At 60.6% G+C, this 114197-nt stretch carries 106 protein-coding genes, 1 tRNA gene, 1 other RNA gene and 1 pseudogene (1 of these 109 running past the window's edge); 66 read left to right on the forward strand and 43 right to left on the reverse strand.

The window, feature by feature from the left end; translation table 11 throughout:
* The 3 genes and pseudogenes from M0D69_RS08000 to M0D69_RS08010 form a co-directional block, all read left to right on the forward strand.
* The coding region (locus M0D69_RS08000; protein WP_301781510.1) for a hypothetical protein at positions 1 to 190 on the forward strand (190 nt) is incomplete at its 5' end.
* Positions 191 to 367: 177 nt separating this feature from the next.
* Positions 368 to 929: pseudogene (gene cyoC, locus M0D69_RS08005) on the forward strand (cytochrome o ubiquinol oxidase subunit III).
* Positions 930 to 1184 (forward strand): cytochrome o ubiquinol oxidase subunit IV, encoded by a 255-nt coding sequence (locus M0D69_RS08010; protein ID WP_301781511.1) that lies wholly within the window; start codon positions 930 to 932, stop codon positions 1182 to 1184. It begins immediately after the preceding pseudogene.
* Between the two features lie 189 nt (positions 1185 to 1373).
* On the opposite strand, the gene rpoH is transcribed toward M0D69_RS08010, so the two are convergent.
* Positions 1374 to 2309, reverse strand: a complete 936-nt coding sequence (rpoH, locus tag M0D69_RS08015; RefSeq protein ID WP_301781512.1) for an RNA polymerase sigma factor RpoH — start codon at positions 2307 to 2309, stop codon at positions 1374 to 1376.
* Between the two features lie 397 nt (positions 2310 to 2706).
* Here rpoH and M0D69_RS08020 point away from each other — a divergent pair, with 397 nt between their 5' ends.
* Positions 2707 to 3273 (forward strand): acyloxyacyl hydrolase, encoded by a 567-nt coding sequence (locus M0D69_RS08020; protein WP_301781513.1) that lies wholly within the window; start codon positions 2707 to 2709, stop codon positions 3271 to 3273.
* Positions 3274 to 3323: 50 nt separating this feature from the next.
* Complete coding sequence (locus M0D69_RS08025; protein WP_301781514.1) at positions 3324 to 3719, forward strand: nuclear transport factor 2 family protein; 396 nt, start codon at positions 3324 to 3326, stop codon at positions 3717 to 3719.
* Positions 3720 to 3930: 211 nt separating this feature from the next.
* Here M0D69_RS08025 and leuA read toward each other — a convergent pair whose 3' ends face one another.
* The gene (leuA, locus tag M0D69_RS08030) at positions 3931 to 5589 is read right to left on the reverse strand and encodes a 2-isopropylmalate synthase (RefSeq protein WP_301781637.1); all 1659 of its coding nucleotides are present in this window, start codon (positions 5587 to 5589) and stop codon (positions 3931 to 3933) included.
* A 450-nt stretch (positions 5590 to 6039) separates the two neighbouring features.
* Positions 6040 to 7002 carry a DNA-binding protein YbiB gene (gene ybiB, locus M0D69_RS08035; protein WP_301781638.1) on the reverse strand — a complete coding sequence of 321 codons (963 nt, stop codon included), beginning with the start codon at positions 7000 to 7002 and terminating at the stop codon, positions 6040 to 6042.
* A 232-nt stretch (positions 7003 to 7234) separates the two neighbouring features.
* Between ybiB and M0D69_RS08040 the strand changes: the two genes are divergently transcribed.
* The 3 genes from M0D69_RS08040 to M0D69_RS08050 are packed head-to-tail and all read left to right on the forward strand — an operon-like array spanning position 7235 to position 9207.
* The gene (locus M0D69_RS08040) at positions 7235 to 7933 is read left to right on the forward strand and encodes a fumarylacetoacetate hydrolase family protein (RefSeq protein WP_301781515.1); all 699 of its coding nucleotides are present in this window, start codon (positions 7235 to 7237) and stop codon (positions 7931 to 7933) included.
* A 21-nt stretch (positions 7934 to 7954) separates the two neighbouring features.
* Positions 7955 to 8599, forward strand: a complete 645-nt coding sequence (gene maiA, locus M0D69_RS08045; RefSeq protein WP_301781516.1) for a maleylacetoacetate isomerase — start codon at positions 7955 to 7957, stop codon at positions 8597 to 8599.
* Positions 8596 to 9207, forward strand: coding sequence for a LysE/ArgO family amino acid transporter (locus M0D69_RS08050; protein WP_301781517.1), 612 nt, complete (start codon positions 8596 to 8598; stop codon positions 9205 to 9207). Before maiA ends, M0D69_RS08050 begins: the two co-directional genes overlap by 4 nt.
* Before the next feature lie 41 nt (positions 9208 to 9248).
* On the opposite strand, the gene ftsY is transcribed toward M0D69_RS08050, so the two are convergent.
* Positions 9249 to 10376, reverse strand: a complete 1128-nt coding sequence (gene ftsY, locus M0D69_RS08055; protein ID WP_301781639.1) for a signal recognition particle-docking protein FtsY — start codon at positions 10374 to 10376, stop codon at positions 9249 to 9251.
* Between the two features lie 741 nt (positions 10377 to 11117).
* On the opposite strand from ftsY, the gene rsmD reads away from it, so the two are divergent.
* From rsmD to M0D69_RS08070, 3 genes are all read left to right on the forward strand, one after another.
* Complete coding sequence (gene rsmD, locus M0D69_RS08060; RefSeq protein ID WP_301781518.1) at positions 11118 to 11795, forward strand: 16S rRNA (guanine(966)-N(2))-methyltransferase RsmD; 678 nt, start codon at positions 11118 to 11120, stop codon at positions 11793 to 11795.
* Positions 11796 to 11966: 171 nt separating this feature from the next.
* Complete coding sequence (gene coaD, locus M0D69_RS08065) at positions 11967 to 12470, forward strand: pantetheine-phosphate adenylyltransferase (RefSeq protein WP_301781519.1); 504 nt, start codon at positions 11967 to 11969, stop codon at positions 12468 to 12470.
* A gap of 85 nt (positions 12471 to 12555) precedes the next feature.
* Positions 12556 to 12813 (forward strand): YfhL family 4Fe-4S dicluster ferredoxin, encoded by a 258-nt coding sequence (locus M0D69_RS08070; protein ID WP_047895593.1) that lies wholly within the window; start codon positions 12556 to 12558, stop codon positions 12811 to 12813.
* 43 nt (positions 12814 to 12856) lie between these two features.
* Here the strand turns inward: M0D69_RS08070 and hisC are convergent, their stop codons facing one another.
* The 8 genes from hisC to M0D69_RS08110 form a co-directional block, all read right to left on the reverse strand.
* Positions 12857 to 13921, reverse strand: coding sequence for a histidinol-phosphate transaminase (hisC, locus tag M0D69_RS08075; RefSeq protein WP_301781520.1), 1065 nt, complete (start codon positions 13919 to 13921; stop codon positions 12857 to 12859).
* Positions 13922 to 13967: 46 nt separating this feature from the next.
* Positions 13968 to 14570, reverse strand: coding sequence for an aminoacyl-tRNA hydrolase (pth, locus tag M0D69_RS08080; protein WP_301781521.1), 603 nt, complete (start codon positions 14568 to 14570; stop codon positions 13968 to 13970).
* A gap of 188 nt (positions 14571 to 14758) precedes the next feature.
* A complete protein-coding gene (locus M0D69_RS08085) occupies positions 14759 to 15391 on the reverse strand; it encodes a 50S ribosomal protein L25/general stress protein Ctc (protein WP_301781522.1) in 633 nt (210 codons plus the stop codon).
* 162 nt (positions 15392 to 15553) lie between these two features.
* Positions 15554 to 16507 carry a ribose-phosphate pyrophosphokinase gene (locus tag M0D69_RS08090; protein ID WP_047895597.1) on the reverse strand — a complete coding sequence of 318 codons (954 nt, stop codon included), beginning with the start codon at positions 16505 to 16507 and terminating at the stop codon, positions 15554 to 15556.
* A gap of 46 nt (positions 16508 to 16553) precedes the next feature.
* Positions 16554 to 16630 (reverse strand) — tRNA-Gln (locus tag M0D69_RS08095).
* 55 nt (positions 16631 to 16685) lie between these two features.
* Positions 16686 to 17606 carry a 4-(cytidine 5'-diphospho)-2-C-methyl-D-erythritol kinase gene (gene ispE / locus M0D69_RS08100; protein WP_301781523.1) on the reverse strand — a complete coding sequence of 307 codons (921 nt, stop codon included), beginning with the start codon at positions 17604 to 17606 and terminating at the stop codon, positions 16686 to 16688.
* A 17-nt stretch (positions 17607 to 17623) separates the two neighbouring features.
* Positions 17624 to 18196, reverse strand: a complete 573-nt coding sequence (gene lolB, locus M0D69_RS08105) for a lipoprotein insertase outer membrane protein LolB (RefSeq protein WP_301781640.1) — start codon at positions 18194 to 18196, stop codon at positions 17624 to 17626.
* A gap of 59 nt (positions 18197 to 18255) precedes the next feature.
* Positions 18256 to 20124, reverse strand: coding sequence for a tetratricopeptide repeat protein (locus tag M0D69_RS08110; protein WP_301781524.1), 1869 nt, complete (start codon positions 20122 to 20124; stop codon positions 18256 to 18258).
* Positions 20125 to 20209: 85 nt separating this feature from the next.
* Here M0D69_RS08110 and mutM point away from each other — a divergent pair, with 85 nt between their 5' ends.
* Together mutM and mutY are read left to right on the forward strand one after the other, a co-directional pair.
* Positions 20210 to 21040, forward strand: a complete 831-nt coding sequence (mutM, locus tag M0D69_RS08115; RefSeq protein ID WP_301781525.1) for a bifunctional DNA-formamidopyrimidine glycosylase/DNA-(apurinic or apyrimidinic site) lyase — start codon at positions 20210 to 20212, stop codon at positions 21038 to 21040.
* A gap of 5 nt (positions 21041 to 21045) precedes the next feature.
* On the forward strand, positions 21046 to 22104 hold the full coding sequence (mutY, locus tag M0D69_RS08120; RefSeq protein ID WP_301781526.1) for an A/G-specific adenine glycosylase: 1059 nt from the start codon (positions 21046 to 21048) through the stop codon (positions 22102 to 22104).
* A 23-nt stretch (positions 22105 to 22127) separates the two neighbouring features.
* Here mutY and M0D69_RS08125 read toward each other — a convergent pair whose 3' ends face one another.
* The 11 genes from M0D69_RS08125 to kdsD all read right to left on the reverse strand — a co-directional run bounded on the left by M0D69_RS08125 (position 22128) and on the right by kdsD (position 31720).
* Positions 22128 to 22760: an LON peptidase substrate-binding domain-containing protein gene (locus tag M0D69_RS08125; protein WP_301781527.1), complete on the reverse strand. Its 633-nt coding sequence runs from the start codon at positions 22758 to 22760 to the stop codon at positions 22128 to 22130.
* Between the two features lie 35 nt (positions 22761 to 22795).
* Positions 22796 to 23692, reverse strand: coding sequence for an RNase adapter RapZ (gene rapZ / locus M0D69_RS08130; RefSeq protein ID WP_301781528.1), 897 nt, complete (start codon positions 23690 to 23692; stop codon positions 22796 to 22798).
* A 98-nt stretch (positions 23693 to 23790) separates the two neighbouring features.
* Positions 23791 to 24759: an HPr(Ser) kinase/phosphatase gene (gene hprK / locus M0D69_RS08135; protein ID WP_047895605.1), complete on the reverse strand. Its 969-nt coding sequence runs from the start codon at positions 24757 to 24759 to the stop codon at positions 23791 to 23793.
* Positions 24760 to 24947: 188 nt separating this feature from the next.
* A complete protein-coding gene (locus M0D69_RS08140) occupies positions 24948 to 25439 on the reverse strand; it encodes a PTS sugar transporter subunit IIA (protein WP_277044808.1) in 492 nt (163 codons plus the stop codon).
* 389 nt (positions 25440 to 25828) lie between these two features.
* Entirely contained in the window at positions 25829 to 26188 is a 360-nt protein-coding gene (gene raiA / locus M0D69_RS08145; RefSeq protein WP_031357598.1) for a ribosome-associated translation inhibitor RaiA, read from the reverse strand.
* A gap of 174 nt (positions 26189 to 26362) precedes the next feature.
* Positions 26363 to 27892, reverse strand: a complete 1530-nt coding sequence (locus tag M0D69_RS08150; protein ID WP_301781529.1) for an RNA polymerase factor sigma-54 — start codon at positions 27890 to 27892, stop codon at positions 26363 to 26365.
* Positions 27893 to 28057: 165 nt separating this feature from the next.
* Entirely contained in the window at positions 28058 to 28825 is a 768-nt protein-coding gene (gene lptB / locus M0D69_RS08155; protein ID WP_031357596.1) for an LPS export ABC transporter ATP-binding protein, read from the reverse strand.
* Positions 28826 to 28836: 11 nt separating this feature from the next.
* Complete coding sequence (gene lptA, locus M0D69_RS08160; RefSeq protein ID WP_301781530.1) at positions 28837 to 29535, reverse strand: lipopolysaccharide transport periplasmic protein LptA; 699 nt, start codon at positions 29533 to 29535, stop codon at positions 28837 to 28839.
* A 48-nt stretch (positions 29536 to 29583) separates the two neighbouring features.
* Positions 29584 to 30183: an LPS export ABC transporter periplasmic protein LptC gene (gene lptC, locus M0D69_RS08165; RefSeq protein WP_301781531.1), complete on the reverse strand. Its 600-nt coding sequence runs from the start codon at positions 30181 to 30183 to the stop codon at positions 29584 to 29586.
* Between the two features lie 5 nt (positions 30184 to 30188).
* The gene (locus tag M0D69_RS08170; RefSeq protein ID WP_301781532.1) at positions 30189 to 30737 is read right to left on the reverse strand and encodes an HAD family hydrolase; all 549 of its coding nucleotides are present in this window, start codon (positions 30735 to 30737) and stop codon (positions 30189 to 30191) included.
* The gene (gene kdsD / locus M0D69_RS08175) at positions 30737 to 31720 is read right to left on the reverse strand and encodes an arabinose 5-phosphate isomerase KdsD (protein WP_301781533.1); all 984 of its coding nucleotides are present in this window, start codon (positions 31718 to 31720) and stop codon (positions 30737 to 30739) included. Before kdsD ends, M0D69_RS08170 begins: the two co-directional genes overlap by 1 nt.
* Positions 31721 to 31901: 181 nt before the next feature.
* On the opposite strand from kdsD, the gene M0D69_RS08180 reads away from it, so the two are divergent.
* From M0D69_RS08180 to purU, 5 genes are all read left to right on the forward strand, one after another.
* Positions 31902 to 33902 (forward strand): monovalent cation:proton antiporter family protein, encoded by a 2001-nt coding sequence (locus tag M0D69_RS08180; protein WP_301781534.1) that lies wholly within the window; start codon positions 31902 to 31904, stop codon positions 33900 to 33902.
* A gap of 22 nt (positions 33903 to 33924) precedes the next feature.
* Positions 33925 to 34500, forward strand: a complete 576-nt coding sequence (locus M0D69_RS08185) for an adenine phosphoribosyltransferase (RefSeq protein WP_301781535.1) — start codon at positions 33925 to 33927, stop codon at positions 34498 to 34500.
* Between the two features lie 21 nt (positions 34501 to 34521).
* A complete protein-coding gene (locus M0D69_RS08190; RefSeq protein WP_301781536.1) occupies positions 34522 to 35136 on the forward strand; it encodes a LysE family translocator in 615 nt (204 codons plus the stop codon).
* A gap of 108 nt (positions 35137 to 35244) precedes the next feature.
* Positions 35245 to 36090, forward strand: a complete 846-nt coding sequence (locus M0D69_RS08195; RefSeq protein WP_301781537.1) for an NUDIX hydrolase family protein — start codon at positions 35245 to 35247, stop codon at positions 36088 to 36090.
* A 46-nt stretch (positions 36091 to 36136) separates the two neighbouring features.
* A complete protein-coding gene (gene purU / locus M0D69_RS08200; protein WP_301781538.1) occupies positions 36137 to 37006 on the forward strand; it encodes a formyltetrahydrofolate deformylase in 870 nt (289 codons plus the stop codon).
* Positions 37007 to 37058: 52 nt separating this feature from the next.
* Here the strand turns inward: purU and M0D69_RS08205 are convergent, their stop codons facing one another.
* Together M0D69_RS08205 and uvrA are read right to left on the reverse strand one after the other, a co-directional pair.
* Positions 37059 to 38132, reverse strand: a complete 1074-nt coding sequence (locus M0D69_RS08205; RefSeq protein ID WP_301781539.1) for an AI-2E family transporter — start codon at positions 38130 to 38132, stop codon at positions 37059 to 37061.
* A gap of 104 nt (positions 38133 to 38236) precedes the next feature.
* Positions 38237 to 41110: an excinuclease ABC subunit UvrA gene (gene uvrA / locus M0D69_RS08210; RefSeq protein WP_301781540.1), complete on the reverse strand. Its 2874-nt coding sequence runs from the start codon at positions 41108 to 41110 to the stop codon at positions 38237 to 38239.
* A gap of 306 nt (positions 41111 to 41416) precedes the next feature.
* Here uvrA and M0D69_RS08215 point away from each other — a divergent pair, with 306 nt between their 5' ends.
* Both M0D69_RS08215 and M0D69_RS08220 read left to right on the forward strand, forming a co-directional pair.
* Complete coding sequence (locus tag M0D69_RS08215) at positions 41417 to 42619, forward strand: MFS transporter (protein ID WP_301781541.1); 1203 nt, start codon at positions 41417 to 41419, stop codon at positions 42617 to 42619.
* Positions 42620 to 42701: 82 nt separating this feature from the next.
* Positions 42702 to 43238: a single-stranded DNA-binding protein gene (locus M0D69_RS08220; protein ID WP_301781542.1), complete on the forward strand. Its 537-nt coding sequence runs from the start codon at positions 42702 to 42704 to the stop codon at positions 43236 to 43238.
* A gap of 408 nt (positions 43239 to 43646) precedes the next feature.
* On the opposite strand, the gene M0D69_RS08225 is transcribed toward M0D69_RS08220, so the two are convergent.
* The gene (locus M0D69_RS08225) at positions 43647 to 44114 is read right to left on the reverse strand and encodes an RES family NAD+ phosphorylase (RefSeq protein ID WP_301781641.1); all 468 of its coding nucleotides are present in this window, start codon (positions 44112 to 44114) and stop codon (positions 43647 to 43649) included.
* 8 nt (positions 44115 to 44122) lie between these two features.
* Positions 44123 to 44587, reverse strand: coding sequence for an antitoxin Xre/MbcA/ParS toxin-binding domain-containing protein (locus M0D69_RS08230; RefSeq protein WP_301781543.1), 465 nt, complete (start codon positions 44585 to 44587; stop codon positions 44123 to 44125).
* 194 nt (positions 44588 to 44781) lie between these two features.
* Here M0D69_RS08230 and M0D69_RS08235 point away from each other — a divergent pair, with 194 nt between their 5' ends.
* The 5 genes from M0D69_RS08235 to M0D69_RS08255 all read left to right on the forward strand — a co-directional run bounded on the left by M0D69_RS08235 (position 44782) and on the right by M0D69_RS08255 (position 49314).
* Positions 44782 to 45915: an RpiR family transcriptional regulator gene (locus tag M0D69_RS08235; protein ID WP_301781544.1), complete on the forward strand. Its 1134-nt coding sequence runs from the start codon at positions 44782 to 44784 to the stop codon at positions 45913 to 45915.
* Complete coding sequence (locus M0D69_RS08240; protein WP_301781545.1) at positions 45912 to 46754, forward strand: GSU2403 family nucleotidyltransferase fold protein; 843 nt, start codon at positions 45912 to 45914, stop codon at positions 46752 to 46754. Before M0D69_RS08235 ends, M0D69_RS08240 begins: the two co-directional genes overlap by 4 nt.
* Before the next feature lie 227 nt (positions 46755 to 46981).
* Positions 46982 to 47509: a porin gene (locus tag M0D69_RS08245; RefSeq protein WP_301781546.1), complete on the forward strand. Its 528-nt coding sequence runs from the start codon at positions 46982 to 46984 to the stop codon at positions 47507 to 47509.
* Positions 47510 to 47822: 313 nt separating this feature from the next.
* On the forward strand, positions 47823 to 48284 hold the full coding sequence (locus tag M0D69_RS08250; RefSeq protein WP_301781547.1) for a CHRD domain-containing protein: 462 nt from the start codon (positions 47823 to 47825) through the stop codon (positions 48282 to 48284).
* Between the two features lie 97 nt (positions 48285 to 48381).
* Positions 48382 to 49314, forward strand: coding sequence for an alpha/beta hydrolase (locus tag M0D69_RS08255; protein ID WP_301781548.1), 933 nt, complete (start codon positions 48382 to 48384; stop codon positions 49312 to 49314).
* Positions 49315 to 49318: 4 nt separating this feature from the next.
* Here M0D69_RS08255 and M0D69_RS08260 read toward each other — a convergent pair whose 3' ends face one another.
* Complete coding sequence (locus tag M0D69_RS08260) at positions 49319 to 50161, reverse strand: EcsC family protein (RefSeq protein ID WP_301781549.1); 843 nt, start codon at positions 50159 to 50161, stop codon at positions 49319 to 49321.
* Between the two features lie 105 nt (positions 50162 to 50266).
* Here M0D69_RS08260 and M0D69_RS08265 point away from each other — a divergent pair, with 105 nt between their 5' ends.
* Both M0D69_RS08265 and M0D69_RS08270 read left to right on the forward strand, forming a co-directional pair.
* Positions 50267 to 51865 carry an MDR family MFS transporter gene (locus tag M0D69_RS08265; protein WP_301781550.1) on the forward strand — a complete coding sequence of 533 codons (1599 nt, stop codon included), beginning with the start codon at positions 50267 to 50269 and terminating at the stop codon, positions 51863 to 51865.
* An 87-nt stretch (positions 51866 to 51952) separates the two neighbouring features.
* Positions 51953 to 52441 carry a MarR family winged helix-turn-helix transcriptional regulator gene (locus tag M0D69_RS08270; protein ID WP_301781551.1) on the forward strand — a complete coding sequence of 163 codons (489 nt, stop codon included), beginning with the start codon at positions 51953 to 51955 and terminating at the stop codon, positions 52439 to 52441.
* Here M0D69_RS08270 and M0D69_RS08275 read toward each other — a convergent pair.
* The gene (locus M0D69_RS08275) at positions 52438 to 53712 is read right to left on the reverse strand and encodes an amino acid deaminase (protein WP_301781552.1); all 1275 of its coding nucleotides are present in this window, start codon (positions 53710 to 53712) and stop codon (positions 52438 to 52440) included. The genes M0D69_RS08270 and M0D69_RS08275 overlap by 4 nt on opposite strands.
* A gap of 156 nt (positions 53713 to 53868) precedes the next feature.
* Here M0D69_RS08275 and M0D69_RS08280 point away from each other — a divergent pair, with 156 nt between their 5' ends.
* From M0D69_RS08280 to M0D69_RS08290, 3 genes are read left to right on the forward strand one after another with little or no spacing between them, the layout of a single operon-like run.
* Entirely contained in the window at positions 53869 to 54777 is a 909-nt protein-coding gene (locus M0D69_RS08280) for a MurR/RpiR family transcriptional regulator (protein ID WP_301781553.1), read from the forward strand.
* Positions 54778 to 54816: 39 nt separating this feature from the next.
* Positions 54817 to 56298, forward strand: a complete 1482-nt coding sequence (locus M0D69_RS08285; RefSeq protein ID WP_301781554.1) for an amidohydrolase family protein — start codon at positions 54817 to 54819, stop codon at positions 56296 to 56298.
* Positions 56299 to 56328: 30 nt separating this feature from the next.
* Positions 56329 to 56712, forward strand: a complete 384-nt coding sequence (locus tag M0D69_RS08290; protein WP_301781555.1) for a RidA family protein — start codon at positions 56329 to 56331, stop codon at positions 56710 to 56712.
* A gap of 345 nt (positions 56713 to 57057) precedes the next feature.
* Here the strand turns inward: M0D69_RS08290 and queF are convergent, their stop codons facing one another.
* Genes queF through ilvA form a run of 3 tightly spaced genes read right to left on the reverse strand, consistent with a single transcriptional unit; the run spans position 57058 to position 60321 of the window.
* A complete protein-coding gene (gene queF / locus M0D69_RS08295; RefSeq protein WP_301781556.1) occupies positions 57058 to 57888 on the reverse strand; it encodes an NADPH-dependent 7-cyano-7-deazaguanine reductase QueF in 831 nt (276 codons plus the stop codon).
* Positions 57885 to 58790, reverse strand: a complete 906-nt coding sequence (locus M0D69_RS08300; RefSeq protein WP_301781557.1) for a 5'-nucleotidase — start codon at positions 58788 to 58790, stop codon at positions 57885 to 57887. The genes queF and M0D69_RS08300 overlap by 4 nt, the downstream gene beginning before the upstream one ends.
* Before the next feature lie 7 nt (positions 58791 to 58797).
* Positions 58798 to 60321, reverse strand: a complete 1524-nt coding sequence (gene ilvA / locus M0D69_RS08305; RefSeq protein ID WP_301781558.1) for a threonine ammonia-lyase, biosynthetic — start codon at positions 60319 to 60321, stop codon at positions 58798 to 58800.
* 660 nt (positions 60322 to 60981) lie between these two features.
* On the opposite strand from ilvA, the gene M0D69_RS08310 reads away from it, so the two are divergent.
* The 18 genes from M0D69_RS08310 (at position 60982) to M0D69_RS08395 (ending at position 83546) form a co-directional block, all read left to right on the forward strand.
* Positions 60982 to 65070: a DUF3683 domain-containing protein gene (locus tag M0D69_RS08310; protein ID WP_301781559.1), complete on the forward strand. Its 4089-nt coding sequence runs from the start codon at positions 60982 to 60984 to the stop codon at positions 65068 to 65070.
* 36 nt (positions 65071 to 65106) lie between these two features.
* Positions 65107 to 65535, forward strand: a complete 429-nt coding sequence (locus tag M0D69_RS08315; RefSeq protein ID WP_047895636.1) for an HIT family protein — start codon at positions 65107 to 65109, stop codon at positions 65533 to 65535.
* A gap of 47 nt (positions 65536 to 65582) precedes the next feature.
* Positions 65583 to 65993 carry a DUF971 domain-containing protein gene (locus tag M0D69_RS08320; protein ID WP_301781560.1) on the forward strand — a complete coding sequence of 137 codons (411 nt, stop codon included), beginning with the start codon at positions 65583 to 65585 and terminating at the stop codon, positions 65991 to 65993.
* 93 nt (positions 65994 to 66086) lie between these two features.
* The gene (gene ubiE, locus M0D69_RS08325; RefSeq protein ID WP_301781561.1) at positions 66087 to 66818 is read left to right on the forward strand and encodes a bifunctional demethylmenaquinone methyltransferase/2-methoxy-6-polyprenyl-1,4-benzoquinol methylase UbiE; all 732 of its coding nucleotides are present in this window, start codon (positions 66087 to 66089) and stop codon (positions 66816 to 66818) included.
* Positions 66819 to 66843: 25 nt separating this feature from the next.
* Complete coding sequence (locus M0D69_RS08330) at positions 66844 to 67866, forward strand: Tim44 domain-containing protein (protein WP_301781562.1); 1023 nt, start codon at positions 66844 to 66846, stop codon at positions 67864 to 67866.
* Between the two features lie 157 nt (positions 67867 to 68023).
* Positions 68024 to 68728 (forward strand): SCP2 domain-containing protein, encoded by a 705-nt coding sequence (locus M0D69_RS08335; RefSeq protein WP_301781563.1) that lies wholly within the window; start codon positions 68024 to 68026, stop codon positions 68726 to 68728.
* Positions 68729 to 68739: 11 nt separating this feature from the next.
* Positions 68740 to 70317: a ubiquinone biosynthesis regulatory protein kinase UbiB gene (ubiB, locus tag M0D69_RS08340; protein WP_301781564.1), complete on the forward strand. Its 1578-nt coding sequence runs from the start codon at positions 68740 to 68742 to the stop codon at positions 70315 to 70317.
* Positions 70318 to 70324: 7 nt separating this feature from the next.
* Positions 70325 to 70981 carry a methyltransferase gene (locus M0D69_RS08345; protein ID WP_301781565.1) on the forward strand — a complete coding sequence of 219 codons (657 nt, stop codon included), beginning with the start codon at positions 70325 to 70327 and terminating at the stop codon, positions 70979 to 70981.
* 237 nt (positions 70982 to 71218) lie between these two features.
* Positions 71219 to 71635 (forward strand): FmdB family zinc ribbon protein, encoded by a 417-nt coding sequence (locus tag M0D69_RS08350; protein WP_301781566.1) that lies wholly within the window; start codon positions 71219 to 71221, stop codon positions 71633 to 71635.
* Positions 71636 to 71830: 195 nt separating this feature from the next.
* The gene (locus M0D69_RS08355; protein ID WP_047895643.1) at positions 71831 to 72487 is read left to right on the forward strand and encodes a DUF502 domain-containing protein; all 657 of its coding nucleotides are present in this window, start codon (positions 71831 to 71833) and stop codon (positions 72485 to 72487) included.
* Between the two features lie 77 nt (positions 72488 to 72564).
* Positions 72565 to 74367, forward strand: a complete 1803-nt coding sequence (gene aspS, locus M0D69_RS08360; RefSeq protein WP_301781567.1) for an aspartate--tRNA ligase — start codon at positions 72565 to 72567, stop codon at positions 74365 to 74367.
* 132 nt (positions 74368 to 74499) lie between these two features.
* A complete protein-coding gene (gene nudB, locus M0D69_RS08365) occupies positions 74500 to 74976 on the forward strand; it encodes a dihydroneopterin triphosphate diphosphatase (protein ID WP_301781568.1) in 477 nt (158 codons plus the stop codon).
* A gap of 47 nt (positions 74977 to 75023) precedes the next feature.
* A complete protein-coding gene (locus tag M0D69_RS08370; RefSeq protein WP_301781642.1) occupies positions 75024 to 76253 on the forward strand; it encodes a phosphatidylserine/phosphatidylglycerophosphate/cardiolipin synthase family protein in 1230 nt (409 codons plus the stop codon).
* A 202-nt stretch (positions 76254 to 76455) separates the two neighbouring features.
* Complete coding sequence (locus M0D69_RS08375) at positions 76456 to 77055, forward strand: TetR/AcrR family transcriptional regulator (protein WP_047895647.1); 600 nt, start codon at positions 76456 to 76458, stop codon at positions 77053 to 77055.
* Between the two features lie 68 nt (positions 77056 to 77123).
* Complete coding sequence (locus M0D69_RS08380; RefSeq protein WP_301781569.1) at positions 77124 to 78911, forward strand: acyl-CoA dehydrogenase C-terminal domain-containing protein; 1788 nt, start codon at positions 77124 to 77126, stop codon at positions 78909 to 78911.
* A gap of 84 nt (positions 78912 to 78995) precedes the next feature.
* A complete protein-coding gene (locus M0D69_RS08385) occupies positions 78996 to 81431 on the forward strand; it encodes a 3-hydroxyacyl-CoA dehydrogenase/enoyl-CoA hydratase family protein (protein ID WP_301781570.1) in 2436 nt (811 codons plus the stop codon).
* A 62-nt stretch (positions 81432 to 81493) separates the two neighbouring features.
* On the forward strand, positions 81494 to 82693 hold the full coding sequence (locus M0D69_RS08390) for an acetyl-CoA C-acyltransferase (RefSeq protein WP_301781571.1): 1200 nt from the start codon (positions 81494 to 81496) through the stop codon (positions 82691 to 82693).
* Between the two features lie 88 nt (positions 82694 to 82781).
* Positions 82782 to 83546 (forward strand): enoyl-CoA hydratase, encoded by a 765-nt coding sequence (locus tag M0D69_RS08395; protein WP_301781572.1) that lies wholly within the window; start codon positions 82782 to 82784, stop codon positions 83544 to 83546.
* Between the two features lie 111 nt (positions 83547 to 83657).
* Here M0D69_RS08395 and fdhD read toward each other — a convergent pair whose 3' ends face one another.
* Positions 83658 to 84503, reverse strand: coding sequence for a formate dehydrogenase accessory sulfurtransferase FdhD (gene fdhD, locus M0D69_RS08400; protein WP_301781573.1), 846 nt, complete (start codon positions 84501 to 84503; stop codon positions 83658 to 83660).
* 193 nt (positions 84504 to 84696) lie between these two features.
* Between fdhD and M0D69_RS08405 the strand changes: the two genes are divergently transcribed.
* Together M0D69_RS08405 and M0D69_RS08410 are read left to right on the forward strand one after the other, a co-directional pair.
* Positions 84697 to 85173 carry a nitrate reductase associated protein gene (locus tag M0D69_RS08405; protein ID WP_301781574.1) on the forward strand — a complete coding sequence of 159 codons (477 nt, stop codon included), beginning with the start codon at positions 84697 to 84699 and terminating at the stop codon, positions 85171 to 85173.
* A gap of 344 nt (positions 85174 to 85517) precedes the next feature.
* Complete coding sequence (locus M0D69_RS08410) at positions 85518 to 88817, forward strand: EAL domain-containing protein (RefSeq protein WP_301781575.1); 3300 nt, start codon at positions 85518 to 85520, stop codon at positions 88815 to 88817.
* On the opposite strand, the gene M0D69_RS08415 is transcribed toward M0D69_RS08410, so the two are convergent.
* Positions 88763 to 89158, reverse strand: coding sequence for an acyl-CoA thioesterase (locus tag M0D69_RS08415; RefSeq protein ID WP_301781576.1), 396 nt, complete (start codon positions 89156 to 89158; stop codon positions 88763 to 88765). The genes M0D69_RS08410 and M0D69_RS08415 overlap by 55 nt on opposite strands.
* Before the next feature lie 319 nt (positions 89159 to 89477).
* On the opposite strand from M0D69_RS08415, the gene M0D69_RS08420 reads away from it, so the two are divergent.
* Positions 89478 to 91373 carry an ABC transporter ATP-binding protein/permease gene (locus M0D69_RS08420; protein ID WP_301781577.1) on the forward strand — a complete coding sequence of 632 codons (1896 nt, stop codon included), beginning with the start codon at positions 89478 to 89480 and terminating at the stop codon, positions 91371 to 91373.
* Between the two features lie 114 nt (positions 91374 to 91487).
* On the opposite strand, the gene M0D69_RS08425 is transcribed toward M0D69_RS08420, so the two are convergent.
* Positions 91488 to 92879, reverse strand: coding sequence for an MFS transporter (locus M0D69_RS08425; RefSeq protein ID WP_301781578.1), 1392 nt, complete (start codon positions 92877 to 92879; stop codon positions 91488 to 91490).
* A gap of 354 nt (positions 92880 to 93233) precedes the next feature.
* Between M0D69_RS08425 and M0D69_RS08430 the strand changes: the two genes are divergently transcribed.
* The 6 genes from M0D69_RS08430 to M0D69_RS08455 all read left to right on the forward strand — a co-directional run bounded on the left by M0D69_RS08430 (position 93234) and on the right by M0D69_RS08455 (position 99010).
* Positions 93234 to 94202 carry a LysR family transcriptional regulator gene (locus M0D69_RS08430; RefSeq protein WP_301781579.1) on the forward strand — a complete coding sequence of 323 codons (969 nt, stop codon included), beginning with the start codon at positions 93234 to 93236 and terminating at the stop codon, positions 94200 to 94202.
* A gap of 109 nt (positions 94203 to 94311) precedes the next feature.
* A complete protein-coding gene (locus tag M0D69_RS08435; RefSeq protein WP_301781580.1) occupies positions 94312 to 95625 on the forward strand; it encodes a Glu/Leu/Phe/Val dehydrogenase in 1314 nt (437 codons plus the stop codon).
* Between the two features lie 282 nt (positions 95626 to 95907).
* Positions 95908 to 96801 carry a glutamate/aspartate ABC transporter substrate-binding protein gene (locus M0D69_RS08440; RefSeq protein WP_301781581.1) on the forward strand — a complete coding sequence of 298 codons (894 nt, stop codon included), beginning with the start codon at positions 95908 to 95910 and terminating at the stop codon, positions 96799 to 96801.
* Positions 96802 to 96870: 69 nt separating this feature from the next.
* Positions 96871 to 97611, forward strand: coding sequence for an amino acid ABC transporter permease (locus M0D69_RS08445; protein WP_301781582.1), 741 nt, complete (start codon positions 96871 to 96873; stop codon positions 97609 to 97611).
* Positions 97611 to 98288, forward strand: a complete 678-nt coding sequence (gltK, locus tag M0D69_RS08450) for a glutamate/aspartate ABC transporter permease GltK (RefSeq protein ID WP_122176031.1) — start codon at positions 97611 to 97613, stop codon at positions 98286 to 98288. Before M0D69_RS08445 ends, gltK begins: the two co-directional genes overlap by 1 nt.
* On the forward strand, positions 98285 to 99010 hold the full coding sequence (locus M0D69_RS08455; protein ID WP_047895660.1) for an amino acid ABC transporter ATP-binding protein: 726 nt from the start codon (positions 98285 to 98287) through the stop codon (positions 99008 to 99010). Before gltK ends, M0D69_RS08455 begins: the two co-directional genes overlap by 4 nt.
* A gap of 124 nt (positions 99011 to 99134) precedes the next feature.
* Here M0D69_RS08455 and M0D69_RS08460 read toward each other — a convergent pair whose 3' ends face one another.
* Together M0D69_RS08460 and M0D69_RS08465 are read right to left on the reverse strand one after the other, a co-directional pair.
* On the reverse strand, positions 99135 to 99488 hold the full coding sequence (locus M0D69_RS08460; RefSeq protein WP_301781583.1) for a YegP family protein: 354 nt from the start codon (positions 99486 to 99488) through the stop codon (positions 99135 to 99137).
* Between the two features lie 62 nt (positions 99489 to 99550).
* Positions 99551 to 100453 carry a class II glutamine amidotransferase gene (locus M0D69_RS08465; RefSeq protein WP_301781584.1) on the reverse strand — a complete coding sequence of 301 codons (903 nt, stop codon included), beginning with the start codon at positions 100451 to 100453 and terminating at the stop codon, positions 99551 to 99553.
* Between the two features lie 399 nt (positions 100454 to 100852).
* Here M0D69_RS08465 and pyrC point away from each other — a divergent pair, with 399 nt between their 5' ends.
* From pyrC to rnpB, 3 genes are all read left to right on the forward strand, one after another.
* Positions 100853 to 101935: a dihydroorotase gene (pyrC, locus tag M0D69_RS08470; RefSeq protein WP_301781585.1), complete on the forward strand. Its 1083-nt coding sequence runs from the start codon at positions 100853 to 100855 to the stop codon at positions 101933 to 101935.
* Between the two features lie 173 nt (positions 101936 to 102108).
* Positions 102109 to 102909, forward strand: coding sequence for a DUF3025 domain-containing protein (locus M0D69_RS08475; RefSeq protein WP_301781643.1), 801 nt, complete (start codon positions 102109 to 102111; stop codon positions 102907 to 102909).
* Positions 102910 to 102961: 52 nt separating this feature from the next.
* Positions 102962 to 103379, forward strand: an RNA gene (gene rnpB, locus M0D69_RS08480) — RNase P RNA component class A.
* A gap of 75 nt (positions 103380 to 103454) precedes the next feature.
* On the opposite strand, the gene M0D69_RS08485 is transcribed toward rnpB, so the two are convergent.
* A complete protein-coding gene (locus M0D69_RS08485; protein ID WP_301781586.1) occupies positions 103455 to 103877 on the reverse strand; it encodes an OsmC family protein in 423 nt (140 codons plus the stop codon).
* Positions 103878 to 104570: 693 nt separating this feature from the next.
* On the opposite strand from M0D69_RS08485, the gene rplM reads away from it, so the two are divergent.
* The 3 genes from rplM to erpA all read left to right on the forward strand — a co-directional run bounded on the left by rplM (position 104571) and on the right by erpA (position 106012).
* A complete protein-coding gene (gene rplM, locus M0D69_RS08490; RefSeq protein ID WP_031357525.1) occupies positions 104571 to 104999 on the forward strand; it encodes a 50S ribosomal protein L13 in 429 nt (142 codons plus the stop codon).
* An 11-nt stretch (positions 105000 to 105010) separates the two neighbouring features.
* Complete coding sequence (gene rpsI, locus M0D69_RS08495) at positions 105011 to 105403, forward strand: 30S ribosomal protein S9 (protein WP_031357524.1); 393 nt, start codon at positions 105011 to 105013, stop codon at positions 105401 to 105403.
* A gap of 243 nt (positions 105404 to 105646) precedes the next feature.
* On the forward strand, positions 105647 to 106012 hold the full coding sequence (gene erpA, locus M0D69_RS08500) for an iron-sulfur cluster insertion protein ErpA (RefSeq protein ID WP_031357523.1): 366 nt from the start codon (positions 105647 to 105649) through the stop codon (positions 106010 to 106012).
* 218 nt (positions 106013 to 106230) lie between these two features.
* Here erpA and M0D69_RS08505 read toward each other — a convergent pair whose 3' ends face one another.
* The gene (locus tag M0D69_RS08505) at positions 106231 to 107364 is read right to left on the reverse strand and encodes an anhydro-N-acetylmuramic acid kinase (RefSeq protein ID WP_301781644.1); all 1134 of its coding nucleotides are present in this window, start codon (positions 107362 to 107364) and stop codon (positions 106231 to 106233) included.
* 394 nt (positions 107365 to 107758) lie between these two features.
* Between M0D69_RS08505 and tyrS the strand changes: the two genes are divergently transcribed.
* From tyrS to M0D69_RS08520, 3 genes are read left to right on the forward strand one after another with little or no spacing between them, the layout of a single operon-like run.
* On the forward strand, positions 107759 to 109021 hold the full coding sequence (gene tyrS, locus M0D69_RS08510; protein WP_301781587.1) for a tyrosine--tRNA ligase: 1263 nt from the start codon (positions 107759 to 107761) through the stop codon (positions 109019 to 109021).
* Positions 109022 to 109025: 4 nt separating this feature from the next.
* Positions 109026 to 109484: a D-aminoacyl-tRNA deacylase gene (gene dtd / locus M0D69_RS08515; RefSeq protein WP_301781588.1), complete on the forward strand. Its 459-nt coding sequence runs from the start codon at positions 109026 to 109028 to the stop codon at positions 109482 to 109484.
* Between the two features lie 47 nt (positions 109485 to 109531).
* Positions 109532 to 110194, forward strand: a complete 663-nt coding sequence (locus M0D69_RS08520) for a histidine phosphatase family protein (protein WP_301781589.1) — start codon at positions 109532 to 109534, stop codon at positions 110192 to 110194.
* 49 nt (positions 110195 to 110243) lie between these two features.
* On the opposite strand, the gene ruvB is transcribed toward M0D69_RS08520, so the two are convergent.
* The 4 genes from ruvB to purH all read right to left on the reverse strand — a co-directional run.
* Positions 110244 to 111308: a Holliday junction branch migration DNA helicase RuvB gene (gene ruvB / locus M0D69_RS08525; RefSeq protein WP_301781590.1), complete on the reverse strand. Its 1065-nt coding sequence runs from the start codon at positions 111306 to 111308 to the stop codon at positions 110244 to 110246.
* A gap of 128 nt (positions 111309 to 111436) precedes the next feature.
* Positions 111437 to 112027, reverse strand: coding sequence for a Holliday junction branch migration protein RuvA (gene ruvA, locus M0D69_RS08530; RefSeq protein WP_301781591.1), 591 nt, complete (start codon positions 112025 to 112027; stop codon positions 111437 to 111439).
* Positions 112028 to 112048: 21 nt separating this feature from the next.
* Positions 112049 to 112591 (reverse strand): crossover junction endodeoxyribonuclease RuvC, encoded by a 543-nt coding sequence (gene ruvC / locus M0D69_RS08535; protein ID WP_301781592.1) that lies wholly within the window; start codon positions 112589 to 112591, stop codon positions 112049 to 112051.
* Positions 112592 to 112696: 105 nt separating this feature from the next.
* Positions 112697 to 114197, reverse strand: the 3' portion of a protein-coding gene (purH, locus tag M0D69_RS08540; protein ID WP_301781593.1) for a bifunctional phosphoribosylaminoimidazolecarboxamide formyltransferase/IMP cyclohydrolase. 65 nt of this gene lie beyond the right edge of the window; 1501 of the gene's 1566 nt are visible here — the last part of the coding sequence; its start codon lies off the right edge, out of view; it ends in the stop codon at positions 112697 to 112699.

The following is a 114197-nucleotide window of genomic DNA, read 5'->3' on the forward strand; positions in this document are numbered from 1 at the left end:
CCAGCGTCTCGTTCTTGACGGTGCCGTCCTCACGGTAGCTGCGCCGCAGCAGGTGGGTGCGATAGACCCGACCCTTGTAGGTGCGGGTCGTGGTGACGACGTGAGCAGTTCCGGTTCTCGCTGGCATACAGCCAAATATAGACAAAAATCACATAAAGTCAAATATTTTAGTGACTACAAATTTAATTAAAAACAGACCTCTCATTGGACAAATTTACGAGCACTGACAGGCACTTGCCGCCATTAACAAGGCTACAAAATGGGCGGAACTCAGGGCTAAACGGCAACGCGGTGAGAACTTGCGATTCGAGTGCCGACCGTGCGGGATACTGGGTGCCGCAGTTGAAAAGGGGCGTCCGGGATCATCATGCACGGTGCATCGAATACCGTGCTCGGGTTATGGCTGTACCTGATGACCGACTGCATCATCTTCGCGTCGTTGTTCGCGGTGTTCGCCGTCATGGGCCATCAGTTCGCGGGCGGCCCTTCGGGTAAGGACGTCTTCGAGCTTCCCGGCGTCATGCTGGAAACCGCGATTCTGTTGTTGAGCAGCATCACGTTCGGCTTCGGCATGCTGGCCGCCCACAAGGGCAAGTCGAGAGCGCTGCTGGCATGGCTCGGCGTCACGTTCGTATTGGGCGCTGCATTGATCGGGCTGGAAATCCATGAGTTCAGCTCTGATCTCGCAGGGTTACGGACCGGAACGCAGTGTGTTTTTATCGGCGTTCTTCGTGCTGGTCGGAACGCACGGTCTGCACGTGAGCGCCGGGCTGATCTGGATGGTGATTCTCGCGGTGCAGGTGGTCGGCAACAAGAAGGTTACCTAACGAGACCTGACGCGCCTCACATGTCTCAGCCTCTTCTGGCACCTCCTGGACATCGTGTGGATCTGCGTCTTTACCTTTGTTTATTTGACGAGCGTCGTATAAATGGCAAACCCACATTCAATCGATACCGGCGCGGGCCACTGCAGCGTGCGCTCGTATGTCATCGGCTTCATCCTGTCGGTCGTGCTGACGGCCGCGGCTTTCGGATTGGTCGTGCCGCAGGTGACGGGGCCGACAGAATCGATCATCGCGATTGCGGTGCTCGCGTTCGGATTCACCGTGATGGTGGCGGTGATCGTGATCGACGGGACGTTGTGGGTGCTTAATCACGTCGGCCACCACATGATGTCGCGATAGCCTGAAAAGGCCTGCAGGTTGTCCGGCGAGCGGTGCCGAGGGAGACCTCGGCACCGCTTTTTCATGGTGCGTGGCAGAGCATGTGAGCGCTGTAGCACGCGCGAATCGCACTGGCCAAAGAAAAAGCCCGCTGTGTTTCGACGGCGGGCTTTCCAAGTCTTCAGCGAGCGGCTTACCGCCGCAAAAGCATCAAGCGTATTCGTGCAGCGCCGAGCGCATTTTCTTCATTGCGCTGGCTTCGATCTGACGAATCCGTTCCGCCGATACCCCGAATTCATCGGCGAGTTCATGCAGCGTCTTGCCGCCCGAGCCGTCATCTTCCACTTCGAGCCAGCGCGCCTGAACGATCCGGCGGCTGCGTTCGTCGAGCGATTCGAGCGCGGTCGACAACCCCTCGCTTTGCAGCTTGTCGAACTGGCGCGACGCCAGCACGTTGGTCGGTTCGTTGTGCGAGTCCGCCAGGTACGCGATCGGCGCGTACGATTCCTCGCCGTCGTCAATCTGGCCTTCCAGCGCAATATCACCACCCGAGAGACGCGTTTCCATCTCGGCGACTTCCTCGCGCTTCACGTTGAGCTCTTTCGCCAGGCTATCAACCTCGCTCGGGGTGAACGCGTTGTGCCCGGTCTTGTGGCTGCGCAAATTGAAGAACAGCTTGCGCTGCGCCTTCGTGGTCGCCACTTTCACCGTGCGCCAGTTGCGCAGGATGTATTCGTGAATCTCGGCCTTGATCCAGTGCATAGCGTACGACACCAGCCGCACGTTCTGTTGCGGATCGAAGCGTTTCACGGCTTTCATCAAGCCGATATTGCCTTCCTGAATCAGGTCAGCGTGGGGCAAGCCATAGCCCAGATAATTGCGGGCAATCGATACCACCAGGCGCAGGTGTGACAGCACGAGCTGACGGGCTGCGTCCAGGTTGTCGTTCTCGCGGAATTCGGTGGCGTACTGACGTTCTTCCGACGGTGTAAGCATCGGGATCCGGTTGACAGCCGAAATGTAGGCGTCGATGTTGCCGATCTGGCCAGTCAACATGGACGACTGCGCAAACGTCAGCGCACCTGCCGAAGCGGCCTTGGCCGGCGCCGAGTGTCCAGTATTCGGAAGGGTCATCGCATTGGTCACGCTTGTGTGCTCCTTATCAACAAAAAACCCGATGAGAAACCGGGTCTAGCCAGGATATTAGCACTCTCGTATTTCGAGTGCTAAGGATTAGAGGGCGGTTGTGCGCCCAAGTTCCCATACGCTATTAGAGTCCGTATTCCAATAGCCAATAAGTGCTTTCCCGTACTGTTGCACCCCGCGAAATGCTTTCTTTGTCAAACTTACCGTAAGAAACATGCAAGATTTCGCACGATTTGCCTTCCAACCGCCATTCGACGAAACTTAATTCCGCGTTTTCCCGGTTACGCAGAACTGTTCTAAGCATTTTTTTGAGACCGTCTTTAAAATGGTGGCGTGCTATGTATTACGGTGAGCTTGGCGGCGAGCCTGTTCGTGGAAAACCCGCTCCGGAGTATTCATGCAGAAAAACAAAAGTGTCTGGCATAAGCGCTCACTCTACGCTGCCCTGTTCGGAGCGCTCGTCATGGTCTCGGCGGGCGCGCATGCCGATCAGTTCGGCATTCAGATCGGTGGCGGCGAAGCCGACCACGACGTCAGGAAAGCGGATCTCGGGGTCGTTTGGGACCCCAATTGGACCTGGTGGGAAATCGGAGGTTTCCACTTCACGGTCGTTGGCGAAGCGCACGTGGCCTACTGGGACATCCGTGAAAGCCAAGCATCACATCCGAACATCTGGGAATTTGGCCTCACACCGATGTTCCGCTTCATCAAAAGCTCGGGGTGGTTCCGGCCGTATGTGGAAGCAGGCGTGGGCGTACGCCTGCTGTCGCACGTTCGGGAGACCCCGGACCGCACCTTCTCCTCAGCCTTTCAGTTCGCCGACGTCGTGGGTGTCGGGGCTCAATTCGGCGCGCATCAGAACTATCAGGCAGGCTTCCGGTTTCAGCATTTATCCAACGCCGGTATCGAACACCCGAATCCTGGTATAAATTTCAGCCAGATATATTTGCAATACAACTTCTGACGAGGGCCGCGTCGCTCGGTTCCTCAAGTGCGAACGGAAAGGAACCGACGATGCCGGCACAACCCATCGAGACGCTCATCGAGGCAATACGTGAACTCGAGCGCGACCGTTTCCGCGCGATGGTCGACGGCGACGGCGAGTTGCTCGACGCGCTGCTGGCGGAGAACGCCAGCTACGTCCACACCAACGGCAAACGCGAGACGAAGCGGCAGTTCATTGACGCGATCACGGCGGGACGCCGGCGCTATCGGCAGATCGAGATCCAGTCGCAGGAGCTGATGCCGGGCGGGCGGGACACGTGGATCGTGTATGGACGCGCGTTGCTCGAGATGGAATCGAAGAATGGCGCGTTGCTGTTTCCCATCGCGTACACGGCCATCCACATTCAGGTCGATGGGCAATGGCGGTTGCTCGCGATGCAGGCGACACGCGTGGCGCTGGATTAGCGCCGTCTCGATGCCGTTCGGTGGGGCATCGCGGTTCGGCCGGCGAGACGGCGCCTTGTGAGCGCCGGTCACCATGCCAATACCGGTTGTCGCGTTTTTATCGCCTGCTTCGCAAACTTCTGCCGCGCCGAGGGAGAGAGCGGTGGTTTAACGGCGTAACCGGGTCGGGCCCCATCGGCGCGCGTTATTTACCGCTAAAAAGCCGCTTCCTTCAAGCCGCAACCGCTTCGCTTTCCACTTCCTTGCGCCCGCTCCAGCGCACGCGATTAACCGCGCTGACGATGGCATCAGCGACCGCCAGCGCCGCGTTCGCATGCACCGCGACGCCAAACCGCATGGCCTGATCGCCGATCCTGCAGCCGACGAACACCGCCGTTTCGCCCTTCGCCGTCGCGCCGGTTTCAAACGATGTCACTTCCATCACGACACCCGCGGCCTCGGCCACAGCCGCCGCGACGCCCTGGGCGTAAGCTTCGTCGGCAATCGTGGATACGGGCAGCTTCACGTGGCGTCCATCGAAGCGCAAGGTCGAGACGTCAGCCCGTGACGCCGGCCCTTGTGCATCGAAGTATTCGCTCCTGAACAATGCGCAAATGGCTTCGCCGGAGACTTCTGCGCCGGAGGCATCGGCGACTTTCTGCACGGCGTGGCTGAATTCGATCTGCACGCGGCGCGGCGGGGTGAAGCCCAGCCCGCGTTCGAGCAGATAAGTCGCGCCGCCTTTGCCGGACTGGCTGTTCACGCGGATCACGGCGTCGTAGCTGCGGCCGAGGTCCACTGGGTCGACGGGGAGATACGGCACGTCCCACACGGTGCCGGCTTCGCGCTGCGCGAGGCCTTTGCGGATAGCGTCCTGATGTGAGCCGGAGAAGGCCGTGAATACGAGATCGCCGGCGTACGGATGACGCGGGTGCACGGGAATCCGGTTACAGCGCTCGACCACGCGGCGCACGCTGTCGATATCCGAAAAATCCAGACCCGGGTCGATGCCCTGCGTGTACAAATTCATCGCGAGGGTGACGAGATCCACGTTGCCCGTGCGCTCGCCGTTGCCAAACAGGCAGCCTTCCACGCGATCCGCGCCCGCGAGGATCGCGAGTTCCGCGGCAGCCACGGCCGTGCCGCGATCGTTATGCGGATGCACCGAGAGCACGATGCTGTCCCGATAGCCCATGTTGCGATCCATCCACTCGATCTGATCGGCGAACACGTTCGGCATGGCCGCTTCCACCGTGGCCGGCAAATTCACGATCATTTTGTGATCGGGCGTGGGGCGCCACATTTGCGCGACGGCGTCGCAGACTTCGCGGGAAAAGGAAAGCTCGGTCATGCTGAACGTTTCCGGCGAATACTGGTAGATCCAGTGCGTGCCGGGGCGCGCGGCGGCGCACTCCTTGATGATGCGCGTGCCTTCCACGGCCAGCGCTTTGGTTTCTTCCTTCGACATCCCGAACACGATCTTGCGGAACGACGGCGAAATCGCGTTGTAGAGGTGCACGATCACGCGGGACGCGCCCTCCACGGCTTCAAACGTCCGCTCGATGAGATCCTGACGCGACTGTACGAGCACTTCGATGGTTACGTCGGCGGGAATGCGATTTTCGGTGATCAGCTTGCGCACGAAGTCGAAATCCGTCTGCGATGCCGACGGAAAGCCCACTTCGATTTCCTTGAAACCCACCGCTACCAGCATCTCGAAGAATTCGAGCTTGGCGTCGATGCTCATCGGGTCGATCAGCGCCTGGTTGCCGTCGCGCAGATCGGTGCTCATCCAGATGGGCGCGCGCTCAATCGTGCGAGTCGGCCATCGGCGGCCGTTGAGTTTGACCTGGGGGAAAGGGCGGTATTTCTCGGAAGGGTTGCGCATCATCATCGTGGGCCTCGGCTGAACGCGTTGTACGCGTGAAAGCGCAGTCGTTGCGAGGCGGATGAGCGGCCGGCGGCTTGCCGGCATCGTTCCAGTGCGCGCTGTTCAGGTTCGCGATGTCCCGTGGCGTGGGTGACGCCGGTGACGAACGTGAACGATGCAAATGCAGCGTGCATGTGATCCTCGCGTTTTCGTGCCGCGGATGAACGGACGAAAGCAGACGACTACGGGTGGTGAAAAAAGGGGAACTACGAAACTGCGGGAGGGACCGCGCAAGGAATGCGCGGCGCCACGCTTAGCGACTTACGCTAGACGTAGCGATAGGGGCCGCGCTAGGCGACCCTGAGTAATTCGAAGGGAGGGGAATTGGGTAAAGCTCATCCGTGCACATTAGCGTAGCGCGCTCGGGTTTGTCAACCTTGGGCACCTATCGGCTGAAGAATGCCCTCGTGGTCATTGCCGCCGGACGATGTCCGTAATCAACTCCGCCTGGCGAGCGAGCGCAGGCGGAATCGGCGCTTCGCCGCGCAGCACGGTCTCGATCCAGCGCGCGGTGGTCGCGGCATCGAGGGCGCTCGGCATGGCCACCACGGGCGCTTCCGGAGACGAGCGTTCCGCCGATATCAGCGTCTCCGGGTGACCATCGTGGAACCAGTCCACCTGCACTTGCCGGCGCGTGTCCGCCACCGCCTCGCCTTCTGTCCCGCGTGCGAGCAGGGCACCACCCTCGGCCGCGTCGGGATGTTCGGTGAACAGTCCTGTCAGGCTCTCGCGATACTCCGGATGCGTGTAGTTCACCAGTCGCAAGCCCGGCTGCGCGAACGGTTGGAGGATCTTGACCAGCGTATGCGTGGAATTTCGCACGCCCATGATTCGCCGGATCGCCAGCAGGCGCGCGAGCTTGGGCGCGAGCACGGCGATCGGTGCGAACGCCAGCCGTCGCGAGGCGAGGTTGTCCTCGATTTCATCGTGGGAAGCGGATTCCTCGATACCCAGTTCGGCAAAAATCGCAGCGCTGGTCACGCGGCCGGGATCGTCGGTGACGCCGTGCACCAGCACCGGCACGCCTTCCCGCGCGAGCAGCAATGCCAGTAGCGGGGTCAGGTTGGGTTGCTTGCGCGCGCCGTTGTATGTGGGGATGGAGACGGGCCGCGCGTGGTCACGGCCGTTCTGGACATGCAGTGGCTCGAACGAGCGATGCGCGGCCGCCAGCATCGCGGCCAGTTCGGCGGCCGTCTCGCCCTTCACGCGATACGCCAGCAACACGGCACCGAGTTCGAGGTCGGAGACGCGGTCGTCGAGCATTGCTTCGTAGAGGGCGTAAGTGTCCTCGCGGGTCAGCGCTCGCGCGCCGTTCGGCCCGCGGCCGATTTCCTTGATGAAGCGGGCGCACGGGAAGGCAGCAGTGTCGGTCATCGAGTATTCCGGGCGGCCGGCGCGCGTCTTGTCTTCAATCACGTTGCGCACGATCAGCCGCTTCAATGTGAAGAGTGCGGGAACCATATTCAGTACCGCATTTGTGGCAGGCGTGCAAGTTGTGGAGACGTTCTGTTCGGGCCCATAGGCCGTTCAGCCGAGTCGCGACGGACAACCGTGCACGTTAAACTTGAGGTCTTGGTCGATGCTTCATCACACAGGAGAAAGCGGAATGAGTCACGTATTTGCTCCGGCACCCGCGGTCGCGGTGCCCGTTATCGGTTCCAGCGACCAGTTTCCCGTTCGCCGGATTTACTGCGTCGGCCGGAACTACGAGGCGCATGCGCGCGAGATGGGGCACGATCCGGATCGTGAGCCGCCGTTTTTCTTCGGCAAGCCTACCGACGCCGTGCTGTACGTGGCGCCCGGCGCAACCGGCGAATTCCCGTATCCGTCGCAATCGAAGAACGTCCACTTCGAAATGGAGCTCGTGGCTGCGATCGGCAAGCAGGGTAAGGACATTCCTGCCGATCGGGCACTCGATTACGTGTATGGCTACGCGCTCGGGCTCGACATGACGCGCCGCGACCTGCAGGCGGAGGCGAAAAGGCTGGGCCGTCCGTGGGACACGGCGAAGGGCTTCGATCATTCGGCGCCGCTCGGTCCGATTCATCCGGTTGCGAAGGTCGGGCATCTGGAAAAAAGCGCGATCTGGCTAACGGTCAATGGCGAAGAAAAACAGCGTTCGGACATCTCGCAACTGATCTGGTCCGTCGGCGACACCATCGCGTATCTGTCGACGCTATTCGAGTTGTTCCCCGGCGATCTGATTTTTACCGGCACGCCTGAAGGCGTCGGCGCGGTTCAGAAGGGCGACCTGATGAAAGGCGGTGTCGATGGCATCGGAGAGTTCTCCGTGCGCGTCGTCTGACTATAAAAACGGAGGAGACCGATGAAGCTATACAGCTATTTTCGTAGCTCGGCGGCGTATCGCGTGCGGATCGCGCTGAATCTCAAAGGGCTTGCGTACGAATACGCGCCGATCCATCTTCTGCGCGACGGCGGGCAACAGCTGAAGCCCGAGTATCGCGAGTTGAATCCCGACGGGATCGTGCCAACGTTTATCGACGGCGACGACGTGCTGACGCAGTCGCTCGCGATCATCGAATACCTGGAGGAAACGCATCCCGAACCGGCGTTGCTGCCGGGCACGCCACTGGATCGCGCGTTCATCCGGTCGATCGCGCTGCAGGTTGCGTGCGAGATTCATCCCGTCGACAACCTGCGCGTGCTGAAGTACCTGAAGCACACGCTGAAGGTCGGCGACGAAGCGAAAGACGCGTGGTACCGGCATTGGCTGGAATCGGGTTTCGAGTCGTTGGAGAAGCGTCTGGCGAACGATCCACGCGTAGGCAAGCTGTGTTTCGGCGATACTCCGACGCTTGCGGATCTGTGCCTCGTGCCGCAGGTGTTCAACGCGCGGCGTTTTAATATCGATATGAGCCATTATCCGACGATCGAACGTATCGCCGATCACGCCGCGCAAATCGATGCGTTCGCGCGCGCTGCGCCCGGGCAGCAGCTGGACGCCGAATGACGACAGCCGTTTTTTTATCCGGCGCCGGGCTTGGCGCAAGTTTGATTATCGCGATTGGCGCTCAGAACGCATTTGTATTGCGGCAAGGGCTGAAGCGGCGGCATGTGGGCTGGGTCGTTTTTATCTGTGCGCTGATCGACGTATTGCTCATCGGGTTTGGGATCGGCGGCATGGGGGCGCTGATTGCGCGAGCGCCGGTGCTGCTTGGGGTGATTCGCTGGGCAGGAGCGGTGTTTCTGTTTCTCTACGGCGTGCGGGCTTTTTACGCGGCGTGGAAAGGGCCGGGGCATTTACAGGTCGAGAACGGTGAATCGCAGACGGTGTTGAGCGCGGTATCGACGGTGCTCGCTTTGTCGCTGCTTAACCCGCACGTTTATCTCGATACCGTCGTGTTGCTCGGCGGGATTGGAGCGCGGTATGGCTGGCCGGGAAACGCGTGGTTCGCCGCTGGGGCCATGTGTTCGTCGATCGTCTGGTTCACGGCGCTCGGGTTCGGCGCACGGTTGCTCCAGCCATTGTTCGAGAAAGATCTCTCGTGGAGAGTGCTCGATGTGATCGTGGGGATTGTGATGTGGTGGATTGCCGGGGCGCTGGTCGTTTCCCGCTGACTTCGCCGCTGGTTGGCTGAATGCCAGCCAGCGGCACGGGTTTAATTGCCCAGCAACGCGTCCGCAAACTCGTCGGCGCTGAACGGTTGCAAGTCTTCTACTTTCTCGCCCACGCCGATGAAATACACCGGGATCGGCCGCTGGCGTGCAATCGCCGCGAGAATGCCACCCTTGGCCGTACCGTCGAGCTTCGTCACGATCAAACCCGTCAAGCCAAGCGCATCGTCGAACGATTTCACTTGGGCGAGCGCGTTTTGGCCCGTGTTGGCGTCGATGACGAGCAGCACCTCGTGAGGCGCATCCGGCTGCGCCTTCGCAATCACGCGCTTCACCTTGCGCAGTTCTTCCATCAAGTGAAGCTGCGTTGGCAGGCGGCCAGCGGTGTCGGCCATCATCACGTCGATCTTGCGTGCACGCGCGGCGCCGACCGCGTCGAAGATGACGGCGGCGGCATCGCCGCTTTCCTGCGATACAACTGTCACGTTGTTGCGCTCGCCCCAAACCGTGAGCTGTTCGCGCGCGGCAGCACGGAAGGTGTCGCCGGCGGCGAGCAACACGGACTGATCGAAACGCTGCAGATGTTTGGCCAACTTGCCAATGCTCGTGGTCTTGCCCGCGCCGTTCACGCCGGCGATCATCATCACCAGTGGTTGGGCACGGCCAAGCATCAGGGATTTCTCGAGCGGCCGCAGCAGCTCTGCGAGCAGCGAGCGCAATGCGGCCTTGACCTGCATCGAATCGGTAAGCCGTTCGCTGCGCACCTTTTCGCGCAGCGCCTCGAGCAGATATTCGGTGGCATCGACACCGGCGTCCGACATCAGCAATGCCGTTTCGAGTTCCTCGTACAAATCCTCATCGATCTTCGCCCCGACGAAAATCCCCGTCAGGCCCGTACTCGTCTTCGATAAACCCGTTTTCAGGCGTGTAAGCCAGGAACGCTTCGCACTCGGTTCAGGCTCCGGCGGCGGCACGATCACGACGGTTTCTTCGGGCGCCTTCCACTGCGATGCCGTGCGGCCTTGCCAGTAGGCTTTGGTTTCGGGGAGGGCGCTCGCGGAGGGCGTAGTCGGCTGGGCCGGCGTGATGGGCGTGCTTGCCGCGGGAAGCGGCGTCGCGGGCGTGTCTGCTGCTGTTACACCGGGCGTGTCCGCCCGCGACGGTTGAACCACCGAATCCGCCGATTCAACCGGTTGCGCCGGCACAACCGGCGTCGTGGCGGCGGGCGTTCCGATATCGGACGGAGAATCTGCCGGTTGCGCGGATTCATCATGCGATTGCACAGACGCGCTGGACGACCCGGTTGCCGCAGCCGGCTGCGCCGCAGACACATGCCCATTCGACTGCACCGGCTCACCGGCAGCGGCGTCCGCCCCGCGCGCTTGCGTTTCCAAAGCCCGAACCGCTGCCTCACCATCTTTCAGCAAGGTTTCCACCGGCTGGGCCGGCATAACCGGCGTAGTCGCGCGCCGAAGCGCTTCAGCGCCTTCGGAGCCAGAATCGACGACGTCTTCGGTTTTGTTTTCCTCGGGCGTATCGGTCGATTTGCCTATTAATCGTTTGAAAAAGCTGAACATGGTCTGCAGTGGTGGGGGTGGCGCGTTTTATCGATGCGGTCGCAACCGCGTTCCAGCGTCGAACGTGCGCAAAAACGCAAAGGTGACGAGGGCCGCCGTGCCGCGAAAAACCGCCGGAAACAGCGGCAAGAGCCGGGCGTGTGCGCAAAAAAGGCGAAAGACGGCTATTTTATCAGCCGGCACCGATTGTAGTGGCCGGCCCGGCGGCGAACCCCAGCATCGGGCGCGGCGGGGCTGTGGTAACGTGCCCGCATCGGCGAATGCGAATTATTGCAAACCGACGACGTTCCCACCCGACCCACGCGATCATTGCGCCGCCTCAATCCACGCACGTCCATGTCCCGTTCCTCGATCACCCGCACACTAGAGCGAAATCCCGAACGCAGCCCGGAGCGCACCTCCGAGCGCGCACCGAAAGTCCGCGAAGCAGCGCCATCGCGTGGCGGCAAGGCGCATTCCATCCGCATTATCGGCGGCGACTGGAAACGTACGCCGCTACCCGTCCTGAGTTTGGACGGCCTGCGTCCGACGCCGGACCGGGTGCGCGAGACGCTCTTCAACTGGCTTGGCCAGTCGCTTGACGGCAAGCGTTGCCTAGACCTCTTCGCCGGCAGCGGCGCATTGGGCTTCGAAGCGGCATCGCGCGGCGCGGTGCGCGTCCTGATGGTCGAACGCAGCGGCCGCGCAGTCGCGCAACTGAAGGCGAATCAGGCGCGCCTGGCCGCGAAAAACATTGAAATCGTGGAAGCCGACGCGCTGCGTCTCGCCGCGGGCCTCGCGCCGAGTTCCTTCGATGTCGTTTTCCTCGATCCCCCTTTCGGCGATACCGCCATGCTCCAGCGCGCCATCGAATTGGCCGTGCCGCTGGTGTCGCCGGGCGGCGCGCTGTACGTCGAATCGGGCGAGCCCGTCGATCTCGCGCAAACGCCCGCGCTGGCCGGCTGGGCAATTACTCGCGAAGGCAAGGCCGGCGCGGTCCGCTATCATTTGCTGCGGCGCGAAAATGAGGAATAATGCGCGTTCCAAAATGACAGCCGGGCGATGTCCGGCCGACTGTGGGCGGGGCTTGGCGGACGTGATGGGCGGCGGGGTATCGGCGGGATTTTCTGGTCTTGTCGATGCCGGCGGCGGCCCAATCTGTATCGAAAGACGTACCAGAAGAAGGTTAAGAAGAGGAGATGCCCCATGGTGGTAGCCGTTTATCCCGGAACGTTCGACCCGCTCACACGCGGTCACGAAGACCTCGTGCGACGTGCGTCGAGTATTTTCGATACGCTTGTGGTTGGCGTGGCTGATAGCCGGAACAAGAAGCCGTTCTTCAGTCTGGCGGAACGGCTGGATATCGCCCACGACGTGCTTGGCCACTATCCGAACGTGCAGGTGATGAGTTTCAAGGGGCTGCTGAAGGATTTCGTGCGCAAGAACAACGCGCGCGTGATCGTGCGGGGTTTGCGTGCCGTCTCCGACTTCGAGTACGAATTCCAGATGGCGGGTATGAACCGTTATTTGCTACCCGACGTCGAAACGATGTTCATGACGCCATCGGATCAATATCAATTCATCTCGGGCACGATCGTGCGCGAGATCGCGCAACTCGGCGGCGATGTCAGCAAGTTTGTTTTCCCCTCGGTGGAAAAGCGCTTGCAGGATAAAGTCGGTCCGATTGCGCCGGACCCAGTGGTGCCGTGAGCGCTCAAGTGCTCACCAAGCGCGCTCATCAGAGCGCGCGGGTACCGAAAAAGCCGGCAGAGATGCCGGACGAAGAGAGTAAAGCATGGCCCTGTTCATTACCGACGAGTGCATCAACTGCGACGTGTGCGAGCCCGAGTGCCCGAACGACGCCATCTCGATGGGTATCGAGATCTACGTGATCGACCCGAACAAGTGCACCGAGTGCGTCGGCCACTTCGACGAACCGCAATGCCAGCAAGTGTGTCCCGTGGAGTGCATTCCACGCGATCCGGCGCATGAGGAAAACGCCATCCAGTTGATGGCGAAATATCACGCGCTGATGAAGGCGAAGGGCGCTTGAATTAAACGTCAAGCTGTCAAGCCATAAGCGCCCTTGGGCGTTATCACAGCAGCGCGCGCAACGCCGCCAGCAAGGCATCACACTCGGCATCGGTGCCGATCGTGATGCGCAGATGCTGATCGATTCGCGGCAGCTTGAAATGCCGCACGAAAATCTCCTTCTCCTTCAAGCGCGCGGCGAGCGTGGCGGCATCGTGTTCCGGATGGCGCGCGAATACGAAGTTCGCTGCCGACGGCACCACGTCAAAGCCCAACGTCTGCAACTCCACCGTCAGCCGTTCGCGGCTTGCCATTACCTTCGTACAGGTTTCGCGAAACCAGTCGTCGTCTTCGACGGCCGCGATCGCCGCCACTTGCGCCAGCCGGTCGAGCGGATAGGAGTTGAAGCTGTCCTTCACGCGCGTGAGTGCCTCGATCAGCGCTTCATGTCCCAACGCGAATCCCACGCGCATACCCGCCATCGAACGCGCCTTCGATAACGTCTGCACGACCAGCAAATTCGGATTTTCATCGATAAGCGTGACCGCCGATTCCGCGCCGAAGTCCACATACGCTTCATCGATCACCACAACCGAATCCGGATTCGCCGCGAGCAGTACCTTGATCTCGGCGAGCGGCAACGCGCGGCCTGTCGGCGCGTTCGGATTGGGCAGCAGCACGCCGCCATTAGGCGCGCGATAGTCGTCCACATCGATACCAAAATCCGCGTTGAGCGGCACTGCGTCGAACGCTACGCCGTACAACTGCGCGTACACGGGATAAAAACTGTAGGTGATATCGGGGAAACGAATTGGCTTGTCGTGCTTGAGCAGCGCCTGGAACGTGTGCGCGAGGACTTCGTCCGACCCGTTGCCCACGAACACTTGCTCCACGCGCAGCCCATGACGTTGCGCGATGGTCGCGCGCAAAGCATGCGCTGTCGGATCCGGATACTTGCGCAGCGAATCGCCATCCTCGCCGAGCTCGCGCCGGATCGCATCGACCACACGCGGCGACGGCGGATAGGGGTTCTCGTTGGTATTGAGCTTCACGGGACGCGCGAGTGCCGGTTGTTCGCCCGGCACATACGGCGTCAGCTTATTAACGATGTCGCTCCAGAAACGGCTCACGTGTTGCTCCTTGTCTATCCTGCAGATTCACCACCGCACGTCGCGTTCAGCCGTTGCGATGCAGGTTCATCATCGCGCGTTCCATCTCGTCGTTGATCGCGAACGGCATCACGGCCAGCGCGCGTTCGATCGATGCATCGATCACGTCCTGCTCCTCGCGCCGCGGCGGTTTCAGTACAAAATTTGCCACATCGGGTTTCGCACCTGCGCGCGCGCCCTCGGGAATCAGATCGCGCGGATGCCCGATGCCGATCCGCAACCGCCAATACTGTTGCGATGACAGATGCGCCGAAATGTCCTTCAGGCCGTTGTGACCACCGCTGCCGCCACCGAGCTTCAGCTTCACCGTACCGGGCGGCAAATCGAGTTCATCGTGCGCGACGAGAATCTCGTCCGGCAGGATCTTGAAGAACTGCGCCACGGCCACCACCGACTGACCCGATCGATTCATGAAGGTCTGTGGCTCGAGCAGATGAACCTCTTGACCATTGAGCCGGCCGCGTCCGTAGTGGCCGTGAAACCGGCGTTCATCACGCAGCGATGCACCCGCGTCGCGCGCCAGTTGATCGGCGAACCAGAAGCCGGCGTTGTGACGCGTCGCGGTGTATTCGGCGCCCGGATTGCCGAGCCCGACGATCAGTTTGATCATGTTCAATCTTGGCGATGTAGCGGCCTGTGGCTGTTAACAGGATAACGGACAGCACAACAACGCAGGACACATCGACCGCACCAGAAAAAGGCCAAAAAAAACCCGCCGGAGCAGAGCAACGGCGGGTCACTTTGTCCGCTCTTGTGGGCGGACCCGAGCGGACTCAAGCGAACAGGCTTCAGCCAGACTTATGCAGCCGGCTTGTCGCCTTCGCTCGGAGCAGCGGCGCCACCCGAAGCAGCTTCGTCGGACACGACGGCAGCCGGGACGGTCGCAGAAGCGATCACCGGGTTTTCTGCGTCGAGGTGAGCGACCAGCGCCACGCCCTTCGGCAAAACGATGTCCTTCACGTGCAGCGTGTGACCGGCTTCAATCTTTGCCAGATCAAGCTCGACGAATTCCGGCAGGTCAGCCGGAAGGCATTCGATTTCGACTTCGTTCAGAACGTGCGAGATCACCGCGCCGCCAAGCTTCACAGCCGGATTCGTTTCTTGATTCAAGAAGTGCACCGGCACCTTGGTGTGCAGCTTCTTCTTCGCATCGACGCGTTGGAAGTCAACGTGCAGAACCATTTGCTTGAACGGATGGTATTGCACGTCGCGCAGCAGAACCTGTTGCGACTTGCCAGCGATTTCCAGGTCGAGAATCGACGAATGGAACACTTCTTTCTTCAGCGCGTGCCAAAGTGCGTTGTGATCGAGCTCAACAGCTTGAGCTTCAGCGTTTGCGCCATATACGATGCCCGGGGTCTTGCCCGAGTTACGCAGGCGGCGGCTCGCACCCGTACCTTGCAGATTGCGCTCAAAAGCGACTACTTTCATGATTCAACTCCATAATCTGCCCGCGACCAGGCAGTGAAAACGGGGCTGTCCGCAATCGCGTTCAGCCCCAGAGCAGCGGTTCAGGCCTTCGTTCGCCTGAACCGATTACGCGGTGTTGCAGAGTTTTGAACCTCCGCTAACCGCAAATACGTTTAAAGCTTGTTAACCTTCTGCGAACAGCGACATCACCGAGTCGCCGCGCCGGATACGTGAGAACGTCTCGGCCAGCAATCCCGCGCTCGACAGGACACGCACCTTCGTGCATGCGCGCGCTTCGTCGGAGAGGGGAATGGTGTCGGTGACGACGAGTTCGTCGAGTTCCGACGCCGCGATCCGCTCGCCTGCGCCACCGGACAAAACCGGGTGCGTGGCATACGCGAAGACCTTCGTCGCGCCGCGTTGCTTCAAAACCTGTGCTGCCTTGCAGAGCGTGCCGGCGGTGTCGACCATGTCGTCCATGATCACGCACGTGCGGCCTTCCACTTCACCGATGATGTTCATCACTTCAGCGACGTTCGCCTTCGGGCGACGCTTGTCGATGATCGCGAGATCGGTGTTCAGTTGCTTTGCCAAGGCCCGGGCGCGGATCACACCGCCCACATCCGGCGACACCACCAGCAGGTTCTCGTAGTTCTGCTTGCGCAGATCGCCGAGCAAGACGGGCGTGGCGTAGATGTTGTCGACCGGGATGTCGAAGAAACCTTGAATCTGGTCGGCGTGAAGATCCATCGTGATGACGCGATCCACACCGGCAATTTCCAGCATGTTGGCCACGACTTTCGCCGAGATGGCGACGCGGGCCGAACGTGGCCGGCGATCCTGGCGGGCATAACCGAAGTACGGGATGGCTGCTGTGATCCGGCCAGCGGATGCGCGCTTGAGCGCATCGACCATGATCATGAGTTCCATCAGCGTGTCATTGGTCGGCGCGCAGGTGGACTGCAGCACGAACACGTCCTTGCCACGCACGTTTTCCTGGATCTCGACCATGATTTCGCCGTCGGAAAAACGGCTGACCATCGCCTTGCCAAGTGGGATTCCAAGGATTTTGACGACTTCCTGTGCAAGCGCGGGATTCGCGTTGCCAGTAAATACCATCAGGCCGTCACTGCTCATCGTGCACCTGTTCTGGCTGGGGCGAGAGGAAAAACGCGAGAAATTATGGCAGGGGAAGAAGGATTCGAACCTTCGCATGCTGGAATCAAAATCCAGTGCCTTAACCAGCTTGGCGATTCCCCTACACTAACTTTGAGTCTTGCCGGGTAGTGTAGGACAAACCCGTCAAAACGAAACTTTACGACGCGAAAGTGAAGAGAGGATGCGAATCCAGGCTTTCGCTCACTGCGCTTTTCCAGCTTGCCGGGAGTTTGGCTTGCACCACCTCAGCTTCGGCTTTGCTACGAAAGGCGGCGAACACGCTCGCGCCAGATCCGGTCATTCGCGCAGGTGCAAGATGAGAAAACCACCCCAGCACTTGAGCTACTTCCGCGTACTTTTCAACCACAACCGCCTGCATGTCATTTCGGCCGAAGCTATCGGGCCAATCAGCGGCAGAACTATGTTGTGCAAGAAAGTCCGTCATTGTGAGGACTTTTGAGTCCCTTGTCAACGCTTCTTCCGAAAAAATCGCGACAGTTGGCACATGTACCGCAGGAGTCACCACCAGGAAAAAGCGTTTCGGCAGGTCGACAGCCTGCAGCGCTTCGCCCACACCTTCCGCAAACGCATTTTGCCCGAAGACGAAAAACGGCACATCGGCGCCTAGCTGCAGCGCCAGGTCCTGCAAGTCTTGTCGCGGTAAATCGACGCCCCACAAGCGATTAAGCGCGAGCAACGTGGTGGCGGCGTCCGAGCTGCCGCCGCCAAGGCCTGCGCCCATCGGCAGGATTTTATCGATTTCGATGTCTACGCCAAAACCGCTGCCAGTATGCGTTTGCAGCAAGCGCGCCGCGCGTACGACGAGGTCGCTGGCTTCCGGCACGCCCGGCACATCGGTTTTACGTGCGATGACGCCGTCCTCGCGACGGGTGAAGTGCAGCAAGTCGCCCCAGTCGAGCAACTGGAACACCGTCTGCAACGCGTGATAGCCATCTGGCCGACGGCCCGTGATGTGCAAAAACAGATTGAGCTTGGCCGGCGCGAGGCAATTGCGCAGGGACGCATCGGCCAGCGGGCGCGCTGAGCCAGGCGATGAACCCGGTAAAGGTGACGGCATGCTGTTGACTTAAAACGTTACTGGTCGAGGACGAGCTTGATGTCGAGCGGCGGTTCGTCGCGCGACAGATTCAGGCGCTTCACGCCGGTTGCGGGCGCGTCGGCGTAGGCCAGATAGTCGATGGTCCAGCCATCCTGCTTGATTTCCTTCAGGCGGCCGTTTTCCGACGATGAATCCATCGTTGTGCGCGCCCGCGAGGTCGGCGCAGGCGATGGCTGCAGCCAATACCGCAAGCCTTCCACGGGCAGCGCAAACCCCAGCGTGTTGCTCATCAGTTGGGAGACGTTATCGGCGGTCTGCGGTTCGCGGTTCGGCAATTCCAATGTGGCCGAAGACGGCGAGGACGTCACGATAGCCAGCGTCTGCCCAAGCGGATTGCGCAATTGCAGCGTGACGGTGTCTCCCGTTTCCTGCCAGTCGAAGTTGCCGTAGGCGTTGCGTTGCTGGCCGGTCTGGTCGTTGTACTGGACAGAAAAACGGCCGTGATACGCGCGGCTGGTTTGCGCGGTGATCGCGGTTGCTGCATTCGATGTAGTCGGCACCCGCGGTTTGATCGCACACCCCGACACCATCACCACACCCGCTGCCATCAGCGCCAGCGCGCCACGACGTGCGCGCTGACCACCCAGGAAATTCGTAGCAATCAAGTTCAAAGGTCGTTCACCTGGAATCGTTTGAGCGTCTTCAACAGTGTGTCGTTGCCCGGTTCGAGCTTTTGCGCCTGACGCCATGTATTACGCGCCTGGTCCTGTTGCCCCGACTTCCACTGCACTTCGCCGAGATGTGCGCCAATTTCGGCGTTCGGCTGCAGGTCGTAGGCCTTCTTCAGGATGCTCGCGGCTTCAGTCGCATTGCCCAGCCGATACTTCGCCCAGCCGAGACTGTCCATGATGAACGCGTCGTTTGGCGCAAGCGACACCGCTTTCTCGATCAGCTTCTCCGCCTCGTCCAGCCGCTCATTGCGATCGACGAGCGAATAGCCGAGCGCGTTATACGCTTGCGCATTGTCCGGCTGCTCTTTCATCAGCTTGCGCAATTGCGTTTCCATTGTGTCGTAATGGCCGTTCTTCTCGGCGGCCATGGCGTAGTCATAGGCGATATCGGGATCATCGGGGAATGCAGCCGATGCCTTCGACAAAGCCGTTTCCGCCTCCGGATACCGTTGCGCCTGGAACAGCAACGCGGCGTCCGTGCGCGCGAGCAGCGCCAGATCGCGCGGATCGGATGTCTGCAGGCTGCCCAGCAACGCATGCGCTGCGTCGACTTTGCCGTGCGAGGCGAGGATTTGCGCCCGCGTGACTTGTGCCGGCAAATACTGCTGGCTCGAACGTGGAATCTTGTCGAGCCACTGGTTCGCGGCGACGTCGTCCTTTTTCTCCAGCGATAACTGCGCGAGATAGATGTACGCCTGGCCCGGGTCCGCGCCCGGCGTGCCCTCAGCCGCCGCTGCGTACTGCTTCAGATAGTCCTGCGCCTTGTCCGGCTGTTTCTTCTGGATATTGATCAGCGCGAGCGCCATCAGCGGCGTCAAGTCTTTCGCATCGTTCTTGCGCATGATTTCGAACTGCTTCTGGGCGTCGTCGAGACGATCCGCCGATAGATACAGTTGCGCCAGCGCAAGCCGCGCGTCGTGCGATTTCGGATTCTTGTCGAGGTACTTTTCGAACGAAGCGATACCCTCGTCGCGTTCCTTCGGCCCCATGCGGGCGAGCGTCAATGCTGCAGGCAGATAGTCAGGCTTCAGTTGCAGTGCCTGTTCAAGCGATGCCTTCGCGCCCGGCAGGTCGTCGGCGGCAATTTCTTGCCGGGCGAGCGCCAGTTGTGTTTCCGGCCGGTTCATGTCGTTCTTGACCAGATCCTTCAGCACATTCAGCCCACCCACGCGATTCGGCCCGCGCGACAGCAGAACCTGCAGCGAGATGATCGCGTCGCCACGCTGCTCCGCGGGTACCTTCGCGAGCTCGGTCGTGAGGATCGGCTTGGCGTCGTCGGGCTTGCCGGAGAGGATCAGCAGCGACGCGCTCAACTGCGCCGCGCGCTCCGAGTTCGGTGAGAATTGCTGCCAAAGCTGGACGGCCGTCAGCGCGTCGTTGGGACTTTGTGCTGCAATTGCAATTTCGGTCGCGCGCTGGGCGAAACGCGGATCGTGCGTGTCGCGGGCGAGAGCGAGATAGGTCTGATACGCCGGTGCAGCCTGATTGCGTTGCAGCGCGACTTCGGCCGCGAGCACCTGGAACACGATCTGGCTGGACGCCGCGACGTTCGGCAAGTCCTGCGTTTCCTTGCCCGTCGGCGGCGCGGTGATCAGGTCCGCCGCGCTGATGGCCGCCTGATCGTCGTCCGGCGCGGGAAGTTGCGCGGGGCTCTGCGCGTAGGCAGGCGCGAGCGCGAACGCAGCCACCGCGAACGCAACTGCGGCCGCGAGCTTGCTCGGGTAGACCGGCTTACCGCGTGTAGCGCTCGTTTGAGCGGTCGCTGCACGCTGCTTCGAAAACAACTTTACGAAGGACAAGTTCATGGAAATCCGATCAATGTTTCAGTCGATTGTAACGCGCTCGCTACAATACGCGCACATCCCACAGCAAGTTGCAGACCAGTAAAACATGCCAGAGTTGCCGGAAGTCGAAGTAACCCGACGCGGGATCGAACCGTTTGTTGCAGGACGCAGGGTGGAGCGCGTCGAGGTCCGCACGCCGGCTCTGCGCTGGCCGATTCCACCGCACCTCGCGAAGACAATGAAGGCGCTGAAAATCGAAAAGGTTGAGCGGCGCGGCAAGTATCTGCTGTTCGAAACATCCGAGGGTTGGCTGATCGTGCATCTCGGCATGACGGGGACGCTGCGCGTATTGCGGAACGTGCCGCGCCCGCCCGACGCGGCGAAGCATGATCATATAGATCTGATCTTCGACGAATTCATCCTGCGCTTTCGCGATCCGCGACGCTTTGGCGCGGTGCTCTGGCATGCGCGTGAAGACGGCGACGTGCTCGACCATCCGTTGCTCGCCGGTTTGGGCGTGGAACCTTTCACCGCCGAGTTTTCCGGCGCGCTGATGTACCGGCAGACGCGAGGGCGCAAGGTGTCGGTCAAGCAGGCGCTGCTTGCGGGCACGATGGTCGTCGGCGTGGGCAACATTTACGCGTCCGAGAGCTTGTTTCGCGCGGGCATCCGGCCAACGGTCGCCGCCGGACGTGTCTCGCTCGTGCGCTACGACCTGCTCGCCGATGCCGTGCGCACGACGCTTGCCGCGGCTATCGAAAAGGGTGGCAGCACGCTGCGCGATTTCGTTGGCAGCAACGGAGAGTCGGGCTATTTCCAGCTCGATTATTTCGTCTATGATCGCGCGGGCCAGCCGTGCCGCGTTTGCGGAACGGCCATCAAACAAATCGTGCAGGGCCAGCGATCAACGTACTTTTGCCCGCGCTGCCAGCGCTAGCCGACATGCTCCAGCTCACCGATTTCTCCACGCGCCTGATCGCGTGGCAACGTGTTCACGGCCGCCACGACCTGCCGTGGCAAAACACACGCGATGCATATCGGATCTGGTTGTCCGAAATCATGTTGCAGCAGACGCAGGTGTCGACGGTGATCCCGTACTACGCGCGTTTTCTCGACCGTTTCCCCGATGTGAACGCACTCGCCTTCGCACCGCTCGACGACGTGATGGCGCTATGGGCCGGCCTTGGTTATTACTCGCGCGCGCGAAATTTGCATCGATGCGCGTGTGTTGTATCGATGGAGCATGGCGGCGAGTTTCCCCGCAGCGTCGACGAGCTTGCCGAACTGCCGGGTATCGGGCGTTCGACGGCGGCTGCAATCGCGTCGTTCGCGTTCGGCGCCCGCGCGACTATTCTCGATGGCAACGTGAAGCGCGTGCTTGCGCGCGTGTTTGGCGTCGACGGCTTTCCGGGCGAAAAACGCGTGGAAAACACGATGTGGACGCTGGCCGAATCGCTGCTTCCCGATGCCGCGCACAAGGACGAAGTCACCGCGTACACGCAGGGTTTGATGGATCTGGGCGCGACGCTGTGCGTGCGTGGCAAGCCGGATTGCGCGCGCTGCCCATTCGCCGCCGATTGCGTGGCGAACGTGACGGGACGTCAAAAGGAATTGCCGGCGTCTCGCCCGAAAAAGACCGTGCCGACGCGCAAGACCTGGATGCTGGTTTTGCAGGATGGCAATAGCGTGTTGCTGGAAAAGCGCCCGCCGACAGGCATTTGGGGCGGCTTATGGAGCCTGCCGGAAGCCGCCGATGAAGACGCGCTCGCGGCGGTCGCGCACAGCTTGGGCGGCACGGCCGAGCTTCAGCGACTGAGCCCGTTCACGCACACGTTCACGCATTTCAAACTGGATATCGAGCCGCGTCTCGGTCGGGCGAACGGTGTGCCCGACGCCGCCGATAACCAGACCGTGTGGGCGCCGCTAGCGAACATCGACGCGTATGGTGTACCCGCGCCGGTTCGCAAGCTTCTCGACGCGCTGCAGGGCTCGTTGATTTGATCGGGCGTGCTGCTAGGGCCGCCTCACAGCAGTTGATGCTGCTGCATATAGTGATGCACGACATCGATCCGTGCGGCCGCGTCTTCGAGCTCCATCAACTTCTGCCGGGCGCGCATGGGGATCGGCAGGATCTCGGATAAACGATTGGATACCCAGGTCGGATCGTCGAGAAGGAAGGGTTCGGTGAACGGCAGGTCTTTCGGCTCGCGCACTTTGATTGCATCGATGATCCGCTCCAGCACTTCCGCGCACGCGCCGAACTTCGCCAACGCATCAGTACCGTCCAGCGGCACGTCGTCCCCGATGGTTTCCGCTACGCCCACGAGCAAATTGCTCGGCTCCACGCGATGCGACAACAGCCGAAACCGGGTCGTCCCGCGTGCCTGGATGAGCAGCATGCCAAACGTGTCCACGTCGCATTGCGTGATCTCGGCCAGGCAGCCAATGTTCTCGGGCACCGACGGATCGCCCGGCGACGCAATCTCATTCCCGCTTTTCAACAAGCACACGCCGAACGGCGTGCCTTCGCGCAAACACTCGCGCGCCATGTCGAGATAGCGGGCTTCGAAGATTTTCAGGGGGAGATGGCCGCCGGGAAACAGCACGGTGTGCAGGGGAAACAGCGGCAGGTCGGCGAGAAGGGGGTTGGTGGACATCGCGCGCTTCTTTTAAAAAGACCGCCCGACGGCGATCAGGTTTGCAAGGGCGCGACGTGACCATCTACAGCGATGGGGGCGTCGCGATGCCGCACGATCACATTGGCCTTTTCCCCGAAGCGCGCGGCCAGCGCCTGGGCGATGAATACCGAACGATGCTGGCCACCCGTGCAGCCGATCGCCACCGTCAGATAACTGCGGTTGTCGTCGCGAAATTGCGGCAGCCATTTGGCGATGAACGTGCCTACGTCGTCGATCATCTGGTGGACCATAGGCTGGGCGGACAAAAAGTCGATAACCGGCTGGTCCAGGCCCGTCAGCGGCCGCAGTTCGTGGTCGTAATAAGGATTCGGCAGCGTGCGGACATCGAAGACGAAATCGGCGTCGAGCGGCACACCGCGCTTGAACCCGAACGACTCGAACATCAGCGTGAGCCCGGCCGTTTCCTGCTCAATAAAACTCTTCACCCACGCGCGCAACACGTTCGCCCGCAGATTGCTGGTGTCGATCTGATGGCCGAACTCGGCAAGCCCCGAGACGAGTTCGCGCTCACGTTCGATCGCTTCGCCCAGCGAGGTGAGCAGCCCGACGTCGGCGTCGTGACCTGGCGAACCCGACAACGGATGACGGCGGCGCGTCTCGGAAAAGCGTTGAATCAGCGACTGCGTGCTGGCGTTGAGAAACAGTACACGCAGGTCGAATGACTGCGAAAGGTCTTTGATGATCGCGGGCACTTCGTCGAGCGAACGGCTCGAGCGTGCGTCGATAGCGACAGCTAGACGCGGCTGCCCTTGTGTGTCGAGATACTTGGCGAGCTCGGGCAAAAAGCGCGGCGGCAGGTTGTCGACGCAATAGTAGCCGGCGTCTTCGAGCGCGTTCAGAGCGACGGATTTGCCGGAGCCGGAAATGCCGGTAATCAGAATGATGCGCATGAATAAGGACTCGTTCGCTTGAGGCAAAACACGCAAAAAGTTCGGGTCCGGGCAGCGGCTGGAAGCTCAATGCCGCCGGTTTTTGCCAGCTCGACCCCTTAGATCAGCTTGCCGGGGAACTGGCTTTCGGGGTCCTGCATCGCCAGGCGCTGACGATCCATGAAGTCGCGCAGGGTATCGATACCCCGCAACTGCAGGATCGTGTTGCGCACCGCCGCTTCCACCAGCACAGCCAGATTCCGGCCAGCCGCCACCTGGATGGTGACCTTGCTGATCGGCAAGCCGAGGACATCGACCGCCTGGCTTTCCAGTGGCAGGCGCTGGAATTCACCGTCTGGACGACGCACCAGCTGAACGATCAGCTTGAGCTTCATTTTCCGCCGAACAGCGGTTTCACCAAAGATGGTTTTGATATCCAGCAGGCCGAGGCCGCGCACTTCAAGCAGGTTCTGCAGCAGCGGCGGGCATCTGCCTTCGACAAAATCCGGCCCGAGGCGCACGAAGTCTACGGCGTCGTCCGCGACAAGACCGTGACCGCGGCTGATGAGCTCCAGCCCGAGTTCGCTTTTCCCGAGCCCGGAGTCGCCGGTCAGCAGCACACCCATGCCGAGGATGTCGAGGAACACGCCGTGCAGCGTGGCGCGTGGCGCGAGGATCCGCGACATATAGAGGCGCAGGCTGTCGATCACCGCCGCCGCTGACATCCGCGTGGTGAAGAGCGGCGTGGACGACCGAGTGCAGCGCAGAACCAGCTCAGGCGGTGCACCAACCTCGCCCGCGACCACCAGGAACGGCGGTTCCAGCGCGATCAGTTCGGCCATGTTGCGCGAGCGGTCTTCGTCGGACTGGCGCTGGTAGTAGTTGATTTCGGCGTCGCCGAGTACCTGGATACGGTTGGGGTGAATCAGGTTCAAGTGCCCGACGAGGTCTGCGCTCGACGTTGCGTTGGCAACGGTTTCGGTCGAAAAGCCGCGTTCCCAGCCTTCGTGACCCGTCAGCCAACTAAGTTTGAGCGCGGCTGCGTTGTCGTCGAAAATGCTCTGGGCGTTGATGCTGGACGTATCCATGAGGCCGGAACTCCGTGAGAGGCCGCGAGCGTGGAGTAATTGAAGAGATCGGGAGTGGTCCCTTTCAATACTCCGCTCAATAGGACTGATTGTGCGCTAGAAGGGCCGCCGGCGCGAGAGGGCCGTGCGGCCTGGCTCTCGGCGCTGAGGCCGGCTTCAAGTCCAGCGCGAGACCCGGCTCAACAAGCTCAGGGCTGCCATTGCGTGAGCACCCGATGCAGCGCCTCACGGTTTTCTTCGGTATTCAGGCGTTCGCGCGCGTCCCGGTCGGATAGCAATTGCGCTATCTCGGACAGGATTTCGAGGTGCTGTTGCGTGGCCTGTTCGGGAACGAGCAGAAAGATCAGCAGCGACACGGGCTGCCCATCCGGCGATTCGAAAGCAATCGGCTCAGCCAGGCGCACAAAGGCGGCGAGCGGATGCTTCAGGCCCTTGATGCGCCCGTGGGGAATGGCGACACCTTCACCGAGACCGGTCGAGCCGAGGCGCTCGCGCGCGAAAAGATTGTCGGTGACGATACTGCGGCCAATGCCGTTCTGGTTCTCGAAGATCAAGCCCGCTTGCTCGAATACACGTTTCTTGCTGGTGACGGACAGTCCGAGGACGACATTTTCGAGGGGAAGAAATTTGGCTAAACGATTCATGTTGGCAGGCAGATGCGTGGCCTGAATTCTCCTCATCGTGGCGGCTGCAGAACCTGCACGAAACGCTCACGGCGATTTTGGTAAGGAATGCGCGGGAGACCAAGGTCTCGCTTCACTCCGATTAACAACCCCGGTACTAACCGGACCATTATAGAACAGCGCAATCAGCGATGGTGCGGCGCGCCATACGCTGCGTGCGTTTGTTGCGAATTACGCAACGGTTGCCATTTGACCCAAACCCGCGGCAAAAAACGGCCCAAAACCGACGGTGACAAAAAAAGCCGCCTGCTTTCAGGCGGCTCGTGCCGACTATCGGGCTCCGGTCTGGATCGCTCCGGAATCCGGCGCATCGAAAAATCATCCTGCCGATGCGCCGTCCAACCCATTTGAACCATTCCTCTAACCGTTCACGGTGCCCGCAGTACTTATGGCGCCGGAACTTCGCTCTCCTGCGGTTCGTGCCCGTACTTCATTGTGGCGTGCGCATGGCCCTGGATCTTGTCCTTGTGGCGAAGCACTTGCCGGTCCAGCTTGTCGACCATCAGGTCGATGGCCGCGTACATATCAACGTCACAACTCTCGATGAAAATGTCCTTGCCCTTCAGATGCAGGTTGATTTCGACCTTTTGCCGCTTGTCCTTTTCCCTATGATTGTCGACCGAGAGGACCACACTGCCGTCGATCACCTGATCGAAGTGCCGTAGCACTCTATCCAGTTTGGTGATCACATATTCTCGCAACGCAGGCGTCAATTCGAGATGGTGTCCACTGATCTGCAGATTCATAGTTGCTCTCCAAGCTAATGGCCGCCTGGACGCTATCACGCTGCTTAAACCGGTCGCTGCTTGGCCCGTACGTGCCCATTCTGTTGAACGATGGTACGGATCGGGATCGCATCGGCCGGCTTGCTCGCGCTTTCGCGACGCGGCCGGTAAAGGCCCGCCGCGACATGCAGCGGGCTACAGAGACTTTCGCAAGTTCACTGCCGGGATTTTCAGGGCTTCGCGATATTTGGCCACCGTGCGGCGCGCCACCACGAATCCCTGTTCTGCCAGCAACTCTGCGATGCGGCTGTCTGAAAGAGGAGATTTTGAGTCTTCGGCTCCTATCAGTTGCTTGATGAGTGCCCGGATCGCCGTTGACGATGCCGCGCCACCCGTGTCAGTTGAAACGTGCGATCCGAAGAAGTACTTAAATTCAAGCGTCCCGAATGGGGTCAGCATGTACTTACCGGTTGTCACACGTGAGACAGTGGATTCGTGTAAACCCAGCGTATCAGCAATCTCCCTCAAAACCAAGGGCCGCATTGCAATTTCGCCGTGCGCAAAAAAGTTCTTCTGACGCTCCACAATGGCTTGTGCAACGCGAAGAATCGTCTCGAATCTTTGTTGAATATTCTTGATCAGCCAGCGCGCTTCCTGAAGCTGCTGGCGCAACGAACCGCTGCCCGGATCGCCTCGATTGTTGCGCAAAATATTCGCATAGAGGTGATTGATGCGAAGCCGCGGCACGATTTCCGGATTCAATTCTGCCGTCCAGCCACTGGACATCTTGCGCACCAGGATGTCGGGGACGACGTAATCCGCCTCGCTCTTGCCGAACGCGGCGCCCGGAAACGGTTCCAGCGAACGGATCAGCAAATGGGCATCCCGCAGTGCGTCATCGGTGGCCTTGAGCTGCTTGCGCAAACGCGTGAAATCCCGCGCCGCCAGCAGCTCCAGATGGTGCATCACAATATCAAGCGCCAGTGTGCGAATAGGCGATGGCTCGAGCCGCAATAACTGCAGCTTCAGGCATTCGGACGCCGACCGGCCACCCACCCCAGGCGGATCGAAACTCTGCAGCAGCGCGAGCGCCGCGCTCAATTCGTCGACATCGACTTCGAGCTCGTCGGGCAAATCCGCCTTCACTTCCTCGAGCGACGACGTGAGATAACCGTCTTCGTCGAGCGATTCGATCAGGAACGTGATCAGCGCGCGATCGCGCTGATTCGCCTTCGTCATGCGCAGTTGCGACGTCAGGTGATCGCGCAGCGTAGTGGTGGATTCGTGGATTTGCAGCGGCGGCAGATCGTCGTCGTCCGAGCCGCTATTCGAGCGGCCGTAGTCTTCCAGATTCCACGAACTCGAATCCGGCCCGTTGTCTGACGAACTCAATCCGTTGTATTCGTCTACACCCTGAGGCTCGCCGCTTTCGGAGCGGTCGGTCGTGGTCGTGCTACTGCTGCTGCTCGACGATGTGCCGTTGCTCATCATCGGGTCGGGCGCGTTCACCGACGCCCCCGACGTGATCAGCGAGCCGTCCGCTGCTACGCGCAACGGACTGGTGGTCCAGTCGTCCTCGTTTTCGAGCAGCGGATTTTGCGCGACAGCCATCGCGACTTCCTGCTGCAATTCGAGCGTCGACAGCTGAAGCAGCCGGATGGACTGCTGCAGTTGTGGGGTCAGCGCAAGATGCTGCGACAGGCGAAGTTGGAGGCTAGCTTTCATGGCAAGGTTTTAATCATTGTAGAGAGTTTGCCACGGGCGCGACACCTCGCGGGGATCGACCAAAAACAAGCGTGCCGCCTCGCGGGCGGCACGTACGATTTGCTGGCGGCGCGGGATGCCGCCCACAGCGGTATTGCAAGGGCTGCCGGGCGTTGATCCCTGCGCTTACATGCGGAAATGTTCGCCGAGATAGACGCGCCGCACGCTCTCATTTTCGATAATGTCACTCGGCGCGCCTGCTGCGAGCACGCTGCCGTCGCTGATGATGTACGCGTGGTCGCAGATGCCGAGCGTCTCGCGCACGTTGTGGTCCGTAATCAGCACGCCAATGTTGCGCTGCTTCAGGAATTTCACAATCTTCTGGATTTCCAGCACGGCGATCGGATCGACGCCGGCGAACGGTTCGTCCAGCAGGATAAACGCCGGATTGGTCGCGAGTGCACGGGCAATTTCCACGCGCCGCCGTTCGCCGCCCGAAAGCGACAACGCCGGGTTTTCACGCAAATGCGCGATCTGAAGTTCGTCGAGCAACGCTTCCGCGCGGTCCGTGATGGCCTGTTTGGAGAGCGGTTTTTCGCTCTCGTCCGTTTGCAGTTCAAGCACGGCGCGAATGTTCTGCTCGACGGTGAGCTTGCGGAACACGGACGCTTCCTGCGGCAGATATGAAAGTCCGAGACGCGCGCGCTTGTGAATGGGCAGCAGGCTGATGGAGGTGCCGTCGAGCAGGATTTCGCCTGCATCGAGGGGCACCAGCCCGACGATCATATAAAAGGACGTGGTCTTGCCCGCGCCGTTCGGCCCTAGCAGCCCGACCACTTCGCCGCTTTTCACGTCGAGCGAGACGTCTTTCACGACCGTGCGCGAGCCGTAGCGTTTCTTCAGGTTGCGGACGGTGAGCGAACTGCTCGTGCCGGCCGGCTTGCGATGGGGCATGGCGGGCGAATTCACGGCTGCTGCGTTCCTTGCATCTTGTTGGACGGCGTCAGGGTGGCCGGTGCGCCTGTCAGCGGTGCGGCGCCGCCGTTACGCGGCGCGAGCATGGCCCGTACGCGGCCGGTCGGGTTGCCTGGACCGGCAACGTCCGGCCCGGCTTTCGCCGTATAGAAGTCTTTCTGGCCGTCGTACGTGATTACACTGCCGTGCACTTCGTCCTGAATCGTGGTGAGACCGACCAGGCGGCGCACGACGGCACGCGTGGTCAGCGTGGTGAGATCCTGTTTGCCGTCGTAGTCGATCCGCACGGCATTGCCTTCGATATATTCGTCGAGGCCATCGCGTTTCTGGCGGAAATACGAGAGGTTGCCGCCGGTAGACGTGCCGGTTGCGTACTGGTACCCCTGCGGATCCTGGGTCACGTCCACACGATCCGCCCGGATGATGATCGTGCCTTTGGTCGCGACTACGTGGCCCGTGAAGATGTTGACCTGCTTCAGGTCGTCATAGGTCATGTTGTCCGCTTCAATATTCAGCGGCTTGTCGTTGTCGGCGCGTTCGGCGTGCGCGGCGGGCGCAAAGGCCGCCAGCGGCAACGCCACGCAGGTTGCCGCGATCCCGAATTGCACGATGCGTGCGGCGCGGCGCAAAAATGCAGCGCGCGCTGCGCGCAGACGGCCGGATTCGGGTCGGAGAAACGGTTTGTTCATGCAGTCACACTTGAATGGAATAAGCGCAATTCGTCGGAACTGCCGGGGTTATTTGGACGAGGTGCCGAGGGTGTCGGACGCGGCGATCTGGCCGCGCACCTGTCCATAGAGCTTCATTACCCGGGTCGCGTTGTTGTAGTTCATGCCGTTGCCCGTCATCACCGACGGACCGCGCTGAAGTTTAACCGGCTTTTCCGTTTCGATGACATCGTCGTTCACAAGGATGCGAAAGTGCTCCGAATCCGCCGTCATCTGCGGGTCGCCATAACCGGCCACGCGCAGAATGTGAGCGTTTTCGTACAAGTCGACGATCGAGACGTCGCCGTTCACCGTACCGCGCTCGGACGTAGCCGTGACCGTTGGACGGAGCGGCTGGAACATGCGCATCGCGGGTTTCGTGAGATCGCTGTTTTCGTCGTCTTCGTAATGCACCATCGAAATCGCGGTCAGGCGATATTGCGTCGTGCCGGTGGTGTCGAGTTCGGAGACCGAGAAATTACTCGCGAAATAGTCGGGCGCGTGCTCTTTCGCACGCTCCGGCGTCTGTGCCGGCGGCAGCGTAGCCTGCAGCAGCCAGTAGGTGATGCCCGCTAGCGCGGCCATCGCGACCAGCGGCAGCGCTGAAGTCAGTTTGGTGGGACGTGCCATGGGGTTCAGGCTCCGATAGCCGTGGCAAGCAGGCCGTCGTAGCGATTCTGGGCGCGCAGGATGGTGTCGCAGACTTCACGCACCGCGCCTTCGCCGCCGCGTTTGGTCGTGACGACATGCACGCGTTGCAGCACTTCCTCATGCGCGTTGGCGGGCGCTGCGGCAAAGCCGCACAACCGCATCACGGCGAGATCGGGCCAGTCGTCACCCATGTAGCCGCAGTCGGTGGCCGGGATAGCCGTGGTTTTCAGCAATTCGGCGAGCGCAATGGTTTTGTCGGCGACGCCTTGATGCAGGTGGGTAATGCCCAGTTCACGCGCCCGCGCCGCGACGATGCCGGAGTTGCGCCCGGTGATGATCGCCGTCTGCACGCCCGCCGCTTGCAGCATTTTCACGCCGTGGCCATCGAGCGAGTTAAAGGACTTCATGGCGTCGCCGTCGGCGGTAAAAAACAGGCTGCCGTCGGTAAACACACCGTCGATATCGAAAATCATCAGCTTCACGCGGCTCGCGCGGTCGTTCGCTTCGTCCGGCGTGGCAGACTTGTTCGACATCAGATTACCTTCTTGGAAAAGAGGTCGTGCATGTTCAGGGCGCCGATCAGGATCGCGTTTTCATCGACGACCAGCATCTGATTGATGCGATAACGCTCCATCAGTTCCACCGCTTCCACCGCCAGATGGTCCGGGCCGATCGTGCGCGGATTACGTGTCATGACCTCGATCAGTGGCAACGCGCGGAAATCGCCGTCGCGCTGAAGGACGCGGCGCAGGTCGCCGTCGGTGAAGATGCCTTCCACGTGACGCTTTTCATTGACCACGGCCGTCATGCCCATGCGCTTCGCGGTGATCTGGAAGAGTGCGTCTGAAACGGTGGCGTCGAGCGCCACTTCCGGTATTTCCGGCCCGACCCGCATCACGTCGCGTACGTAAGTGAGCAGGCGCCGGCCGAGTGCGCCGCCCGGATGCGAGCGCGCAAAGTCCTCGGGACCGAAACCCCGGGCGTCGAGCACGGCGACGGCAAGCGCATCGCTCAATGCGAGCACGGCGGTCGTGCTGGCCGTCGGCGAGAGATTCATCGGGCAGGCTTCTTTATCGACGTGCGCATTCAGATGCACGTCGGCCAGTTTGGCGAGGCTCGATTCCGGCCGTCCGGTAATGGCGATCAGTTTTGCCCCGAGGCGCTTGATGATCGGCAAAATGGCGACGAGTTCAGAGGTTTCGCCTGAGTTCGACAACGCGATGAACACGTCGTCGGCGGTCACCATGCCGAGATCGCCGTGACTTGCTTCGGCGGGGTGAACAAAGAAACCCGGCGTGCCGGTGCTCGCGAGCGTAGCCGCAAATTTGCGGGCGATATGCCCGGATTTACCGATGCCCGACACCACCACGCGGCCCTTGCATCCCAGCAGGAATTCGACGGCGCCGGTGAAGTTGTCGTCGAGTTGCGCGGACAGGCCGCGCACTGCGTCGGCTTCAATTTCGAGCACGGTGCGAGCCAGCGCGAGTGCCCGGTCGCCATTGATTTTCGCTATCATGCGCGAAGTATAACAAAGGCATATTTGCGCCGCGCCGGACACCGGGCGGCCTGCAGCCGCTCATCCGCCCCCGAAAGGCCGTGTGTTTTGTTGCGCGCAACGCCCGCGCGCGTTAAAAAACACAAGATCCGGATGTGCTCCCCCGAGCCACCATCCGCCGACAAACGAGGACGCTAGACGGATGACTTCCCCGCTTGAAATGACGTTGCTGTTGCTGCTGTGTTCAGTGGCAGGGGTCGTCGTATTTCGTTTTTTCAACCTACCGCCCATGTTGGGTTATCTGGCGGTCGGAATCATTGTCGGGCCGCACGCTGCGGGCATCGCGCCGGATAGCGAACGCGCGCAGCATCTGGCTGAATTCGGCGTTGTCTTCCTGATGTTTTCGATCGGGCTCGAGTTCTCGTTATCGAAATTGCGTTCGATGCGCCGGATTGTGTTCGGCCTCGGGGCGAGTCAGGTGGCCGGGACGATTGCGCTGGCGCTGTTGTTCGGGTGGATCGCGAACTTCTGGACCGATATGTCGTGGGAGGCGAGCATCGCGCTGGGCGGCGCGTTGTCGATGTCGTCCACCGCCATCGTTTCGAAAATGCTTGCTGAGCGGCTCGAACTGGAATCCGAGCATGGCCGCAATATCTTCGGCGTGCTGCTGTTCCAGGACTTGGCCGTGGTGCCGCTGCTGATCATCATTGCCGCGTTCGGCAACGGCAATTCGAAGGAGTTGGCGTTCTGGCTGGTGCTCGCAGCAGTGAAGATCGTGGTCGCGTTGACGGTGCTGCTGTTCATCGGCCAGAAGTTCATGACGCGCTGGTTCAATATTGTCGCGCGCCGGCGCTCGCAAGAACTCTTCATGCTGAACCTGCTGCTGGTCACGCTGGGCGCGGCGTTCATCACCGATAAATTTGGCCTGTCGCTTGCGCTCGGCGCGTTTATCGCGGGCATGCTGATCGCGGAAACGCCGTATCGGCATCAGGTGGAAGAGGACATCAAGCCGTTCCGCGACGTGCTGCTCGGCCTGTTTTTCGTGACTACGGGCATGCTGCTGAATCCGCGCGTGATCTGGGAACATCCGTTTCTCGTCGCGTCGTTTTTCTTCCTGCCGATCCTGCTGAAAGCCGTGATGATTACCGGTCTCGCACGGTTGTTCGGCTCGCCGCCGGGCGTGGCGATGCGCACCGGCCTCAACCTCGCCCAGGCCGGCGAATTCGGTTTCGTGCTGCTGAACCTGATCCTCGATAAACATCTGGTCGAGCCGGTTCTGCTGCAAGCCATCCTTTCGTCGATGCTGCTCTCCATGCTCGCCGCGCCGTTCATCATCCAGAACGCCGACCGGATCGTGCTGCGGCTTTCATCGACGGAATGGCTGCGGCAGTCGTTGCAAATGACCCGCATCGCGACGCAAAGCATCAAGCAGAGCGGTCACGTGATCATCTGTGGCTACGGCCGCGCCGGGCAGAATCTGGCGCGCATGCTGGAGCACGAAGGGTTGTCGTATGTGGCGCTTGACCTGGACCCCGATCGCGTGGCGGCCGCGGCGGCGGCGGGTGAGAGCGTGGTGTACGGCGACGCGGGGCGGCGCGAGGCGCTGGTCGCGGCCGGCATACATCGGGCGGCCACGATCGCGATCACCTTCGCGAACACGCCGTCCGCGTTGCGCGTGCTGCATAGCATCCATGAACTCGAGCCTACGCTGCCCACTATCGTGCGCACCGTCGATGACGCCGATCTGGAAAAGCTGATCGCGTCGGGCGCGACGGAAGTGATTCCGGAAATCGTGGAGGGAAGCTTGATGCTAGCGTCGCACACGCTCGTGCTGATGGGCGTGCCGATGCGGCGCGTCGTCCGGCGCGTGGAAGAAATGCGCGACGAGCGTTACAGCATGCTGCGAGGTTATTTTCACGGCGCGGACGAAGACGACGATGAGCGTCGCGAGCAGGTCCGGCTACAATCGGTTCCCGTCGACGAAAACGCTGACGCGGTCGGCCGAACGCTCGACGAACTTGGGCTGGTCGGCGACGGCGTGGAGGTGACGGCGATCCGCCGGCACGGGATTCGCGGCGTGCAGCCCGATCCCGACACCAAGCTGCGTGCGAGCGACATTGTGGTGCTGCGCGGTTTGCCCGAAGCGCTGCAGCAGGCGGAAGAACGGCTGTCGCGCAATCGCCGTGCGGGCGCGGTAGCCTGACGTTTTCCAGGAGACATCCTTCATGTCTGAGTTCGCGGTGCCCTCAATACCCAATTTATCCAATCCAGCCAGTTTTATCCGGGAGCGGATCCGCACCGTTCCGGACTGGCCGCAGCCCGGTGTGCAATTCCGCGATATCACGCCGGTTTTGCAGGACCGGCGCGCGTTGCGCACGCTGATCGATATGTTGGTGCAGCGCTATATAGATGCGCGAATCGATACGATCGCCGGGCTCGATGCGCGTGGTTTTATCATCGGGCCGATTCTCGCTTACGAATTGAGCCTGGGTTTCGTGCCGATTCGCAAGAAAGGCAAGCTGCCGTTCAGGACGATCTCGCAATCCTATGAGCTCGAATATGGCAGCGCGACCGTCGAAATTCACGAAGATGCATGCAAGCCGGGCGAGCGCGTAGTGCTTGTCGACGACCTGATTGCCACCGGCGGCACGATGATGGCCGGCAAGATATTGCTCGAACGGCTCGGCGCGGTGGTCGTGGAGGGGGCGGCGATTATCGATTTGCCGGAACTGGGTGGCTCGAAACTTCTTCGCAAGTCGGGTTTGCCGCTTTTCACGGTCTGCGAATTCAGCGGCCACTAATTTCTCTGAATTCTCTGAACCATGCCTAATTTCCTGTTGTTTCTCGCGGCTTCCATCGCTATTACGGTGGCGCCCGGTCCGGACAATCTGCAGGTGCTCGCGCGCGGCATTTCGCAGGGACGCGCGGCCGGGCTTGTTGCAGCACTCGGATTTGCCGCCGGGATTTCATTTCACACGACGCTCGCCGCGCTCGGGGTGGCGGCGTTACTGAAGTCGTCGCCGATGGCGTTCGAAGCGGTCAAGCTGGCCGGCGCCGCTTATCTGGTCTGGATCGGCATCAAGGCAATTCGCAGCAAAGGTTTGTCGTGCGCGCATGAGCGGCCGAGCCAGCCGCTGGCGGTGGTGTTCCGGCAAAGCGTGATCGGCAATTTGCTGAATCCGAAAGTGACGCTGTTTTTTATCGTGTTCCTGCCGCAGTTCGTGAATCCACACGGCGGGCAAAGCGTCATGTTGCAGATGTTCGAGCTCGGCGGCGTGTTCATGCTGCAGACGGTGGCGGTGTTTTCGGTGTTTGGCGTTGCTGCCGGGATGATCGGTGCTTATTTGAAGCGGCGTCCGCGCGTGGGCGTGTGGCTTGACCGACTGGCCGGGGCGACGTTTATCGGGCTGGGGATTCGTGTGGCGCTGAAGGATTAAGAAGGGGTTTTCGTTCGCACTAACCGACCCAGGCCACCCGCAGTCAGAACCCCGAGTGCGAACGAAACCCCCTGTACAATTTCCGGCTTTCCTCCGCCGGAGCCTTCCATGACCTTGCCTGCCATCGTTGCCGCACGTCGTTTCGATGCGTCGGCGCACTTGCCGTTTTATATCGGAAGCGAGCGGGTCGGCTGGATTCGCCGTACTGACGCCCCCGCGCTGCAATCATGGCCGGATGTGTTTCGCATCGATCAAACATCTATCCGTCTCGCCGATACCTTCTCCGACCTCAACGCCCGCAGCGCCGCGCTCGGCGCGGTAATCGGCATGCTGGCCGCCGATGGCCGAATCCCTGGCTGGCGCAACGAAACCTACGCAATCCGCAATAGTTTCGAGGCCGAACCGCTAGCGTTCATTGAACGGGCAGCGTCGCGGTTCTTCGGCACAATGACGTACGCCGTGCATCTGAACGGCATCGTGGACGCGCCCGGCCGCGCGCCGCAGCTCTGGATCGCGCGCCGCAGTGAGACAAAAGCGACCGATCCCGGCATGCTCGATAACGTGGTGGCGGGCGGTATCGGCTGGGGGATGGGGATCGAGGAAACGCTCGTGAAGGAGTGCTGGGAAGAGGCGGGCATGGCGCGGGAACTGGCAGAGAAGGCCGTACGCGGACGCTTGTTCCACGTGCTGCAATCGCTGCCCGAAGGTACGCAGGCCGAGCAGATTTACGTGTTCGATCTCGCGTTGCCCGTTGATTTTGCGCCGCGTAATCAGGATGGCGAAGTGGGCGAACATCGGCTCGCGCGCATCGATGAAGTCGCGCGCTGGATTGAAGAAGGCGCGCTCACCGTCGATGCCAGTCTGGCCACACTCGACTGCCTGCTGCGCCGTCGATGGATCGACGAAGAAGCGTGCGAAGGCATGCAGACGGTTTTCTCACCCCCCGCGCTGTGAACGCGAATAGACGTTTAGTTGAAACATCTCAAAGGAGTATCGGTTCATGTCGACCGAACATAGTTTTATCTTGAAGTTGTCGTGTCCGGATCGTCCCGGCATTGTCCATGCCGTGTCCGGATTCCTGTTCGATCTCGGCAGCAATATTCTCGATTCCGCGCAATTCGGCGACAGCCACACCGGCGAATTTTTCATGCGCGTGCATTTCCAGCAAGTCGGGGGAGACCCCGGTCTCGTTGCGTTGCGTAAGTCGTTCGCCACGCTCGCCGATGGATTCGGCATGAAGTGGGAACTGCACGATGCGTCCGTCAAGCCGCGGGTGATGATCATGGTGTCGAAGATCGGGCATTGCCTGAACGACTTGCTGTTCCGATATCGCACGGGACAACTCGGGATCGAGATTCCGGCGATCGTTTCGAACCATCGGGATTTTTATCAGCTTGCCGCTAGTTACGACGTGCCGTTTCATCATCTGCCGTTGATTGCGTCGACACCGGAAGGGAAGGCTTCGCAGGAAGCTCGCGTGCTGGAAATCGTCGATCAGCACAAGATCGATCTCGTCGTGCTCGCGCGCTATATGCAGATTTTGTCGCCGGAAATGTGCGCGGCGCTCAATGGCCGGGCGATCAATATTCACCACTCGTTTTTGCCGAGCTTCAAGGGCGCGAAGCCGTATTACCAGGCGTTCGATCGCGGTGTTAAGTTGATTGGCGCTACTGCGCATTACGTGACGACGGACCTTGATGAAGGGCCGATCATCGAGCAGGAAGTGGAGCGCGTGGATCACAGCATGGCGCCGGATCAACTGACGGCTATTGGACGCGACGTGGAATGCGTGACGCTGGCGCGCGCGGTGCGTTGGCACGTGGAGCACCGGATTGTGTTGAACGGAAGTAAGACGGTGGTATTTCGGTGAAATCACACGCTGGCGGGTAGGGGCTTTGCAACCGACCCGCCAGTTGCCGCTCTCAAACCAGCCTTAAATAAACCAGCTCGCGCTTGAGATACGCATAGAAAATCGGCGCCGCGATGACGCCGGGTAGCCCAAACGCGGCTTCCATCGCGAGCATTGCCAGCAGCAATTCCCAGGCGCGTGCCTCGATCTGCCCGCCGATGATGCGCGCATTCAAAAAGTACTCGAGCTTGTGGATGACGATCAGGAACGCCAGCGACGCCACGGCCGTCCCAAACGACACCGACAATGAAATCGCGACAATGATCGCGTTCGAAATCAGGTTCCCGATCACCGGTAGCAATCCGACGATAAACGTCACCATCACCAGCGTCTTCGACAGCGGCAGCTGCTCATGAAACACCGGCAGCGCGACGAGCAAATACAACGCAGTGAACGCGGCGTTGATCGCGGAAATCTTGACCTGCGCAAAGACGATCCGGCGAAACGCCTCGGAGAAGCGCGTTACGCGCGTGACGAGCGCGGTAGAAAGCGGTAGCCGATGCGTCGTGCGCGGCGCGCCCACCGCGATAATCGCCCCTATGATCATGCCGATCAGCACATGCCCGAAGCCTCGTGCGGCGTCTTTGCCGCCTTGCTGCAGCATCGCGGCGTGCTTTTGCATCAGCTCGGTCGCCTTGTCCTTCATCTGCTCGGAGTCGACGGGAAGATAGTTCGCGATCCAGTCGGGCACACGCAGACGAGCGTGAGACGTGATCATCATGAGTTGATCGAGAAGCTTCTGGACGCTGGGTACATCGCGTTCAAAATGATTGATGAGCGCGACCGTCGCGCCCGCCAGGCCGCCCACGATGATCGCCGCAATGATCACAACGGAAACCCAGCGTGCGCGGCCGCTCGTCATGGTCTTTTCGATCAGCGGCGAGATCATGTGCACGAGTTGGTACACGAGCATTCCCGCCAGCAGCGCGCCGAGCAATTGCAGGTGCAGCACGAAGAACAGACCGGCGAACGCGGCAAGATAACTGCCGATTTCCACCGCTGACAACTTCGGCATGCTCATATCGCTCGTCAGCCGAACCGGCCGGACGGCTGGCCTGGTTTCGGCCGCTTCGTTGCGCTTTGCCATGAATCCTTCAGTCTCCTGCCGCTAACGGGTTATTCACTGCCGGGGTTATTTCCTGCCGCGGCCCGGACGGCGCGCGGCTCATAGTTGCGGTGTGGGCGAATCCGTCATGCCGCCGATCTCGGCCTTTGCAGCAAAGGCGCGAGATACCGGCCGGTAAAACTGGCCTTCGATTGCGCGACCTGCTCCGGCGTCCCCTGCGCGATGATCTGGCCGCCGCCGGCGCCACCTTCCGGACCGAGGTCGATGACCCAGTCCGCAGTCTTTATTACATCCAGATTATGCTCGATGATTACGACAGTATTACCTTGATCTCGCAGCCGGTGAATCACTTCGAGCAACAGCGAGATGTCGTGGAAGTGCAGGCCGGTGGTCGGTTCGTCGAGAATGTATAGAGTCCGACCCGTATCGCGCTTGCTCAGTTCCAGCGAAAGCTTGACGCGTTGCGCTTCGCCGCCTGACAGGGTGGTCGCCGACTGGCCGAGACGGATATAACCGAGACCCACGTCGAGCAAGGTTTTCAGCTTGCGCGCGACGATCGGCACCGGTTTGAAGAACTCGTACGCGGCCTCCACGGTGAGGTCGAGGACCTCGTGGATGTTCTTGCCTTTGTACTGGATGTCGAGCGTCTCGCGGTTGTAGCGCTTGCCATGACACACGTCGCAAGGCACGTAGACGTCGGGCAAGAAGTGCATTTCGACCTTGAGCACCCCGTCGCCCTGGCACGCTTCGCAGCGCCCGCCCTTCACGTTGAACGAGAACCGGCCGGGATCGTAGCCCCTTTCCTTCGATGCCGGCACGCCCGCGAACAACTCGCGAATCGGCGTGAAGAGGCCGGTGTAGGTTGCGGGATTTGAGCGCGGCGTGCGGCCGATCGGCGATTGATCGACGTTGATCACCTTGTCGAAGTGTTCCAGCCCTTCGATCGCCTCGTAAGGCGCGGGCTCGGCGGACGAACCGTACAGATGCTGGGAGACCGCGTGATACAGCGTGTCATTGATGAGCGTGGATTTGCCCGAGCCGGACACGCCCGTCACGCAGGTCAGCAAACCGACCGGCAGGTCGAGCGAGACGTGCTTCAGGTTGTTGCCGTAAGCCTCGATGATCCGCAGCCGGCGTTCGTCGGGCGCCGTGCGGTCGGTCGAATAGCTGATGCTCCGTTTGCCCGACAAATATTGTCCGGTCATCGAATTCGGGTCGTTCTCGACGTGCTTCGCCGTACCTTGCGAGACGATTTCCCCGCCGTGGACGCCCGCGCCCGGGCCCATGTCGACCACGTAGTCGGCCATGCGGATCATGTCTTCGTCGTGTTCGACCACGATCACTGAATTACCGATGTCGCGCAGATGCTTGAGCGTGGCGATGAGCCGGTCATTGTCGCGCTGATGCAAGCCGATGGACGGTTCGTCGAGCACGTACATGACGCCCGTCAAACCCGAACCAATCTGCGATGCCAGCCGGATTCGCTGCGCCTCGCCGCCGGAGAGCGTTTCGGCGCTGCGTTCCAGCGACAAATAATCCAGCCCGACGTTGTTCAGGAACGTGAGCCGCGCGACTATTTCCTTGATCACCCGATCAGCGATCTCGCCCTTCGCGCCCTCCAGATGCAGCGTGTGAAAGTAACCGAGCGTATCGCGCAGAGGCCAGCCGCTCACTTCGTAGATTGCACGCGCGTTTTCGCCTGTGCCGAGCTTGACGTTGCGCGCCTCGGTCCGCAGTCGCGTACCCCCGCACGCCGGGCATGCCTGATTGTTCTGGTACTTCGCCAGTTCCTCGCGAACCGCGGCCGAGTCGGTTTCCTTGTAACGGCGTTCCAGACTCGGAATGATCCCTTCGAACGCATGCTCGCGGACCGTCGTGCGGCCGCGCTCGTTGATGTACGAGAACGGAATGACCTCTTTGCCGGAACCGAACAGCAGGATCTTGCGCACCTTTTCGGGTAGATCCTCGAACGCGCCGTCGATATCGAATTCGTAGAATGACGCCAGGCTCTGCAGCATCTGGAAGTAGAACTGGTTGCGCCGGTCCCACCCCTTCACCGCGCCCGCGGCCAAAGACAGCGACGGATGCGCGACCACGCGCTTCGGGTCGAAGAACGTGATCTGGCCGAGGCCGTCGCATTCGGGGCAAGCGCCCATGGGATTGTTGAACGAGAACAGGCGCGGCTCGAGTTCTTGCAGCGAGTACGAGCAGATCGGGCAAGCGAACTTCGAGCTATACAGATGCTCCTTCTCCGAATCCATTTCGAACGCGATCGCGCGGCCATCGGCGAGACGCAGTGCCGTTTCGAACGATTCCGCCAGCCGTTGCTTCATGTCCGGCCGCACTTTCAACCGGTCGATGACAACGTCGATGGTGTGCTTGTCGTTCTTTTTCAGCTTCGGCAGCGACTCGATTTCATAGATCTTCGCGACGCCTTCATTCGCCGTCCCGCCGCCCGAGCGCACGCGGAACCGGATGAAACCCTGCGCCTGCATCGCTTCGAACAACTCGAGGTGCTCGCCCTTGCGATCCGCCACCACGGGCGCGAGGATCATCAGCTTCGTTTCCTCGGGCATGGCGAGCGCGGCGTCGACCATTTGCGACACGCTTTGCGCTTCGAGCGGAATGTGGTGGTCCGGGCAGTGCGGCGTACCGACGCGGGCAAACAGCAGCCGCAGGTAGTCGTGAATCTCGGTGACGGTGCCGACGGTGGAGCGCGGATTATGCGAGGTCGCTTTCTGCTCGATCGAAATAGCCGGCGACAATCCTTCGATCAGATCGACGTCCGGTTTCTCCATCAACTGCAGGAATTGACGCGCATAGGCGGACAGACTTTCGACGTAGCGGCGCTGGCCTTCGGCGTAGAGCGTGTCGAACGCGAGCGACGATTTTCCCGAACCCGACAAGCCCGTAATCACGATCAGCTTGTGACGCGGCAAGTCGAGACTGATGTTCTTAAGGTTGTGGGTGCGAGCCCCACGAATACGAATTTCTTCCATGAACCGGGCGGAAAGTAAGGGGGCTAAACCTGCTACTATAACGACTTTTCGAGGGCGCGTTGCCCGCGCTCATCGGCGTCAATCAAGCGTGCGGCGGGGTTGCGAAGAGTGTTGGCGGATGATTTACGCGGCGCTCGGGCCACATTCGAGCGACTTTTGCGCTCCGTCTGACGCAGGTTTGCGGCAGGTCCAGACGCTTCAGCCACCCGTCTCATATAGTGCCGTTCCGGGCAACCACAAGGCGGCCGTGCTTGAGTTCCGCGTCCTCGCGCACGGCCAGACGCGTTTCCACATTACCTCGTCCCGATGTCCAATCCGTCTGCTACGTCCACACGTCTGAGCGCGCCCGAGTTGCGTGCGACCGTGTCGCTTGCCGCGATCTTCGCGCTGCGCATGCTCGGTCTCTTCATGATCATGCCGGTGTTTTCCATCTACGCGAAAACCATTCCCGGCGGCGACAACGTGCTGCTCGTCGGCGTTGCGCTGGGCGCTTATGGCGTGACGCAATCGCTGTTGTATATCTTCTACGGCTGGGTCTCGGACAAGCTCGGGCGCAAGCCGGTGATTGCGTTCGGGCTGATCGTGTTCGCCATCGGCAGCTTCGTGGCGGCGGTCGGGCACTCCATGACATGGATTATCGTCGGCCGCGTGATTCAGGGGATGGGGGCGGTGTCGTCGGCGGTGATCGCGTTTATCGCCGATCTGACTACGGAAGAAAATCGCACAAAAGCCATGGCTATGGTGGGCGCAAGCATCGGCGTCTCGTTCGCTGTGGCGATCGTGGGCGCGCCGATCGTGTTCGAGTGGGTCGGCATGAGCGGACTGTTCACGCTGATCGGCTTCTTGTCGATACTCGCCGTCGGTGTGGTGATCTGGGTCGTGCCCGACGCGCCCACGCCGCCCGTGCACGTCAAAGCGCCCTTTGCCGAAGTGCTCCACAACGTGGAATTGCTGCGCCTGAATTTCGGCGTGCTCGTATTGCATGCCACGCAAACGGCGCTGTTTCTCGTCGTGCCGCGCATTCTGGAAGCCGGCGGCCTGCCGGTCGCGGCGCACTGGAAAGTCTATTTGCCCGTTATGGGACTGGCGTTTGTGATGATGGTGCCGGCTATCATTGCCGCGGAAAAACGCGGGAAAATGAAGGCCGTGATGGTCAGCGCCATAGGTCTTATCCTGATTGGCCAGTTGTTACTCGGCGCCGCTCCGCATACCCTGTGGTCAGTGGCCGCAGTTTTGTTCGTGTACTTTCTTGGCTTCAACGTGCTGGAAGCATCGCAGCCGTCGCTCGTCTCCAAACTCGCGCCTGGCACGAGGAAGGGGGCGGCGGCAGGCGTTTACAACACGACGCAGTCTATCGGCCTCGCAATAGGCGGGGTGATCGGCGGCTGGCTGCTGAAAGTAGACGGGCAGAGCGCCGTATTTTTCGCATGCTCAGGGTTGGTTTTTGCATGGCTGGTCGTGGCGGCGAACATGAAACCGCCGCCGCAGAAGGTCCGGCGCACGGCTTAGGCGGCTCGAGTTTCTGGCCGCGCGTGTTGCGAGCACACCGCATCAGATCGAATTGAATTGAATTGAATCAACAGGAGAAATCATGGCATCCGTCAACAAGGTCATTCTCGTCGGGAATCTCGGCGCCGATCCGGAAACCCGCTATCTGCCGAGCGGCGACGCCGTGGCCAACATTCGTCTTGCGACCACCGATCGTTTCAAGGACAAGACGTCCGGCGAGATGAAGGAGCTGACGGAATGGCATCGCGTGTCGTTTTTCGGCCGGCTGGCAGAAATCGTCAACGAATACTTGAAGAAGGGTTCGTCGGTGTATATCGAGGGTCGGATCCGTACGCGTAAGTACACCGATCAAGCCGGCGTCGAAAAGTATGCGACCGAGATCGTCGCGGAACAGATGCAGATGCTGGGCGGACGCAGCGGTGCAGGCGGTGGCGGTGGAGGCGATGAAGGCTACAGCCGGGCACCGGCCGAGCGCAGCAGTGGCGGCGGCGGAGCGAGCCGTGGCGGCGCAGCGGCGGGCGGGCGTCCTGCAGGCGGAACCGCGGGTGGCGGCGCAAGCCGTCCGAGCGCGCCGGCGGGTGGCGGCTTCGACGAAATGGACGACGATATTCCTTTCTAGAAGGAACATCAGCCGTAGCGGTAAAGACAGCCCCGGGTTTCCCTTCCAGATCAATGACTTGGAAGGGTTTCTCGGGGCTGTTCTTTTTTACCCAATCGAAACGTTAGGTGTGAAGCCGCGCAGGGACACCGATGGTGCCTTATGCGGTCCGCCGGTCACGCGCGCCGCAGTCATGACTGGTCACAAAGGCGCTGCGCGAAACGCGCAGCAGCTATTTTGCAGCAAGCGGAAGGCGGCCGTCTCGCGATCGATTACCCGCGCCTCGTCTCTCGCGCCCGGTCGTCGCCGCGGCCAGATCGTACGGCCGGTGAATAGTCGTTGCGCGTTGAATCGCTGGGCGGTGGCTGGCGGGCGGCGTTTTCTGTTGCGCGGTGGGTGCGGCGTGGCCGCGAAAAGGATATGGCCGCTTTAGGCGAGGCCGCTGAAAGCCTTCGGGTCGAGCAGGAACGGCACTTTCGACACGACCTCGACCGCGGCCATGTCCTCGTGGAGCGGGTTCAGCAGGACGTTGAAGTCGAGCGGGCTGAGCGCGGACGGCACGCGCATCGCGAGTTGCTCCTGCGCCGCCAGCCATTGCACGCCGATGGCGACCGTCGCACGCGGGTCGCGCGCCAGCTCTCCCCATCCGGGTGGCGGCGCGGGCACGTACGCGCTCTCGTAGCAGTCGTCGGGAATCTCCAGCGTGACAAGGTGGAGGCGCCCGGCGGCTGGCAGCATGCCGCCCGTGTGCACCAGCAGCTCGAGCAGGGCGGTCGAGGCGCGACAGGACGTGTAGATGGCCTGCTTGCCGCGCGGGCTCCAGCGCCCTCCGCCGAGTGCCGCTCCCATCCCGTCGAGGTAGTCGCGACCCGCGCCGTCAGCGTCCGACACTAGCATGTGTAGGTTCACGCCGTAACTCCCGCACTCGCGCGCAGCAGGATGTCCTTCACGCGATCGTATCCGGGTTGCGTGTCGAGGACGTCGAGCGGGCGATCGAGGTTCAGTTGCACGAGCGGCCGCTTCATCCACGCCACCGCCAGCTTCTGGTCGCCGAAGAACTCACGTGCAGCCTTGAGGATGATCAGCACGCGTGCGACGCGGTCGGACTCTGCGGGTGACAAACGGCGGTTGGGATCGTGTCTGTCGGCCTTGATGCGGCGCTGCAGAGTTGAGGGCGCAAGATCTAGGCTCTTGACGAGCCCCAGCACGGGCACGCCCAGCACATCCCTGGCGAGGCGCTCAAGGACCTCAGGCTCCATCCCTTCTTTGATCCGGCGTCGTTGCTCCGTCATATCGAGCATGTCGAAAAGCTCGAAGTCATGCTCCTGGGCTCCAAGGCCGTTGGTGCCGATGTGGTCTATCGTGTGCATAGTGACTCTTCCCGTTTGACTGCTCGCTAATGCTCATTTGATCACAATAACCGTTTGAGTGTTTTTTAGATACCAAATGGGTGTGGTATTGATGCGGCGAATTTACCATGTATTGCCCGCTCTTCCACAGAGATGTAACATGGCCATGTGATTTCAACCGGCCATGTGATTTCACGTGGCCACGTGAGCGTGTTATGGACCCACTCCTGCACACATTGCCTGAGAGCCGCGGCTTGTGCGCCTTCCGCGAATTGTTCGAGGACACCGGATGGCGAATGTCGGTGGCTGCGGGGTCGGATCACCCGGAAGACATCCTCCTGTCTAGCGATCATGGCCAAGCCTACTACGCGGTCCTCAAATCGTTCAATGAAGGGCGATCTGATCGTGTCACAGCGCTCTTTGCGCAGGCGCTGCTCGAGGCGCGCGTGCGCGCAAAGAAATCCCACGTACGGCCCGCCGTACTGATCTGGGTTGGGAGTGCCTCACGGTCTCTCGTCGAACGCCTTGTAGATTTCCATAAGGAGTACGGCGACGGAGAGCCCATTGCCGTCCTTTCCATGGACGGAGCCCGGTATGTCCAATTTCCGGGTCTGCATTTTTTTGAGCGCCCCGACGCGTCGACCAGTTCGCACCGGGCTAGTCACAGCGCGCCGCCGCGCCTGGTGTTCTCGGATCGCTTCCAGTGGATGCTCAAGCTTCTGCTGGCGGTCGACATCAAGCGCGAGGACCTGATCGCCGCCGATCCTGTGCGATACCGCACCGCGACCGAGCTCGCGCGCGCCGCCGGCGTCTCTACGATGACGGCTACACGGCTGCTCAATGCCCTGAAAGCTGAGGGCTTCCTCGAGTCCACGACCTTCCTGACTATCGTGCGACGTCGCCAGCTCGCGGAACGTTGGAAGGCCGAGTACCGGAAGCCGGCACTCGCGCTGCCGATGAAGTTCCTGTCGCCGGCGGCACCCGACGAGCAGCTTCGAAAGCTCCTCAAAAAGGAGACCGGCTTTCTTGGCCTTTTCGCCGCCGCCAAGGCGCTCGGCTATGGGCATGTTCAGGGCGTGCCGCCGACTGTCTGGGTTCCCAACCTGATGGCAGCCGAGGACTGGCGCCCGCTGCGCCGCGCCCGGGAAGCCGAGCGTCCCGATCTGATCCTGCAGCAGCCCAGCTTCCCGCAAACGCTGCAGCGGGGCGTGGTCCTCCGCGACGGCGTAGCAGTCACGGACATCCTCCAGACTTGGCTCGATGTCTCGGCTCACCCGGCGCGCGGCGCCGAGCAGGCCGCCGAGCTTGAACACGGCATTCTCGCAAACGTGATCGGAGACAGTGCTTGAGCGACCTCGTCGAATTCAGCAAACTCGCGATGACTCTGGAACCCTGGCGTTCCAGGATCGTGTTCGTTGGCGGCTGGGCCTACCGGCTCTACCAATACGAGCCACGCGCCTATAAGCCCGACTACGCGGCCGTCTTCACGCAGGACGCCGATGTAGCCTACGCCGAACGGGAGCCGCTCGAAGGCGATATCAAGAAAGCGCTCGAGGGCGCGGGGTTCAAGGAGGAGCCGAATTTCGCGGGTGGTTTCCGGCCCCCTGCGATGCGTTACACCCTCGGCGAGCAGGCCAACGGGTTCTACGCTAAATTCCTTACGCCGCTAACGGGCAGCGGCTGGCGGCGCAACAAGTCGAGGACAGAGCGCGAGCTGGACGCGACCGTTGCCAATGCCGGCGTCGTCGCCCAGAAACTGCGTCACCTTGAAGTGCTGTTGCATGAGCCTTGGCTCGTGACGATCCCCGCAGCGGATTCCGGCCTCGGCGAGGCCGTGGCCGACCTGCGCATCCCGAACCCAGTGAGCTTCATGGTCCAGAAGCTCCTGATCCGTGAAGACCGGATCCGCGAAAAGCGCGCCCAGGACGTGCTCTACATTTACGATGCGATGTACATCTTCAACGGTGCGATTGAAGATGACCTCATCCCGATCTGGAAGAGCCTAGATGGGACGCTCACGGTTGCGCAACGCAAATCCGTTCGCGCGGGCGTCAAAGCGCTATTCACTAATGTGAACGACATCATCCGTGAAGCGGTGAGGATCCCTACGGACCGCAGGATCGAGCCTGACGACATGCTCAAGCTGTGCCAGAACGGGTTCGGAGAGCTTCTCGGCGAGGCCGACTAGCCCACAGGAACGACGGCCACTACCTCGGCCGCAGAATCCGACACCGGTTATTTTTCGCGGGGCCACCAAGGCTTCGGCGTCGGGGCATCGATGGGGTAGTCCTCCTGCCGTGTCAGTCGGTGACGAACTCTCGGACTAGATGCGGGACGATTGGTACAACTCTAGGACTGGTCCTATTCAATTGGCGTGGAGTAGGTTGCCGAGGTTGATTAACATTTGCTCCGTTGATGGCCAATGGCAGCTGGGGCGGTACGTATTTCGCGCATCCGTTCAACAACGACAACACGGACAACTCGTTCCGCGTCAATAACTCGGTCAAGTACCAAAGCGCGAACTACTCGGGCTTCACATTCGGCGGCCTCTATGGTTTCTCGAACCAGGCGGGTGGATTCGGTAACAACCGCGCTTACAGCGCTGGCGCACAATACGCGAATGGCCCGTTAAAGGTGGCCGCAGCTTACCTGCAGGTGCAGAATGGCAATAGCACCACGGCCACGGGTGGCGCAGTGTGGACGCAAAGCCGCTTCCAGCTCGTCGGTGGCGATTCAACGCTGCGTTACAACAACTACGAAGTGAACGGACGCTACGCACTTACGCCGGCTCTGGCGCTTGGCGCGGCTTACACGTACACGGACCGCAAGGGCATGGTTCCGGGAGATCGGAACAACGATCACGCCCGTTACCATCAAGTTGGCCTCCAGACGGACTACGCATTGTCCAAGTGTACGGACATCTATGCTGAATGCGTTGTATAGCTGACGGACGGCGATACGGCGGCTCAAGTGTATGGCTTGAACGCACGCGCAGTGCACAGCAACCAAGTGGTGGCATCGGCGGGTCTTCGTCACCGCTTCTAATGCTGCAGGTTTTGTGCTTTAACGAAAAGGCGCCTCGCGGCGCCTTTTCGCATTTCCGGGCCGCCATTGCTTACCCGGGTTCACGCGCGCAGGCTTGACACGGAAAATGCACTACCATGAGGCGTCGATGAGCCTGTGCTTATTACTCTCGCCCTGCACGGCGATAAGCAGACAACTCGTCCACTCGTCAGTCATCCAGGAGAGAGCAAGTATGTTCACGAGATTCAGTCTGCGTAACAGCGTGTTGAGTTTGAGCGTGGTGTTGATGTCGTCAGTAACATCCCTGGCGTCGAGCTCGGCGTTCGCCGACACCGTCGCATTGCAAGCGAATCTGCAACCATCGAGTGAAGTGCCACCGCGTGTGAGCAAGGGTCACGGGCAGTTAAAAGCCGCCTTCGACACAACGACCAAGACGCTGCAGTGGACCGTGACGTACGCCGACTTGTCCGGCCCCGCGACCATGGCGCATTTCCACGGCCCCGCGCCGGTCGGCCAGAACGCCAAGGTGCAGGTTCCTATCGACAAGAACGCGTTGCCTAGTCCGATCACGGGTCAGGCCACGCTCTCCGAGGAACAGGCTAATGAGCTGATGGCCGGCCAGTACTACTTCAATATCCATACCGAGAAGAACCCGACCGGAGAGATCCGTGGTCAGGTGATGCCGGCGAACTGAAGTAGCGGTTTTATTGCAAGCAACGCACGGCGGCCTTCTCTACACGCGGCTTCGAGAGCGATCGTACTATTGACGTTCATCGAAACGAGGAACCGTTATGAGTTGGCAAAGTGCGTTGGCCTGCTGGGTTTTACGTCGCCGGATGCGGCCCGAAACGGGCAAGCCAAGTATTAATGTCGCACGGGCGCGGGCGTTGACGTCGAAGCGGGCGTGGTTGCCGAAAGTGCCACCGGGCTGGCGTCTCGATGAGCGATACAGCCAGAACGATGCCCCGCTTCGCGGCGAGTGGCTTTTGCCCGATAAGCCGTCCCGGACCACGATCCTGTATCTGCATGGCGGCGGTTATTACTTTTGCTCGCCCGCGACGCATCGCGGGCTTGTCTTCCCCCTCGCACGCCGTTCAGGCGCGCGCACTTTTTCCCTCGACTACCGGCTGGCGCCCGAAAACCCGTTTCCTGCGGCGCTGGACGACGCATTGGCTGCGTATCGAAAGCTGGTGGCCGATGGCACGCCGCCTGCGTCCATTGTGATAGCCGGCGATTCAGCCGGCGGTGGTCTGGCGCTCGCCACGTTATTGGCTTTACGCGATGCGGGCGATTTCCTCCCCGCAGGCGCTGCAGTGTTCGCGCCGTGGACGGATCTGGCGGCGACCGGCGCATCGATGACGACCAACAATGGCCGCGATCCAATGTTCTACGGCAAGGCGTTCGCACCGGCGGGCAAGCTTTATGCGGGCGATGCCGATGTTCGTAACCCGTACGTATCGCCGCTATATGGAAGGTTCGACGGTTTGCCGCCGCTGTTCATCCAGGTCGGCGATACCGAAGTGCTGCTCGACGATTCCACGCGTGTCGCGGAGAAAGCGCGTGCCGCGGGCGTGTCTGTGGATCTCGAGGTCTGGCCGAAGATGCCGCACGTTTTCCAGATTTTCGCGCCGTTCGTGCCGGAGGCGAACCAGGCGCTGGAGCAAGCGGCTAGCTTCGTGCGCCGGGTCACGATGCGGCAGGCCGAAACCGCGGAAGTGTTGTAGGCGCTTATCTGCCGCTGCCTATATCGAGTGTCTGAAAAGCACGCTCCACGGCCAGTTGCCCGTATTGGCGCTCCAGTCGGCGCACGGTGAAATGTCCGTGCGCCATCTGCTGGAAATGGTCGATGAACACCGTGTTGACCATGGCCCCGAGCACCGCGCCGATCGCCGGAATCGACTTGGCGGCAACTTGCTCGCTGACCTGCACGGAAAACCGCGATGCCACCGTCTGCAAGAACTTGAGCAACGCCGTCGAGCCATGTCCGCTCAAGCCCTTCGCGGCAATCTCGTTCGTCGCCTTCGATACCGACTGCGCCAAGGTCCCGCGCACGATGAAGTAACCGATATCGGCGTTATCGTCGCTTGAACTCGGGCCGCCCATGCCGAGCACCATCATGCATTGCAACTGGGTATCGATGAGGTGCACGTCTTCGCCCTCACTGCGCGCAATGTCGCAAATCGAGCGAAACATCAGCGTGGTCGTGACCGGCAATTCCACCGGCAACGCGAACAGCCCGAACGCACCGCCCGCCGCGCCCGTCGTCGCGACGGCCAGCTTGTGCATCAAATTGTGCGGTTTTTCGGGCGGCAGCACGACGCCGTCGACCGTACTTTTGCTCAGCGTGCGCAGCGCAAGTTGAAGGCATTTCTTGAGCGCGGCCTGCGTCGCGTCGTCGATTTTCTCTTGCGCAATGTTCGGCATCCGCGCCATCAGCTTTTCGATCGGCGAGCCAACCACGCTCGCGAGTTTCATCGTGAGCGACGGGCTTTCCAGCGCTTCCTTGGCGCGGCGCAAGGAAGCGAGATCTTCCTGCGAGAGGGGTGAAGCGGCGATTGGCGTCGGTTGCATGGCGAATTTCGAAAAGGTTGAGAAGGCGTCTGGCCTTGGATTAGAGCCTTTCACCGTGCTATGATTCCCGTTCTGTTGACATGTCAATCATTGCGGTATCAAAAAATGGCCGTTCATACAGCCGCGCACCACTCCACGGGACAAGTGCTCCCGTTTCGCGAATCGCTGATGGCGATGTTGGGCATCTGTTTCGTGACCATGCTGGTCGCGCTCGATCAAACCGTGGTCGGCACGGCGTTGCCGACAATCGTCGCCGAACTCAGGGGCTTCGACCTGTACGCCTGGGTCGCCACGTCCTACTTGCTCACCTCTGTGGTCACCGTGCCTATTTTCGGGCGGCTCGGCGATTATTACGGTCGCAAACCGTTCGTGATTGCGTCAATTGTCGTGTTCACCGTCGCGTCCGCGCTCTGCGGCCTCGCCAATAACATGCTGTTCCTCGTGCTCGCGCGCGGCCTTCAGGGCATTGGCGGCGGCATGCTGGTCGGCACTGCGTTCGCCTGTATCGCCGATCTGTTTCCTGACTCCGTCGTGCGCCTTCGCTGGCAGATAATGATGAGTTCGGCGTTCGGTATTGCGAACGCAGTCGGTCCCTCGCTTGGCGGGATTCTGACGCAATACTACGGCTGGCGCTCCGTGTTCTACGTGAATCTGCCAGTCGGCCTGCTGTCGGTGTTTTTCGTCTGGCGCTTCCTTCCGCATCTTCGGCACGTCAAGCACGAAGGCAAGATGCGCTTGGACTGGCAAGGCGCAGGCCTGATCGCGATTGCGTTGGGCTCGCTGCAATTGTTCGTCGAAATGTTACCGAAGCATGGGTTATCGGCGGGTTCGCTGACGTTGCTGGCCGTGAGCGTTGCGTCCGGCTTCGCGCTGTGGAAATGGGAACGGCGCTGCGATTACGCCATTCTTCCCGTCGATATGTTCCGCAACAAGAGCCTGTCAGCGCTGTTCACGCTGTCGATACTCGGCGGTTTCACGATGTTTTCGCTGATGTTTTATGCGCCTCTGCTGTTTCAGGGCGGTTTTGGCATGTCGCCGAAAGACGCTGGCCTGATGATTACTCCGCTGGTCGTGTTCGTTACGATCGGCAGTATCGTGAATGGCCGGATCGTGACGCGTGTGAAGAATCCCAACGCGATGCTGTTTGTCGGCTTCGCGCTGCTCGCGGTGGCGTGTCTTGGCGTGGTGATCGCCACGCGCTCGATGCCGCGTTCGCTGTTGATGACGTTCATGGTGCTGGGCGGATTGGGGCTGGGTTTTGTCATGCCGAACCTGACCGTGTTCGCGCAACTGACCGCGGGGCGTGAGCATCTGGGGATTGCGACGGCGTTGCTGCAGTCGCTGCGCATGATTGGCGGGATGATCGGCACGGCGTTGACCGGGACGCTGGTCAGCCATCTGTACGCGAGCGGCGTGCAGCTTTCACTCGATAAAGACAGCGCCAGCCACTGGTTCAGCGACCTGAGCGATCCGCAGATCCTGATCAACCACGAAGCACAAACCACGCTGCTTTCGCAACTCGCCACCGCCGGTCATAACGGCGCGATGCTGCTGGAATCGGCACGCGAGTCGCTGGTCGCGGCGATTCACATCGGGCTCGCGGTGGCGGCGGTGGTCGCCGTGTTGGCCGTCTGGCAATCGCGTCGCGTGCCGCCGGTGCGCTTGAAGGGCGCGAAGATCGAACCGGCGGTCATGGCGGAATAAACTGAAGCGCGCAAAGGTCAGAGCACCACGGGTATGCAGGACTTGGAAACACGCAGCATCACATCAGTCAGCCGGGAACCAATCAGCATGGACGAAACGGAACGTATCGCCTTCATACAGCAGTTCGGACGCACTTATCGTGCGTTCATGCAGGCGTTCGAATCGCAGGTCGGCCAGCCGATGCCGCGCTGGCGCATCCTGCTCGCGCTGCATCAGCATGCGGGCGAGTTGTCGCAGAAGAGGTTGGTGGAGCGCCTGCGCGTGGACCCGGGCGCGCTCACGCGGCAGTTGAAAACGCTGGAGGCGCTCGGCTGGATTGCGCGCAGTGTCGATCAGCGTGATAACCGTGTATCGAACGTCATTCTCACCGATGCCGGCCGCGCGGTCACCGAAGCCGGCATGCCGCGTCGCAATGCGTTCCTGCACGATACGCTGTCGACGCTTCCCGACGACGCCGTGACGGCGCTCTCCGGCGCGTTGCGCGCGCTGGAGCAGCGCATCCAGGAAGTTGCCGCCGGAACCACTGAAGTGAACGACGCGAACCACCCGAACAACGCCGTTCCCGACGACGCCTAGAACGACGTTTCGATCACTTCCTTCACACGATACTTCGTGTCAACGACAAGAATCTGGCGCCATTTGTCGAAGGTCAGGCACGGGTGCGAGATGTCGAACGCGATCATGTCGCCGACCTTGATGTCGTCGCCCGGTTTGATCCGCAGGTACGCGTGCTGGTCCATCATGCCGAAGATTTCCCAGCCTTCGCCCGGCGCCACGTCACGCGGCCATTGCGTGCCGGGACGGAAGTGGCGAGCGGGTTCGGGCATGCCGGCGTCGAAGGCGGCATCGCGTTTCCCCAGGCCGATGATCACTCGGTCCGGCTCCGGAATCGACTGCACATAGGCCCACAATTGCAGCGCCGGTTTCAAGCCTTCGCCCATCTTCTTCGCAATCGGGTTGCGCGCGAAAATCTCGTTCTGAGCTTTCTTGTACACACCCACGTCGTGCGTCAGATAACAGCCCGGACGCAGGACCACTTCGATAGCGTCGCTATTCGCTTTCGCGAATTCATCGGCGACCACGTCGTACCACGCCGATCCCGCGCCCGACAGGATTGCCGGCTTGCGTTCGATCTTGCCGTCGGCGACCAGCGCGCGCGTCACGTCCACCGCGTGCTGCAGAAACGCCCGCACCTTCGTTTCGTCCTGCAGCACACCCTCGTATAACTCGACGCCAGTGAGCTTCACGGTCTCGGGCCAGCGTGCAATGGCTGCAAGCACCGCATCGCGCTGCGCGTCGTCGCGAATACCCGTTCGGCCGCCCGCCACGCCCAGTTCGAGCAGCACGTTGATTTGCTTGTTCACATCGCTGAAAAACGCGCCGAGCTGGTCGACGTTATCGGCGGAATCGACGAGGCAATGGAACTCGAAACTGGGATCGGAGAGCAATTCCGCGATCATGCCCATGTTGCGTTTGCCGACCAGCTGGTTTGCCATCAGCACGCGCTGCACACCGCCGCGATACGCCGCGCGCACTTGATGCGCGGTGGCGAGCGTAATGCCCCATGCGCCGGCTTCGAGCTGGCGTCTGAACAGTTGCGGCGCCATGGTCGTCTTGCCGTGCGGCGCGAGTTTTACGCCGTATTCCCCCATGAACGCCTGCATCCATTTCAAATTGTGTTCGATCCGGTCCGCATACAGCACCGCGGCCGGCAGACTCACATCCTCATCCAGCAAATTCCAGTCGAGACGTGCAGCATCCACGAGATGCACGCTGACACCCGGCACCATGCCGAGACCCTTGCCAAAAGGGTCGATTGTCGCGATTTGATAGTTTGTAACTTTCATGTGCTGCTACTCCATCGTTCGTTTGTATAGAGTCGGGGGCTTATTTGGCTGTACTCGATTGATACCGAAGTTGACGCGACAATGGTACAGAAAGTACGATGCCCGAGACATTGTTATTTAGTACCAAGCAGGACCAAGCATGCCAAAAGGGGTTTCATGAACGTTTCGTCCGAACCGGCTGCTTTCGACATCGTCGCCCGGATCACCGAGCGCGCGCCCGAATTGCGCACGGCAGAGCGCAAGGTCGCGGCGCTTATTCTCGACGATTTGACGGGTGCGTCGCGCGCCAGCATTGGTGCGCTCGCGAAAAAAGCCGAGGTCAGCATTGCCACTGTGACTCGCTTCGCGAAGGCCGTCGGGTGTCAGGACGTGCGCGAACTGAAATTGCGGCTGGCGCAGGCGGCGGCCGTCGGCCAGCGGTTCTTGCGTGGCGGCCCCTACGAGGACAACGACGCCGGCGCTCTCCCCGATTCGCTCGCTGCCCGTATTTTCGACGATATCCAGACCACGCTCGCCCACAATCGCGGCGCGCTGCGAGCCGCGCCTATCGCAGCCGCCGCCGATGCGCTCGCCGATGCACGGATGATCTACGTGTTCGGCATGGGCGGAGGCTCGACCGCGTTAGCCGATGAAATGCGATTTCGCCTGGTCCGGCTGGGGCGGCCGGTGGCGTCGTATCAGGATGGCTTGTTGCAGCGGATGGTCGCCGCGACGCTGTCGCGCGAGCACGTGGTGGTGGCGTTATCGGTGACGGGGCACACGCCCGAGATGGTGGAGAGTTGCCGGATCGCGCGTGAATACGGCGCGCGGGTGATTGCGCTGACTGCGCCCGTTTCACCACTGGCTCAACTGGCCGATTGGCTGATTCCGATCATCGCGAATGAAACGGACTTTATTTATAAGCCGTCGACGTCGCGATACGCCATGTTGATGGCCCTTGACCTGCTCGTCACCGAACTTGCCGTGAAGCAGGGCGATACGAGCCGCGAGCTTTTGCGGCGCATGAAACACGCGCTGGACGCGCATCGTGGCGGCAGCGACCAGCGTCAGCCTTTGGGCGATTGAGCACGCTCGGCCGACGCGTGAATTTTTAGGAGATGAAGCATGGCATCGGATAGTGAACACGTCGATACGCTGATCAAAGGTGCACGGGTGATCGATGGAACGGGCGCGCCGGCGGTCGAGCGCGATGTGGCGGTCAAGGATGGCCGGATCGTGGCGATCGGCGCGCTCGATGGCTGGACGGCCGAGAACGTCGTTGCGGCCGAGGGGCGTGTGCTGGCGCCGGGTTTTATCGATGTCCATACGCACGATGACACCCACGTCATCCGCTCGCCGCAGATGTTGCCGAAGATATCGCAGGGCGTGACGACGGTGATCGTCGGCAATTGCGGGATCAGCGCGTCGCCGGTGACGTTGAAGGGTGATCCGCCCGATCCGATGAATTTGCTCGGCGCGTCCGATGACTTTCAGTATCCGACCTTTGCCGCCTATGTCGATGCGGTGAACCAGGCGCGGCCGGCCGTGAACGTAGGCGCGTTGATCGGGCACACGGCGTTGCGGAACAACCATATGGACCGGCTGGATCGTGGGGCTTCTGCACAGGAAATCGACGGCATGCGCGTGCAGTTGGAAGAAGCGTTGTCGCATGGCGCGCTTGGCTTGAGCAGCGGTCTTGCCTACGGTTCGGCGTTCAGTGCGCCGCCGGAAGAAGTGATGGCGCTGGCGGAACCTTTGGCCAAAGCAGGCGCGTTGTACACCACGCACATGCGAACCGAATTCGACGCGATTCTCGAGGCGATGGACGAGGCGTATCAGGTCGGAAAGCACGCGCGTGTTCCCGTCGTGATCTCGCATTTGAAGTGCGCGGGGCCGTCGAACTGGGGACGTAGCACGGAGGTTTTGAAGTCGCTCGAGAAGGTGCGTGACGGCCAGCCGGTGGGATGCGACTGTTATCCGTACAACCGGAGTTCATCGACGCTCGATGTGAAGCAGGTCACGGGTGATATCGACATCACGATCACGTGGTCGGAGCCGCATCCGGAGATGGCGGGGAAGTTGATTTCCGCGATTGCGGCTGAGTGGGGCGTGACCCAGCAGGAGGCGGGCAAGCGCTTGCAGCCGGCCGGAGCGGTTTATCACAACATGTCGGAAGACGACGTGCGGCGGATCTTGTCGCATCCGGCAACGATGGTCGGTTCCGATGGTTTGCCGAACGATCCGTTGCCGCATCCGCGTTTGTGGGGCGCGTTTCCGCGGGTCCTGGGGCATTACGCACGCGATACGTCGCTGGTGCCGCTGGAGGAAGCGGTGCGGAAGATGACGGGATTATCGGCGCGACGGTTTGGCTTGCCGGAACGCGGCCAGGTGCGGGTGGGCTTTCACGCGGATCTGGTTCTCTTCGATGCCGACAAGGTTCGTGATACCGCGACGTTCGCCGAGCCTCGGCAGGTCGCCGATGGTATCGATGCGGTTTGGGTGAATGGCGTGCTTTCGTATCTCGACGGTGCGGTGACAGGGTTAAGGGCGGGGCATTTTGTGGCGCGTGGCGAGGGTTCCAGACTCGACGCGCAAGGGCATTTTTGATTTTCAGTCTTTTGTTCGGAGAGTTTTGAAATGAAGCGATATGGCGTGGAAGGTGGAAAGGGACAAGGCGGTGCGGTGATGCCGTTTTCGCGGGCAGTTGAAGCGGATGGGTGGCTTTATGTTTCAGGCCAGACGCCGATGGAAAATGGCGAAGTGATCGAGGGCGGGATCGTGGCCCAATCGCATAAGGCGATTCAGAATGTTTTCGCGATTTTGAAAGAAGCGGGCTATGGCGCGGAGCATGTCGTGCGATGCGGCGTCTGGCTCGACGATCCGCGCGACTTTGCTTCGTTCAATAAGGTTTTCAAGGAGTACTTCGGTGAGCACCCGCCGGCACGCGCTTGCGTGGTTTCATCGATGGTGATCGATTGCAAGGTCGAAGTTGATTGCGTGGCTTATAAGCAAGGAACTTAACAATCAAGCGCTGAACTGATTCTATATCTGGCATTGATGCGTCCTGCATTCATAAAAATGATGGTTTTCATAAACCCGGGGCGCGTCTCAATTTTTTGGGGTAACTTTTAAATAATTAAAGGCAATACTCGACATCAAATTAAAAAGCTCAATCGCGCTCGGGTCCATGTCGGGCGTCACTCATGTTCCGTTGGTTGCCCGTTACATCAGGCACCCCGGTATTTTGAAGCCGGGCGTTGTTCGAGCGCTTGCGACTTTTACTTTTACTGATCAGTAGGAGAAAGACGAGTCGGGCCAACGAGGCGCGATTGGCCCGCAACCGCTAAAACTGGCCGACCGCGTATTCTACTGCCGCGCCAGCCGCGCGTTATCCGGCAACGGCAGATTAAAATTGGTCCGGAATGGATTGATATCCAGCCCGCCACGCCGTGTATAGCGTGCATAAACCGCCAGCCGTTCCGGCTTACATTGCCGCATGACGTCGATGAAAATCCGTTCGACGCATTGCTCGTGAAAGCCGGTATGTTCGCGATAAGAAATGATATATCGCAGCAGTCCCGCGTGATCGATCGGCGCGCCGACATAGCGAATTTGCACGCTGCCCCAATCGGGTTGCCCGGTCACCGGGCAATTGGACTTCAGCAGATTCGAAAATAGCGTTTCATCGACGGGCGTTTCGCCAAACGACGCGCGCAATAGCGAAGGATCGGGCGAATAAACCTCCGCATCCAGATCCAGCCGATCCAGCGACAACCCTTCGAACTCCTCCATCTTCAGCTTCAAAGCAAACTCGTAAGGCGCGACAAGCTGGACAGACACGTTCGCGCCGCAAGTGGCGGAAACATCCTTGCGAATCGCAGCCCGAACCTCGTCGATGGAATCAAACGCCGTCTGCGAGAAAGATCCGAGATACAGCTTGAACGACTTCGACTCGACGATATTCGGCGATTCCGCCGGCACGATGAACGTCGCCACCGCGATCTGCGGTTTGCCCTTGCGGTTGAGCCATGAAAGCTCGTAAGCATTCCAGATATCGGTGCCAAAAAACGGCAACTGCGCGGTCACACCGATAGCCTCGCGCCCAGCAGCCCGATCGATGGGAAAAAGCAGCGTTGGATCGTACCGTTCGGTGTACTGGACCGGCTTGCCAAGGGAAGATTGTTCGGGTGTGTTCATGATGCGTTCGATATGCCACTCGGTACGTGTCCCGTCGCTGTCACGACGCGGGCAGACTCGCAATGGCCAATTTGGTCGTCGAAGAAAAAGTCGGGTTCGAACTCGGCCAGAAACGGACCTTTGTCCAATCCACCGAGGAACATCGCTTCGTCGATTTCGATGTTCCAGGCCATCAACGTCCGGATCGCCCGCTCGTGCGCAGGTGCTGATCGTGCCGTGACCAGCGCCGTGCGAATGCGCATCCGGGTAGTGTCGTGGCTGAGTTTTTGCAGCTTGTGCAGCGCTTCCAGCAACGGTTTCAACGGTCCGTTCGCCAAGGCCAGATCCTTCTTGCCGACCTCATGTTCCACAAACGCAGGCAAACCCTTGGCCTGGAATACCTGCTCGGCTTCGTCGGAGAAAAGCACGGCATCGCCGTCGAAAGCAATGCGAATTTCATCAGGATACCGGCTTGCGGCGAGCGGTGCCCGCGGCACGACCGTCGCGGCGGGGAAGCCGGCGGCGAGGGCATCGCGGACATCAACCGAATTGGCTGACAGGAACAACGACGCGCGAAACGGCTCCAGATACCGGAACGGCGATTCACCGCGCGTAAAGACACCGCGCTCGATCGCCAAGCCATGTTCCTTGCACGAACTGAACGCGCGCAAACCGCTGATCGGATCGCTACGCGACAAAATCACCACCTCCACGCGCCGCTCGCCAGCCACGTTCAGCGCAAGCAGTTTCTCGATCAACGAGAACGCAATGCCGGGTTTCGCCGGAACGTTCAGCCGTGAGCGCTGCAGTGCCTCGTAGTCGCGCAAATCGCCGGTCTCGTAGACTCCGTTCTCTTCTTCGAAGTCAAACAGCGCCCGCGATGAAATCGCGACCACCAGTTTGTCGTCCAGCGTGAAAGCCATGCGGGCGTCAGGCCAGGAACAGCTTGTAGACGGGGTTCGCGCCTTCGTCCCACCACGGATAACCCAACGTAGCGAGGAATTGCTCGAACTCGACGTTCTCCGATGCCGGCACCTGGATGCCGACCAGGATCGAACTCGTATCCGCGCCTTGGTTCCGGTAGTGGAACAGGCTGATATTCCAGTTCGGCGCCATCGACGAAAGGAATTTCATCAGCGCGCCCGGGCGTTCCGGAAACTCGAAACGCAGCAAGCGTTCGTCCTGCGCGAGCGGTGAATGGCCGCCGACCATATAGCGGATATGTTGCTTCGACAGTTCGTCGTGGCTGAGATCGACCGTAGCAAACCCGTGTTCGATAAACGCATTCGCCATCTGCACCGCTTCGCCGCGCGTCTTGATCTGCACGCCGACGAAGATGTGCGCGGCGTGGGCATCGGCGATGCGGTAGTTGAACTCGGTCACGCTACGCGTGCCGACCAGCTCGCAGAACCGCTTGAAACTGCCGCGTTCTTCCGGAATGGTCACCGCGAACACGGCTTCCCGCGCTTCGCCCACTTCGGCGCGTTCCGCGACAAAACGCATGCGGTCGAAGTTCATGTTTGCGCCGGACGTAACGGCGACCAGCGTCTGCGCTTCCAGCCCTTCGCGCTCGGCATAGAGCTTTGCGCCCGCAACCCCCAGCGCTCCCGATGGTTCCAGCACGCTGCGCGTGTCCTGGAAAACGTCCTTGATCGCGGCGCAGAGGGCGTCGGTGTCGACGGTGAGGACCTCGTCGAGCAATTCGCGGCACAGCCGGAACGTTTCTTCGCCAACGAGTTTCACGGCCGTGCCGTCGGCAAACAACCCGACTTCAGCCAGCGTGACGCGCTCGCCTGCCTCGATCGATTGCTTCATCGCACACGAATCGACGGCCTGCACGCCGATGACCCGGATCTCCGGACGCACCGCCTTCACGTATGTCGCGACGCCTGCCGCAAGTCCGCCGCCACCGATCGGGACGAAGATAGCGTGGATCGGTCCCTGATGCTGGCGCAGGATTTCCATGGCGACAGTGCCCTGGCCGGCAATGACGTCGGGGTCATCGAAGGGATGGACGAAGGTCAGGCCGCGTTCTTCCTGGAGCTTCACGGCGTGGCCGTATGCGTCGCTATACGATTCGCCGTGCTGGACGATTTCCACGGTCGGGCCGCCGAACGCGCGCATGGCGTCGATCTTGACCTGGGGCGTGGTGACCGGCACCACGATCACGGCTTTGCAGCCTAGCCGGGTGGCGGAATAAGCAACGCCCTGAGCGTGATTCCCCGCCGATGCCGTGATCACGCCGCGAGCGAGGACATCGGCGGAAAGCTGCACCATCTTGTTGTACGCGCCGCGAATCTTGAACGAGAACACCGGCTGGTTGTCTTCGCGCTTCAGGTAGACCGAGTTGTGCAGCCGCGCCGATAAATTGCGCGCGGGTTCGAGCTCGCTTTCGCGGGCGACATCGTAGACGCGCGCGGTCAGGACTTTCTTGAGGTAATCGGGGTGTGTCATTCCGGGGCCGTTCGCGCGGCTGTGCGCGCCATTTTTGAAAGCGAAAGCGTCAATAATAGCGCAGGGGCTCGCTGGTGCTCGGGTTTCGGCCTTTATAGCGGCGTTGACTCCGACCACAGACCCTGGAAGTCGCAACCCGACATCGATCTTGGCCGGGTAGTCCGAAACCGCCAGCAACAAGACATCAACCCCGACCGCCACGCCGTGCACTCCAGCGCCAGGCGAAAAATCCAGCCGCTAGCGAAAAAACCACCAAAAATCCGTCGAAAATTGGCATGCACAAAGCCCTTCAACCCGCTACCGGGTGCGAACGACAAACATCCTGATGGGTTAGAATTCGCTTTTCGATACAGGATCGGAAGATGCAACGGCAGTCCCGGACCGGCTTTTTGACGCATGTTCCCCGCGACGCTCTACGTGAGTGCTGCGCGCTCTGCTGCGCTACCCACGCGGCTTCGGAACGGCATGCGCGTCATCAGCGATCGTGGCGCTGATTCCGGTACCTCCGAAGGTTTTGCATCCGTTCGCCAACCCCTGCCGGCGAGCACCTTCACATAAAAAGTATCACTCGAAAATCTGCGCTTCCCCGCGCAATGCCGGCTATCTTGCTGCTTTTGATCTCATCGTCAGCACAGGCGCCGGCTCACCGAACTGTCGAATATGAACGCACCCCAAGCCTTCGATCCGAACGGCGCCGCGCATGCCGTGGCCCTGGATACCGAGCCGCGCCTGCGCGAAATTCCCTATAACTACACGTCGTTTTCCGATCGCGAAATCGTGATCCGTCTGCTGGGCGAGGAAGCCTGGGCCGCGCTCGCGGTCCTGCGCAGCGAGCGCCGCACTGGCCGCTCGGCACGCATGCTGTACGAAGTGCTCGGCGATATCTGGGTCGTGCGCCGCAATCCCTATCTGCAGGACGATCTGCTCGACAACCCGAAACGACGCGCATTGCTGATCGAAGCGCTGAACCATCGGCTGAGCGATATCGAAAAGCGCCGGAAAGCGGATCTGTCGCAGCATCAGGATGATGCCGGCCGGGATCGCGCAGCGCGTGTGGAAGTGCTGATCAGCGCCGCCTGCCGCGCGGTGGAGGATTTCAAGAAAGAGTTCGAGCAGACCTACGATTTGCGCAAGAAGGCGTCGAAGGTACTCGGGCGCGTGACCGAAAAGGACAACATCAAGTTCGATGGCTTGTCCCGCGTGTCCCATGTGACCGATGCAACCGACTGGCGCGTGGAGTACCCGTTCGTCGTACTGACGCCGGATACCGAGGCCGAAATCGCCGGCATGATCAAGGCGTGTTTCGAACTCGGGCTGACCGTGATTCCACGCGGAGGCGGCACGGGTTACACCGGCGGCGCGATCCCCTTGACGCCGTTCGCGGCCGTCATCAACACCGAGAAACTCGAACAACTCGGTCCCGTCGAAATGACGGATCTGCCGGGCGTCGATCATAAGGTTGCGACTATTTTCTCGGGCGCGGGTGTCGTTACGCGTCGTGTAACGGAGGCCGCCGAGCAGGCCGGTTTCGTTTTCGCCGTGGATCCGACGTCGCTCGACGCATCGTGCGTCGGCGGCAATGTCGCGATGAACGCCGGCGGCAAGAAGGCCGTGCTGTGGGGCACGGCACTGGATAACCTCGCCTGGTGGCGCATGGTCGATCCGCAAGGCAACTGGCTTGAAGTCACGCGCCTGGATCACAACTGCGGCAAGATTCACGACATCCCGGTGGCGCGTTTTCGGCTCGACTGGTTCGACGGCTCGCGTGCGCCGGGCGAGAAATTGCTGCGCACGGAATCGCTCGATATATCCGGCAGCAAGTTCCGCAAGGAGGGGCTTGGCAAGGACGTGACGGATAAATTCCTGTCAGGTCTGCCCGGCGTGCAAAAGGAAGGCTGCGATGGTCTGATCACGTCGGCGCGATGGATCCTGCACAAGATGCCCGCGCATACGCGCACCGTCTGCCTCGAATTCTTCGGTCAGGCACGCGATGCGATTCCGAGCATTGTGGAAATTAAAGATTACTTGTTCGAGACATCGAAGAAGGGCGGCGCGATTCTCGCCGGCCTGGAACATCTCGACGAACGTTATCTGCGCGCCGTCGGTTATGCGACCAAGAGCAAGCGCAACGCGTTTCCGAAGATGGTGCTGATCGGCGATATCGTCGGTAACGATCCGGATGCGGTGGCTCAGGCCACGTCCGAAGTCGTCCGCATGGCGAACGGCAAGAGCGGCGAAGGGTTTGTCGCGGTGAACGCGGAGGCGCGCAAGCGTTTCTGGCTTGATCGCTCGCGCACGGCTGCCATCGCAAAGCATACGAACGCGTTCAAGATCAACGAAGATGTTGTGATCCCGCTGAACCGCATGGGCGAGTACACGGACGGGATCGAGCGGATCAACATCGAGTTGTCGATCAAGAACAAGCTGCAACTCGTCGACGCCCTCGAAACGTTCTTCAAGAACGGCAAGCTGCCGCTCGGAAAGAGCGACGACGCCAACGAGATTCCAAGCGCCGAGTTGCTCGAAGATCGCGTGCAGCAAGCGCTCGATCTGTTGCAGCGAGTGCGTGAACGCTGGACGTTCGTCGGCGAAAAGCTGGATATGCCGTTGCGTGAAGCGCAGCACTATTTGGTTCAGCTCGGCTACGAAGGGTTGGCCGAGAAGATGGCGGATCGGGTGGATTCGCAACCGGGCGTTCGCGTATTCGATGTAGCGCAGGACCGTACGATCCGTGTCTCCTGGAAGCAGGAAATCCGCGCCGAACTGCGCCACATCTTCAACGGCGGCGAGTTCAAGCCGATCCTCGAAGAAGCGCAGAACATCCACAAGACGGTTCTGCGGGGCCGCGTGTTCGTCGCACTCCACATGCACGCCGGCGATGGCAACGTCCACACCAACATTCCGGTCAACTCCGACAACTACGAGATGCTGCAGGACGCGCACGTCGCGGTCGCACGCATCATGAAGCTCGCGCGCGACCTGGATGGCGTGATTTCGGGCGAACACGGCATCGGCATTACGAAGCTGGAATTCCTGACCGAAGACGAAATCGCGGAGTTCCGCGAGTACAAGCAGCGCGTCGATCCCAACGGCCGTTTCAACGCGGGCAAGCTGCTCGCGGGCGCCGATCTGCGCAACGCCTACACGCCGAGCTTCGGCTTGATGGGCTACGAGTCGCTGATCATGCAGCAGTCGGATATTGGCGCGATCGCGGATTCCATCAAGGATTGCCTGCGTTGCGGCAAATGCAAACCGGTCTGCGCGACGCACGTGCCGCGCGCCAATCTGCTCTACAGCCCGCGCAACAAGATTCTTGCGACATCGCTGCTGGTCGAAGCGTTCTTATACGAAGAGCAGACGCGCCGCGGCGTATCGATAAAACATTGGGACGAATTCAACGACGTCGCCGATCACTGCACCGTCTGCCACAAGTGCGTGACGCCGTGCCCGGTGAAGATCGATTTCGGCGATGTCACCATGAACATGCGCAACCTCCTGCGCAAGATGGGCAAGAAGAAGTTCAACGCGGGCAACGCGGCCGGCATGTTCTTCCTGAACGCGACGAACCCGCAAACCATCAACCTTGCCCGCACGGCGATGATGGGCGTTGGCTACAAGGCGCAGCGGCTTGGCAACGAGGTGCTAAAGAAGTTCACGAAGAAGCAGACGGCGAAACCGCCGGCAACGGTCGGCAAGCCGCCGGTTACGCAGCAGGTGATCCACTTCATGAACAAGAAGATGCCGGGCAACCTGCCGAAGAAGACGGCGCGGGCGCTGCTCGACATTGAAGACAACAAGATTGTCCCGATCATCCGCAATCCGAAGACGACAACGTCCGACACGGAAGCGGTTTTCTACTTCCCGGGCTGCGGCTCGGAGCGGCTGTTTTCACAAGTCGGCCTCGCCACGCAAGCGATGTTGTGGGAAGCCGGCGTGCAAACAGTGTTGCCGCCGGGTTACCTGTGCTGCGGTTATCCGCAACGCGGAGCGGGACAGTTCGATAAAGCCGAGAAGATCGTCACGGATAACCGCGTGTTGTTCCATCGCGTGGCCAATACGCTGAATTATCTCGATATCAAGACGGTGGTGGTGTCGTGCGGGACGTGCTACGACCAACTGGCCGGATACGAATTCGAGAAGATCTTCCCGGGCTGCCGGATCATCGATATCCACGAATTCCTGCTCGAAAAGAACATCAAGCTGGAAGGCGTGGCGGGCACGCGCTACATGTATCACGACCCATGTCACTCGCCGATCAAGACGATGGACCCGGTCAAGCTGGTGAACGAGCTCATGGGTTCGGCGAACGACGGCTACAAGATCGAGAAGAACGACCGATGCTGCGGCGAATCGGGAACGCTTGCCGTCACGCGACCGGATATATCGACGCAAGTCCGCTTCCGCAAGGAAGAGGAAATCCGCAAGGGCGCCGCGAAGTTGCGTGACATTCCGCTGCTCGCCGAGGCGGGCGCGAACGGCGTCAATCTGGCGAACGCGTCGGCGGGAACGGCGGGTGCTGCGCCGGGTTCAGTGCTAAAAGCGAGTGATGCCCAATCGACCGGAACCGATGTCAAGATCCTGACGAGCTGCCCGTCCTGCCTGCAAGGTTTGTCGCGCTATAACGAGGACGCCAACATCGAGGCGGACTATATCGTCGTGGAAATCGCCCGCAAGGTACTCGGCGCGAGCTGGATGGAAGATTACGTCGCGCGCGCTAACGATGGCGGTATCGAGCGCGTGCTGGTGTAATAGCGGAATCGGGGTTTGTTTCGCTAGAGGAAAATGATGGACTGTGTTTTTTGCCGTGAAGACGGCGGCGAGGTCTTGTGGTCGGACGACGCGGTGCGCGTCGTCCTCGCCGACGAACCCGAGTGGCCGGGCTTTTGCCGCGTGATCTGGCATGCGCACGTGGCCGAGATGTCCGATCTCGACAACGCCGCCCGGCTCAAGATCATGGCGGCGGTGAACGGCGTGGAGCGCGCAATCAGGCGAGTGCTCGCGCCGGCCAAGGTGAATCTGGCGAGCCTCGGCAACCAGGTTCCACACGTGCACTGGCACGTCATTCCCCGCCATTCCAACGATTCCCGTTTCCCGCTGCCCATCTGGGCGCCGCGCCAGCGCACGGTGTCGCAGGCGCTGCTGTCGAATCGCCGTGCCCAGGCCACGTTGCTGCGCGAAGCGGTGCGTAGCGAGATGGCGCTGGCCTTCGGCTGATGCATGTTGCCGCGGGCTAACCTCATCACCTGATTTAAAGGCTCACCATGAGCGGACTGACCAAACAAACGCCGATTCCGACGGGCGTCGTTGTGCATTCGAAAACGCGCGCACTCGAGTTGCAATATCCGAACGATCAGACGTATCGCATACCGTTCGAGCTGTTGCGCGTATATTCGCCGTCGGCGGAGGTGCAGGGCCACGGTCCCGGACAGGAAACGCTGCAGACAGGCAAGCGCGACGTATTGATCCTCGCAATCGAGCCGGTCGGCCATTACGCGCTGCAGCTCAATTTCTCCGATGGCCACAATACCGGCCTCTATTCCTGGGACATCCTGCATGACCTCGCGGTCCGCCAGGATGAACTCTGGGCTGACTATCTCGCGAGACTGGAAGCAGCGGGCGTCGACCGCGATACGCCGATGACGTCGAAAGCGACCGGCGGCCACTGCCACTGATTTTTAAATTGCAGCGGCATTTCGCCGCGGCAACCGGCCTGAAGCCGACATCCGGCCTGAGCCGACAACACGAACAACACGAGGACGAACGCGATGAGCAAGACCCACTTCGGTTTTGAAACGGTCGACGAACAGGAAAAAGCGAAGAAGGTGGCGGGCGTTTTCGATTCGGTCGCGAGCAATTACGACTTGATGAACGACCTGATGTCGGGCGGGCTGCATCGCGCGTGGAAGTTCTTCGCGATCGGGCAGGCGAAGGTTCGGCCGGGTTACAAAGTGCTCGATCTGGCAGGCGGGACGGGCGATCTGGCGAAGGCGTTCGCAAAACAGGCGGGCGAAAAAGGCGAGGTCTGGCACACGGATATCAATGAATCGATGCTGCGTGTCGGGCGGGATCGGCTGATCGATCGAGGCGTGATCACACCCACGCTGATCTGCGACGCAGAGAAGATCCCGTTTCCTGACAATTATTTCGACATAATTACAGTTGCCTTTGGGCTTCGTAATATGACGCACAAAGATGGTGCGTTAGCTGAGATGTATCGGGTTTTGAAGCCGGGTGGACGGGTGCTGGTGCTGGAGTTCTCGAAGGTATGGGAGCCGTTAAAGAAAGCGTACGATCTCTACAGTTTCAAGTTTTTGCCGTGGCTTGGCGGCAAGTTCGCGAAAGATGCAGATAGCTACCGGTATCTCGCGGAGTCGATCCGGATGCATCCGGATCAGGAAACGTTGAAAATAATGATGGAACGCGCGGGATTGGATCGAGTCGAATATTACAATTTGTCAGGTGGCGTGGTAGCTTTACACGTCGGGACCAAATTTTAGTGTTCCACTTTTATAAGGATTAGAAATGTCCGATTCGCGCTTACCCCAAACTCGGGGTTTCCTGAAGTCGTTATTCAGGAAAGCCGGGGTCGTTGCGCTGGCTGGCGTAATCATGGCCGGTGCTTTGATCGCTGAAGATGCAGAGGCGCGCCGCATGGGCGGCGGCCGCAGCATAGGTCGTCAATCAACGACCGCAGCGCAACAGAATCAAGCTACGCCGCCCTCGCAGTCCATGCAGTCGGGCCAGGCGGCTAACGCCCAGCGCGCCGCACCCGCACCCGCACCCGCACCTGCTGCGCCGGCTGCACAACCTGCGCGTAACCGCTGGATGGGACCGCTCGCCGGTTTGGCAGCGGGTCTCGGTATCGCCGCTCTGCTGTCGCACTTCGGCCTTGGCGGCGCGTTCGCTGGCGCAATGGCGAACATCATCATGATCGCGTTGATCGTGATGGCTGCCGTGATGATCTTCCGCTTCTTCATGAGTCGCAGGAAGAACGCCAATACGCCGGCTTACGCAAGTGCCGGCGCGGGTTCGCCGTTTGGCGGCTCGGCGCGTACCGAGTTCAATCAACACGAACCCAGCTATGTGCCGCCGTCGGCGCCAGGTGGTTACGGCCCGTCTTCGGCTGCGCTGAGCAGCGCGAACACCGTGGACGCTGCGCCGCAAGTCGTTGTGCCCGCAGGCTTTGACACCGAAGCATTCGTGCGTAACGCGAAGGTTTATTTCGTGCGCTTGCAGGACGCATGGGATCGCGGCAATTCCAACGACATCCGCGAATTCACCACGCCGGAAATGTTCGCGGAAGTGAAGCTGGACATCGACGCACGGGGCACGCAGCCGAATCGCACCGACGTCGTTCAACTCAACGCCGACATCCTCGGCGTAGAGGAGCGCGGCACGGAAAGTCTCGCCAGCGTGCGTTTCCACGGCCTGATTCGTGAAACGGAAGGCGCTGCTGCCGAGCCGTTCACCGAAATCTGGAACTTGTCGAAGCAGAAGTACGGCAACGAAGGCTGGTTGCTGGCCGGGATTCAACAGGTCAGCTAATCGGGCTCATGAGCCGGTCGTCCAGGCTTTGTCGGCTAGGTCCTATGGCTAACGTCAAGGTGGGGCGGCCAGGGGCCAAACGACAACGCCCGTTGCAAAGGTAGAATAGAAACCCGCGCGAGTGACCGCTTGCGCGGGTTTTTTCATCTCAGAGCCGATGACGCACGCAGACGAATTCGCCCACCCCGTAGTACCTTCTGCCTCGCAGGCCGCTGCCAGAACCGCGTCGAAAGCGTTCGCGGCCGCTGTGAACCACGTGCTCGCGAGAGAATCGTGGGCTCGTGAGCGTCTTACGCCATACGCTGGCAAAACCGCGCGGCTGGTGCTTTCACCGTTCGCGTTGTTGTTGATGGTTCAGCCAGACGGGCTGATTGCCGCCATCGATGAAACCGAAGCGCCCACTTTCGACGTGACCCTCTCTGTTCCTGCTGAAGCCGTTCCCGCGTTCCTGCAAGGCGGTCAGGCGGCCGTGATGAAACACGTCCGCATAGAAGGCGACGCTGAATTTGCGACCACCATTGCGAAACTGGCCGAGCATCTGCGATGGGAGCCGGAAGAAGATCTGGCGCGCGTGATTGGCGACGCTCCCGCTCACCGCATCGGCTCGACCGTGCGCAAGGTCGGTGAACAGGCGCGCCGTTCGGGACGCAATCTGCTCGAATCGGTGGCCGAATACCTGCTCGACGAACAACCTCAACTCGTGCGCCGTAGCGCCCTCGATACGTTCAATGCTGAACTGTCGATTGCCCGGGACGCGCTCGCGCGTGTCGAAAAACGCATCGAGCGACTCGAACAAAAAGCCGAAGCCCGAGGCGCGTCAGCGTCCGGCGCCGCCGCGTCAGCGCGCGGCACGAGCAAGTAATGGGCTGAACCATGCGTTTTCTGCGTTTCCTCAAGATTTTTTTCACGGTAGTGCGATTCGGGCTCGATGAACTGGTGCTGAGCGGCATCCAGGACCGGCGCGTTCGCCTGCTGATGCGCGTCACCACGTTCGGCCGCAAGTTTGAGGTCGAGCGCGGCGTGCGCTTGCGTCTTGCACTCGAAAGCCTCGGGCCGATCTTCGTGAAGTTCGGGCAGGTGCTCTCAACGCGCCGCGATTTGCTGCCTGTAGACATAGCGAATGAACTCGCCAAGCTGCAGGATCAGGTGCCGCCGTTCGATTCGGACGTGGCTATCGCGATTGTGGAAAAGTCGCTGGGCTCGCCCATCGACGTATTGTTCGACGACTTCGAACGTGTGCCGGTGGCGAGCGCATCGATTGCGCAGGTGCATTTCGCCCGGATCAAGACCGGCGCGCACGTGGGCAAAGCGGTGGCCGTGAAGGTCTTGCGGCCGAACATGCTGCCCGTGATCGACTCCGATCTCGCGTTGCTGCGCGACATTGCGTACTGGACCGAGCGGCTGTGGGCGGACGGCAAGCGGCTGAAACCGCGCGAGGTGGTCGCGGAGTTTGACAAATATCTCCACGACGAACTCGACCTGATGCGAGAGGCCGCGAACGGCAGCCAGTTGCGGCGCAATTTCGCGGGCCTCGATCTGCTGATGGTGCCCGAGATGTACTGGGATTATTCCGCGCCCACGGTGCTCGTGATGGAGCGCATGGTTGGCGTACCGATCAGCCAGGTCGAGGTTTTGCGAGCGGCTGGTGTGGATATCCCGAAGCTGGCGCAGGAAGGTGTCGAGATCTTTTTCACGCAGGTTTTCCGCGACGGCTTTTTTCACGCCGACATGCATCCCGGCAACATCCAGGTGAGTCTCGCGGAAGAGACGTTCGGGCGGTATATCGCGCTGGATTTCGGGATTGTCGGCGCGCTGTCAGACTTCGATAAAAACTATCTCGCGCAGAATTTCCTGGCGTTTTTCAAGCGCGACTATCACCGCGTGGCCACGCTGCATCTGGAATCGGGCTGGGTGCCGCCGGATACGCGTGTCGAGGAATTGGAAAGCGCAATTCGCGCCGTCTGCGAACCGTACTTCGATCGCGCGCTGAAGGACATTTCGCTCGGTCAGGTGTTGATGCGGCTTTTTTCCACCTCGCGCCGCTTCAATGTCGAAATTCAGCCGCAACTCGTGCTGCTGCAAAAAACGATGCTGAACGTGGAAGGACTCGGCCGTTCGCTCGATCCCGAACTCGATCTGTGGAAAACGGCCAAGCCGTATCTCGAACGCTGGATGAACGAGCAGGTCGGCTGGCGCGGCTGGTACGAAAGGTTGAAACTGGAAGCACCGCAATGGAGCAAGACAATGCCGCAGCTGCCGCGGCTGATCCATCAGCTGCTGGCTGACCGGCACGATCAGCCGCGCAGCGGCAACGACGAACTGATGCGCATGATCCTGGTCGAGCAGAAACGCACCAACCGTTTGCTACAGGCGTTGTTGATATTCGGGCTGGCCGTGGGCGCGGGCGCCGTGCTCGCCGAGTTCTGGCAAGTATTCGCGTACGGAGGTTGAGCACACCATGATCGATACTCGCAAACCCGCCGCTCCCCCTATCCCTCCCACCTTCGAAACGCGCGACTCGAATTCGCCCGATTTCTGGAATGAACGCTTCGATCAGCGCTTTACACCCTGGGATCAGGCCGGCGTACCGGAGGCGTTTCAGACGTTTGCCCTGGCGCATCGCGAGACGTTGCAGAACGTGCTGATTCCCGGCTGCGGCAGCGCCTACGAAGCACTTTGGCTTGCGCGCGACAACTGGCGGGTGAAGGCGATCGATTTTTCACCGAGCGCTGTCGCGGCGGCACGTGAGCAATTGGGCGAGCACGCGGGGGTGGTCGAACAGGCGGATTTCTTTGCGTATCGGCCGCCGTTTGAAACGGACTGGATCTATGAGCGCGCGTTCTTGTGCGCTTTGCCGCGTGACCGTTGGCAGGACTACGCCGTGCACATGGCCGAACTGCTGCGCCCCGGCGCGCTGCTGGCCGGCTTCTATTTTCTCGGTGCGACGCCCAAGGGGCCGCCGTTCGGCATCGAGCGGGACGCACTCGATGCACTGCTTACGCCATATTTCGAGCTGGTGGAGGAGCACGAGGTGACCGGCTCCATCGATGTCTTCGCCGGACGCGAGCGCTGGCTCACCTGGCGGCGCGCGCCGCAAGCCGGACCTGCCGCCTGAAACCGCGTTATTCCGGGCATCGGCTGGCACCGGGCAGCACGCGCCCGATACACGCCGGACACGGGCGAATCCTCCTGCATCCGCGTGCGTCGCGTTTCTACGAAAGAAACGCGCGCAAACCTGCTGCATCACCTTGAAACCCGCGCTTGCGAGCCCAAAATTAAGGGGCCGCCGATGGTTTGCGGCTATAATTCAAGGCTTTGCAAGCGCCGAAACGTTAATCGTAGGAAGAGTGACATGCCGATCTACGCGTACCGCTGCGAGTCCTGCGGCTTCGAAAAAGACGCGCTCCAGAAAATGAGCGATGCGCCGCTCACCCACTGTCCGCAGTGCGGGAAAGACACATTCGTCAAGCAGGTTACCGCTGCGGGCTTTCAGTTGAAGGGCTCCGGCTGGTACGTAACCGACTTTCGCGGCGGCAACAATGGCGCGGCCGCCAAGAAGGACGACGGCGCCAAAGCCGCATCGAAGAGCGAAGGCGCGTCGGATTCGGGAAATTCAGGTAGTTCGGGTAGCGAGTCGAAGGATTCGGGCAACCAGTCGTCGAAATCCGATTCGTCTACGGCAAGCGCGGCTGCATCGGATAGTTCGAAGAGCGGCACGGCGTCTGCACCGGCGGCATCGGCGAAACCGGCTGCTCCGGCGTCGAATTGACGCTGTCTGGTTCCCTGGAACGAAGCGCGAAGTCTGGAACGAAAACGAAGCTCGACCCGCGCCTTCACCGCGCTCAACCGCTCGATCTGTCCGATCGTACGCACGCAGATGTCCGCCCGAAATCCACGACGTAACATCGGGCGGCGAACCAGCCAAACCGCGAAACCCAAGCGGGGCGGCCTTCCGGCTGTGTAAATGACGACCAAAAAGACTACGTTGAAATCCGTGTTCGCGACCGGCCTGCTGGTGCTGGTGCCGCTCGCCATCACCTTATGGGTGATCGGGCTCGTGATCGGAACCATGGACCAGACGCTCCTGCTGCTGCCTGAATCCTGGCAGCCTGAGCGGCTCTTCGGCTTTCATCTGCCGGGCCTCGGCGCCGTGCTAACGCTCGCCTTCATTTTCGTCGTGGGCTTGCTCACGCAGAACTTCGTCGGCCAGAAACTGGTCGAGTGGTGGAATGTGATCGTGCGTCACATTCCCGTGGTCGGACCGCTGTATACCAGCGTCAAACAAGTGTCGGACACGTTGCTCTCCAGCAGCGGCAACGCGTTCCGCAAGGCGCTGCTGATCCGGTACCCGCATTCGGGGTCGTACACCATCGGGTTCCTGACGGGCATTCCCGGTGGCGACGTAGTCAATCACCTGACCGAAGAACATGTGAGTGTCTACGTGCCGACCACGCCGAATCCCACCTCGGGCTTCTTCCTGATGGTGCCGAAAAGCGAAGTCATCGAGCTCGACATGTCTGTCGATGCTGCGTTGAAGTACATCGTGTCAATGGGAGTAGTCGCGCCGTCCATGCCGCAAGCGCAGGCCGCGCCGCGTCGCCCCGTCGATCCGCCGCTGTAATGCCGGCGCGCTGCGAACAGCGCTTTGAGCTTGTTCGCGTGCGCCGTTGATCAATGAATAACGAAAGACACAACATCATGTCGATGAGATCTGAATACTGCGGTCTGGTGACCGAAGCCTTGCTGGGCCAAAGCGTTTCGCTGTGCGGCTGGGTACATCGCCGGCGCGATCATGGCGGCGTTATTTTTATCGATTTGCGCGACCGCGAGGGCCTCGTGCAGGTCGTATGCGACCCGGATCGCGCTGAAATGTTCAAAATCGCCGAAGGCGTGCGCGGCGAGTTTTGCGTGCAGGTGAAGGGCGTCGTGCGCGCTCGTCCGGAAGGCACGGCGAACGCCGGGCTGACGAGCGGCAAGATTGAAGTGCTGTGCCATGAGCTGAATGTGCTGAACCCATCGGTCACGCCGCCGTTCCAGCTCGACGACGACAACCTCTCCGAAACCACGCGCCTCACGCACCGCGTGCTCGACCTGCGCCGTCCGCAGATGCAGCAGAACCTGCGCTTGCGGTATCGCGTGGCTATTGAAGTGCGCAAGTACCTGGACGCGCAGGGTTTTATCGATATTGAAACGCCGATGCTCACCAAGAGCACGCCCGAAGGCGCGCGCGATTACCTGGTGCCGTCGCGTACGAATCCGGGTCAGTTCTTCGCGCTGCCGCAGTCGCCGCAACTGTTCAAGCAGTTGCTGATGGTGGCGAACTTCGATCGCTACTATCAGATCGTGAAATGTTTCCGCGACGAAGATTTGCGCGCCGATCGTCAGCCGGAATTCACGCAGATCGACTGCGAAACGTCGTTTTTGACGGAACAGGAAATCCGCGATCTGTTCGAAGCGATGATCCGTCACGTTTTCAAGGAAACGATCAACGTCTCGCTCGACGAGAAATTCCCGGTCATGCTGTATTCGGAAGCCATGCGCCGCTTCGGGTCGGACAAGCCGGATCTGCGCGTGAAGCTGGAATTCGCCGATCTGACGGACGCTGTTCGCGATGTCGACTTCAAGGTCTTCAGCACGCCGGCAAACTCGAAGGACGGCCGCGTGGCGGCGTTGCGCGTGCCGAAGGGCGCGGATCTGTCGCGTGGGGATATCGACGGGTACACGGAATTCGTGCGCATTTACGGCGCGAAGGGTCTGGCTTGGATCAAGGTCAACGACGCGACGAAGGGCCGTGACGGCCTGCAAAGCCCGATCGTGAAGAACCTGCACGAAGCCGCGATCGCCGCGATCATGGAACGTACGGGTGCGCAGGACGGTGACATCATTTTCTTCGCAGCGGATCGCGCGAAAGTGGTCAACGACAGCTTGGGCGCGTTGCGTCTGAAGATCGGTCATTCGGAGTTCGGCCGCGCGAACGGGCTGTTCGAATCGGGCTGGAAGCCGCTGTGGGTGACTGACTTTCCGATGTTCGAATTCGACGAAGAAGACAACCGCTACGTGGCCGCGCATCATCCGTTCACGAGCCCGAAGGACGAGCACCTGGAATACCTGGAAACGGATCCGGGCCGTTGTCTGGCCAAGGCCTATGACATGGTGCTGAACGGCTGGGAAATCGGCGGCGGATCGGTGCGGATCTATCAGGAAGAAGTGCAGAGCAAGGTATTCCGCGCGCTCAAGATCAGTGCTGAAGAGGCGCGGATCAAGTTCGGCTTCCTGCTCGACGCGCTGCAGTACGGCGCGCCGCCGCATGGTGGTATTGCGTTCGGGCTGGACCGGATCGTCACGATGATGGCGGGCGCCGATTCCATCCGCGACGTGATCGCGTTCCCGAAGACGCAGCGCGCGACCGACTTGCTGACCCAGGCGCCGAGCGAAGTGGACGAGAAGCAGTTGAAGGAACTGCACATTCGTTTGCGTGCGCCGGAGCAGAAGGTGCAGTAAGCACCGCTCGACAAACCGCAAGCGGTAACCCGCTTGCGATATCCGAAACGAAAAAGGCGCCTAGTGCGCCTTTTTCGTTTTTTAGGTTACATTCTTCGGCCAGCTTCCACGAATGGCCGCACCGTTTCCACCATGCCCAAGCCGCCAAAAATCCCCGAATCCGTCCTTGTCGTCATCCACACGCCCGAAATGGACGTGCTCGTCATCGAGCGTGCCGACCGGCCGGGTTTCTGGCAGTCCGTGACGGGCTCGAAAGATCACATCGATGAACCGATAGCCCTGACTGCCGCGCGCGAAGTGGCTGAGGAAACCGGGATCGTGATTGGCAGCCCAACCGTGCCGGAACGCTCGCTGATCGACTGGCATCATCAGATTGAATACGACATCTATCCCGAATGGCGGCATCGGTATGCCGAAGGCGTTGTGCGCAACGTAGAGCACCAGTTCAGCCTGCTCGTGCCGCATTGCGTGGAGGTGACCCTCGCGCCGCGCGAGCACACCGCGTTTCTCTGGCTGCCGTTCCGGGAGGCGGCGGCGAAGTGTTTTTCATCGTCAAATCGTGAGGCGATCCTGCAATTGCCCGAGCGCCTCGCGGAGCACAACCGGTGATCGGTTTCGGCGCGCCCAAACGCCGGTTCGCCAGACTCAAGCAAGCCCTGTTTCGCGGGCGTCGCCCGGGTCGGCTGTGCTTCACCATCCACAACACGGTGCGGCTGTTCAAAACAGGCGAGGAATTTTTCCCGGCGCTGATCGAACGTATCGACGCCGCGAAGCTCGACGTTTCGCTCGAAACCTATATCTTCAGCGACGACACCGCCGGCCGCGCCATTTCCACGGCATTGATGAACGCAGCCCGACGCGGCGTGCACGTGCGGGTGATCACGGACGGCATCGGCACCACGAAACTTCCGCTCTTCGATGAATGGGCGCGGGCGAACGTCGAACACCGGGTATACAACCCGCATCTGTTCGGGCAGCTTGGATTCTCGCGGACGCATCGGAAGCTGGCGGTGATCGATCGCCACATTGCGTTTTGCGGCGGCATCAATATTGTCGATGACTTCGAGCAGAATGGCGTCCGCCTCGATCATCCACGCTGGGATTTCGCCATGGAAGCGCAAGGCCCGGTAGTGTCGGACGTGCGTGAAGCCTTCGATCTCCAATGGCAGCGGATTCGCCTCGGCGTAAAGCCACGGGCATCGCGGCCGCCGGATCAGACTGATGAGCCGGGGGCCTCGGCGAGAACCAACCGGCGCGCATTGCGTGCGCGTCTGCGAGCGCGGCGCGGCCTGATCCACGCGGTCGATCAGCCGTGTGTGGCGTTCGTCGCCCGCGATAACCTCGTCAACCGGCGCGCAATCGAAAAGGCGTATCTCGCAGCGATTTCGCACGCGAAAAAGGAGGTGATGCTCGCGAATCCGTATTTCATGCCGGGGCGCAAGCTGCGCCGGGCGCTGGCCCGTGCCGCGCAGCGCGGCGTGCGCGTCACGCTGGTGATCGGCAGGAAGGAGTTTGTCGCACTCGACTACGCCACGCCATTTTTGTATCGCAATCTGCTGAAGTTCGGCGTGCGGATCGCGGAATACGAGAAAACCATCCTGCACGGCAAGGTGGCGGTGGTCGATTCGAACTGGGCGACGGTCGGATCGTCGAATCTGGACGCCTTGAGCCTCGTGCTGAACAACGAGGCGAACATGGTTCTGGTGAACCATGAGAACGAGATCGTGAAGCTGCGCGATGCGATCCTGGACGCTTTCCACGACGGCCGGCCGATCACCGTCGAGCAATACGCGGCGCGTCCGGTTGGTGAGCGTTTGCTTAACTGGCTGGCTTACAACGCGTATCGCACGATGATGAAAATGCTCACCATCGGCCGCTACGATTGATGTGAAGATGCGCCGCGCGGTCAAACCCGGGCAGCCCCGACTGGCCGCTCACCTATAAACCGGGACAAACTAAGACTCGTCCTATGGACGTTGCAAAAGTTAGACCCCGATTTCTAATAAAAAGCTTGTCTCATGAACGGCTACCTATAATAATAGTACGGCCGTTCGATTTTATTTCGATTACATGAAAACGGTAAAAATCATGCGAAAAGGCGAACAGACACGAGTCGCGATCCTCGACGCCGCGTTGGACCTGGCAAGCCGGGATGGACTCGAGGGCTTGACGATCGGCTTGCTGGCCGAGCGGATGCAGATGAGCAAGAGCGGCGTGTTCGCGCATTTCGGCTCGCGCGAGGATCTTCAGGTGGAGGTGGTGAAGGAATATCACCGTCGCTTTGAAGACGAAGTGTTCTACCCGAGCCTGCGCGAAGCACGCGGTTTGCCGCGTTTGCGTTCAATGCTGGCGCGCTGGATGGAAAAGCGCATTGAGGAAGTGACAACGGGCTGTATCTACATCAGCGGCGCGGTGGAGTACGACGATCGCGCCGACAGTGCGGTCCGCGAGCAACTCGTGCACAGCGTGACGACCTGGCGGGCGGCGCTGACGCGGGCGATTAAACAGGCGCAGGACGAAGGGCATTTGCGAGCGGACACGGATCCGGCGCTGATGTTGTTTGAACTCTATAGCTTCACGCTCGGCCTGCATCATGATGCGCGTTTCCTGCACTTGCCGGATGCCGTGCAACTGACGCGGGACGCGCTGGAAAAAACGATTGTTTCGTATCAAAGCAACGGCCGCTAGGCGTCGGACGAATCGGCAGATTTGGCGGCGAGCAAGGCTCAAGCTTCCTGGACACTTGGAGAAGAAAAATGGGACAGTACACAGCGCCGCTGCGTGACATGCAATTCGTCTTGCACGAACTGCTCAATGTGGAAGCCGAGGTCAAGAACATGCCGAAGCATGCAGACCTCGACGCCGATACCATCAATCAGGTTCTTGAAGAAGCCGGCAAGTTTTGCGCCGAGGTGCTTTTCCCGCTGAACCAGGTTGGCGACCGCGAAGGCTGCACATACGAAGGCGATGGCATCGTGCGTACGCCGGCGGGTTTCAAGGAAGCCTACAAGCAATACGTGGAAGCAGGCTGGCCGGCGCTGGGTTGCGATCCGGAATACGGCGGCCAGGGCTTGCCTGCGTTCGTGAACAACGCGCTGTTCGAAATGCTGAACTCGGCGAATCAGGCCTGGACGATGTACCCGGGCCTGTCACACGGCGCGTACGAATGCGTGCATGCGCACGGCGCGCCTGAGTTGCAAAAGACGTATCTGCCGAGACTCGTCGATGGCACCTGGACCGGCACCATGTGCCTGACCGAACCGCATTGCGGCACGGACCTGGGAATGCTGCGTACCAAGGCCGAGCCGAACAGTGACGGTTCCTACGCCATCAGCGGCACGAAGATTTTCATCTCGAGCGGCGAGCATGATCTGGCCGAGAACATTGTGCATCTGGTGCTGGCTCGTTTGCCGGGTGCGCCGAATGGCACGAAGGGCATTTCGCTTTTCATCGTGCCGAAGTTCATTCCTACGGACGCCGGCGCTCCGGGTGAACGCAATGGCGTGAAGTGCGGTTCCATCGAACACAAGATGGGCATTCACGGCAATTCCACTTGCGTGATCAATCTGGACAGCGCGAAGGGCTGGCTTGTCGGTGAGCCGAACAAGGGCTTGAACGCCATGTTCGTGATGATGAACGCGGCGCGTCTCGGCGTTGGCATGCAAGGGCTCGGGCTGACGGAAATCGCGTATCAGAACTCGCTCGTGTACGCGAAGGAACGCTTGCAAATGCGTTCGCTGACCGGTCCGAAAGCGCCGGAGAAAGCCGCTGATCCGATCATCGTGCATCCGGATGTGCGGCGCATGCTGCTCACGCAAAAGGCCTATGCCGAAGCGGGCCGCGCGTTCACGTATTGGGCTGCGCTGAACATCGACAAGGAACTGTCTCACGCCGATGAATCTGCGCGCAAAGACGCTGCCGATCTCGTCGCGCTGCTCACGCCGGTGATCAAGGCGTTCCTCACGGACAACGCGTTCGAAGGCACGAACATGGGCATGCAAATCTATGGCGGCCACGGCTTCATCTCCGAATGGGGCATGGAGCAATACGTACGCGATGCCCGCATCAACATGATCTACGAAGGCACGAATTCGATTCAGGCTTTGGATCTGCTCGGCCGCAAGATTCTCGGCGACATGGGCGCGAAGCTGAAGAAGTTCGGCAAGCTCGTGACGGATTTTGTCGAGCAGGAAGGCGTGAAGCCGGAGATGCAGGAGTTCATCAACCCGCTCGCGGATATCGGTGACAAAGTGCAGAAGCTGACCATGGAAATCGGCATGAAGGCGATGCAGAACCCGGACGAAGTCGGCGCGGCGGCCGTGCCTTATATGCGCACTGTCGGGCATCTGGTGTTCTCGTATTTCTGGGCACGCATGGCGCGTATCGCGCTGGACAAGGAAGCCGAAGGCGACCCGTTCTACAAAGCGAAGCTCGCCACCGCGCGGTTCTACTTCGCCAAGCTGCTGCCTGAAACGGCATCGACGATTCGTGCTGCGCGCGCCGGATCGAAGACGCTGATGGACTACGACGAAGCCTTGTTCTAGGCCTCTTTTGCACTGCGCCGCGTTTTAGGTGGTTCAAAAAACGCGGCGCATCGTCTTACCGAATACCTCTCCCGGAGACACAACGTGAGCAATCTGAACATACGCAAGGTGGCTGTGCTCGGCGCCGGCGTGATGGGCGCGCAGATCGCTGCGCACCTGATCAACGCCCAGGTGCCGGTCCTGCTGTTCGACCTGCCGGCCAAGGAAGGTCCGAAGAACGGCATCGCGTTGAAAGCGATCGAGAATCTGAAGAAGCTGTCGCCCGCGCCATTCGGCGTGAAAGACGACGCGCAATACATTCAACCGGCGAATTACGACGACGACATCGAGAAGCTGCGGGACTGCGATCTCGTGATCGAAGCAATCGCCGAGCGCATGGACTGGAAGCACGATCTGTACAAGAAGGTGTCGCCGTATATCGGTGCGAAGGCGATTTTCGCGACCAATACGTCGGGGCTGTCGATCACGGAGTTGTCGAACGGTTTCTCCGACGAACTCAAGGCGCGTTTTTGCGGTGTGCACTTCTTCAATCCGCCGCGCTACATGCATTTGGTCGAACTGATTCCCACCGATACCACCCAGCCGCAGATCCTCGATCAGCTCGAAACGTTCCTGACGAGCGTGGTTGGCAAGGGTGTCGTGCGCGCGAAGGACACGCCGAATTTCATCGCGAATCGGGTGGGTATTTTCTCGATTCTCGCGGTGATCGCCGAAGCGGAGAAGTTCGGACTGCGTTTCGATGAAGTCGATGACCTCACCGGCGCGCGTCTCGGCCGCGCTAAATCGGCGACATTCCGCACGGCGGATGTGGTCGGTCTCGACACGATGGCGCACGTCATCAAGACGATGCAGGACAACCTGCCCGACGATCCCTTCTTTCCGCTGTACGAAACGCCGGCGGTTCTTGCAGGCTTGGTGAAGAACGGCGCGCTGGGCCAGAAGTCGGGCGCGGGGTTCTACAAGAAAGAAGGCAAAGCGATCAAGGTGCTGGACCCGAAGACGGGAACATACGTCGATGGCGGCAGCAAGGCGGACGAACTCGTCGGCCGCATCTTGAAACGCCCACCGGCGGAACGCCTGAAGCTGCTGCGCGAATCGGAGCATCCACAAGCGCAGTTCCTGTGGTCCATTTTCCGCGATGTGTTCCATTACATCGGTGTACATCTTGAATCCGTCGCAGACAATGCCCGCGATATCGATCTCGCGATCCGCTGGGGTTTCGGCTGGAACGAAGGTCCGTTCGAAGGCTGGCAATCGGCTGGCTGGACGCAAGTGGCGAAGTGGGTGCAGGAAGATATCGATGCAGGCAGGGCGTTGTCGAAAGCGCCGTTGCCTTCATGGGTTTTCGACGGTCCCGTCGCGGAAAAGGGCGGCGTGCATACGGCTGAAGGATCGTGGTCGCCTGCATCGAAGAGTTTTGTGCCGCGTTCATCGCTCGACGTTTATAAGAAGCAGGTTTTTCGCGCGCCGCTGGCAGGTGAAACGGGCGTCGATCCGAAGACCTATGGCAAGACGCTGTTCGAAACCGACGCCGTACGTGCGTGGGTCGATGATCGCGCGGGCGAGGACGATGTCGTCATCGTGTCGTTCAAAAGCAAGATGAACACGATCGGACCGTCTGTGATCGAAGGTCTGACGAAAGCGATCGAGCTCGCCGAAGCCGATTACAAGGGCGTCGTGATCTGGCAGACGTCCGCGTTGAAGCTCGGCAATCCGGGCGGCGCGTTCTCGGCCGGCGCGAACCTTGAAGAAGCGATGCCCGCGTTCATGATGGGCGGAGCGAAGGGTATCGAGCCGTTCGTGAAGATGTTCCAGCAAGGCATGTTGCGCGTGAAGTATGCGAGCGTGCCGGTGGTAGCGGCTGTGTCGGGCATCGCGCTCGGCGGCGGTTGCGAACTCGCGCTGCACTCGGCGAAGCGTGTTGCGCACATCGAAAGCTATATGGGCCTGGTGGAAGTGGGCGTGGGTCTCGTGCCGGCGGGCGGAGGTTTGAAGGAAGCGGCGTTGCGTGCGGCGACCGCGGCCAGTGCAGTGAACGCGACCAGCGATCTTTTGAAATTCCTGCAGAAATCGTTTGAAAACGCGGCGATGGCGAAGGTTTCCGCCTCCGCGTTGGAAGCACGCGCGATGGGGTATCTGAAGCCATCGGATACGGTTGTTTTCAACGTCCATGAATTGCTTGATATCGCGAAGAAGGAGGCGCGCGCTTTGAGCGCTGCCGGTTATCGCGCGCCGTTGCGTGCCACGCAAATCCCCGTAGCAGGACGTTCGGCGATCTCGACCATCAAGGCGTCGCTGGTGAACATGCGCGATGGCCGTTTCATCAGCGATCACGATTTCCTGATTGCGAGCCGTATCGCGGAAGCGGTGTGCGGCGGCGATGTGGAAGCAGGCAGTCTCGTCGATGAAGAATGGCTGCTGACGCTCGAACGTCGTGCGTTCGTTGACCTTCTCGGCACTGCCAAGACGCAGGAACGGATCATGGGCATGTTGCAGACCGGCAAGCCGGTTCGTAACTAACGCGTGCATGGGATCAGAGTAGGGCGCTAAAGCGCCAACTCTGATCGACACAGGAGCTGCAAATGAGCAAACAAGTGCAGGACGCATATATTGTCGCCGCGAGCCGGACGCCTATCGGCAAGGCGCCGCGCGGCATCTTCAAGAACACGCGGCCGGACGAGTTGTTGGTCCACGCGATCCGTTCAGCGGTGGCGCAAGTACCGGGGCTGGATACGAAGCTGATCGAAGACGCGATCATCGGTTGCGCGATTCCTGAAGGCGAGCAAGGGCTGAACGTGGCGCGTATCGGCGCGTTGCTGGCCGGGCTGCCGAACTCGGTGGGCGGCGTGACGGTGAACCGGTTCTGCGCATCGGGCGTGACGGCGTTGGCGATGGCCGCTGACCGGATTCGCGTCGGTGAATCGGATGTGATGATTGCGGGCGGCTGCGAGTCGATGAGCATGGTGCCCATGATGGGCAACAAGCCGTCGCTGTCGCCGCATATCTTCGATCGTGACGAGAATGTCGGGATTGCTTACGGCATGGGCTTGACGGCCGAACGCGTGGCCGAGCGCTGGAAGATCAGCCGCGAAGCGCAGGATGCGTTCTCGGTGGAATCGCATCGGCGTGCGTTGGAAGCGCAACGCACCGGCGAGTTCAACGATGAAATCGCGGCGTTCACCCTGAACGAACGTTTCCCGGATCTGGCCACAGGCGAGATTCGCGTCAACGCACGCGAGATCAAGAACGACGAAGGCCCGCGTCAGGACACGACAATGGAAGGGCTCGCCAAGCTGCGTCCCGTCTTCGCCGCGAAGGGTTCGGTCACAGCGGGCAATAGCTCGCAGACGTCGGACGGCGCGGGTGCGTTGATCGTGGTCAGCGAGAAGATCCTGAAGCAATTCAACCTGACGCCGCTTGCGCGCTTTGTGAGCTTCGCGGTGCGTGGCGTGCCGCCGGAAATCATGGGCATCGGACCGAAGGAAGCGATTCCCGCGGCGTTGAAAGCAGCCGGTCTGACGCAGGACGATATCGACTGGATCGAACTCAACGAAGCGTTTGCGGCGCAATCGCTGGCGGTGATTCAGGACCTGGGGTTGGATCCGTCGAAGATCAATCCGCTCGGCGGCGCGATTGCGTTGGGCCATCCGCTTGGCGCAACGGGCGCTATCCGTGCCGCGACCGTGGTTCACGGCTTGCGCCGCCGTAACCTGAAGTACGGCATGGTGACCATGTGCGTGGGAACGGGCATGGGCGCGGCGGGCATTATTGAACGGATGTAAACGGTAAAACCCGGCGTATCGCTAAACGTAGAGCGACGGTTCGCGCACTATCCGGTTCGCGAACCGTTTCTTCATTCAGGAGACGAAAATGGACATCATCACCGAACACGTTGACGGCGTGCTGAGCATCACGATGAACCGTCCGGCCCGCAAGAACGCGCTGACGGCCGCGATGTACCAAACCATGGCCGACGCTTTCTTCGATGCCGAAAACGATCCCGCCGTGCGCGTGGTGCTGATTCGCGCGGTCGGCGATACGTTCAGCGCAGGCAACGATATCGAAGACTTCATGAAGGCGCCGCCCGCGACTCAGGACGCGCCCGTGTTCCAGTTCCTGCGCCGCATCAGTTCCGCGCAGAAGCCGGTTGTAGCGGCGGTGGCGGGCGGGGCTGTGGGTATCGGTACGACGATGCTGCTGCATTGCGACCTGGTCTACGCGGCATCGACGGCGAAGTTCGCGCTGCCCTTTGTGCAACTCGGGTTGTGTCCGGAGGCGGCGTCGAGTTTGCTGTTGCCGCGCATTGCGGGTTATCAGCGGGCGGCGGAGAAGTTGCTGCTGGGCGAACCGTTCGATGCCACCGAAGCCGCGAACATGGGGATTGTGAACCGGGTTTTATCGGCGGAAGAAGTGGGTAATTTCGCGTTCGCTCAGGCGAAAAAACTCGCGGCGTTGCCGTCGGCATCGCTGAAGGCTACCAAGGCGTTGATGAAGGGTGGTCAGGCGGGCGAAGTCAGCGCGCAGATGGCGGCGGAGGCGGAGCACTTCGCCCACATGCTGACCGCGCCCGAAGCGAAGGAAGCGTTCACCGCGTTCTTTGAGAAGCGGAAGCCGGATTTCAGCCGGTTCAACTGAGAATCGGCTTCGCGGCATAACTGGCCTGGAATTGATGCCGCAAGCCAGCCCTGACGCCGGCTTGCGTATCGATTGATTGGGAAACCGCTGAACACGCCAAAGGATTACGGATCAGCTTTCAGCGTTGTCCACGCGGCCGTACTCCACGAACCCGTTCTCCCGTGCAAAACTAACCAGCCGCAGCCCCGCTTTTTCCGCGATGGAAATAGCCAGCGACGTCGGCGCTGAAATCGTAACCAGCATCGGCACGCCGACCCGCGCCGACTTGCGCACGAGTTCATAGCTAGCCCGGCTTGAAAGGAACACGAAACCTTGCGTGGTATCGACGCGTTGCAGCACCAGATGGCCGATCAGCTTGTCGAGCGCGTTATGGCGGCCCACGTCCTCGAACGCGTATTTCACCGCGCCGCTTTCATCGCACCAGGCGGCCGCGTGCAACCCGCCGGTCAGCTTCGATAACTGCTGATGCGCGGGCAATTCACGCGCGGCGTGGGCAATCGCGTCATCAGCCAGACGGATCAGGAAACCGGTATCGGGCACGCGTTCCGGCTGCAGATCCAGCAATTCGATACTTTCGATCCCGCACACCCCGCAGCCCGTGCGCCCGGCCAGCGCGCGGCGTTTGTCTTTCAACGCGACGAATGCCTGCTGCACGACCTGAACGTGCACCTCGGCGTGCGGCAAGGTACCGCCGGGGGTATCGTAGAAAAATACCTCGATGTCGTGGATGTCACTGCCGCGCTCCACAATGCCTTCGGTCAGCGAAAACCCCACTGCGAAGGCTTCCAGGTCACGCGGCGTGCACATCATTACCGCGTGCGAGATGCCGTTGTACACGAGCGCGACGGGCCATTCCTGGCCGACGTCGTCGGCGGCGTCGCGTATTTCGCCTAGCCGGTGCCGCCGTACGGGGCGTTCTACGTAGCCGGGTTGATCGTCGATGTCTGTGTCATTCATGGCGTCGCTCACTTGCTGATAGCTTTCGATGTCGCGTTTTAGCCGCTTCCCATAAGCATTTACGAGATAAATTCGGGCATAACGCTTGCTGCTTTATGGAGCAGCAGACACACTACAAGCCGTTCAAGGCCCTACGATAACCTACCGCGGCCTCACTCGCTTTCCTTGTCCCTCTACCCACGAGGCACCTGCCATGGCACTTTACGACGCTCCGCGCCTGTTCGGATTCGAACTGGAGTCGACTGAGAATCTGAGTTTTATTCCGCTCGCCGTGCGCTTTAACCTGGACCGGTTCGGCCAGCGCATTTCGCTCGATCAGTGGCGAAGACTGCCGCACGGCGACCGCGAGTTGCTCGCACGCTTTCCTGTTGAAGACGACGCCGCGATCGAACCCAATTTTGACCGGGCACTCGCCGAGATGCTGCGAACCCACACCGAGGCGTTGCCGGAGACATTTGCGCCCGACGGCGATCCGATCTGGGCGCACACCGACGTGGTGCCCGAAACCGTGATTCGCCAGAGCAGTTTGTGCGGGATCGGCTCGCCGAGTCTTGGGCGCTGGTCGGAACTTTCGCCGTTCCAGCGTTATGCGCTGGCCAAGTTATCGCGCAAGAGCGAGGTGAATCACGACTTCGTTCCGGCGATGCGGGAGTTTGGTCTAGCCGATTAGGATTGCGTTTGCACATTGACGGGGTGGCTGAGCGGACGTCCGGGGCCGGCAGAAAAGCCCAGGCGCGAGCGTAGCCACTCCCGACGACGACTAATAAAACCAACCCGCAAAGCGGACCGCTGCGTCTCATCAACAACCCGCGATCGATGCCAGTCGGTCGCCGGCAGGCCTGGCTTGCAAGACGCCTCCGCGGCGAGCAAGAAACCCTGTCAACAGGCACTTTTTAAGCGCCTACCCTAAATAACTCCCACCCCCTGCCGATAACTAGAAATCGATGCTCGGAATCGATGCGAAGACTCGCACCCAGTCTTCCCAGCCCCGCATGCCGGACGGCTATCGACACCATGAAATCATTCTTTTCACGCCGCCTGCTGGTCAACCTCGCCGTCGTCCTGGTGGCCATGGGCGCGAACGCGTTCATCGCCTACGAGCAAATCGACCTTCAAAGCGATGCCGACGCCCGCACGCGCCGCTCACTCAGCCTGATGCGCGACCTCGACGCGTACCGCAGCGCGCTCGGCGAAATCCTCCCCGAAATCAGCTGGTACGAAGCAAGCGGCTTACTCAAGCCCGCCGACGTTCGCGAGGCGCGCGCAGCGCATATCGACGCGCTGGAAAGCGGCTTGCGCGCCCAGTTCGCTTTCGAACCCGGCATGGAAGGCGCGTTCCACCTGCTCGGCGAAAGCGCGCGCATCGCGAAACGCGACGCTCAATCGGCGTTCGAACACGCCGCCGCGGATGCACCTGGCGCCTCCCGCGATTGGACCCGGCAAGCGGTCCGCCGGCTCGCCGAGGACCTGCTTTCGCTCGATGTCGAACTGGCGGTGCTGCGCGCGCGAGAAGCCGATTCGCTCGCGGCGACGCTCAACGAATCCGCGCGGGCGTCCAGTCGTGCCGTGCTCCTGCTGATCCTCACGATGCTCGCCGGTGGCGGCGCGCTGATCTACACCTTCGCGAGCCACGAAAGTTCGGCGCGCGACAAGTTGCGCATTGCCCGGGCCATGCAGCGCAGCAACGAGCGTTTCCGCGATCTGTTCGACGCGCATCCCGTGCCCATGTGGATCGTCGATGCCGCGACGTATCGCTTTGTCGCAGTGAATCCGGCGGCGCTCGGGCACTACGGCTACAACGAGCTCGAATTCCTGTCGATGACCGTGCGCGACCTGCACGCCGACGACGACTTCGATCGCCTCGCCGCGCTGCTCGCGCGCTACACCAGCGATCAGCCGCGCCAGCCGCGCCAGACGGGCCAGACGGGCCAGACGGGCCAGACGGGCCAGACGGGCCGGACGGGCCAGACGGGCCAGACGGGCCAGACGGGCCAGACGGGCCAGACGGGCCAGACAAGCGCTCAGCGGCGCGCGGGCGTATGGCGGCACAAGCGCCGCGACGGCGTGCAGGTCAGCGCCGACATCTCGACTCACGCGCTGACTTATTCGGGGCATCCGGGCATTTTCATGCTGGCGAACGACGTCACCGACCGCATCAATGCCGAGATCGAAGCGCGGCGTTCGAAGCAGATGCTGGAATTGCTTATCGACAATATTCCGCAGCGGATCTTCTGGAAAGATCGCGAGTCGCGTTATCTCGGCTGCAATTCCGCCTTTGCCCGCGACGCCGGGCTCGCCAGCAAGGAACAAGTAATCGGCATGACGGACGACACGCTGCCCTGGGCGCGTTCGGCCGCGGAACTTCGTGACGGCGATCGCCAGGTCATCGCGACCGGCCAGCCGTTGATGAACCAGGAGCGCGACATCCACCGCGACGGCGAAATGCGCACCTCCATCACCAGCAAGCTACCGCTGCTGGATGGGGCGGGGCGCATTATCGGCGTGCTGGGTTCGTACGACGACACGACCGAGCGCAAGCGCGCGGAACTCGCGCTGCGCCTGCAAAGCCGGGCACTGGATGCCTGCGTGAACGCCGTGCTGATTACCGGCACGACCGCCACGGGCAACGTGATCGAGTACGCGAATCCCGCGTTCAAGCGCATCACGGGCTACGATCCGGCCGATATCGTGGGCCGCGATTGCCGTTTCCTGCAACGCGACGACCGCGATCAGGAAGGCCTCAAGGCGATCCGCGAGGGCTTGGCCGCGAACCGCGAAGTCAGCGCGGTGCTGCGCAATTATCGTAAGGATGGCGTGCTGTTCTGGAATCAGCTATTCGTTGCGCCCGTGCCGGACGCGCACGGGCATACGACGCATCACATCGGCGTGATCAACGACGTGACCGAGGTGATCCGCTATCAGGAGCAGCTCGAATATCAGGCGAACTACGACACGCTCACGCGCCTGCCGAACCGCAATCTGCTGCGCAACCGGCTGCAGCACGCTATCGACAGGGCACGCCAGCAGGAGACCACGGTGGCCGTGGTTTTCGTCGATCTCGATGGCTTTAAGAACGTCAACGACAGCCTTGGCCATAGCGTCGGCGACCGTTTGCTCGCGGTGGTCGCCGAGCGGCTGGCACGGTGCGGGCGCTCCGGCGACACGATCGCGCGCCACGGCGGCGACGAGTTCGTGGTGGTGCTCCCCGACATGACTGGCGAGAGCACTCTGATTGCATGGATGGAACGTGTGCGCAACGCCATCTCGGACCCGGTGTGGCTTGACGGCACGGAGATGTACGTGGGCTGCAGCATGGGCGCGAGCCTGTTTCCGCAAGACGGCGACGATGCCGAAACCGTGCTCAAGAAAGCCGATCTCGCGATGTATCGCGCGAAGGACATGGGCCGCAACACGTACCAGTTCTACCAGCCGGAGATGAACGCCACTGTGGGGGCGCGGATGAACGTCGAGCGGCGTTTGCGGCGTGCATTACGCGACGGCGAATTCCTGCTGCACTATCAGCCGCAAGTGGATCTGACCACGGGCGAGATCGTTGGCATGGAAGCGCTTGTGCGCTGGATGGACCCGGAGTTCGGGCTGGTCCTGCCGACTGCGTTTATTCCGGTGGCGGAAGAATGCGGGCTGATCGGGCCGCTCTCCGAATGGGTGCTGCGCGAAGCCTGCCGGCAAAACAAGGCGTGGCAGGACCAGGGGCTGCCGGCGGCGCGGATGTCGGTGAATCTGTCGGCGCGGCAGTTCCAGCAACGCGATATCCGCGTACTTGTGACGTCCGTGCTCGAAGAAACCGGCCTCGCGCCGCAGTACCTGGAAATCGAACTCACCGAAAGCGCGATCATGCGCAACGGCGAAGAGGCCGTTACCACCTTGTCGGAACTGGCGGCGCTGGGGATCAGCATTGCCATCGATGACTTCGGGACCGGGTATTCGAGCCTCAGTTACCTGAAGCGTTTTCCGGTGCACCGCTTGAAGATCGACCGCTCGTTTGTCGCGGATATCGGCTCGCCGGGAGGCAATGAAACGATTACTTCAGCAATCATCGCGCTCGCTCATTCGCTCGAGTTGCGGGTCATTGCGGAGGGCGTGGAGACGGCAGCGCAACTGGACTTCCTGATCGCCCGCGCCTGCGACGAGATGCAGGGTTATTTCTTCTCGCCGCCGTTGCCGGGCGGCGACATTCCCGCGCTGTTGCTAAACAGCGGGATCAGCCGCTCGCTCGGCGCGCGCGAGAGTCAGTCCGATCAGTCCAGCCTAGGCAGTGCGCGCGGACGGCGGTCGCTGTCGGTCGCGACGTAGGTCAGCGTAGCTTCCGTTACCTTCACCACGTTTTCCGTCAGGCTCATGCGCTGCGCATAGACCTCGACCGATACCGTCACTGACGTATTGCCCGTCTTCACGATATCCGTATAAAAGCTCAGCAGATCGCCGACAAACACCGGCTGCTTGAACACGAACGAATTCACGGAGATGGTCGCCACGCGCCCGTTCGCGCGCCGGCTTGCCGGGATCGATCCGGCGATATCCACTTGCGCCATGATCCATCCGCCGAAAACATCGCCGTGGACGTTGGCATCGGACGGTTGCGGCACCACGCGCAGCGCGACCGGCTTGTTCGGGAGTTGCAGGGATTGGGTCACGAGCGGATTTCCATGAAAGAGTGACAAAGACGGGATGCCGGCGGGTCAGCGCGCCACGGCACCTTCTGCGACAATGCAGCATTAAACGATGTTGCTTGGCGCTCCGAACGAGCTCGAACGATTCTCAGCCACGATTCTCAGCCGTCCAGCGTGCTTTTTACCGCGTTTGGCCGAGGCTCCGGCTGATCGCCGCCCGCGCCGGGAAACATTGAATTGTACGGGAAAGCCCGCATTTTGAGATGGGTGCCCCGTCCCGCGATACCTCGCTTGTCCGACGCCGGTTCTTTATGCGGCGAGGACCTCTGCAGACCTTGAATCCATGCGCCGCAATTCTCCCTCCGAACCGGTTCCCACCGCCAAAGGGCCGCGTAACGACTGGCAGACCATTCTGTCGCTGCTGCCATACCTGACCACGTACAAATGGCGCGTTGCGTTTGCGCTGACGTGCCTTATCGGCGCGAAAGTTGCGAATCTGGGCGTACCGATCGTGATGAAAAAGGTCATCGACAGCCTGAGTTCCATTCAGCATCTGACCGCGCTCGGACGCGCGCAGGACTCCGCTGCGATCATTTTAGTGAGTGGCGTGGGCTTGCTCGTGGTGGCGTATGCGGTCGTGCGCTTGTCCACTTCGCTGTTCACCGAATTGCGCGAAATGCTGTTCGCGAAGGTTACCGAAAGCGCCGTGCGGCAACTCGCGCTCAAAGTGTTCCGGCATCTGCATTCGCTGTCGTTGCGGTTTCATCTGGAGCGGCAGACCGGCGGCATGTCGCGCGATATTGAACGAGGCACGCGCGGCATTCAGCAACTCGTTTCGTATTCGCTCTACAGCATCCTGCCGACGCTCGTGGAAGTCGGCCTCGTGCTCGGGTTTTTCGTCGCCAAATACGAGGCGTATTACGCGATCGTCACGTTGATTGCGCTGGTGACGTACATCGTGTTCACGATCAAGCTCACCGAATGGCGCACGCACTTCCGGCGCACGATGAACGAGCTGGATTCGAAGGCCAATTCGCGCGCCATCGATTCTTTGTTGAACTACGAAACCGTAAAGTATTTCGGCAACGAAGAGTGGGAAGCGCAGCGTTACGATGAAAACCTCAAGCGCTACAGGACAGCGGCGATTCGCTCGCAACGGTCGTTGTCGGTGCTCAACTTTGGGCAGCAATTCATTATCGGCACGGGGCTCGTGTTTATTCTTTGGCGCGCGACGCAAGGCGTTGTTGCGGGACATCTCACGCTCGGCGATCTCGTGCTGATCAACACGTTTATGCTGCAGTTGTATATCCCGCTGAATTTCCTGGGCGTGGTGTATCGCGAGCTCAAGCAAAGTCTCACCGATATGGACCGCATGTTCACCTTGCTCGGCGCCGGACGTGAAGTGCCCGATGTGCCGAACGCGCCGCCGCTTGTCGTCAAGGGCGCGGAAGTGCGCTTCGAGAACGTGAGCTTTTCTTACGAGCGGGCGCGGTCGATTTTGCATGGCATCGATTTCACGATTCCTGCGGGGACTACGACGGCGGTGGTCGGCCATAGCGGCTCGGGCAAGTCGACGCTCGGGCGTCTGCTCTTTCGTTTCTACGACCTCGAACGCGAGCAAGGCGGGCGGATTTTGCTGGACGGCCAGGATATCCGCGATGTCGCGCAGGATTCGCTGCGCGCAGCAATTGGGATCGTGCCGCAGGATACGGTGCTGTTCAACGATTCGATCTACTACAACATCGCGTATGGCCGGCCATCGGCTTCACGCGATGAAGTGATCGCAGCGGCGCGAGCGGCGCATATTCACGAGTTCATTGAAAGTTTGCCGGCGGGGTATGAGACGCCGGTGGGCGAGCGCGGGTTGAAGTTGTCGGGCGGGGAGAAACAGCGCGTGGCGATTGCGCGGACGTTGTTGAAGAACCCGCCGCTCCTGATCTTCGATGAAGCCACGTCAGCGCTCGATTCGAAATCCGAGCGCGCGATTCAGCATGAGCTGGATCTGATCGCTCGGGAACGGACGACGCTGATTATTGCGCACCGGTTATCGACGGTGGTTCATGCGCAGCAGATTATCGTGATGGATCACGGGCGGATTGTGGAGCGCGGGACGCATGCGGACTTGGTGCGCGCCGGTGGATTGTTCTCGCAGATGTGGGCGCTGCAGCAGCAGAAAGCGCAGGAGCCGGAAGAGGGCGCGAGTGATGCGGTGGAAGTGGGGGACACGGCGCGGGCTTGAAACGCTGTGGCAACCGGAAGATGAAGGGGGAAGCGTCCCGGATATGTCCTGAAACTCGCAACAGAAAAACGTCGATGCCGGCAGGCATCGACGTTTTTTTTACGGTGGTCGACCTTACTCAGTCGCGTGAACCAGCGCTGTCGCGCGGCCATGCCCGACGCCCACCGCCCCCGGCGCGGCCCACCGCAGCCACTGCGTGCGCAGCGCCAGCAGGAAGCCGAACGCAAACATCGCCAACACGCCAAACGTCGCGAACCCCATTTGATAGCTGCCGGTACTTTCCTTAGCCATCCCCATGATCACAGGCAGATAAAACCCGCCGATCCCGCCCGCCGCGCCGACAATTCCCGACAACAGCCCGGTCTTGCCCTTCCACCGCTGCGGCACGAGCTGGAACGTCGACCCATTGCCAAGCCCGAAGCACAGATACAGGCAAACCAGCAACGCGATACCCCCGGCCACCGGCGGCATCCACACAGCAAAAGCCAAGTCGGCGATAGCAATCACCGCCAGCAGCACGAGCAGCGCACGCACGCCGGTCACGCGATCGGCGAGATAGCCGCCGAACGGCCGCACGATCGCGCCAAGGAACGCGAGCATCGCCATGAAGAGACCCGCTTCGATCTTCGGCATCTGATAGAGATTGGTCAGCAGCAGCGTCACATACGAAGACATACCGACGAACCCGCCGAACGTAATGCTGTAGATCAGCATGACGACCCACGTATCGCGTTCTCCGAGGACTGCGCGGTAATGTTTCGGCAGCACGGCGATGGCGAGCAACGCGCCAAGCACCGGCAGTAACAAAACGCCTGTACGCCCGCCGCCGAACACACCACCATGCACCGCGAGCACCATCACGATCAGCCCGGCGAGCGTGATCGCGAAACTGGTCATCGCGCGCGACGTGCTGCCGCTCTTCTGACCGCCATCCGACGCCCATGCGAACAGCGCAACCGCCGTGATCGCGAGTAACGGCAAGGCGGCGGCAGTGGCCAGCTTCCAGCCGAAGACATCGGCGAGATGGGGAAACAGGAAACCGTCCAGCACCGCGCCGATATTGCCCGCCGCAGCCAGCCCAAGCACCAGTCCCTGCACCTTCGGCGGATAGTTGCTGCCGGCCATCGGCAACGCGACGGCGAAGCTCGCACCGCCCATGCCGAGGAACACGCCGAGCACGAGCAGCAGCGAGTAAGACGGCGTCCCGGGCAAGAGCGGCAGCACGATTGTCGGAATCGATGAAAGCAGCACGCCCATCAGCGCGACCCGGCGGCCATCGGCGGATTGATACAAGTTGCCGAGCGTCACGCGCAGGATTGCTGCGGCCAGCACGGGTACCGCGACGAGAAAGCCCTGGCTGGCTGCCGTCATCGTGACGTCCTTGCTGATGAACGGCGCGAGCGGGCCGTACAGCACCCACACGGTGAACCCGGTATCGAAGTAGAGGAAACAGGCAACCAGCGAACGCCAGTTACCGCTCTTTAAAGACGAGATCAGGTTTTTCATCGGATCCTCTGCGTGGGGCAGCTGTGGGAGGCGTCGATGACTGGCTCTGGACCATGGGCCGACGCTTGGCCGAGCAGAATTTGCAAGTATCATGCCAATGAAATCCATCTTTTTAGCCGATACCCGCAGACCCAACAGCGATGCGCCCTTGCGCTGCATGAAGGCTCGCGAGCGCCGACGTTTCGCTCGCCTAAACGCAATACCGCGCGCACTGCTATCGCTGCGATGCAGCACCGCGCGTGTGCGGGTCGCGTGAGAATGGTGCGAGGTAGTTCACGGATCCAGCCATGGCCAACGGAACGGTAAAATGCCGGAGCGTCCAGGGAGCATCCCCAATCAGGCCGAAGGAGCCGCATGGAACTGAAATGGCTCGAAGATTTCGTCTCGCTCGCGGAGACGCGCAGTTTCAGCCGTTCGGCTGAACTGCGGCACATCACGCAACCGGCTTTCTCGCGCCGCATCCAGGCGCTCGAAGCGTGGCTCGGTACGGATCTCATCGATCGTTCCGTCTACCCGACACGCCTCACTCAAGCCGGTCAGGTGTTCTACGAACAGGCGCTCGCGATGCTTTCCCAGTTCCACGAAGCGCGCACGCTATTGCGAGGCCAGACCGGCGTGCCCGATGCAACCATCGACTTTGCGGTTCCTCACACGCTCTCGCTGACTTATTTCCCGCGATGGCTGCAACACATCGAAGCCCGGCTTGGGCGCATCAACACACGCTTGCGTGCGCTGAATGTTCACGACGCCGTGTTGTCGCTGGTGGAAGGCGGCTGCGATCTGGTGATGGGTTATCACCATCCGAGTCATCCGGTCGCGCTCGATCCCGCGCGCTACGACATGCTCACGCTCGGGACCGAACCCATCAGCCCGTTCTCGTCGGTGAACAAGGGAGGCCGCGCGCGCTACACCTTGCCCGGCGCCGCCGATGCCCCCGTGCCCTATCTCTCGTACACGCCGAACGCTTACCTGGGCCGCATGACGGAGGTGATCATCGGGACATCGCCGACGCGTCTTTATCTCGACAAGGTCTACGAAACCGACATGGCCGAAGGTCTCAAGGCGATGGCGCTGGCCGGTCATGGCGTGGCGTTCCTGCCGCACAGCGCAGTCGCTAAGGAAGTCGATGAAGGCAGCCTGATCCGGCTGGACAGGGGAACCCGCGGAACGCCTGCCGGTCAGTTCACGCTGACGATGGAAATCCGCTTGTACCGCGACACGATGGCGTCGAAAGGCGACGATCCTCGTCAGGCATTGATGCGTAATCTTTGGGCCGCAGTCGGCGAGGAGCTCTCAAGACCGGCGGAAACCCAGTCCACATAAGCGGTCCAGGCGTTATGCATGAAAGACATAACGCGATGATGAAACGGCATTGGATTTCAATATCCGAATTTTCGACAATGAAGTCATTCCACACAACGCTGGGGCTTCGATGTCATCGCCGCAACAAGACCATTCGGTTTCCGCTGTTCAGCACGCCATTCCCTCCTATCTCGATTCCACCCATCTCGGCCCTTGGGGCAACTATCTTCAGCAGGTCGATCGCGTAGCGCCGTATCTTGGCTCGTTGTCGCGATGGATCGAAACCCTCAAGCGCCCGAAGCGCATCCTGATTGTCGATTGCCCTATCGAACTCGATAACGGCACGGTCACGCACTTCGAAGGCTATCGGGTCCAGCACAACATGTCGCGTGGTCCGGGCAAGGGCGGCGTGCGGTATCACCAGGACGTGACGTTGTCGGAAGTGATGGCGCTGTCGGCGTGGATGTCGGTGAAAAACGCGGCTGTGAACGTGCCGTACGGCGGCGCGAAGGGCGGTATTCGCGTCGATCCGCGCACCTTGTCACGTGGCGAACTCGAGCGCCTGACGCGTCGATACACCAGCGAAATCGGCATCATCATCGGACCGAACCAGGACATCCCCGCGCCCGACGTCAACACGAATGAACAGATCATGGCGTGGATGATGGACACGTACTCCATGAACCAGGGCCAGACGGCAACCGGCGTGGTCACGGGCAAGCCAATTTCTCTTGGCGGTTCGCTCGGACGCAAGGAAGCGACCGGTCGCGGCGTGTTTGTCGTGGGTTCGGAAGCGGCGCGCCGGATTGGCTTCAATATTGAAGGCGCGCGCATCGCCGTGCAGGGTTTTGGTAACGTCGGCGGAATCGCGGCACGGCTGTTCCAGGAAGCCGGTGCAATAGTGGTGGCGGTGCAGGATCACACTGGTTCGCTGTACAAATCGTCGGGTATCGATGCCGTCGCGTTGCTCGAGCACGTGGCCAAGCATGGTGGCGTGGGCGGCTTCGAAGGCGCAGACCCGGTCAGCAAGGACGAGTTCTGGACCATTGAAAGCGACATCCTGATTCCCGCTGCGCTGGAAGGGCAGATCACGGAAGAAAACGCATCGAAGATCAAGACGAAGATTGTTGTGGAAGGCGCGAACGGCCCGACCACCACGGCGGCCGACGACATTCTCCACGATAAGGGCATTCTCGTAATCCCCGACGTGGTGGCGAATGCGGGCGGTGTCACAGTTTCGTACTTCGAATGGGTGCAAGATTTCTCCAGCTTCTTCTGGACCGAGGACGAGATCAACCAGCGGCTCGAACGCGTCATGCGCGAAGCGTTCGCGGCCGTGTGGCAAGTGGCGAGCGAGCATTCGGTGTCCGTACGCACGGCGGCGTTCATTGTCGCGTGTACGCGGATTCTGCAAGCGCGCGAAATGCGCGGCTTGTATCCGTGATTTCAGCAACAGGTAACGTTTGCGAGCGCAGGTCAGAATGAGGCGGCGCTAACGCAAAAAGCATCAAAACGCCCGGGGGCGTCCTTCGGGACGTATCCGGGCGTTTCGCGTGACAAGTACAAGAAAATTAGGGCGGAACCACGGCACTTGAAGGCGCTGGAAAGCCCGTGTAATCAGACATTGCAGCGGGTGTCTCAAAAATAAGCAACTGTGGACAACATTCATTCTTTCAAATTTATTACCCTGCTAAAATTGCGCCGTTTTCGCCAAGGAGATCAAACTATGAAATTTAAAAAAGCCGCGCTGCTGCTCGCCGCACTGGGTGTATTCGCCTCGGGTGCGCAAGCGCAAAACAACGATACGTTAAAGAAGATCAAGGATTCCGGGAACATCTACCTGGGTTTCCGTGAGTCGTCGATTCCGTTCTCGTACTACGACGACAAGCAACAGGTCATTGGCTATTCGTATGAGTTTGCTTTGAAGGTGGTCGACGCCGTCAAGGAAAAGCTCAACATGCCGAACCTGAAGATTCAGCAGAAGTCGGTCACGTCGCAAAACCGCTTGCTGCTCGTGACGGGCAACCAGATCGACCTCGAGTGCGGTTCGACCACGAACAACCTCGAACGTCAGCAACAAGTTGCCTTCTCCAACACCATCTTCGTGATCAGCACGCGCCTGATGACCAAGAAGGATTCGGGGATCAAGGACTTCGCCGACCTGAAAGGCAAGACCGTGGTGACGACCGCGGGCACCACGTCCGAGCGCCTGCTTCGCAAGATGAACCAGGACAAGAACATGGAGATGAACATCATCAGCGCGAAGGATCACGGCGACTCGTTTTTGACGTTGTCGACGGGACGCGCCGTTGCGTTCATGATGGATGACGCGTTGCTCGCCGGCGAACGTGCGAAGTCGAGCAATCCGGGCGATTTCGTGATTGTCGGTACGGCGCAATCGCGTGAAGCTTATGGTTGCATGCTGCGCAAGAACGATCCGGAGTTCAAGAAGGTGGTCGACGACGCCATCGCCAAGGTGGAAACCTCGGGTGAAGGCGACAAGATCTACAAGAAGTGGTTTGAAAGTCCGATTCCGCCGAAGGGTTTGAATCTGGCCTTCCCGGAAAGCGACGACATGAAGGCGCTTTTCAAGAACCCGAACGACAAGGCAATCGATTAATCCCGATGCTTCTGGATTGATGGAAACGGAAGGAGCGCTGCTTCTTCCGTTTTCTTTTGGAGGGAGTCCATGTCCTACCACTGGAATTGGGGCGTTTTCCTAAGCCCTGTATCAACCGGCGAGCCCACAACCTATCTCGGCTGGCTCATTTCCGGTTTCCGGGTGACCGTTACCGTGTCGCTCGCGTCATGGGTCGTGGCGCTCGTGGTCGGCTCGTTGTTCGGCATTCTTCGCACCGTGCCGAACCGCAAGCTGGCCGCCATCGGCACGGTTTATGTCGCCATCTTTCGTAATATTCCGCTGCTTGTGCAGTTCTTCATCTGGTATCTCGTGATACCGGAATTGCTGCCGCCTTCCATTGGTAACTGGTTCAAGCAGTTGCCGCCGAACGCGCAGTTCTATTCGTCATCCATCATCTGCCTCGGGTTGTTCACCGGAGCACGCGTGTGCGAGCAAGTGCGCTCGGGCATTGCGGCCTTGCCACGCGGACAACGCGCCGCCGGTCTCGCCATGGGTTTCACCGAATGGCAGACGTATCGCTACATCCTGATGCCGGTCGCGTATCGCATCATCGTGCCGCCGCTGACGTCGGAGTTCTTGAACGTGTTCAAGAACTCGGCGGTGGCGTCGACCATCGGTTTGCTCGAACTATCGGCGCAGGCTCGGCAACTTGTGGATTACACCGCGCAGTCGTATGAGTCGTTCATTGCCGTGACGCTTGCCTATATGCTGATCAACCTGGTCGTCATGCAACTGATGAAAGTGGTCGAAGCCAGGACTAGGCTGCCCGGCTACATTGGAGGCAAGTGATGCATCATTTCAACTGGAGCAGCGTGGTGAGCTCACTGCCCACGCTGTGGACCGGCGCCATCATCACCTTCAAGATCACGCTGCTCGCGCTCGTGTTCGGGATTTTGTGGGGCACTGTGCTCGCGCTGTTGCGCCTCTCGGGCATCAAGCCGCTCGAATGGTTCGCGAAGGGATACGTCACGCTGTTTCGCTCGATCCCGCTCGTCATGGTCTTGCTGTGGTTCTTTTTGATCGTGCCGCAGTTCCTGCAGAATGTGCTGGGGTTATCGGCGGAAGTCGATATTCGCTTAGCCTCCGCCATGGTCGCGTTCTCGCTGTTTGAAGCTGCGTATTATTCGGAAATCATCCGCGCAGGTATTCAGGCGGTGTCGCGCGGACAGGTCAACGCGGCGTTCGCGCTTGGCATGACCTACATGCAGGCGATGAAGCTGATCATCCTGCCGCAGGCGTTTCGCGCGATGGTGCCGTTGCTGCTCACGCAGGCTATTGTTTTGTTCCAGGATACGTCGCTGGTGTATGTGATCAGCCTGGCGGACTTTTTCCGCACGGCTACGAATGTGGGCGATCGCGACGGTACGACCGTCGAAATGGTGTTGTTCGCCGGCGCCTGTTATTTCGTGGTGTGCCTGGTCGCATCCGGTCTCGTCAAAAGTCTTCAGAAAAAGGTCGCCCGATGATCTCACTCAAGAATGTTTCGAAATGGTATGGCCAGTTTCAAGTGCTGACCGATTGCACGACGGAAGTCAAAAAGGGCGAAGTGGTGGTGGTGTGCGGCCCGTCCGGTTCGGGCAAGTCGACGCTGATCAAAACCGTGAACGGACTCGAGCCGTTCCAGAAGGGCGAGATCACGATCAACGGTCAGTCTATCGGCGACAAGAAAACCAATCTGTCGAAGCTGCGCTCGAAGGTCGGCATGGTGTTCCAGCACTTCGAACTGTTCCCGCATTTGACGATCGTGCAGAACCTGACGCTTGCTCAGATCAAGGTGCTGGGGCGGTCAAAGGACGAAGCGACGGCGAAGGGCCTGAAGCTGCTGGAGCGCGTGGGACTGAGCGCTCACGCTGATAAATTCCCCGGCCAGCTTTCCGGTGGGCAGCAGCAGCGGGTGGCGATTGCGCGGGCGTTATCGATGGATCCGATCGCCATGCTCTTCGACGAACCCACGTCCGCGCTCGATCCGGAAATGATCAACGAAGTGCTCGACGTGATGGTCGAACTGGCGCAGGAAGGCATGACCATGATGTGCGTCACGCACGAAATGGGCTTTGCGAAGAAGGTCGCGCATCGCGTGATCTTCATGGATCGCGGGTTGATCGTGGAAGACGACAAGAAGGAAGCGTTTTTCGAAAATCCGAAGTCGGATCGCGCGAAGGATTTTCTCGCGAAGATTCTGCACTGATGGGGTTGGCGAGCTGTTTCGGCTAGCGCCGGACAGCCACACGTATGGCCCGCGTTGATCTAAAAAAGCGTGCGGGGTAAAAAGGGCCGTCCAGCTCACGCTGGACGGCCCTTTTTTTCTAACGTTAGTCGCTGGTTGACGCTGCCTTGGTGTTGTCTTGCGTCACGGCGTCTGGCGCATTTTTCTTCAGCGATTCAATCCCGGCATCGCGCGCTGCCGCGCTGCTGTAAGCCTCGCTCACGCCTATAACCTCGTGATTGCCCGCCTTCAAATTGAAATAGGGCGCGCCGCTTTTGTCCGTCTTACGCTCATAGCGGTCGTCGATCAGCGCGTTTGCCTTGACCGACGCAATGCCGTGTTCCGCCGATGCCCGCGTCACATACGTCTCGCTCTTGAGGATCGGTTCGCCGTTGGCTGCCCGCAGGTTGAAATAGAACTGGCCGTTGCGGGCTCGGTCGATGACGAACTTTCCTGACATGGCATGTGCTCCCTGGGCAGTGGAACGAGCGTGAGTTCAGGTGATCCTCAAAAATCGCGAAACTACTCGATGCCGAGTTCAGTCTCCACATCCGCGGTCGTCTCGATAGGCTCGACGCGCAGCACCGATTCAACGCAAACCTTGCACAGCGGTTCACGCGCTTTCTCCGCAACATCGGCCGGTACCGGGACATTGACTGTCTTGAGCAATGCGCCATGCTGGAACAACGCGAGGTCGCCGGGTTCGAAGCGCGTCCAGATTTCGTCGTCGGTGAGCGGCGAGGTAGCGATCACCGCGACGCGATCTTCCGGCGTGGTGTACTTCGCGAAATCGATCGACATGTCTGCATCGATCAAATGCGCCGTGGAGAACGGCCAACTGCGCACGAGGTAATACAGATGCGTGGAGCAATGCGAAAACAGCGCCTGGCCATTCGACATCAGAAAATTGAATACGCCGAATTGCGTGATTTCGCGCGTCAGCTTTTCCAGCGCCGCGAAAAGTTCGTCGAGCGGCGGCTGGCAGCCTGGGAATTCACGCCGCAAACCCTGCAGCAATGCGCAGAACGCCAACTCGCTATCGGTCGTGCCGACCGGCTGATATTGCCCGTTCAGACAGGGTTTGAAATTATTCAGATCGCCGTTGTGCGCGAAAATCCAATGCCGGCCCCACAGTTCGCGCATGAAGGGATGGCAGTTTTCAAGCAGGATGTGACCTTGCGTGGCCTTGCGAATATGCGCGATCGTATTTTTCGACTTGATCGGATAACGCTTCACCATTTCAGCGAGCGGAGAACTGGCCGACGATTGGTGATCGATGAAAAGGCGGCACGCCTTGTCTTCAAAGAACGCTATACCCCAGCCGTCCGCGTGATGGTCGGTGACGCCGCCACGCGCCGCGAAACCGGTGAACGAGAAAGTCACGTCCGTGGGTTCCGCGCAGTTCATTCCGAGAAGTTGGCACATTGCTGGGGCTGCAGACTGGGTGAATGGAGCTAACCGTTACAATACGGGTAGCCAAAGCATAGCACCGACCAAACCGCCAAAAAATCGCGGCTTTTGACCGCGGGGTGGCATCGTTGTGGAATTTCCACGGTATGGGCCGGCTCGCGCGAGGAAAACTGATCGATTGCATTAGCACTTCGTTGTGCACGCGATGTTGGAGCGCGATTCACTGGTCCAGCAGGCAGATTTTCGTGGCAAACCTTCGCCGGTCAGGTTGAGGGGTTTTGCAGTGAACGTGTCGCTGCAGCGCGCTTCGCTCCGCCGATATTCTCCGTGCGTGCTGGTGTTTTCATGGTCACCGCTGGCCTTCTGTTTCCGTCATCTGATTATTTTCGTCGTTTTTTCGTCGCTATCACGCCAATGTCCGCTTCCACGCTTGCTTCCATTTCGTCCGCATCTTCCCTTGACTCCGTGACGCTCGCGCGTCCCGACGACTGGCATTTGCACGTGCGCGACGGCGCCGTGCTCGCGGCCGTGCTTCCGCACACGGCGCGGCAGTTCGGCCGCGCGATCATCATGCCGAACCTGCGGCCGCCGGTGACGACGACCGAGATGGCGGCGGCGTATCGCGAGCGGATTCTGGCGGCCTTGCCGAAGGATGGCCCGGCGGCGCGTTTCGAACCGCTGATGACGCTTTATCTCACCGACAACACTCCGCCCGACGAAATTCGCCGCGCCCGTGAAAGCGGTTTTGTGCACGGGGTGAAGCTTTATCCCGCCGGGGCGACGACCAATTCCGATGCTGGTGTGACGAGCATCGCGAAATGCGCTAAAACGCTGGAGGCCATGCAGGAGCACGATCTGCCGCTGCTGGTGCATGGCGAAGTCACGGACCCGGCCATCGATATGTTCGATCGGGAGAAGGTTTTTATCGATCGCGTGATGACGCCTTTGCGCCGTGATTTTCCCGCGCTGAAGGTGGTGTTCGAGCACATCACGACGAAGGACGCCGCCGATTATGTTCGCGATGCCGACGGTCCGACCGGTGCCACGCTGACCGCGCATCATCTGCTGTACAACCGCAATGCGCTGTTTGTAGGCGGGATTCGGCCGCATTACTACTGCTTGCCGGTGCTGAAACGCGAGACGCATCGTGTATCGCTGGTGGCGGCGGCCACGTCGGGAAATCCGCGATTTTTCCTCGGCACGGACAGCGCGCCGCACGCGAAGGGGTTGAAGGAGCACGCGTGTGGCTGCGCCGGTTGTTACACGGCGCTGCACGCGCTGGAGCTCTATACGCAAGCCTTCGATCAGGCCGGCGCGCTTGACCGGCTCGAGGGTTTCGCGAGCTTTCACGGCGCGGATTTTTACGGTTTGCCGCGTGCGACGGAGCGTGTGACGCTGCGCCGGGAACCGTGGACGTTGCCCGCCGAATTCATGGCCGGCGAGGACGAAATCGTGCCGCTGGGCGGCGGGGAATCGATCGGCTGGCGGATGGAGTGACGGTTACCGGGGCACGTCATGCAGATGTTTCGGCGCGCCGGATAATTAATCCGGGACCTTAAAGCCCGCGCCTCTCTCCAGCTACTCGCATGTCCAACCGGGAAAACTCACCGAAGCCTGAATGCGCGGGACCATCGTCGGCGCTGTCCGATGCCCGCGCGGCGCAGAGTTTTATGGGCATCGACTGGTCCAGCCCTTGGCTTGCACCACTTGCCGAGCGCGGCGAACGCTGGCGCCAGGCCGCGCTCGATGGCTACGCGTCCTATCTTTCCACCCTGAACGCCGATGCCCGCACCGACCCGCGCGTGACCGGACGTGGCAAGCCGCTGTCGTTTATCGCGCAGGACGAGTTGCCGGCGGGCGCGTCGTATGAAGGTCATATCGCCGAGACTGGCTGCGTGCCGACGCGCTACAACCTGCACGATTTCTTCAACGGCGCGATGTGGTTCCAGTACCCGCGCATCAAGGCGGCGCTGAACGCTCGCCAGGCCGCGCAAATCGATGTGCTCGGCATTGGTCCGACGCGAGGTGCGACGCGCGACGCCCTGACGCTGTTCGACGAAAACGCCATCCTCTTTGCCTGCGCCGACCCCTCGCTCGCCGCTGCGCTCTGTGCATTCGACTGGCGCACGTTGCTCGTCGAACAACGCGCCGCCTGGAGCTGCAGATGCGAGGCGCGAATCTTCGGCCACGCGCTGCTGGAAAAGCTGGTCGCGCCGTACAAGGCGTGCACGGGGCATACGTGGATCGTCGAAGTCGAGCCAGCCTACTTCTTCGCCACCGATGCCGAGCGCCGCGCGATCCTCGACAACGCTGTGTCCGAACGCTTAAAGTGCGAAGCCGTTTCCAGCCGATATTTCACGCCATTGCCCGTGCTGGGCGTGCCGGGCTGGTGGCCGGGCAACGAAACTCCATCCTTCTACGACGACCCCCAAATTTTCCGGTCGGGCCGCCGCTCGCGGGGGGATCGGTGAAATGCGCCCAGCGGAGTGGGGGGCTCGACCCCCATGCTAAAATCAACTTTGCAAAGCAGGCCAGGCAGTCGCGGCTTTTCCGGTTTCGGCCGGGGAGGGCGAGGAAAGTCCGGACTCCACCAGGCAGGGTGATGGCTAACGGCCATCCGTGGCGACACGCGGAACAGGGCAACAGAAAGCAAACCGCCGATGGCCCCGGGCGCAAGCCAGGGGATCAGGTAAGGGTGAAACGGTGCGGTAAGAGCGCACCGCGGCTGCTGCAAGGCAGACCGGCAAGGTAACCTCCACCCGGAGCAATTCCAAGTAGGCAGGCGCGCATCTTCGCGATGCAGGACGGTGCCTCCGTCTCGTCTGCGGGTAGGAAGCTTGAGCGCGTCAGTAATGGCGCGACTAGAGGAATGGCTGCCACGCGCGTCACGCTTTCGGGTGCGATGCGTGCACAGAATCCGGCTTATCGGCCTGCTTTGCGACTATTCAAAAAGAAAGCCGGCGTCAGTGATGACGCCGGCTTTTTTTTCGTCTTCGTTTTTTGATGCGTGTGGCGTCTAGCTCGCGACGATATCGAACGAATGCGTCAACTCAGCCGTCTTGGCGAGCATGATCGACGCGGAGCAGTATTTATCGTGCGACAGGTTGATCGCGCGTTCGACCGACGCAGGATTCAGGTTCTTGCCCGTCACGGTGAAGTGGAAGTGGATCTTCGTGAACACTTTTGGGTCCTCGCTCGCACGCTCGGCCTTGAGCGTCACCGAGCAGCCCGCGATTTCCTGACGGCTTTTCTTCAGGATCATCACGACGTCGTATGCGGTGCAGCCGCCCGTGCCGAGCAGCACCATTTCCATCGGCCGTGGCGAAAGATTGCGGCCACCGCCTTCCGGCGCGCCGTCCATGGTGACCAGATGGCCGCTGCCCGTTTCCGCGGCAAACGCCATTCCGTCCTGTCCCATCCAACTAACTTTACATTCCATGAGAAAACTCCGGGTGCCGTGAGGGCACTTGTTTAATCGTGTTGATTGTAGCGTTTTAGCTGATTGTAGGAATCGAAGCTGTGTTTCCTTCCAAGCTTGGCCGTGGCGCATTGTTGCATTGCGATACGTAAGAGGAATCCGCGATTTCCCTAGCACAGGTGAGGCGTTTTGATGAGAATCTACGCTTCAGTCGCCTTCTTGATTTATGGTAAGTTATTGATTATAAATATTAAATTTATGAAATTTTGATTTCATCATAATTTTGCATTATGAAATTCTATCCCATAATGCAAATTTACTTGCTTTGCACAAAAGCACTTCATATACTTGCTCTCACTGGTTGTCGCAGTCCGACAAACACACAGCGTCTCCTCCACCTCCTCCTAGGTGGATTCAGCCCGAGCCCAAGGCTCGGGCTTTTTTTCATCAGCTTTTTCGTCGATTTTGGTCCTGGCGCAGGCTTCGGCTGCTCGCGAAAATCTCCTCGCGACGACATTGTTCAGCGCTGATCTGAGGCGCACTCGCTTGCTGAACAGGCAAGTTTTGACTTCGCATCAAAATTTCCCTTATAATTCAAAGTTCTCTATCCGCACCATGCCCGCGGACGAGAAACAGGGAGAGCCCGCACGCGCCTCGATGCGCACTTACATACAAGCGGGACATCACAGGGCAGAATTATTTTTTGGATCGATCATGAAGACGTTTTCCGCAAAAGCCCATGAGGTGACGCGTGAATGGTACGTGATTGACGCGACGGATAAGGTTCTCGGACGTGTCGCCAGTGAAGTGGCCGCCCGACTTCGCGGCAAGCACAAACCCGAGTTCACCCCGCACGTCGACACTGGCGATTTCATCGTCATTATCAACGCCAGCAAGTTGCGCGTTACGGGCAACAAGGGTACTGACAAGAAGTACTACCGTCACTCGGGCTATCCGGGCGGCATCTACGAAACGACGTTCAACAAGATGCAAGAACGCTTCCCGGGCCGTGCGTTCGAAAAAGCGGTCAAGGGCATGTTGCCGAAAGGTCCGCTCGGCTACGCGATGATCAAGAAGCTCAAGGTCTACGCTGGCGCAACGCATCCGCATACGGCTCAACAGCCTAAAGCGCTCGAGATCTAAAGGGAGCCCATATGATCGGTAATTGGAATTACGGTACGGGCCGCCGCAAGAGCGCCACTGCCCGCGTGTTCATCAAGTCCGGCACGGGCGTGATCATCGTCAATGGCAAGCCCATTGCTGATTATTTCTCGCGCGAAACGTCGCTGATGATCGTGCGCCAGCCGCTGGAGCTGACGAGCCACGCCACCACGTTCGACATCAAGGTCAACGTGAACGGCGGCGGTGAGACGGGTCAGGCCGGTGCGGTTCGCCACGGCATCACCCGCGCGCTGATGGACTACGACGCAACGCTGAAGCCCACGCTGTCGCAAGCCGGCTTCGTTACTCGCGATGCGCGTGAAGTCGAACGTAAGAAAGTTGGTTTCCACAAGGCACGTCGCCGGAAACAATTCTCGAAGCGTTAAGCTGGTTGGCGGTTTCGTCGTTGTTACGGCGAAATGGCTCGAAAAAGCCGTCTGCGTGTATGCGCCGGCGGCTTTTTTTCTTAGCGGATGGTCGCCGATCGCGGCAATTCGTCAACGGTGCCCCAAGCAGCCGTGGCAAATTCGGGATAGTGTGAAGCGATAGCCTATTGATTACATGGGCTTCCAGCACGATATTGAGATCAGCCCTACAATAGGCACTAGAAGCTTTTTTGGAGAGTTCGAATGAACGCTGTCACCGACACCCCCACGACCGAAATGCCGCTGCCGTTCGTTTTCACCGACGCAGCAGCTGATAAGGTCAAGCAACTGATCGACGAAGAAGGCAATCCGGAGCTGAAGCTGCGCGTGTTCGTGCAGGGCGGCGGTTGTTCGGGTTTCCAGTATGGCTTCACGTTTGACGAAGCCATCAACGAAGACGACACCGTGATGGATAAAGCCGGCGTGCAGCTCCTGATCGATTCGATGAGCTATCAATACCTCGTCGGCGCGGAGATCGACTACAAGGACGATCTGAACGGTGCGCAGTTCGTGATCAAGAATCCGAATGCGACCAGCACTTGCGGTTGCGGATCGTCGTTTTCGGCCTGATTCTGATCGGATTACGCGGTACTAGTGCAGATGTGAAACGGAGCCTTCGGGCTCCGTTTTTGTTTTTGCACCGACGTATGGTCGAATGCGTCGGGTTATGACGGTGAAGCGACGGAGCAGCATGAGTCTGCGTTGGGTGGCGCGCCGGGCAACCGCATTCGCTTTCTTTTCCGCATCCAAGCTTCTTCGCAAAACGCGCTCGTGGCTGCGGGCGGCACTTAACGCGGATAAATCGCCCCCAAAACCCGTTCTCCCGCGGCGCCTGTTACCGCTGGGACATTGCCCGGCTTACGCGCCACGCAACGCATGGCCAGCCATGCGAATGCCAATGCTTCGACCTGTTGGGGCGGCACGCCTAGCGCGTCGGTGGTCATTACGGGAACACCCGCCACGCCGGTCTCTCCAAGCGCCTGCTGGATCGCTTTCATCAGCACCGGATTACGTGCGCCGCCGCCGCACACATAGACCGCACGGCAATCGGATGCATGCCGCTCGATTTCTCGCGCGACGGTAATGGCTGTCAGCGCTACGAGCGTTGCCTGCACGTCCTCGGGTGAAACCTTCTCAAAACCCACGAGTTTGGCATCGAGCCACTCAGGATTGAACAAGTCGCGCCCGGTGCTTTTGGGCGGCTGCTGTTCGAAGAACGGTTCATCGAGCAAGACGTTCAATAGCGGCTGATGCACCTGGCCCTGCGCTGCGAAATGACCGCCTTCGTCGAAGGGGCGTTGCAGATGGCGATGTGCCCATTCGTCCAGCAGTGCATTGGCTGGCCCGCAATCGAAACCGTGCACGCCGCCGTCGGCCGAGAGGATGGTGATATTGCTGATGCCACCAAGATTGCAGACCACGCGCGTTTCGTTCTTGCTGCCGAAAATGGTCGCGTGAAACGCCGGGACGAGCGGTGCGCCCTGACCGCCGGAGGCGACGTCGCGGCTGCGAAAATCGGCGACGATGTCGATGTTGGTCATTTCAGCAAGCAGCGCAGGATTGTTGATTTGCCGCGTGTAACCCTTTTCCGGCCGATGCCGCACCGTCTGCCCGTGTACGCCGATCGCGCGGACTTTCGCGGACGAGTAACCGCTCATGCTCGCCAGTTCGTGACAACACACGGCGTAGCGTGTGGCCAGCGCGTTCGCCGCGAGGGCTTCGCGTTCCAGTTCATTGTCGCCAGGGGCCTGAAGGGCGAAAAGCGCGTCGCGCAGGCCCTGCGAGAACCCGACATGAGCCTCGCCGAGCACGACGGGTGGCTTGCCGGCAGTGAACTGGACGGCAATGCCGTCCACGCCGTCCATGCTTGTGCCCGACATCAGCCCGAAATACACGCCGTCCGCCATGTCGCTTGTTTCCATCACCTCGGTCCGTCGCGCCACGTAGCTCTCCTGTTCGATGCGGGTCTGTGCTCGACCACTGATCGGGCCGCTGCCGTAGAAATTCATTCGGCCAAAACGGCCGCGATGGACCGATTATCCACGCATCGATGCGACTCGTTAAGCCGCTGGCCATTGAGCGATGTTTGGCGTCGGGTATCCCGAGCCCCAACGTCCGAAACATGGCCGAACAGCCAACGCGTGGGGAAAACGGGGCGAAGGCGGACGACATCACGTAAAATCCGTTGCCTGAACAAGCGAATGCCGCACGATTTTCCGCGTTCGAACGCGACTGTGAACGTGCCCGGAAGCGGCGGCTTTTGCCCGATACGCGCTCGTTGGCGCCCCGAATAAATCACCCGAAAAAGTTGCAAGCATGACCACTGAACCGAACGACTCTCCGGCTCCGGCTTCGGCTGCGAAAACCTTGCCCCTCACCGACGAAGTGCAGGCCGCGCTTGCTATCGCGAAACGGGGCTGTGACGAGTTGCTGATCGAAGCCGAGTTCGCGCAAAAGCTCGCTCGCAGCGCCGTGAGCGGCAAGCCGCTGCGCATCAAGCTTGGCCTCGATCCGACCGCGCCTGACATCCATATTGGCCATACGGTCGTCCTGAACAAGATGCGTCAGTTGCAGGATCTCGGCCACACGGTGATCTTCCTGATCGGCGACTTTACTTCCCTGATTGGCGATCCGTCAGGGCGTAACGCCACGCGCCCGCCGCTTACGCGCGAGCAGATCGAGTCGAACGCGAAGACCTATTTCGAACAGGCTGCGCTCGTGCTGGATCGTGAGAAGACCGAGATTCGTTACAACAGCGAATGGTCGATGCCGCTTGGCGCCGACGGCATGATCAAGCTCGCGTCGCGCTATACGGTTGCGCGAATTCTTGAACGCGAGGATTTCACGAAGCGCTATCAGGGTGGCGTGCCAATTTCGATCCATGAGTTGCTGTACCCGCTCATGCAGGGTTACGACTCGGTGGCGCTGAACGCCGATCTCGAACTCGGTGGCACTGACCAGAAGTTCAATTTGCTCGTGGGCCGCGAGTTGCAAAAGCAATATGGCCAAGAGCAGCAATGTATCTTGACCATGCCGTTGCTGGAAGGGCTCGACGGCGTCGAAAAGATGTCGAAGTCGAAGCACAACTACATCGGCATCAGTGAGAAGCCCACGGACATGTTCGGCAAGCTGATGAGCATCTCCGACACGCTCATGTGGCGCTATTTCGAGCTGTTGTCTTTTAGAAGTATCGAAGAGATTGCGCGGTTCAAGAGCGAAGCCGAAGGCGGGCGCAACCCGCGCGATTTCAAGGTGCTGCTGGGGCAGGAAATCGTCTCGCGTTTCCATTCGCCGGTTGACGCCGAACGGGCGTTGGAAGACTTCAATCATCGTGCGAAGGGCGGTGTGCCGGACGAGATTCCATCCGTGACGCTTAGCGGCGCACCGCTCGCTATCGGGCAACTGCTGAAGCAAGCCGGGCTGGTGCCTTCGACTAGCGAGGCGCTGCGCAATATCGAGCAAGGTGGCGTGAAGATCGATGGCACGACGGTGTCCGACAAGGGCTTGAAGATCGAGGCGGGCGAGTTTGTCGTGCAGGTCGGCAAACGCCGCTTCGCGCGCGTCACGCTGGCGGCGTAAGCGCGTGATCGCACTCATTCAGCGCGTTTTGCGGGCCGACGTGCGCGTGGGCAACCGCGTGACAGGTGCGATCGATGCGGGCCTGCTGGCGCTTGTGTGCGCGGAGCGTGGCGACACGCCGGCGATCGCTGACAAGTTGCTGGCAAAGATGCTGGCGTATCGCGTCTTCAGCGACGCCGCTGGCAAGATGAATCTGCCGGTGAGGGATATTGACGGTATGGGGCGTGCCGGCGGCGTGTTGCTGGTGTCGCAATTCACGCTCGCTGCGGATACCTCAAGCGGCCTGCGTCCAAGCTTCACGCCCGCAGCGCCGCCTGAGGAAGGCCGCAGGCTCTTCGAATACTTCGTTGCGCAGGCGCGCTCTACGCATCCGATAGTCGAGACGGGCCAGTTCGGCGCGGACATGCAAGTGTCGCTGGTCAATGACGGACCGGTCACTTTCTGGTTGCAAGTACGTCCCTGATGTTTTGTCACTGCGCCGGCTGACCAGGCGCGTTCTCTGGAATCCCCATGACTACGCAAGTCCTCTTCATCAGGCACGGCGAAACTGACTGGAATCGCATCAAGCGTATTCAGGGGCATATTGATATTCCGCTGGCCACAACCGGCATCGCGCAGGCAGGACAGCTTGCCCAGCGTCTTTTGCGAGAGTCGAAGGACGGCGCACGGCTAGACGCGGTGTATTGCAGCGATCTGCTGCGCGCCCAGCAAACGGCAAAACCGTTTGCGGACGCACTCGGTTTGTCGCTGAACCTGAATGAAGGTCTGCGCGAACGTTGGTACGGTGACTTTCAAGGTCACGACAGTGAAGAAATCCGCGCGAAGTATCCCGCTGAATATGCTGTCTGGCAGAGCCACGATCCGGATTTCGCTCCACCCGGCGGTGAGTCGCAAAGAGCATTCTCACAACGCGTGTTACGCACTGTCGAGCCGATCGTGGCTGCGCATCCGGATGGACGTATCGCGTGTGTCGCGCATGGCGGCGTGCTGGATTGCATCTATCGGTTCGTGCGTGAAATTCCGCTCGACGCGCCGCGCGACTGGCCGCTGCTGAATTCGAGCATCAACGTGGTGGACTTCGAGAATGGTCAGGCGAAGGTCGTGTCGTGGGGCGACGTCGTGCATCTTTCGTCACCCAGTAGCGACGACGACCTCAAGGAGGTGCCGCGCTAGCTTGATCGGACATCGGCTTGAATCGGCTTGAGCTCAGCGCCATTGCGGCTTACGTATCCTGATTTGCGTCCCACAGATCGCGAACGGGACCCGCGTCCGGGGCGGCGAGACCGAAGTGGCGATACGTCAACAACGTGGCGACGCGTCCGCGTGGCGTGCGCTGCAAGTACCCCTGCTGGATCAAATAGGGCTCGAGTACGTCTTCAATGGTGTCGCGCTCTTCACCGATTGCCGCAGCCAGATTGTCGACCCCGACCGGACCGCCATCGAACTTATGCAGGATGGCTTCCAGCAGTTTCCGGTCCATCAGGTCGAAGCCGACCGCATCGACGTCGAGCATTTTCAACGCGGCATCGGCGACGTCAGCCGTGATGTTGCCGTCCGCTCGGACCTCGGCATAATCGCGCACGCGGCGAAGCAGCCGGTTCGCAATCCGCGGAGTGCCACGCGCCCGCTTTGCAATCTCCAGCGCTCCTTCCGGCACAATATCCGCCTTGAGCAACGACGCTGAGCGCGTAACGATCCGCGCCAGTTCGCTCGCGGTGTAGAACTCCAGCCGCGACACAATGCCGAAGCGATCGCGCAACGGATTGGTCAGCATGCCAGCACGCGTGGTCGCGCCAACCAGCGTGAACGGCTGCAAATCCAGCTTCACGCTACGCGCCGCCGGACCTTCGCCAATCATGATGTCGATCTGATAATCCTCGAGCGCCGGATACAGGATCTCCTCGACGACCGGTGACAGCCGGTGGATTTCGTCGATGAAAAGCACGTCGTTCTTTTCGAGGTTGGTCAGCAGCGCGGCGAGATCGCCGGCGCGTTCCAGTACCGGCCCCGACGTTTGCCGCAGATTAACGCCCATTTCCCGCGCGATGATGTGCGCGAGCGTGGTCTTGCCCAGACCCGGCGGTCCGAATAACAGAACGTGATCGAGCGCTTCAGAGCGCCGCCGTGCGGCCTCGATAAAGATCTGCAACTGATCCCGGATCTTCTCCTGCCCGACGTATTCCTCGAGCTGACGCGGCCGCAGCGCGCGCTCGAACACTTCCTCGTTCGGCGAGACCGGAGTAGCCGAAATGATGCGTTCGGCGGCGAGTTTGTCGGTTTCTATCATGCGTCGATTGTACCGCGTCGCTAAAACGCCGAAAGCTGGCCGATCGGCCGACTGTTGGCCGGATCAGCCGCGTGGGAGACTGAATCCGTACCAGGTTTGCGTTCGGATTGAGTCTCGCTCGCCAATCATCAGCGCGTGGGTTGAAACGACAGCGCCTTCAGGGCCAGTTTGATGCCCTCGGAGACGCCCGTGCCGGCCGGAACATTCTTGACCGCCATAAGCGCTTCTTTATCGGAGTAACCCAATGCCAGCAATGCATTCAGGATATCGCTCGCGTGATCCGGACCGGCCACCGTGCCCGCCGCCGTGCCCAGGTCCGCACCAAGCTTGCCCTTCAGTTCGAGCAAGAGGCGTTCGGCTGTTTTCTTGCCAATGCCAGGTGTACGCGTCAGGCGCGCGGCGTCTTGCATTGTCACTGCTTGCGCCAGTTCCTGAACGCTCATGCCGGAGAGCACTGCCAGCGCCATGCGCGCACCGATCCCGCTGATCTTGAGCAGTTCGCGGAAGGTCGTGCGTTCCTGCTGCGTGCCGAAGCCGTACAACAAATGCGCGTCTTCACGAACGATCAACTGAGTCAGCAGCACGACCTTTTCGCCGCTGTTCGGCAGGTTGTAGAAGGTGCTCATCGGCACGGCGATTTCATAACCGACGCCCCCGCAATCAACCAGCAAATACGGCGGGTTTTTTTCCAGTAAAACGCCTGCGATACGACCAATCATGGTGAGGGACTTGTAATGGAGTTAGCCGACAAGACGGCCGCGCCGTACGCGCAGGCCCTTTTTAGCCAGCGAGGGCGCAATGCCGCCGAGTGCCGTCATCGCGCCACCGGCATGCGCGTGACAGATGGCCATGCCGAGCGCATCGGCGGCATCGGTGCCGGGCACGCCGGTGAGCGCAAGCAAGCGCACTACCATCTGCTGCATTTGTTCTTTCGTTGCGCGGCCATAGCCCACCACGGCTTGCTTCAACTGCAACGCGGTGTATTCGGCCACTGGCACGCCGTTCGCAACCAGGCCGCAAATGGCCGCGCCGCGGGCCTGGCCGAGCAGCAGTGTCGATTGCGGGTTGACGTTCACGAACACCTTCTCGATCGCGGACTGATCGGGTGCATGCTGCCGGACGAGCGTCGAAATACCTTCGAAGATCGTATTGAGACGCGACGGCAAATCGGCGTCGGCGGTTTTGATGACGCCGCTGGTCACATAGGTCAGCGTTTGGCCGGTCTTATCGATGACGCCAAAACCGGTCACGCGCAGGCCCGGGTCAATACCGAGAATTCTCATGGAGTGCCGTTGGAACGTAGTGCTTGCGATACTAACAGCGCGGCGCAGAAAGTAAAAAGCCCGGTATGCCTGCCGGCCACCGGGCTTTCCGAAGCTGAAGCGTGCTCAGTGACGGAAGTGACGCGTTCCGGTGAGCACCATCGCGATGTTGTGCTCGTCGGCAGCGGCGATTACTTCGTCATCGCGCATGGAGCCGCCTGGCTGAATCGCGCAGGTCGCACCCGCATTTACGACGACGTCGAGGCCATCGCGGAACGGGAAAAACGCGTCCGATGCCACAGCCGATCCCGCCAGGGACAACCCCGCGTTCTGCGCCTTGATGCTGGCAATGCGCGCCGAATCCACGCGGCTCATTTGCCCGGCGCCCACGCCGAGCGTCATACCGCCACCGCAGAACACGATAGCGTTCGACTTCACGTACTTGGCGACGCGCCACGCGAACAACAGATCGTCCATTTCCTTCGGTGTCGGATGACGCTTAGTGACCACGCGCAACTCGTGCGGCTGCACGTTCTTCGAATCCAGCGATTGGACGAGCAAGCCGCCGCCCACGCGCTTCAGATCGAACGCGTTGTGACCATCGCCGAGATCGATCTGCAACAGACGCACGTTCTGCTTCGCCGCGAAAATCTGCTTTGCGGCTTCGCTGAACGAGGGCGCCATCAGCACTTCCACGAACTGCTTCGCAACAGCCTGCGCCGCCGCTTCATCCACTTCGCGATTGAACGCGATGATGCCGCCGAACGCCGATGTCGGATCGGTCTGGAACGCCTTCGAATACGCTTCGTGCGCGTTCGCGCCGATCGCCACGCCGCACGGATTCGCGTGCTTGATGATCACGCAGGCCGGCACGTCGAAGGTCTTCACGCATTCCCACGCGGCGTCGGAATCCGCGATGTTGTTGTACGAGAGCTCCTTGCCCTGCAACTGCTCGTAGTTCGCCAGCGCGCCCGCCGGCGTCGTGAGATCACGATAAAACGCTGCGCTTTGATGCGGGTTCTCGCCGTAACGCAGATCCTGCACCTTGGTGAACGCGAGGTTGAACGTCGACGGGTAGGTGTTGCGGCTTTTGTGCTGCAACTCGTCGGTCAGGCTCGTCAGGTAGTTCGTGATCGCGCCGTCGTATTGCGCGGTGTGCGCGAAGACTTTGGTCGCGAGCTTGAAGTTCGTCGCGTAGCTGACGGTGTTTTTAGCCGAACGCATTTCGTCGAGGACCGTCGCGTAATCCGAAGGATCGACAATCACGGTCACATCGCGATGATTCTTCGCGGCCGAGCGCAGCATGGTCGGGCCGCCGATATCGATGTTTTCAATCGCATCTTCCAGCGAGCATTCTTCCTTCGATACCGTCTGCACGAACGGATACAGGTTCACCACCAGCAAGTCGATGGTCGGAATGCTGTGTTGCTCGAGCGCGGCCATGTGTTCTGGCAAGTCGCGACGCGCCAGGATGCCGCCGTGAACCTTCGGATGCAGCGTTTTTACGCGGCCGTCGAGCATCTCCGGGAAACCGGTGTAGTCGGCGACTTCGGTGACGGGCAGGCCGGCATCGGCGAGCAGTTTTGCGGTGCCGCCGGTCGACAGCAGGCTGACGCCTAGCTCCGAC

This window comes from Caballeronia sp. SEWSISQ10-4 2, from assembly GCF_030464885.1.
GTDB lineage: Bacteria > Pseudomonadota > Gammaproteobacteria > Burkholderiales > Burkholderiaceae > Caballeronia.

Coding starts and splice junctions, on each gene's coding strand:
- M0D69_RS08380 (WP_301781569.1), top strand. CDS start 77,124: ATGGGACAGTACACAGCGCCGCTGCGTGACATGCAATTCGTCTTGCAC.
- M0D69_RS08170 (WP_301781532.1), bottom strand. CDS start 30,737: ATGTCGAACAAGTCTGCCACGCCGGACGAAGCGAACGACCGCGCGAGC.
- aspS (WP_301781567.1), top strand. CDS start 72,565: ATGTCGATGAGATCTGAATACTGCGGTCTGGTGACCGAAGCCTTGCTG.
- hprK (WP_047895605.1), bottom strand. CDS start 24,759: ATGGATACGTCCAGCATCAACGCCCAGAGCATTTTCGACGACAACGCA.
- M0D69_RS08330 (WP_301781562.1), top strand. CDS start 66,844: ATGTCCGATTCGCGCTTACCCCAAACTCGGGGTTTCCTGAAGTCGTTA.
- M0D69_RS08285 (WP_301781554.1), top strand. CDS start 54,817: ATGGCATCGGATAGTGAACACGTCGATACGCTGATCAAAGGTGCACGG.
- M0D69_RS08355 (WP_047895643.1), top strand. CDS start 71,831: ATGACGACCAAAAAGACTACGTTGAAATCCGTGTTCGCGACCGGCCTG.
- M0D69_RS08070 (WP_047895593.1), top strand. CDS start 12,556: ATGGCCCTGTTCATTACCGACGAGTGCATCAACTGCGACGTGTGCGAG.
- M0D69_RS08505 (WP_301781644.1), bottom strand. CDS start 107,364: ATGGAAACAAGCGACATGGCGGACGGCGTGTATTTCGGGCTGATGTCG.
- M0D69_RS08485 (WP_301781586.1), bottom strand. CDS start 103,877: ATGGAATGTAAAGTTAGTTGGATGGGACAGGACGGAATGGCGTTTGCC.
- M0D69_RS08255 (WP_301781548.1), top strand. CDS start 48,382: ATGAGTTGGCAAAGTGCGTTGGCCTGCTGGGTTTTACGTCGCCGGATG.
- nudB (WP_301781568.1), top strand. CDS start 74,500: ATGCCCAAGCCGCCAAAAATCCCCGAATCCGTCCTTGTCGTCATCCAC.
- M0D69_RS08300 (WP_301781557.1), bottom strand. CDS start 58,790: ATGGCTTTCACGCTGGACGACAAACTGGTGGTCGCGATTTCATCGCGG.
- M0D69_RS08020 (WP_301781513.1), top strand. CDS start 2,707: ATGCAGAAAAACAAAAGTGTCTGGCATAAGCGCTCACTCTACGCTGCC.
- lptB (WP_031357596.1), bottom strand. CDS start 28,825: ATGCCCCATCGCAAGCCGGCCGGCACGAGCAGTTCGCTCACCGTCCGC.
- M0D69_RS08410 (WP_301781575.1), top strand. CDS start 85,518: ATGAAATCATTCTTTTCACGCCGCCTGCTGGTCAACCTCGCCGTCGTC.
- M0D69_RS08235 (WP_301781544.1), top strand. CDS start 44,782: ATGGACCCACTCCTGCACACATTGCCTGAGAGCCGCGGCTTGTGCGCC.
- queF (WP_301781556.1), bottom strand. CDS start 57,888: ATGAACACACCCGAACAATCTTCCCTTGGCAAGCCGGTCCAGTACACC.
- M0D69_RS08430 (WP_301781579.1), top strand. CDS start 93,234: ATGGAACTGAAATGGCTCGAAGATTTCGTCTCGCTCGCGGAGACGCGC.
- rplM (WP_031357525.1), top strand. CDS start 104,571: ATGAAGACGTTTTCCGCAAAAGCCCATGAGGTGACGCGTGAATGGTAC.
- M0D69_RS08265 (WP_301781550.1), top strand. CDS start 50,267: ATGGCCGTTCATACAGCCGCGCACCACTCCACGGGACAAGTGCTCCCG.
- ubiB (WP_301781564.1), top strand. CDS start 68,740: ATGCGTTTTCTGCGTTTCCTCAAGATTTTTTTCACGGTAGTGCGATTC.
- M0D69_RS08460 (WP_301781583.1), bottom strand. CDS start 99,488: ATGTCAGGAAAGTTCGTCATCGACCGAGCCCGCAACGGCCAGTTCTAT.
- lolB (WP_301781640.1), bottom strand. CDS start 18,196: ATGGCAGCGGGTGTGGTGATGGTGTCGGGGTGTGCGATCAAACCGCGG.
- ybiB (WP_301781638.1), bottom strand. CDS start 7,002: ATGACCGACACTGCTGCCTTCCCGTGCGCCCGCTTCATCAAGGAAATC.
- purU (WP_301781538.1), top strand. CDS start 36,137: ATGTCGACCGAACATAGTTTTATCTTGAAGTTGTCGTGTCCGGATCGT.
- M0D69_RS08125 (WP_301781527.1), bottom strand. CDS start 22,760: ATGTCCACCAACCCCCTTCTCGCCGACCTGCCGCTGTTTCCCCTGCAC.
- M0D69_RS08140 (WP_277044808.1), bottom strand. CDS start 25,439: ATGAGGAGAATTCAGGCCACGCATCTGCCTGCCAACATGAATCGTTTA.
- M0D69_RS08270 (WP_301781551.1), top strand. CDS start 51,953: ATGGACGAAACGGAACGTATCGCCTTCATACAGCAGTTCGGACGCACT.
- kdsD (WP_301781533.1), bottom strand. CDS start 31,720: ATGATAGCGAAAATCAATGGCGACCGGGCACTCGCGCTGGCTCGCACC.
- M0D69_RS08110 (WP_301781524.1), bottom strand. CDS start 20,124: ATGAACTTGTCCTTCGTAAAGTTGTTTTCGAAGCAGCGTGCAGCGACC.
- M0D69_RS08520 (WP_301781589.1), top strand. CDS start 109,532: ATGACTACGCAAGTCCTCTTCATCAGGCACGGCGAAACTGACTGGAAT.
- mutM (WP_301781525.1), top strand. CDS start 20,210: ATGCCAGAGTTGCCGGAAGTCGAAGTAACCCGACGCGGGATCGAACCG.
- ispE (WP_301781523.1), bottom strand. CDS start 17,606: ATGCCGTCACCTTTACCGGGTTCATCGCCTGGCTCAGCGCGCCCGCTG.
- lptC (WP_301781531.1), bottom strand. CDS start 30,183: ATGGCACGTCCCACCAAACTGACTTCAGCGCTGCCGCTGGTCGCGATG.
- M0D69_RS08420 (WP_301781577.1), top strand. CDS start 89,478: ATGCGCCGCAATTCTCCCTCCGAACCGGTTCCCACCGCCAAAGGGCCG.
- coaD (WP_301781519.1), top strand. CDS start 11,967: ATGGTGGTAGCCGTTTATCCCGGAACGTTCGACCCGCTCACACGCGGT.
- M0D69_RS08230 (WP_301781543.1), bottom strand. CDS start 44,587: ATGCACACGATAGACCACATCGGCACCAACGGCCTTGGAGCCCAGGAG.
- M0D69_RS08150 (WP_301781529.1), bottom strand. CDS start 27,892: ATGAAAGCTAGCCTCCAACTTCGCCTGTCGCAGCATCTTGCGCTGACC.
- M0D69_RS08395 (WP_301781572.1), top strand. CDS start 82,782: ATGGACATCATCACCGAACACGTTGACGGCGTGCTGAGCATCACGATG.
- rpsI (WP_031357524.1), top strand. CDS start 105,011: ATGATCGGTAATTGGAATTACGGTACGGGCCGCCGCAAGAGCGCCACT.
- M0D69_RS08195 (WP_301781537.1), top strand. CDS start 35,245: ATGACCTTGCCTGCCATCGTTGCCGCACGTCGTTTCGATGCGTCGGCG.
- M0D69_RS08390 (WP_301781571.1), top strand. CDS start 81,494: ATGAGCAAACAAGTGCAGGACGCATATATTGTCGCCGCGAGCCGGACG.
- M0D69_RS08245 (WP_301781546.1), top strand. CDS start 46,982: ATGGCCAATGGCAGCTGGGGCGGTACGTATTTCGCGCATCCGTTCAAC.
- M0D69_RS08465 (WP_301781584.1), bottom strand. CDS start 100,453: ATGTGCCAACTTCTCGGAATGAACTGCGCGGAACCCACGGACGTGACT.
- M0D69_RS08010 (WP_301781511.1), top strand. CDS start 930: ATGGCAAACCCACATTCAATCGATACCGGCGCGGGCCACTGCAGCGTG.
- mutY (WP_301781526.1), top strand. CDS start 21,046: ATGCTCCAGCTCACCGATTTCTCCACGCGCCTGATCGCGTGGCAACGT.
- fdhD (WP_301781573.1), bottom strand. CDS start 84,503: ATGAATGACACAGACATCGACGATCAACCCGGCTACGTAGAACGCCCC.
- M0D69_RS08185 (WP_301781535.1), top strand. CDS start 33,925: ATGTCTGAGTTCGCGGTGCCCTCAATACCCAATTTATCCAATCCAGCC.
- M0D69_RS08250 (WP_301781547.1), top strand. CDS start 47,823: ATGTTCACGAGATTCAGTCTGCGTAACAGCGTGTTGAGTTTGAGCGTG.
- M0D69_RS08275 (WP_301781552.1), bottom strand. CDS start 53,712: ATGAAAGTTACAAACTATCAAATCGCGACAATCGACCCTTTTGGCAAG.
- M0D69_RS08050 (WP_301781517.1), top strand. CDS start 8,596: ATGACGACAGCCGTTTTTTTATCCGGCGCCGGGCTTGGCGCAAGTTTG.
- M0D69_RS08215 (WP_301781541.1), top strand. CDS start 41,417: ATGTCCAATCCGTCTGCTACGTCCACACGTCTGAGCGCGCCCGAGTTG.
- M0D69_RS08290 (WP_301781555.1), top strand. CDS start 56,329: ATGAAGCGATATGGCGTGGAAGGTGGAAAGGGACAAGGCGGTGCGGTG.
- ruvB (WP_301781590.1), bottom strand. CDS start 111,308: ATGATAGAAACCGACAAACTCGCCGCCGAACGCATCATTTCGGCTACT.
- M0D69_RS08310 (WP_301781559.1), top strand. CDS start 60,982: ATGAACGCACCCCAAGCCTTCGATCCGAACGGCGCCGCGCATGCCGTG.
- M0D69_RS08445 (WP_301781582.1), top strand. CDS start 96,871: ATGTCCTACCACTGGAATTGGGGCGTTTTCCTAAGCCCTGTATCAACC.
- pth (WP_301781521.1), bottom strand. CDS start 14,570: ATGATCAAACTGATCGTCGGGCTCGGCAATCCGGGCGCCGAATACACC.
- M0D69_RS08440 (WP_301781581.1), top strand. CDS start 95,908: ATGAAATTTAAAAAAGCCGCGCTGCTGCTCGCCGCACTGGGTGTATTC.
- M0D69_RS08375 (WP_047895647.1), top strand. CDS start 76,456: ATGCGAAAAGGCGAACAGACACGAGTCGCGATCCTCGACGCCGCGTTG.
- rsmD (WP_301781518.1), top strand. CDS start 11,118: ATGTCCCGTTCCTCGATCACCCGCACACTAGAGCGAAATCCCGAACGC.
- erpA (WP_031357523.1), top strand. CDS start 105,647: ATGAACGCTGTCACCGACACCCCCACGACCGAAATGCCGCTGCCGTTC.
- ruvC (WP_301781592.1), bottom strand. CDS start 112,591: ATGAGAATTCTCGGTATTGACCCGGGCCTGCGCGTGACCGGTTTTGGC.
- M0D69_RS08205 (WP_301781539.1), bottom strand. CDS start 38,132: ATGGCAAAGCGCAACGAAGCGGCCGAAACCAGGCCAGCCGTCCGGCCG.
- M0D69_RS08085 (WP_301781522.1), bottom strand. CDS start 15,391: ATGAAAGTAGTCGCTTTTGAGCGCAATCTGCAAGGTACGGGTGCGAGC.
- rapZ (WP_301781528.1), bottom strand. CDS start 23,692: ATGCGCATCATTCTGATTACCGGCATTTCCGGCTCCGGCAAATCCGTC.
- ubiE (WP_301781561.1), top strand. CDS start 66,087: ATGAGCAAGACCCACTTCGGTTTTGAAACGGTCGACGAACAGGAAAAA.
- M0D69_RS08350 (WP_301781566.1), top strand. CDS start 71,219: ATGCCGATCTACGCGTACCGCTGCGAGTCCTGCGGCTTCGAAAAAGAC.
- uvrA (WP_301781540.1), bottom strand. CDS start 41,110: ATGGAAGAAATTCGTATTCGTGGGGCTCGCACCCACAACCTTAAGAAC.
- tyrS (WP_301781587.1), top strand. CDS start 107,759: ATGACCACTGAACCGAACGACTCTCCGGCTCCGGCTTCGGCTGCGAAA.
- pyrC (WP_301781585.1), top strand. CDS start 100,853: ATGTCCGCTTCCACGCTTGCTTCCATTTCGTCCGCATCTTCCCTTGAC.
- raiA (WP_031357598.1), bottom strand. CDS start 26,188: ATGAATCTGCAGATCAGTGGACACCATCTCGAATTGACGCCTGCGTTG.
- M0D69_RS08190 (WP_301781536.1), top strand. CDS start 34,522: ATGCCTAATTTCCTGTTGTTTCTCGCGGCTTCCATCGCTATTACGGTG.
- M0D69_RS08260 (WP_301781549.1), bottom strand. CDS start 50,161: ATGCAACCGACGCCAATCGCCGCTTCACCCCTCTCGCAGGAAGATCTC.
- M0D69_RS08425 (WP_301781578.1), bottom strand. CDS start 92,879: ATGAAAAACCTGATCTCGTCTTTAAAGAGCGGTAACTGGCGTTCGCTG.
- gltK (WP_122176031.1), top strand. CDS start 97,611: ATGCATCATTTCAACTGGAGCAGCGTGGTGAGCTCACTGCCCACGCTG.
- M0D69_RS08180 (WP_301781534.1), top strand. CDS start 31,902: ATGACTTCCCCGCTTGAAATGACGTTGCTGTTGCTGCTGTGTTCAGTG.
- ilvA (WP_301781558.1), bottom strand. CDS start 60,321: ATGACACACCCCGATTACCTCAAGAAAGTCCTGACCGCGCGCGTCTAC.
- leuA (WP_301781637.1), bottom strand. CDS start 5,589: ATGATGCGCAACCCTTCCGAGAAATACCGCCCTTTCCCCCAGGTCAAA.
- M0D69_RS08345 (WP_301781565.1), top strand. CDS start 70,325: ATGATCGATACTCGCAAACCCGCCGCTCCCCCTATCCCTCCCACCTTC.
- M0D69_RS08280 (WP_301781553.1), top strand. CDS start 53,869: ATGAACGTTTCGTCCGAACCGGCTGCTTTCGACATCGTCGCCCGGATC.
- lptA (WP_301781530.1), bottom strand. CDS start 29,535: ATGAACAAACCGTTTCTCCGACCCGAATCCGGCCGTCTGCGCGCAGCG.
- M0D69_RS08405 (WP_301781574.1), top strand. CDS start 84,697: ATGGCACTTTACGACGCTCCGCGCCTGTTCGGATTCGAACTGGAGTCG.
- maiA (WP_301781516.1), top strand. CDS start 7,955: ATGAAGCTATACAGCTATTTTCGTAGCTCGGCGGCGTATCGCGTGCGG.
- ruvA (WP_301781591.1), bottom strand. CDS start 112,027: ATGATTGGTCGTATCGCAGGCGTTTTACTGGAAAAAAACCCGCCGTAT.
- M0D69_RS08090 (WP_047895597.1), bottom strand. CDS start 16,507: ATGAGCAGTGACGGCCTGATGGTATTTACTGGCAACGCGAATCCCGCG.
- M0D69_RS08315 (WP_047895636.1), top strand. CDS start 65,107: ATGGACTGTGTTTTTTGCCGTGAAGACGGCGGCGAGGTCTTGTGGTCG.
- M0D69_RS08475 (WP_301781643.1), top strand. CDS start 102,109: ATGGGCATCGACTGGTCCAGCCCTTGGCTTGCACCACTTGCCGAGCGC.
- M0D69_RS08025 (WP_301781514.1), top strand. CDS start 3,324: ATGCCGGCACAACCCATCGAGACGCTCATCGAGGCAATACGTGAACTC.
- M0D69_RS08220 (WP_301781542.1), top strand. CDS start 42,702: ATGGCATCCGTCAACAAGGTCATTCTCGTCGGGAATCTCGGCGCCGAT.
- M0D69_RS08435 (WP_301781580.1), top strand. CDS start 94,312: ATGTCATCGCCGCAACAAGACCATTCGGTTTCCGCTGTTCAGCACGCC.
- M0D69_RS08040 (WP_301781515.1), top strand. CDS start 7,235: ATGAGTCACGTATTTGCTCCGGCACCCGCGGTCGCGGTGCCCGTTATC.
- M0D69_RS08320 (WP_301781560.1), top strand. CDS start 65,583: ATGAGCGGACTGACCAAACAAACGCCGATTCCGACGGGCGTCGTTGTG.
- M0D69_RS08335 (WP_301781563.1), top strand. CDS start 68,024: ATGACGCACGCAGACGAATTCGCCCACCCCGTAGTACCTTCTGCCTCG.
- M0D69_RS08455 (WP_047895660.1), top strand. CDS start 98,285: ATGATCTCACTCAAGAATGTTTCGAAATGGTATGGCCAGTTTCAAGTG.
- M0D69_RS08225 (WP_301781641.1), bottom strand. CDS start 44,114: ATGCTAGTGTCGGACGCTGACGGCGCGGGTCGCGACTACCTCGACGGG.